Origin of the sequence: Sphaerisporangium sp. NPDC005289 (assembly GCF_040607455.1) — a bacterium.
Lineage (GTDB): Bacteria > Actinomycetota > Actinomycetes > Streptosporangiales > Streptosporangiaceae > Sphaerisporangium > Sphaerisporangium rhizosphaerae.
The window spans coordinates 400308-515650 of sequence record NZ_JBEXGS010000002.1; the positions used below are offsets into that span (position 1 = coordinate 400308).

93 protein-coding genes, 1 pseudogene and 1 riboswitch (1 of these 95 only partly in view) are annotated in these 115343 nt (G+C 72.4%); of the genes and pseudogenes, 46 read left to right on the forward strand and 48 right to left on the reverse strand.

The features are described from left to right. Positions 1-392 precede the first annotated feature (392 nt). Complete coding sequence (locus ABZT47_RS04555) at positions 393-1700, forward strand: ABC transporter ATP-binding protein (protein ID WP_354836123.1); 1308 nt, start codon at positions 393-395, stop codon at positions 1698-1700. A 25-nt stretch (positions 1701-1725) separates the two neighbouring features. Here ABZT47_RS04555 and ABZT47_RS04560 read toward each other — a convergent pair whose 3' ends face one another. Both ABZT47_RS04560 and ABZT47_RS04565 read right to left on the reverse strand, forming a co-directional pair. Continuing rightward, positions 1726-2337 carry an amino acid-binding protein gene (locus ABZT47_RS04560; RefSeq protein ID WP_354836125.1) on the reverse strand — a complete coding sequence of 204 codons (612 nt, stop codon included), beginning with the start codon at positions 2335-2337 and terminating at the stop codon, positions 1726-1728. Between the two features lie 157 nt (positions 2338-2494). Next, the gene (locus ABZT47_RS04565) at positions 2495-3802 is read right to left on the reverse strand and encodes a right-handed parallel beta-helix repeat-containing protein (RefSeq protein ID WP_354836127.1); all 1308 of its coding nucleotides are present in this window, start codon (positions 3800-3802) and stop codon (positions 2495-2497) included. 274 nt (positions 3803-4076) lie between these two features. On the opposite strand from ABZT47_RS04565, the gene ABZT47_RS04570 reads away from it, so the two are divergent. The 4 genes from ABZT47_RS04570 to ABZT47_RS04585 all read left to right on the forward strand — a co-directional run bounded on the left by ABZT47_RS04570 (position 4077) and on the right by ABZT47_RS04585 (position 10116). Beyond that, positions 4077-5432, forward strand: coding sequence for an ATP-binding protein (locus tag ABZT47_RS04570; RefSeq protein ID WP_354836129.1), 1356 nt, complete (start codon positions 4077-4079; stop codon positions 5430-5432). 298 nt (positions 5433-5730) lie between these two features. After that, positions 5731-7791 (forward strand): N-acetylneuraminate synthase family protein, encoded by a 2061-nt coding sequence (locus tag ABZT47_RS04575; protein ID WP_354836131.1) that lies wholly within the window; start codon positions 5731-5733, stop codon positions 7789-7791. Positions 7792-7879: 88 nt separating this feature from the next. Continuing rightward, entirely contained in the window at positions 7880-8842 is a 963-nt protein-coding gene (locus ABZT47_RS04580; protein ID WP_354836133.1) for a glycosyltransferase family 2 protein, read from the forward strand. Beyond that, entirely contained in the window at positions 8839-10116 is a 1278-nt protein-coding gene (locus tag ABZT47_RS04585; protein WP_354836135.1) for a polysialyltransferase family glycosyltransferase, read from the forward strand. The genes ABZT47_RS04580 and ABZT47_RS04585 overlap by 4 nt, the downstream gene beginning before the upstream one ends. A 10-nt stretch (positions 10117-10126) precedes the next feature. On the opposite strand, the gene ABZT47_RS04590 is transcribed toward ABZT47_RS04585, so the two are convergent. From ABZT47_RS04590 to ABZT47_RS04600, 3 genes are all read right to left on the reverse strand, one after another. After that, positions 10127-11194, reverse strand: a complete 1068-nt coding sequence (locus ABZT47_RS04590; protein ID WP_354836137.1) for an endo-1,4-beta-xylanase — start codon at positions 11192-11194, stop codon at positions 10127-10129. 168 nt (positions 11195-11362) lie between these two features. Next, positions 11363-12556, reverse strand: coding sequence for a DUF6716 putative glycosyltransferase (locus ABZT47_RS04595; protein WP_354836139.1), 1194 nt, complete (start codon positions 12554-12556; stop codon positions 11363-11365). 14 nt (positions 12557-12570) lie between these two features. Next, entirely contained in the window at positions 12571-13557 is a 987-nt protein-coding gene (locus ABZT47_RS04600; RefSeq protein WP_354836141.1) for a hypothetical protein, read from the reverse strand. 505 nt (positions 13558-14062) lie between these two features. Continuing rightward, positions 14063-14212: riboswitch (cyclic di-AMP (ydaO/yuaA leader) on the forward strand. Positions 14213-14224: 12 nt separating this feature from the next. Here ABZT47_RS04600 and ABZT47_RS04605 point away from each other — a divergent pair. From ABZT47_RS04605 to ABZT47_RS04635, 7 genes are all read left to right on the forward strand, one after another. Next, a complete protein-coding gene (locus ABZT47_RS04605) occupies positions 14225-14932 on the forward strand; it encodes a CHAP domain-containing protein (protein ID WP_354836568.1) in 708 nt (235 codons plus the stop codon). Positions 14933-15528: 596 nt separating this feature from the next. Next, positions 15529-16830, forward strand: coding sequence for an ABC transporter substrate-binding protein (locus tag ABZT47_RS04610; protein ID WP_354836143.1), 1302 nt, complete (start codon positions 15529-15531; stop codon positions 16828-16830). A 247-nt stretch (positions 16831-17077) separates the two neighbouring features. After that, entirely contained in the window at positions 17078-18058 is a 981-nt protein-coding gene (locus ABZT47_RS04615; protein WP_354836145.1) for a sugar ABC transporter permease, read from the forward strand. A gap of 5 nt (positions 18059-18063) precedes the next feature. After that, complete coding sequence (locus tag ABZT47_RS04620; RefSeq protein ID WP_354836570.1) at positions 18064-18939, forward strand: carbohydrate ABC transporter permease; 876 nt, start codon at positions 18064-18066, stop codon at positions 18937-18939. Further along, positions 18936-20369, forward strand: a complete 1434-nt coding sequence (locus tag ABZT47_RS04625; RefSeq protein WP_354836147.1) for a GH1 family beta-glucosidase — start codon at positions 18936-18938, stop codon at positions 20367-20369. The genes ABZT47_RS04620 and ABZT47_RS04625 overlap by 4 nt, the downstream gene beginning before the upstream one ends. 30 nt (positions 20370-20399) lie before the next feature. Further along, positions 20400-21419, forward strand: coding sequence for a LacI family DNA-binding transcriptional regulator (locus tag ABZT47_RS04630; RefSeq protein WP_354836149.1), 1020 nt, complete (start codon positions 20400-20402; stop codon positions 21417-21419). 81 nt (positions 21420-21500) lie between these two features. Further along, positions 21501-22820, forward strand: a complete 1320-nt coding sequence (locus ABZT47_RS04635; protein WP_354836151.1) for a GH1 family beta-glucosidase — start codon at positions 21501-21503, stop codon at positions 22818-22820. A 60-nt stretch (positions 22821-22880) separates the two neighbouring features. On the opposite strand, the gene ABZT47_RS04640 is transcribed toward ABZT47_RS04635, so the two are convergent. From ABZT47_RS04640 to ABZT47_RS04650, 3 genes are all read right to left on the reverse strand, one after another. Continuing rightward, positions 22881-23708: an SDR family NAD(P)-dependent oxidoreductase gene (locus tag ABZT47_RS04640; protein WP_354836153.1), complete on the reverse strand. Its 828-nt coding sequence runs from the start codon at positions 23706-23708 to the stop codon at positions 22881-22883. Then, on the reverse strand, positions 23705-24940 hold the full coding sequence (locus tag ABZT47_RS04645; RefSeq protein ID WP_354836155.1) for an acyl-CoA dehydrogenase family protein: 1236 nt from the start codon (positions 24938-24940) through the stop codon (positions 23705-23707). The genes ABZT47_RS04640 and ABZT47_RS04645 overlap by 4 nt, the downstream gene beginning before the upstream one ends. Before the next feature lie 182 nt (positions 24941-25122). Beyond that, positions 25123-25521 (reverse strand): signal peptidase I, encoded by a 399-nt coding sequence (locus tag ABZT47_RS04650; RefSeq protein ID WP_354836572.1) that lies wholly within the window; start codon positions 25519-25521, stop codon positions 25123-25125. A gap of 489 nt (positions 25522-26010) precedes the next feature. Between ABZT47_RS04650 and ABZT47_RS04655 the strand changes: the two genes are divergently transcribed. After that, positions 26011-26907, forward strand: a complete 897-nt coding sequence (locus tag ABZT47_RS04655) for an aldose 1-epimerase family protein (protein ID WP_354836157.1) — start codon at positions 26011-26013, stop codon at positions 26905-26907. A gap of 112 nt (positions 26908-27019) precedes the next feature. Further along, a complete protein-coding gene (locus ABZT47_RS04660) occupies positions 27020-28018 on the forward strand; it encodes an aminoglycoside phosphotransferase family protein (protein ID WP_354836159.1) in 999 nt (332 codons plus the stop codon). A gap of 204 nt (positions 28019-28222) precedes the next feature. Here the strand turns inward: ABZT47_RS04660 and ABZT47_RS04665 are convergent, their stop codons facing one another. Continuing rightward, complete coding sequence (locus tag ABZT47_RS04665) at positions 28223-28783, reverse strand: hypothetical protein (RefSeq protein WP_354836161.1); 561 nt, start codon at positions 28781-28783, stop codon at positions 28223-28225. Between the two features lie 249 nt (positions 28784-29032). On the opposite strand from ABZT47_RS04665, the gene ABZT47_RS04670 reads away from it, so the two are divergent. Both ABZT47_RS04670 and ABZT47_RS04675 read left to right on the forward strand, forming a co-directional pair. Beyond that, a complete protein-coding gene (locus tag ABZT47_RS04670; RefSeq protein ID WP_354836163.1) occupies positions 29033-30310 on the forward strand; it encodes an FAD-dependent oxidoreductase in 1278 nt (425 codons plus the stop codon). Positions 30311-30499: 189 nt separating this feature from the next. Further along, the gene (locus tag ABZT47_RS04675; RefSeq protein WP_354836165.1) at positions 30500-31840 is read left to right on the forward strand and encodes a class II 3-deoxy-7-phosphoheptulonate synthase; all 1341 of its coding nucleotides are present in this window, start codon (positions 30500-30502) and stop codon (positions 31838-31840) included. Between the two features lie 155 nt (positions 31841-31995). Here ABZT47_RS04675 and ABZT47_RS04680 read toward each other — a convergent pair. The 3 genes and pseudogenes from ABZT47_RS04680 to ABZT47_RS04690 all read right to left on the reverse strand — a co-directional run. After that, positions 31996-32454: pseudogene (locus ABZT47_RS04680) on the reverse strand (thioredoxin domain-containing protein); the annotation flags it as partial. A gap of 193 nt (positions 32455-32647) precedes the next feature. Further along, complete coding sequence (locus tag ABZT47_RS04685; protein WP_354836167.1) at positions 32648-33031, reverse strand: hypothetical protein; 384 nt, start codon at positions 33029-33031, stop codon at positions 32648-32650. Between the two features lie 259 nt (positions 33032-33290). Next, the gene (locus tag ABZT47_RS04690) at positions 33291-35702 is read right to left on the reverse strand and encodes an ExeM/NucH family extracellular endonuclease (RefSeq protein WP_354836169.1); all 2412 of its coding nucleotides are present in this window, start codon (positions 35700-35702) and stop codon (positions 33291-33293) included. Between the two features lie 216 nt (positions 35703-35918). Between ABZT47_RS04690 and ABZT47_RS04695 the strand changes: the two genes are divergently transcribed. Together ABZT47_RS04695 and ABZT47_RS04700 are read left to right on the forward strand one after the other, a co-directional pair. Next, positions 35919-37385 (forward strand): pentapeptide repeat-containing protein, encoded by a 1467-nt coding sequence (locus ABZT47_RS04695; RefSeq protein WP_354836171.1) that lies wholly within the window; start codon positions 35919-35921, stop codon positions 37383-37385. 165 nt (positions 37386-37550) lie between these two features. Next, positions 37551-38273 carry a permease prefix domain 1-containing protein gene (locus ABZT47_RS04700; protein WP_354836173.1) on the forward strand — a complete coding sequence of 241 codons (723 nt, stop codon included), beginning with the start codon at positions 37551-37553 and terminating at the stop codon, positions 38271-38273. Positions 38274-38393: 120 nt separating this feature from the next. Here ABZT47_RS04700 and ABZT47_RS04705 read toward each other — a convergent pair whose 3' ends face one another. Continuing rightward, positions 38394-38744 (reverse strand): helix-turn-helix transcriptional regulator, encoded by a 351-nt coding sequence (locus ABZT47_RS04705; protein WP_354836175.1) that lies wholly within the window; start codon positions 38742-38744, stop codon positions 38394-38396. An 88-nt stretch (positions 38745-38832) separates the two neighbouring features. Between ABZT47_RS04705 and ABZT47_RS04710 the strand changes: the two genes are divergently transcribed. The 8 genes from ABZT47_RS04710 to ABZT47_RS04745 all read left to right on the forward strand — a co-directional run bounded on the left by ABZT47_RS04710 (position 38833) and on the right by ABZT47_RS04745 (position 47396). Next, on the forward strand, positions 38833-40017 hold the full coding sequence (locus tag ABZT47_RS04710) for a cytochrome ubiquinol oxidase subunit I (RefSeq protein ID WP_354836177.1): 1185 nt from the start codon (positions 38833-38835) through the stop codon (positions 40015-40017). Positions 40018-40058: 41 nt separating this feature from the next. Then, the gene (locus tag ABZT47_RS04715; protein WP_354836179.1) at positions 40059-40862 is read left to right on the forward strand and encodes a cytochrome d ubiquinol oxidase subunit II; all 804 of its coding nucleotides are present in this window, start codon (positions 40059-40061) and stop codon (positions 40860-40862) included. Positions 40863-40879: 17 nt separating this feature from the next. Further along, positions 40880-42769: a thiol reductant ABC exporter subunit CydD gene (gene cydD / locus ABZT47_RS04720; protein WP_354836181.1), complete on the forward strand. Its 1890-nt coding sequence runs from the start codon at positions 40880-40882 to the stop codon at positions 42767-42769. Then, positions 42766-44532, forward strand: a complete 1767-nt coding sequence (cydC, locus tag ABZT47_RS04725; protein WP_354836183.1) for a thiol reductant ABC exporter subunit CydC — start codon at positions 42766-42768, stop codon at positions 44530-44532. Before cydD ends, cydC begins: the two co-directional genes overlap by 4 nt. 113 nt (positions 44533-44645) lie before the next feature. Further along, positions 44646-45308, forward strand: coding sequence for a hypothetical protein (locus ABZT47_RS04730; RefSeq protein ID WP_354836186.1), 663 nt, complete (start codon positions 44646-44648; stop codon positions 45306-45308). Beyond that, positions 45305-45724 (forward strand): transcriptional regulator, encoded by a 420-nt coding sequence (locus tag ABZT47_RS04735; protein ID WP_354836188.1) that lies wholly within the window; start codon positions 45305-45307, stop codon positions 45722-45724. Before ABZT47_RS04730 ends, ABZT47_RS04735 begins: the two co-directional genes overlap by 4 nt. After that, entirely contained in the window at positions 45721-46611 is an 891-nt protein-coding gene (locus ABZT47_RS04740) for an ABC transporter ATP-binding protein (protein WP_354836190.1), read from the forward strand. Before ABZT47_RS04735 ends, ABZT47_RS04740 begins: the two co-directional genes overlap by 4 nt. 47 nt (positions 46612-46658) lie before the next feature. Then, positions 46659-47396, forward strand: coding sequence for an ABC transporter permease (locus ABZT47_RS04745; RefSeq protein WP_354836192.1), 738 nt, complete (start codon positions 46659-46661; stop codon positions 47394-47396). Positions 47397-47599: 203 nt separating this feature from the next. On the opposite strand, the gene ABZT47_RS04750 is transcribed toward ABZT47_RS04745, so the two are convergent. Beyond that, on the reverse strand, positions 47600-48964 hold the full coding sequence (locus ABZT47_RS04750) for a trypsin-like peptidase domain-containing protein (RefSeq protein WP_354836194.1): 1365 nt from the start codon (positions 48962-48964) through the stop codon (positions 47600-47602). A gap of 426 nt (positions 48965-49390) precedes the next feature. Here ABZT47_RS04750 and ABZT47_RS04755 point away from each other — a divergent pair, with 426 nt between their 5' ends. Beyond that, a complete protein-coding gene (locus ABZT47_RS04755) occupies positions 49391-50857 on the forward strand; it encodes a M12 family metallopeptidase (RefSeq protein ID WP_354836574.1) in 1467 nt (488 codons plus the stop codon). A 27-nt stretch (positions 50858-50884) separates the two neighbouring features. Here ABZT47_RS04755 and ABZT47_RS04760 read toward each other — a convergent pair whose 3' ends face one another. Next, positions 50885-52420, reverse strand: a complete 1536-nt coding sequence (locus ABZT47_RS04760; RefSeq protein WP_354836196.1) for an acyl-CoA synthetase — start codon at positions 52418-52420, stop codon at positions 50885-50887. A 226-nt stretch (positions 52421-52646) separates the two neighbouring features. Between ABZT47_RS04760 and ABZT47_RS04765 the strand changes: the two genes are divergently transcribed. Beyond that, entirely contained in the window at positions 52647-53090 is a 444-nt protein-coding gene (locus ABZT47_RS04765) for an ester cyclase (RefSeq protein ID WP_354836198.1), read from the forward strand. A 72-nt stretch (positions 53091-53162) separates the two neighbouring features. Here ABZT47_RS04765 and ABZT47_RS04770 read toward each other — a convergent pair whose 3' ends face one another. The 4 genes from ABZT47_RS04770 to ABZT47_RS04785 form a co-directional block, all read right to left on the reverse strand. Continuing rightward, positions 53163-54299 (reverse strand): Fic family protein, encoded by a 1137-nt coding sequence (locus tag ABZT47_RS04770; RefSeq protein WP_354836200.1) that lies wholly within the window; start codon positions 54297-54299, stop codon positions 53163-53165. A gap of 141 nt (positions 54300-54440) precedes the next feature. Then, positions 54441-56816 (reverse strand): endopeptidase La, encoded by a 2376-nt coding sequence (gene lon / locus ABZT47_RS04775; RefSeq protein WP_354836202.1) that lies wholly within the window; start codon positions 56814-56816, stop codon positions 54441-54443. Positions 56817-57125: 309 nt separating this feature from the next. After that, the gene (locus ABZT47_RS04780) at positions 57126-57779 is read right to left on the reverse strand and encodes a response regulator transcription factor (RefSeq protein ID WP_354836204.1); all 654 of its coding nucleotides are present in this window, start codon (positions 57777-57779) and stop codon (positions 57126-57128) included. Beyond that, a complete protein-coding gene (locus ABZT47_RS04785; protein ID WP_354836206.1) occupies positions 57776-59113 on the reverse strand; it encodes a histidine kinase in 1338 nt (445 codons plus the stop codon). Before ABZT47_RS04785 ends, ABZT47_RS04780 begins: the two co-directional genes overlap by 4 nt. Positions 59114-59324: 211 nt before the next feature. Between ABZT47_RS04785 and ABZT47_RS04790 the strand changes: the two genes are divergently transcribed. The 3 genes from ABZT47_RS04790 to ABZT47_RS04800 all read left to right on the forward strand — a co-directional run bounded on the left by ABZT47_RS04790 (position 59325) and on the right by ABZT47_RS04800 (position 62908). Further along, a complete protein-coding gene (locus tag ABZT47_RS04790; protein ID WP_354836208.1) occupies positions 59325-60080 on the forward strand; it encodes an alpha/beta hydrolase in 756 nt (251 codons plus the stop codon). Beyond that, complete coding sequence (locus ABZT47_RS04795; protein ID WP_354836210.1) at positions 60077-61327, forward strand: acyltransferase family protein; 1251 nt, start codon at positions 60077-60079, stop codon at positions 61325-61327. The genes ABZT47_RS04790 and ABZT47_RS04795 overlap by 4 nt, the downstream gene beginning before the upstream one ends. A gap of 66 nt (positions 61328-61393) precedes the next feature. Continuing rightward, complete coding sequence (locus ABZT47_RS04800; protein WP_354836212.1) at positions 61394-62908, forward strand: MFS transporter; 1515 nt, start codon at positions 61394-61396, stop codon at positions 62906-62908. Positions 62909-62974: 66 nt separating this feature from the next. Here the strand turns inward: ABZT47_RS04800 and ABZT47_RS04805 are convergent, their stop codons facing one another. The 4 genes from ABZT47_RS04805 to ABZT47_RS04820 are packed head-to-tail and all read right to left on the reverse strand — an operon-like array spanning position 62975 to position 67597. Next, positions 62975-63814: a carbohydrate ABC transporter permease gene (locus tag ABZT47_RS04805; RefSeq protein WP_354836214.1), complete on the reverse strand. Its 840-nt coding sequence runs from the start codon at positions 63812-63814 to the stop codon at positions 62975-62977. Next, a complete protein-coding gene (locus ABZT47_RS04810; RefSeq protein ID WP_354836216.1) occupies positions 63811-64743 on the reverse strand; it encodes a sugar ABC transporter permease in 933 nt (310 codons plus the stop codon). Before ABZT47_RS04810 ends, ABZT47_RS04805 begins: the two co-directional genes overlap by 4 nt. Beyond that, positions 64740-66080 (reverse strand): extracellular solute-binding protein, encoded by a 1341-nt coding sequence (locus tag ABZT47_RS04815; protein WP_354836218.1) that lies wholly within the window; start codon positions 66078-66080, stop codon positions 64740-64742. The genes ABZT47_RS04810 and ABZT47_RS04815 overlap by 4 nt, the downstream gene beginning before the upstream one ends. After that, entirely contained in the window at positions 66077-67597 is a 1521-nt protein-coding gene (locus tag ABZT47_RS04820) for an alpha-N-arabinofuranosidase (RefSeq protein WP_354836220.1), read from the reverse strand. Before ABZT47_RS04820 ends, ABZT47_RS04815 begins: the two co-directional genes overlap by 4 nt. A 164-nt stretch (positions 67598-67761) precedes the next feature. Between ABZT47_RS04820 and ABZT47_RS04825 the strand changes: the two genes are divergently transcribed. Further along, positions 67762-68781: a LacI family DNA-binding transcriptional regulator gene (locus ABZT47_RS04825; RefSeq protein ID WP_354836222.1), complete on the forward strand. Its 1020-nt coding sequence runs from the start codon at positions 67762-67764 to the stop codon at positions 68779-68781. A 452-nt stretch (positions 68782-69233) separates the two neighbouring features. On the opposite strand, the gene ABZT47_RS04830 is transcribed toward ABZT47_RS04825, so the two are convergent. Both ABZT47_RS04830 and ABZT47_RS04835 read right to left on the reverse strand, forming a co-directional pair. Continuing rightward, positions 69234-70418 (reverse strand): serine hydrolase domain-containing protein, encoded by a 1185-nt coding sequence (locus tag ABZT47_RS04830; RefSeq protein WP_354836224.1) that lies wholly within the window; start codon positions 70416-70418, stop codon positions 69234-69236. A 42-nt stretch (positions 70419-70460) separates the two neighbouring features. Beyond that, positions 70461-70838 (reverse strand): hypothetical protein, encoded by a 378-nt coding sequence (locus ABZT47_RS04835; RefSeq protein WP_354836226.1) that lies wholly within the window; start codon positions 70836-70838, stop codon positions 70461-70463. A gap of 255 nt (positions 70839-71093) precedes the next feature. On the opposite strand from ABZT47_RS04835, the gene ABZT47_RS04840 reads away from it, so the two are divergent. After that, positions 71094-71912, forward strand: a complete 819-nt coding sequence (locus tag ABZT47_RS04840; protein ID WP_354836228.1) for a hypothetical protein — start codon at positions 71094-71096, stop codon at positions 71910-71912. 211 nt (positions 71913-72123) lie between these two features. Continuing rightward, positions 72124-73326 carry a cysteine desulfurase-like protein gene (locus ABZT47_RS04845; protein ID WP_354836230.1) on the forward strand — a complete coding sequence of 401 codons (1203 nt, stop codon included), beginning with the start codon at positions 72124-72126 and terminating at the stop codon, positions 73324-73326. A 211-nt stretch (positions 73327-73537) separates the two neighbouring features. On the opposite strand, the gene ABZT47_RS04850 is transcribed toward ABZT47_RS04845, so the two are convergent. Next, complete coding sequence (locus ABZT47_RS04850) at positions 73538-73735, reverse strand: DUF397 domain-containing protein (protein WP_354836232.1); 198 nt, start codon at positions 73733-73735, stop codon at positions 73538-73540. Beyond that, complete coding sequence (locus ABZT47_RS04855; RefSeq protein ID WP_354836234.1) at positions 73732-74580, reverse strand: helix-turn-helix transcriptional regulator; 849 nt, start codon at positions 74578-74580, stop codon at positions 73732-73734. The genes ABZT47_RS04850 and ABZT47_RS04855 overlap by 4 nt, the downstream gene beginning before the upstream one ends. Before the next feature lie 245 nt (positions 74581-74825). Here ABZT47_RS04855 and ABZT47_RS04860 point away from each other — a divergent pair, with 245 nt between their 5' ends. Next, positions 74826-75245, forward strand: coding sequence for an ATP-binding protein (locus tag ABZT47_RS04860; RefSeq protein WP_354836236.1), 420 nt, complete (start codon positions 74826-74828; stop codon positions 75243-75245). Positions 75246-75641: 396 nt separating this feature from the next. Here ABZT47_RS04860 and ABZT47_RS04865 read toward each other — a convergent pair whose 3' ends face one another. Continuing rightward, a complete protein-coding gene (locus tag ABZT47_RS04865) occupies positions 75642-76754 on the reverse strand; it encodes a HAMP domain-containing sensor histidine kinase (protein ID WP_354836238.1) in 1113 nt (370 codons plus the stop codon). Next, a complete protein-coding gene (locus tag ABZT47_RS04870; protein WP_354836240.1) occupies positions 76751-77413 on the reverse strand; it encodes a response regulator transcription factor in 663 nt (220 codons plus the stop codon). The genes ABZT47_RS04865 and ABZT47_RS04870 overlap by 4 nt, the downstream gene beginning before the upstream one ends. Before the next feature lie 139 nt (positions 77414-77552). Between ABZT47_RS04870 and ABZT47_RS04875 the strand changes: the two genes are divergently transcribed. Continuing rightward, positions 77553-79439, forward strand: a complete 1887-nt coding sequence (locus ABZT47_RS04875) for a hypothetical protein (protein ID WP_354836242.1) — start codon at positions 77553-77555, stop codon at positions 79437-79439. 459 nt (positions 79440-79898) lie between these two features. On the opposite strand, the gene ABZT47_RS04880 is transcribed toward ABZT47_RS04875, so the two are convergent. Continuing rightward, on the reverse strand, positions 79899-80879 hold the full coding sequence (locus ABZT47_RS04880; RefSeq protein ID WP_354836576.1) for a helix-turn-helix domain-containing protein: 981 nt from the start codon (positions 80877-80879) through the stop codon (positions 79899-79901). Positions 80880-81758: 879 nt separating this feature from the next. On the opposite strand from ABZT47_RS04880, the gene ABZT47_RS04885 reads away from it, so the two are divergent. The 3 genes from ABZT47_RS04885 (at position 81759) to ABZT47_RS04895 (ending at position 85313) form a co-directional block, all read left to right on the forward strand. Then, a complete protein-coding gene (locus ABZT47_RS04885) occupies positions 81759-82133 on the forward strand; it encodes a hypothetical protein (RefSeq protein WP_354836244.1) in 375 nt (124 codons plus the stop codon). Between the two features lie 166 nt (positions 82134-82299). Beyond that, positions 82300-84285, forward strand: a complete 1986-nt coding sequence (locus ABZT47_RS04890; protein WP_354836246.1) for a glycoside hydrolase family 44 protein — start codon at positions 82300-82302, stop codon at positions 84283-84285. 152 nt (positions 84286-84437) lie between these two features. Next, on the forward strand, positions 84438-85313 hold the full coding sequence (locus ABZT47_RS04895; RefSeq protein WP_354836248.1) for a toll/interleukin-1 receptor domain-containing protein: 876 nt from the start codon (positions 84438-84440) through the stop codon (positions 85311-85313). 67 nt (positions 85314-85380) lie between these two features. On the opposite strand, the gene ABZT47_RS04900 is transcribed toward ABZT47_RS04895, so the two are convergent. Next, on the reverse strand, positions 85381-86127 hold the full coding sequence (locus ABZT47_RS04900) for a toll/interleukin-1 receptor domain-containing protein (protein WP_354836250.1): 747 nt from the start codon (positions 86125-86127) through the stop codon (positions 85381-85383). 37 nt (positions 86128-86164) lie between these two features. Next, on the reverse strand, positions 86165-87301 hold the full coding sequence (locus ABZT47_RS04905) for an aminotransferase class V-fold PLP-dependent enzyme (RefSeq protein WP_354836252.1): 1137 nt from the start codon (positions 87299-87301) through the stop codon (positions 86165-86167). 529 nt (positions 87302-87830) lie between these two features. On the opposite strand from ABZT47_RS04905, the gene ABZT47_RS04910 reads away from it, so the two are divergent. Beyond that, on the forward strand, positions 87831-89219 hold the full coding sequence (locus ABZT47_RS04910) for a hypothetical protein (protein ID WP_354836254.1): 1389 nt from the start codon (positions 87831-87833) through the stop codon (positions 89217-89219). Positions 89220-89288: 69 nt separating this feature from the next. Here the strand turns inward: ABZT47_RS04910 and ABZT47_RS04915 are convergent, their stop codons facing one another. From ABZT47_RS04915 to ABZT47_RS04925, 3 genes are read right to left on the reverse strand one after another with little or no spacing between them, the layout of a single operon-like run. Further along, positions 89289-90536, reverse strand: a complete 1248-nt coding sequence (locus ABZT47_RS04915; RefSeq protein ID WP_354836256.1) for a cytochrome P450 — start codon at positions 90534-90536, stop codon at positions 89289-89291. 56 nt (positions 90537-90592) lie between these two features. After that, the gene (locus ABZT47_RS04920; RefSeq protein ID WP_354836258.1) at positions 90593-91504 is read right to left on the reverse strand and encodes an aminoglycoside phosphotransferase family protein; all 912 of its coding nucleotides are present in this window, start codon (positions 91502-91504) and stop codon (positions 90593-90595) included. Continuing rightward, the gene (locus ABZT47_RS04925) at positions 91501-92868 is read right to left on the reverse strand and encodes a helix-turn-helix transcriptional regulator (RefSeq protein ID WP_354836260.1); all 1368 of its coding nucleotides are present in this window, start codon (positions 92866-92868) and stop codon (positions 91501-91503) included. The genes ABZT47_RS04920 and ABZT47_RS04925 overlap by 4 nt, the downstream gene beginning before the upstream one ends. A gap of 230 nt (positions 92869-93098) precedes the next feature. On the opposite strand from ABZT47_RS04925, the gene ABZT47_RS04930 reads away from it, so the two are divergent. Beyond that, complete coding sequence (locus tag ABZT47_RS04930; RefSeq protein ID WP_354836262.1) at positions 93099-93800, forward strand: ATP-binding protein; 702 nt, start codon at positions 93099-93101, stop codon at positions 93798-93800. Here the strand turns inward: ABZT47_RS04930 and ABZT47_RS04935 are convergent. After that, positions 93769-97161, reverse strand: a complete 3393-nt coding sequence (locus ABZT47_RS04935) for a phosphodiester glycosidase family protein (protein ID WP_354836264.1) — start codon at positions 97159-97161, stop codon at positions 93769-93771. The two genes, ABZT47_RS04930 and ABZT47_RS04935, sit on opposite strands and share 32 nt — an antisense overlap. Positions 97162-97396: 235 nt before the next feature. Here ABZT47_RS04935 and ABZT47_RS04940 point away from each other — a divergent pair, with 235 nt between their 5' ends. Then, complete coding sequence (locus ABZT47_RS04940; protein WP_354836266.1) at positions 97397-98833, forward strand: FG-GAP repeat protein; 1437 nt, start codon at positions 97397-97399, stop codon at positions 98831-98833. An 85-nt stretch (positions 98834-98918) separates the two neighbouring features. Here ABZT47_RS04940 and ABZT47_RS04945 read toward each other — a convergent pair whose 3' ends face one another. The 4 genes from ABZT47_RS04945 to ABZT47_RS04960 form a co-directional block, all read right to left on the reverse strand. Beyond that, the gene (locus ABZT47_RS04945; protein ID WP_354836268.1) at positions 98919-100484 is read right to left on the reverse strand and encodes an alkaline phosphatase D family protein; all 1566 of its coding nucleotides are present in this window, start codon (positions 100482-100484) and stop codon (positions 98919-98921) included. 193 nt (positions 100485-100677) lie between these two features. Continuing rightward, positions 100678-100950: a GlsB/YeaQ/YmgE family stress response membrane protein gene (locus ABZT47_RS04950; protein ID WP_354836270.1), complete on the reverse strand. Its 273-nt coding sequence runs from the start codon at positions 100948-100950 to the stop codon at positions 100678-100680. 106 nt (positions 100951-101056) lie between these two features. Next, complete coding sequence (locus tag ABZT47_RS04955) at positions 101057-101653, reverse strand: HAD family phosphatase (RefSeq protein ID WP_354836272.1); 597 nt, start codon at positions 101651-101653, stop codon at positions 101057-101059. 19 nt (positions 101654-101672) lie between these two features. Further along, positions 101673-102524: a hypothetical protein gene (locus tag ABZT47_RS04960; RefSeq protein WP_354836274.1), complete on the reverse strand. Its 852-nt coding sequence runs from the start codon at positions 102522-102524 to the stop codon at positions 101673-101675. Between the two features lie 220 nt (positions 102525-102744). On the opposite strand from ABZT47_RS04960, the gene arfB reads away from it, so the two are divergent. Next, on the forward strand, positions 102745-103170 hold the full coding sequence (gene arfB, locus ABZT47_RS04965; protein WP_354836275.1) for an alternative ribosome rescue aminoacyl-tRNA hydrolase ArfB: 426 nt from the start codon (positions 102745-102747) through the stop codon (positions 103168-103170). Positions 103171-103204: 34 nt separating this feature from the next. Here the strand turns inward: arfB and ABZT47_RS04970 are convergent, their stop codons facing one another. From ABZT47_RS04970 to ABZT47_RS04980, 3 genes are all read right to left on the reverse strand, one after another. After that, positions 103205-103843, reverse strand: a complete 639-nt coding sequence (locus ABZT47_RS04970; RefSeq protein WP_354836277.1) for a hypothetical protein — start codon at positions 103841-103843, stop codon at positions 103205-103207. Positions 103844-103943: 100 nt separating this feature from the next. After that, positions 103944-104726 carry an HAD-IIA family hydrolase gene (locus tag ABZT47_RS04975; RefSeq protein ID WP_354836279.1) on the reverse strand — a complete coding sequence of 261 codons (783 nt, stop codon included), beginning with the start codon at positions 104724-104726 and terminating at the stop codon, positions 103944-103946. A gap of 160 nt (positions 104727-104886) precedes the next feature. Beyond that, positions 104887-105789: a TIGR03619 family F420-dependent LLM class oxidoreductase gene (locus ABZT47_RS04980; protein ID WP_354836281.1), complete on the reverse strand. Its 903-nt coding sequence runs from the start codon at positions 105787-105789 to the stop codon at positions 104887-104889. A 37-nt stretch (positions 105790-105826) separates the two neighbouring features. On the opposite strand from ABZT47_RS04980, the gene ABZT47_RS04985 reads away from it, so the two are divergent. Further along, positions 105827-107107: a hypothetical protein gene (locus ABZT47_RS04985; RefSeq protein WP_354836283.1), complete on the forward strand. Its 1281-nt coding sequence runs from the start codon at positions 105827-105829 to the stop codon at positions 107105-107107. Positions 107108-107143: 36 nt separating this feature from the next. After that, positions 107144-107401, forward strand: coding sequence for a zf-TFIIB domain-containing protein (locus tag ABZT47_RS04990; RefSeq protein ID WP_354836285.1), 258 nt, complete (start codon positions 107144-107146; stop codon positions 107399-107401). 222 nt (positions 107402-107623) lie between these two features. Here the strand turns inward: ABZT47_RS04990 and ABZT47_RS04995 are convergent, their stop codons facing one another. Beyond that, positions 107624-109123 carry a phosphatase PAP2 family protein gene (locus tag ABZT47_RS04995; protein ID WP_354836287.1) on the reverse strand — a complete coding sequence of 500 codons (1500 nt, stop codon included), beginning with the start codon at positions 109121-109123 and terminating at the stop codon, positions 107624-107626. A gap of 146 nt (positions 109124-109269) precedes the next feature. Beyond that, a complete protein-coding gene (locus ABZT47_RS05000; protein WP_354836289.1) occupies positions 109270-109572 on the reverse strand; it encodes a hypothetical protein in 303 nt (100 codons plus the stop codon). Positions 109573-109790: 218 nt separating this feature from the next. Between ABZT47_RS05000 and ABZT47_RS05005 the strand changes: the two genes are divergently transcribed. Next, positions 109791-110348 carry a DUF1203 domain-containing protein gene (locus ABZT47_RS05005; protein WP_354836291.1) on the forward strand — a complete coding sequence of 186 codons (558 nt, stop codon included), beginning with the start codon at positions 109791-109793 and terminating at the stop codon, positions 110346-110348. A gap of 68 nt (positions 110349-110416) precedes the next feature. On the opposite strand, the gene meaB is transcribed toward ABZT47_RS05005, so the two are convergent. From meaB to ABZT47_RS05020, 3 genes are all read right to left on the reverse strand, one after another. Further along, on the reverse strand, positions 110417-111421 hold the full coding sequence (gene meaB / locus ABZT47_RS05010; protein ID WP_354836293.1) for a methylmalonyl Co-A mutase-associated GTPase MeaB: 1005 nt from the start codon (positions 111419-111421) through the stop codon (positions 110417-110419). Beyond that, entirely contained in the window at positions 111411-113513 is a 2103-nt protein-coding gene (gene scpA, locus ABZT47_RS05015) for a methylmalonyl-CoA mutase (protein WP_354836578.1), read from the reverse strand. Before scpA ends, meaB begins: the two co-directional genes overlap by 11 nt. A 98-nt stretch (positions 113514-113611) precedes the next feature. Beyond that, positions 113612-115343: the 3' portion of a methylmalonyl-CoA mutase family protein gene (locus ABZT47_RS05020; protein ID WP_354836294.1), read on the reverse strand. 86 nt of this gene lie beyond the right edge of the window; the window shows 1732 of its 1818 coding nt (coding positions 87-1818); the start codon falls outside the window, past its right edge; its stop codon occupies positions 113612-113614.

Sequence of the window (115343 nt, forward strand, 5' to 3'; positions counted from 1 at the left end):
CATTGCCATGAGACCGGGACGCCCGCCACTCCCCGAGCGGTGGCGGCGTCCACCGGGTACGCGGAACGTAACAGGCGTGTGAACTGACATGAAAGACCTTTCGGAAAGTTGCTGCAAATTGTGACACGTCCGTCATTGCATCGGCATTACCGGAGAACGCGCGGACGAGTGACGCGCGTCGCCAGCGGCCGAAGGACGCCTCGCGGACGCCTTTCCCAGCGGGTGTTTGCACACGTCCTGACGTCGGCCGCGAGGCAACGGTCAAGTAACCAGCGCATGAGCGATTTATTACGACACGTATGGACACGGCGGCCCGGGACGCGATGTACTACCTCATCAATCACAATGACGGCTGGGATCCGGGTTCTGATGCCCGGGAGGAACGAGTGACGATGAGTACCGTCGTTCTCGACAGCGTGACGAAGGTGTACCCGGGGGGGCATCTCGCGGTCGATCGCATGAGCCTGCGCGCGGAAGAGGGCGAGTTGCTCGTCCTGCTCGGGCCGTCCGGATGCGGGAAGTCCACGCTGTTGCGCATGATCGCCGGGCTGGAGGAGATCACCGCCGGCGATCTCTATCTCGACGGGAAGCACGCCAACGACCTCGCCCCGCGCGACCGCGATGTGGCGATGGTCTTCCAGAACGGCGCTCTGTACCCTCACCGCACCGTCCGGGGCAACATCTCCTTCCCCCTGGAGATCGCCAAGGCCGATCCGAACATGGTCAGGGAGCGGGTGGTCGAGCTCTCCCGCGCCCTGCACATCGACGAGACGCTGGACCGCCGGCCTGGAACGCTCTCCGGCGGGCAGCGCCAGCGGGTGGCGATGGGCAGGGCCATCGTCCGGCAGCCCTCGCTGTTCCTGATGGACGAGCCGCTGTCCAACCTCGACGCCGGGATGCGCACCGAACTGCGCATGGAGATCTCCTCGCTGGTGCGGGCGCTCGGCGTCACGACGATCTACGTCACGCACGACCAGGTCGAGGCGCTCACGCTGGCCGACCGCATCGCCATCATGAACCGCGGCGTCCTGCAGGACGTGGGGACCCCCGGGCAGATCTACAACGACCCCGCCACCGCCTTCGTGGCGGCCTTCCTCAGCTCACAGCAGCTGAACCTGCTGTCGGCGACGGTGCGGACCCCGCAGAACCAGTACATCTCGCTCGACTTCGGCCTGCACAACATCACGATGCCGTGGACCGACCCCCGCGCGTACGCCGTCTCCCAGCACACCGGCAGCCAGATCATCGTGGGCATCCGGCCGGACGGGCTCACGCCGATCCCCGAGGGCGCCGACGGGCCGCACTTCACCGGCAGGGTGCGGGCGCTGGAATACCACGGCCACGAGTGGCTGGCCTACCTGGAGGTGGGCATCCCGGCCGTGGTCGCGCCCGAGCCCGGCCCCGCGAGGGTCAACGGCCACACCAACGGCAACGGCAACGGCAACGGGCACGCGGCGCACGGCCCGGGCCGGGTGCGCACGATGATGCGGCGCTTCATCTCGGGCGGCGAGGGACCCCCGCACGCCGAGGAGAACACGCCCACGCCGGGCAGCGGCCACCACCGCCGCGCCGACATCATCGTCCGGCTCGGCTCCCGCCCGGTGTGGCGCGCCGGGGAGATCGGCCGCGTCGCGGTCGACCTCAGCAGGCTGATGCTCTTCACGGTGCAGGGCAACCGCATCGACCCGCCCCGCCGGTAGGAGCCCCCGCCCCGCGCCGCGCGCCTCAGGCGAGCGTGCGGGGCTCCGCCGCGCCGGCGAGCAGGGCGATGATCTCGACCACTCTGACCACCTTGTCCAGCTCGACCTGGTGGAAGGCCGGCCCTTCGGAACGTGCCACGACCAGGTGCAGGCCCGCCGCCTTGACCGGGAGGCTGAGCAGGTGCAGCGGCCCCTCGCTGAACGCCGAGGGCCGCAGCGGCGTCAGGTCGGGCATCTCCTCCACGCCCGGAGCCTGCCAGCTGCCGTGCACGACGGCGCCGGTGTCGGAGTCGACCGCGACGGCCCACTCGGCGCTGACCAGGTCGGGCACCGCGTCGACGAGCGTGACGAAGGCCCGCTCGGCGTCGGTGACGACGTGTCCGAGCAGGTCGTAGTCGGGGCTCGCGCCGGGCACCTCCCTGGTCGGCCACACGCCCTCGATGCGCACCCCCGGCACGACGGACAGGCGGTCGCGCAGCTCGTCGGCGGCGAAGCCGCCCGGCCAGGACACGGTGAAGTCGTCGACCGCACGCCCCGCCTCGCGCTCCAGGACCGTGACCTGCAGGATGTCCGCGCCGAGCACTCCGAACGCCCGGGCGACCTGTCCGAGGACCCCCGGGCGGTCAGGGAGCGACACCCGAACTCTCAGCACCTTCACCACCACCTCTCATGTCCAGCCGGGCCACGCACGCGTGCCGACCTCCTGTTTTGTTTCATCCGCGGCCCCTCGCCACACAGGGTGTCGGATGTAGGTTTCACCGATGTTCCGGAGATATGTAGGAAATAAATCCAATTCAGTATTGATAGGCGCCCGCGTCCGGGTTCTTCGATCGCCGGATCGTCCGTCCCGCCGCGTCGTGGGCCATGGAGGCCCCGCCGTACCAGGATGCCCCGAGTGGCACACCCTGCCCGATGGCGGGTGACCCTGGACGAAGCCGCAGGTCACGACGGCCGGCGAAGCGCGGGTCCGCGTGGATGGAGCGGTGGCCGGGCTTGAAGTGCTTGATCCTGCCGTCGTAGACCCCGCCCGCGTCGTCGATCCCCGAGGCGTCCTCGAACCCGACGACGCCGCCCACCTTGATCGCGTTGTTGCGCAACCTGAGGATCTTCTTGCCGCAGCCGTCGGCACAGGAGAAGCCGATGGTCCGGCGCGCCGGAAGGTACACCGAGTTGTTGACCGCGACCGTGCCCCTGACCGGGCCGACGATGTGCCCGGGCCCCCGGGTGATCAGGAACGACCCCCGGGGACGCGAGGAGGTCACCACGTTGTTGGCGAACAGGTTCCCGTCGGCGGTCGCGCCGGGCCGGTGGCCGAGCTCGGTGAAGGTCTCGTTGTCCCTGGCGACGTTGTGCGCCACCAGGTTGCGGTCGCCGTCGTACACCTCCACCGCCGCGCCGTCGGTCACGTAGTCCTGGCTCCTGGCGTAGCTGCCGGAGATCAGGTTGCCGATCACGCGGTTGTCGTCGCCGTTGAGCAGCACGCCGAACGCGCCCGAGTCGTTGTCGGGCTCGGCGTCGTCGACGCTCATCCGGTCGTTGCCCACCATCTGGCTGTTGCGCAGGACGTTGCGCCCGCCGCGCGCGGTCATCCACACCCCGGCGACGTTGCGGTCGGCGTACACGTCCCACAGGTCGTTGTGGCGGCCGTCCACGCGGAAGCCCGCCCATCCGCAGTCGCTCGCCCGCACCTCCGACACCCGCAGATAGGACCCGGCGACCACCACGCAGTCGTCGTCACGCCCGCTGATCTTCGGCCGCCCGCCCTTGCCGTAGGCCCCGACGGTGATGGGACGCCGGGCGGTGCCGTCCGCCTCCAGCCTCAGCGTGCCCTTCCACCGGCCGCCCCGCCTCAGCAGCAGCGTGTCCCCCGGGCGCAGCCGGGCCTCCCCCGCCCGCTCCAGCGACCGCCAGGCCTTGCCCGGCGAGGTGCCCGGCGCGTCGTCGTCCCCCTCGCGGGAGTCGACGTAGAAGGCCCGGCCGGCGGCGGAGCGTTCCAGAGCCGCGCCGGCGCCGCCGGTCCCGGACGCCGCCCGCGGCGCGGCGGCGGCGTTCGAGCGCTCCACGGGAAGCGAGGCGGCCGACGCCGGGGTGGCGAGCAGCACGGAGGTCAACGGTAAGGACAGACAGGCCCGCCAGGCTTTCGGCGCCATAACCCCACACTCGGTATTAAAAGGTTGCTGCCGCACACCGTAGCGGTCGGTGATCCCCAGGGGGAGACCCCAACCCTCCGGCGGCCGGATCGGTGATCCGGCACGCCGGACGCTAGGGTCCGGCGGCGTGGCGCCCCGGCCCGCGCCGGGGGAGTTTGCCATCCCTTGGCCACCTCTTTCCCGGCACGCGGATCTTGACGGAGATCCGCGCGGATAGCCTTTGCCAATGCCCCTCCCACGGGCCGCCATCTGGCCACGATCGATCAGAGGGCGGGTCACCCTCCTCACGCTCGTCCTGGCCGCCCTGTTCCTGATCCCCCTCGGCGTCGCCGCCGACCTGGTCATCAGGGCCACGGTCGCCAACGCCATCTGGCACGACACCAGAGAGGCCGCCTCGCGGGTCGTGGTGGCCTACCGCGAGTCGTCCCTGCTCAACCCGATCGCGCCCGGCCCGGGCGACGTCGACCTCATCCAGGTGGTCGGGCCCGGGCGGCACATCCTGGCCTCGACCGCCCGCGGCCGGACCCTGCCGCCGCTCAGCGACGCGCGGCCGGTGGTCCCGCACGACCTGCTCGACTTCACGACCTGCCGGCCCCTGTCCGTCGGCTGCTTCCACGTGACCGCGACGCTCACCGGCCCCGGCCCCGGCGCGCCGGTGGTGTACGCGGCCGCGCCCACCCCGGCCGTGCTGTCCACCCGCATTCTCGACGTGGCCGTCGGCCTGCAGATCGCCGCCGTGGCCGGCCTGGTCGGCTGGATCGCCTACAAGACCGCCGACCGTGGCCTTGGCACCATCGACCACATCCAGGCCCAGCTCGCCCACATCACCGCGAGCGATCTGTCCCTGCGGGTGCGGGAGCCTCCCGGCGAGGACGAGATCTCCCACCTGGCCCGCACCGTCAACAGCACCCTGGCGCGGCTGGAGCACTCGGTGGAGCAGCAGCGCAGGTTCGCCGCGGACGCCTCGCACGAGCTGCGCACGCCCATCGCCGGGCTGCGCGCCCAGCTTGAGGAGTCACTGCTGCACCCCGAGGAGACCGACCTCGGCACGCTGGTGCGGGGGGCGCTGCGCGACACCGACCGGCTGGAGACCATCGTCACCGACCTGCTGTTCATGGCCAGGCTCGGCTCGGGCGGCCCGGCCGCGCAGGAGCCCGTCGACCTCGGCCAGCTCGCCACCGGCGAGATCGCCGCCCGGCCCGGCCGCGTGCCGGTCATCGCCGGCGTCGAGGAGCACGTCACCGTGATGGGCGTGCGCACGCACCTGTACCGGGTGATCGACAACCTGCTGGACAACGCCCAGCGGCACGCCGCCGACATGGTCAAGATCGAGGTGCACCGCGACCACGGGTCGGCCGTGCTCGCCGTCACCAACGACGGCGACCGCATCGCCGAGGAGGACCACGAGCGCGTCTTCCACCGCTTCGCCCGGCTGGACGCCGCCCGCAGCAGGAACAAGGGAGGCACCGGCCTCGGCCTGGCCATCGCCCGCGACGTCGCCATCGCCCACGGCGGAACGCTCCACGTCGAGAACGTCCCCGAGGGCACCCGCTTCGTGCTGCGGCTGCCGCTCGCCGAGTGAGCCCTCCGCCCGCCCGCCGAACCAGCCCCCGCTCCCTCGCCAGTTGAGCCCGCCCCCGCCCGCTGAACGCGTTACCCGCCCGTCGCCGGATGAGCCCGCCCCCGTCCGCCGTCCGGCCGGACGGGGCGCGGCGGCGGCGGCCCCGGCCTCCCGGCTCTCCCAAGTGTTAACAGGAGTGACGCTGGGCGTTCAGCTCGCAATCTCCTAACGGGATGGTGCCGGTGGTTAGCGTGCGTGACACCTCGCGAGCGTGGCCGAAGGACGGCCCGCTCGCACGCCGCATATCAGGGAGTCAACCTTGCGAGTCCTGGCCGTCGTCCCCGCCCGTGGAGGTTCTGCGGGCGTCCCGCTGAAGAACCTGGCCAAGGTGGGCGGCACGCCCCTGGTCGCCCGCGCGGTCGCCTCCTGCACGGAAGCCGAGCTCATCGACCGGGTGGTCGTCAGCACCGACCACGACGCCATCGCCGCCGCGGCCCGCGCGGCGGGCGCCGAGGTGGTCCAGCGCCCCGCCGAGCTGAGCGGCGCCACCGCCTCCAGCGAGTCGGCCCTGCTGCACGCCCTCGACCAGGTCGGCACCGACCCCGAGGTCGTCGTGCTCGTCCAGTGCACCAGCGCCTTCATCGACCCCGCCGACCTGGACGCCGCCGTGTCCAAGGTGCTCGACGGCGCCGCCGACGTGGTGTTCTCCGGGCTGCCCACCCACGAGTTCGTGTGGGCGCGCGGCGAGGACGGGGTGCGTGGGATCAACCACGACCCGGCCCACCGCCCGCGCCGCCAGGACCGCGAGCCGGAGTACCGCGAGACCGGCGCCTTCTACGCCATCCGCGCCGCCGGCTTGCGCGAGCACGGGCACCGCTTCTTCGGCACCGTCGCCGTCCAGCCGGTGCCGAGCCGCCACGCCGTCGAGGTGGACTCCCCCGAGGACCTGGAGATGGTGCGGGCGCTGGCCCCGTTCGTGGACCGTCCCGGCCCGCTCGACGTTGACGCGGTGGTCACCGACTTCGACGGCGTGCACACCGACGACCTGGTCTACGTCGACCAGGACGGCCGCGAGACCGTCGCGGTGAGCCGCTCCGACGGCCTCGGCATCGCCCTGCTCAAGCGGTCCGGGGTCAAGATCCTGGTGCTGTCCACCGAGCGGAACCCGGTCGTCACCGCCCGCGCCCGCAAGCTCGGCGTCCCGGTCCTGCAGGGCCTGGCCTCCAAGCAGACCGCCCTGCGCGACTGGCTCAGCATCGAGGGCCTGGACCCGGCGAGGGTCGCCTACGTCGGCAACGACCTCAACGACCTCGGCTGCATGGAGCTGGTCGGCTGGCCGGTGACCGTGCCCGACGCCCACCCCCGCGTGCGCGCCGCCGCCCGCATCGTGCTCGGCCACGGGGGCGGCGCCGGCGCCGTGCGCGAGCTGTGCGACCGCGTGCTCGCCGCCCGCCCCGTGGACGCCGAGCCGCCCGCCGCCGGCCCGCGCGCGACGCTGCGCGTCAAGGGCGCCCCGGTCCAGATCGGCGAGTCGCTGGTCGGCCCCGGGCAGCCGGTGTACGTCATCGGCGAGATCGGCATCAACCACAACGGCGACCTGGACATCGCCCGCCGCCTCATCGACGTGGCCGCCGACGCCGGCTGCCAGGCGGTGAAGTTCCAGAAGCGCACGCCGGAGATCGCCGTGCCGGCCCACCAGCGCGACCAGATGCGCCAGACGCCCTGGGGCGAGATGACCTACCTGGAGTACAAGTACCGGGTGGAGTTCGGCCAGGACGAGTACACCCAGATCGCCAAGTACTGCGCCGAGCGGGGCCTGGACTGGTTCGCCTCCCCGTGGGACGTGCCGTCGGTGGACTTCCTGGAGGAGATGAACGTCGTCACGCACAAGGTCGCCTCGGCCAGCGTGACCGACCACGAGCTGCTGCGCCGGCTCGCCGCCACCGGCAAGCCGATCATCCTGTCGACCGGCATGTCGACGCTTCCGGAGATCGACGCGGCCGTGGAGATCCTCGGCACCTCCAAGCTGGTGATCATGCACGCCACCTCCACCTACCCGCTGCCGCCCGAGGAGGCCAACCTCCGCACGATCATCACCCTGCAGGACCGGTACGGCGTCCCGGTCGGCTACTCCGGCCACGAGCGCGGCCTGCAGATCTCCCTGGCCGCGGTGACGCTGGGCGCGGTGACCGTGGAGCGCCACATCACCCTGGACCGCACGATGTGGGGCTCCGACCACGCGGCTTCGCTGGAGCCGAGCGGCCTGGAGCACCTGGTGCGCGACATCAGGATCATCGAGCAGGCCCTCGGCGACGGCGTCAAGCGCGTCTTCCCGGGCGAGGAGGCCCCCAAGTCCCGCCTGCGCCGCGTCACCGTCTGACCCACGAGATGATCATCGACATGGACGCGCGCCGCCCCGTGCGGCGCGCGGCGGGAGGCGGCGCGGCGACGCGCACCGGAGGACGCCGGTGATCACGCTGTCGGTCGTGGTGCCGGTGCGGGACGCGGCGCCGTTCATCGGCGACACGCTGGCCTCACTGCGGCGCAACGCGCGGCCCGACTTCGAGTTCATCGTCGTCGACGACGGCTCGGTGGACGCGACCCCGCAGGTCATCGACGACTTCCGCGACGACCTGCCGGGGTTGACCGTGCTGCGCAACAGCTCTCCCGTGGGGCTGGCAGACGCCCGCAACGCCGGCCTGTCTCTCGCCTCGGGCCGGTATCTCACCTTCCTGGACGGCGACGACTGGGTGGGCCGGGGGTACCTCCCCCGGCTCGTCGAGGCGATCGAGGGCCTGGGCTGCGACTTCGTCCGGGTGGACCACGTGCAGGTGGAGGGGCGCAAGCGCACCGTGCACCGCGCGCCGGAGGCCCGGCGGGGCGTGGTGCTCGACCCGCGCGACCGCATCCTGCCGGCCGGCGCGCGGACGATGGTGGACTACCCCTACGCGTGGGCGGGGGTGTACCGGCGCTCGCTGGGCGACCTGCTCGCCTTCCCGGGGCACCTGCACACCGCCGAGGACCGGCCGTGGATCTGGCGGCTGCACCGCGAGGCGCGGTCGTTCGCGGTGGCCTCCATCGCCGGGGTGTTCTACCGGCGGCTGGTGTCCACCTCCCTGACCCAGGTCGGCGACGAACGGCAGCTGCACTTCTTCGACGCCTTCGACCTGGTGTTCAAGCAGATCGAGGGCGAGCCGCACCTGCAGCCCAAGGCGGTGCGCACCTTCTGCGCGCTGCTGGCCCACCACCTGGAGCTCGGCGACCGCTTCTCGCCCGCGCTGCGTGCCCGCTTCGAGGACAGGGCGCGGGACGTCCTGGCCGGTCTCCCGGCGGACCTGCTCGGGCAGACGGGGCTGGACGAGGAGCGGCAGGCCCTGCTCGGGCCGCTGCTCCCCCGACCTCTCAGACAGCCCGAGGAGCGTTCGCCATGACGCAGGTCTTCTACAGCTCCACCCTGTTCGGGACGATGACGCTGGCGGCGGCCATGGACGCGGGCAGGTTCGGCCCGCACGACGGCCGCCGGGTGCTGCTGGTGTCCAACAACGCCGCGATCCCCGAGGTGACCCCGTCCCTGGACGAGGCCCCGGGGTTCGCGGCGCTGCGGCCCCGGTTCGACGAGGTGTGGTCGTGGAACGACATCATCGCCCCGCTGCACCCTTCCGACTGGAAGGCGCGCGTCATCGAGGTGCCCATGCTGGAGCGCCTGGTGCGCGGCCACCTCGCACTGGGTGAGGGGGCCGCCGAGCTGGTGCTGGAGTCGGTGGCGGTGCCGCCGGCCAGGACGGTTGCGGCGCTGGTCCGCGACTGCCCGATCACGGTGTACTCCGACGGCCTGATGAGCTACGGGCCGACCCGCGACCCGCTGCCGCTGGAGATCTCCGGCCGGATCACCCGGCTGCTCCACCTTGACCTGGTGCCCGAGCTCACGCCGCTGCTGCTGCGCGAGGTCGGGGTGGCGCCCGAGCCGCTGCCGGACGCGGCGTTCCTGCGGGTGCTGGAGGAGATGCCCGCCGTCGAGGGGCTGTACGGCGAGGCGATCATCCTGGGCCAGTACCTGTCGGCGCTGGACATCGTCACCGCCGAGGAGGAGGCCGAGCTGCACGCCGGGATGCTGCGCGCCCTCGCCGCGCGCGGCCACCGCAGCGTGCTGTTCAAGCCGCACCCGGCGGCGGGCGGCCACCACGCCCGCCTGCTGCGCGCGGTCGCGCGGGAGCTCGGGGTCGACCTGTGCGTGGCCGGCGACACCGTGCCGGCCGAGGTGTGCTTCCTGGCGTTGCGCCCGCGACTGGTGGTCGGATGCTTCTCCACCGCTCTGATGACCGCGCGCCGGCTGTTCGGCCTGCCGATCGCGACCATGGGCTGCGAGCTGGTGCTGGAGCGGCTGGCGCCCTACGAGAACAGCAACCGCATCCCGGTGACGATCGTCGACGCCACCGTGCCGCGCCTGGCGCCGGACGGCTCGATCACCGAGACGCCGACCGGCGATCGGAGCGACCTGCGCGCGCTGGTGGAGGCGGTGGGCTTCTGCATGCAGAGCGAGCACTACCCGGCGCTGCGCGAGGCCGCGGCCCGCTACATCGAGGCCAACGGCCCGCAGGCCCGCTACTTCAAGAACCGGCGGCTGGCCTCGGTCGGCCTGCTGCCCGCGCCCGAACCGGCCAAGTCCCGTCCCCTCTCGCGCCTGCGCCGCGCCCTGTCCCGCTGACCGCCGGCCGCTAGCAGGCGGCGGCGCGGGGCGCGCCGCCGCACACGGCGAACGCGGACAGCGCGGCGTAGTAGGCCTGCTTCTTGTTGTAGTCGCGGTCGAAGAGCAGGGGCGTGCCGCCACTGCGCCAGGAGTACCTGTCGGTCACGCCCCACACGGTGACGCCGGTGCAGCGCGGCACCATCACGCAGGCGGTGAGCGCCTTGCGGTAGTCCTGCGCCTGGGCGGCGCCCGAGCCCTCGATGTCCAGCTCGGTGATCTGGACGTCCACGCCGAGCGCGGCGAACTGGGCGATGGTCTGGGCGTAGGCCGCCGGCAGCGGCGCCGTCGCGGAGAAGTGCGACTCCAGTCCGACGCAGTCGATCGGCACGCCCCGCGTCTTGAAGTCCTTGACCATGGCCAGCACGCCGCGGGTCTTGGCGGCCGCCGGATCCTCGATGCCGTAGTCGTTGAGGCACAGCCGGGCGGCCGGGTCGGCCGCGCGGGCGGCCCGGAAGGCCGTCTCGATGTAGGAGTCGCCGAGGCGCCGCTGGAACAGGCCGGGGCGCACGCCGCCCGAGTCGGCGAACGCCTCGTTCACCACGTCCCAGCTGTGGATCTTCCCTCGGAAGTGGCCGGCCACCGCGGCGATGTGGGCGGTGAGCGCCTGGTAGGTGTCCTGGGCGGTCGACAGGTTGCCCGTCCAGGCCGTGTGCGGGGAGTCGACCAGGCTGTGCCCGCGCACCCGCATGCCCTTGCTCTGGGCGTGGGCGACGATGGCGTCGGCCGGCGTGAAGTTGAACTGGCCGCGCACCGGTTCCACCGCGTCCCAGTGCATCTCGTTCTCGGGCGTCACCGAGGTGAACTCCCGGTCGAGCACGGCCGCGTAGGGCGCCTCGCCGAGATGGGAGGCGCCGACGGCGGCGCCGAAGTAGCGGCCGGTGGCCGCGGCCGCCCCTCCCAGCGTGGCGGCCGCGGCGCCTGCCGGGGCCGCCGTCAGCGGTGGTGAGGCCACCGCGCCGATGACCGCGAAGGCGGCGATCGCCGCGCGCGCGAGAGGGCGGCGCATGGCGACCTCCGACCCGGGGTTTCCCGCCATGACCGTCCTCCCGTCACCAGGGGCGCTGACGTCACTGATTGTGACCGCACGCCGGGAGTTGTCAACGTGGCGCGTCGTGTTCCGCAGGGCGGACGGGGGTCGCAGCGCCCATGCCACCACTGATGCGGACGGGGCGGCGCGAAAGTTTCACGCCATCCCGTCCGGTGTTCAGCCCAGCGCCTTGAGGTAGCGGCGCACGCGGCGGCTCGCGCGGTAACCGGCGCGCAGCACGTTCGGCGGCACCTCCACCCGCAGGCGGGCCCGCCGCCGGGCGGCCGCGTGCTCGGGTCCGGTGAGCAGCGGCCGCACCGGGGCGAGCCGCCCCGCGCGCGCCTCGGCGATCAGGGCGCCGAGCCTGGCCACCCAGTCGCTGGTGGCCGGATCGTGGAAGTAGTTGGCGTCGCACCAGGCGGCCGCCGGGTGCCGCAGGTCGCCGCGCGCCAGGTCTTCCAGGGTGCCCAGGCACCCGCTGTCCTCGAACACCAGGTTGATCATCTCGGCGCTGACCCCGAAGTCCGACAGGACCAGCAGCGGGACGCGGCCGGCGATCGCCTCCAGGGCCGCGGTGGAGCTGACCGTCACGAACCCCGCCGCGGCGGCCAGGTGCTCGTGCATGGCGCCGGCGGCGAAGCGCACCGAGCCGGGGCGCACCGCGCCGGCCTCGGCCAGCGACCGCCATAGGCGCTCGTAGTGATAGCGCTCGTTGTGGGTCTGGCGCTCGTTCTCAAGAGCGCGCAGCTTGACCACGACGTCCAGGCCCGGACGCGCCTCGGCCAGCCGGGCGAGGGCCAGCAGGATGCTCTCGCGGTCCTCGCGCCGCTTGGGCACCTTAGCCTGGGTGGCGAACACCAGGCGGTCGCCCGTCCCGCCGCCGGCCGTCCGATGGTCCAGGTAGGGCAGGCGGGCCAGGGCCATCGACCCGGTGGCGCCCAGTTCCCTGCCGATGCGGCCGAACTCCTCCACCTCCCTGCCGCTGTGCACGACGAACAGGTCGCAGGCCCCGCGGTACAGCCAGGCCTTCTCTGTGGCGGGGATGGAGATGCCCGGCAGCCCCGACACCAGCACCGGCCGCGGCGAGAGCCCGCCGAGCACGTCGCCGGCCAGCACGTCGACCACCGGTCCTGTGCAGGCCAGCAGGATGGCGTCGGGCCGGTCGCGCTCGGCGATGCGGCGCAGCGCCCGCGCCGACACCACGGCGGGCGGCTCCCCCGCGCCGGAGCGGGTGCCGCTGACGGCGGCGGTGATCTGGGCCGGGGACGGCACGATCGGCGTGCGCACGACGGCCAGCGTCGATGTCCAACCGGTCGGTAGCTGGTCGAGAAGACCCGCCGCCCATTTCAGATACGAGTCCGAATCGGCCACAGCGAGAACCCGGCTCAAGGAGAAGCCCTTTCGTGCGCGAACATCTGGAGATGCGATCGGAGGGAGACCGACGCGGAGGGAGTCCACCAGTCGTCGGGCACCTCCACGGTCTGGACGGGCACCCCTCGGGCGGCGAGCAGCACGCGCAGCGAGGTGACGGCCGTGGACGGGAGGCTGAGAACGCGCTGGCCGGGGCGCAGGTCGCGCAGGGTCATCTCGACCGGCGCCCCGGCGTCGTACACGGTGACCCCGGGGTGGTCGCGGACCGCGGCCAGGTCGCCGGGGTCCTCCCTGCGGTGCGGGTAGTACGCCAGCGGCCCTTCGAGGGCGAACAGCCACGACAGGTAGCGGTCGCGGTGGATCAGCCCGTTGCGCACCAGCGAGGTGCCGAGGACCACCGTGTTCTCGCGGGGCCGGGGGTGGGCGACCACCGGCTGGGAGCGCAGCCAGGCGAAGTCGTGGGTGACCAGCTCGGCCCCGAGCCCGCGCACGGCGTCGGCCAGGGCGGCGGGGACGGGCAGGGCGGTGAAGACGGTGAGCCGTCCGGCCCTCGCCGCGGCGCGCAGGCGGATCCCCGCGGCGACGCCCAGGGCCAGGCGGGAGGGCTTGGCCGTGGCGCGGGCGCGCAGCAGAGGGGTGGCCAGACCCGCGGTCAGCAACTCCAGCAGGCGGATGGTGGCCAGGCCGTCGTCGACGATGACCATGCGGGTGGGGAAGGCCGTCAGCGAGGTGAGCTGCATCCTGCCGGAGAAGGCGTCCCCGAGGACCCAGGCCTCGCGGCGGCCGGGACGGGGCATGCCCTGATCGGCGGCCTGGATGCTCAGCCCGGCCGGCAGCTCCAGCGCGTCCAGCTCGGCGCGGGTGACGCGCAGGCCGGGCAGCTTGCCGCGGGTCACCACGCGGGTGCCCGGCCCGATCAGCCCCGCGTGCCGCGCCTCGACCGCGCACAGCAACTGGAGCGGAGACTCCACCCAGGCGACGGCCGACCCCTGCTCCCGCACGCGGCTTCGACCGTTCCTCTCCACGCCGGGCATTGACACGTTCACGACGCATGCAACCTAGCCCCGCGACCCTACGTAATAGGGAACAGACGATGAACGGCGGCCGACGGCGGCCCGGCCGTTGTCGGATGAGAGCGGCTCCCAGGCGTCACATGGGCAACGCGGGCCCCACTTGACACAGAAGGCGTCGCAGGCTCCGAGTATCACTGGGCCCGGACGGCCCCGGAGGCGTGTCCGCGCCCGCAGGGCCCGGATCGGCGGCACCGTACCCGCGTCGCGGCAGGTCAACCGCGCCCAACGCGCATTCTCGCCGGACCGCGTGCCTGGCTTTGCCATGAGAAGGCCAGAACGGACGAGAGCTTTGTCCCACTTGCATGTGGTTTGTCCGATGTATTACTCTCGGAGGAATCCCGGCACGGGAGACCGCTTCTCTGAGCGACCCGCCCGTGCCGCCGATATCGCCCGGCGCGGCCGGTCCTCTGCGGAGAGACCCCTCTCCCACCGTCACGCGCCTCCGTCGAGTCCGCGCCCACGCGGAGCCGGGGACCCACCTTCTTGGGGTGAATCAGGCGCGCCCGCCCACGGACGCGCCCGTAGGACGAACCTTCACGTCCGAACCCGTCAGCTAACCCGGTAGGCGGCAGGAAGAAGGAGTCTCAGCTTGTCCATGTTCGTCACGACCGTACATCGGCTTCTGGATGCCCCGAAGAACCAGTTGAAGGCCGTCGCGTTCGGCGGGCTCGTGCTCGCCCAGGTTGTCACCGGCACCGCCCTTGCGGCGAACGCCGACTCCTCTCCCCAGGCCGACGCCGCCTCTCCCAAGAGCGGCATCGTCGCCGTCGCGCGGCAGGAGGCGGCGAAGGCGGGGCTGCCGTCCCGGCAGGTCTCCGCCGAGCAGTTGCTGGCACTGGCCGAGAAGCAGGTCGGCATCAGCGAGAACGGCAGCGGCGGCGGCACCAAGTTCCACGCCTGGTACATGAGCTCCCCGCGCGCCAGGGAGACCGTGGCGCGCGACAGCGGCACGATCGCCGACTACGCCGACGCCGCCTGGTGCGACATGTTCGTCTCCTGGGTGGGCGCGCAGATGGGCCTTCAGGACACCGTCGGCGCCGACGCCTACACCGTCGCCCACGCCAAGTGGTTCGCCGCGCGGGACCGCTGGGGCACCACGCCCAAGCCCGGCGCGGTCGTGTTCTTCTCCTTCAACGGCGACAAGAGCATCAACGGCATCGAGCACGTCGGCTTCGTCATCAAGGACAACGGCGACGGCACCATCCGCACGGTCGAGGGCAACACCGACGGCGGCAAGGTCGAGATCCGCACCAGGCCGGCCTCGCAGATCGTCGGATACGGCTACCCCGGCTACGCCGCCTGACCTCGGCGGCCCGCCGCCCTCGTTCCACCTTTCCGCGGCGTCCCGCCCGCCTCCCCGCGAAGGACGCCTCCCGGCGCCGCACGGCCGGCCCACTCCCCCGGCCGCGCGGCGCCGGCGCTCGTTCCCATCACTCCGGCGAGCCGGCCGGAACGCCGCGCAGCCCGCGCGCCGCGCCCCCAGGACCTCGGCGGAGCCCGCGCGCCGTGGCCCAGGAGCCCGGCGAAGCCCGTGCGCCGTGGCGCATGGATGATTTGCGCCCGACTGTGCCGAAGCGGTGGGAGCGCTCCCAATGCTGCGAAAGGGCCTTATGGGGGCTACTCTACGGTTTTCTCAGCGCTAACCGCCCCAGGAGTAACAGTTAGGTTTCGGCATATTGACGCCAGCATTGCCCGTCGGGGACCCTTCGTGGGAGCGCTCCCAAATATCGCTCGCAGGCTCACCCCCGCGAGATCACGACTGAGGGATCCAGCACATCGTGGGCCCGACTGTCGGGGCCGGCCCTCGATGCACCTCCCAAAGATCGGGCAACCACCTGAGAGGGGTCCGGAATGATGAACAATATGCGCCGCGGGAAGACACTCGCGGTCGCATCGGTGATGACGGTCGCACTCGGCATCACCGCCGCGTGCAGCTCCGGCGGGGACGGCGGGAACACCAGCACCGGTGGCTCGTCCTCGGCCGCGGCCGAGAAGATCACCCTTACGCTGCAGACCTTCGGCGGCGGGACCAACTTCGGCTACAAGGCCGCGGTCGCCAAGTGGAACAGCGATCACCCCAACGTTCAGGTGAAGTACAACAACCTCACCGACAGCTTTGAGAACGTCTACTGGCCGCAGATGCTGCAGTGGCTGCAGTCGGGCACCGGCGCCGGCGACGTGGTCGGCATCGACGAGGGCGGCATGGGTCTGGCCAAGGCCCGTCCCCAGTTCTTCACCGACCTCGGCCAGTACGGCCTGCAGAGCCGCCAGGCCGACTTCCCCGCCTGGAAGTGGGAGAACGGCATCAACACCGAGGGCAAGCTGTTCGCCCTCGGCACCGACGTCGGCGGCATGAGCATCTGCTACCGCTCCGACCTGTTCAAGCAGGCCGGGCTTCCCACCGACCGCGACGAGGTCGGCAAGCTGTGGAGCGGCGGCTGGGAGGACTTCATCAAGGCCGGCCAGCAGTTCCAGTCCAAGGTCAAGGACGCCAAGTTCGTCGACAGCATCAACACCATCTACAACGTGGTGCTGGCGCAGGAGGCCGCCAAGAACGGCAACGTCACCTACTTCGACAAGAACCAGCAGCTCATCGTGGACAAGAACCCGGCCGTCAAGTCCGCGTTCGACCTCGCCACGAAGATCAGCCAGGACGGCCTGACCGCCAAGCTGCAGAACTTCACCGACGGCTGGAACACCGGCTTCGTCAAGTCGCAGTTCGCGACCCTGGGCTGCCCCGGCTGGATGCTCGGCGTGGTCTCGGGCAACGCCGGTGACAAGTTCAAGGGCAAGTGGGACGTCGCGACCGTGCCCGGCGGCGGCGGCAACTGGGGCGGCTCCTGGCTCGCGGTGCCCAAGCAGTCCAAGCACCCGAAGGAGGCCGCCGAGCTGGCCAGCTACCTGACCAGCCCCGACGCCCAGCTCATGGCGTTCAAGGAGGGCGGCAACCTGCCCAGCACCATCCCGGCGCAGGACAACCCCGAGCTCCAGAGCGTGAACAACGAGTACTTCAACAACGCGCCCATCGGCAAGATCTTCGGGCCGTCCATCAAGTCGCTTCAGCCGATCTTCCTCGGTGAGAAGCACGCGCAGGTCAAGCGCGAGGTGGAGCAGGTCCTCAACGGCATGGAGCAGGGCTCGGTGCCCGTGGCCCAGGCCTGGCAGAAGTTCGTCGAGGCGGGCCAGAAGGCGGCGGGCTGATCCTCCCCGGTCCTCACCGGTTCGCCGGGGCTCACCGCCCCGGCGAACCGGTGACCTGCCGTAGTGAGCGGCGTGGCGGTGGTGGAACCCACCACCGCCCACGCCCCGCGAGGCACTCGTCCAGTCGTACCGATGCCGAGCTTGGTTATCGCTTGGTAGCGGGCACACGATCGACCGTTACCGACGAGAAGAAGGAGAATGGGGCTCCTCCCCGTGGCCGCCGGCCAGGGAGCGCCCCGGAAATCCGATGAGCGTCAACCTCCACACGCAGCGGGCGGATCCGGCGCCTCCGCCGCCCCGGCCGGGACGCCACCAGGCGCGCTCCCGCCGCAGTATCTGGTCGCAGTTCGACATCAAGGCGACCCCGTACTTCCTGATCTCCCCGTACTTCCTGCTCTTCGCGATCTTCGGCCTGTTCCCCCTGGTGTTCACCCTGTGGGTGTCGCTCCAGGACTACGGACTGGCCGGCGGAGACGCCTCCTTCACCGGCCTGGCCAACTACACCAAGCTCCTGGCGGACGAGGACTTCTGGAACGCGGTGATCAACACCGTCGGCATCTTCGTCCTCGCCACGGTGCCGCAGCTCGTCCTCGCGCTCATGCTCGCCAACGCGCTCAACAAGCGCCTTCGCGGCCGGCTGTTCTTCCGGCTGGGCGTCCTGGTGCCGCTGGTGACCTCGGTCGTCGCCGTCGCCATCGTGTTCACCCAGCTCTACGGCCGCGACTTCGGCCTGTTCAACTGGCTGCTCGGCTTCGTGGGCGTCGACCAGCACATCGACTGGCAGAGCGCCAAGTGGTCGTCCTGGACCGCCATCGCCACCATGGTCGACTGGCGCTGGACCGGCTACAACGCGATCATCTACCTCGCGGGCATGCAGACCATCCCTCGCGACCTGTACGAGGCGGCGTCCATCGACGGGGCCTCCCCGCGCCGCCAGTTCTGGCAGATCACCCTGCCGATGATCCGCCCGACGATCATCTTCACCGTGTTCGTCTCGACGATCGGCGGGCTCACCCTGTTCGCCGAGCCGGTGATGTTCGCCAGCAACCGGATGGACGGCGGGGCCACCGGCCAGTTCCAGACGATCGCCATGTACATCGTCGAGCAGGGCTTCCGGAACTTCAACTACGGCTACGCCGCCGCGGCCGCCTGGCTGCTGTTCCTGCTGATCCTCCTCGGCGTCGGGATCAACTACACGTTCGTCCGCCGGATCGGAGGCAGCAAGTGACCGCGATCACGCAGGTCAGGCCGGCGCAGAGGGGCAAGGCGCGCAGCAAGCGGGACCCGTTCCGCGCCACCCCCCTGACGAAGATCGCCCTGGGCTTCACCGTCCTGCTGTCGATCTTCCCGATCTACTGGATGATCATCATCGCGTCGCGGACCAACTCCGACGCGGTGGAGGTGCCCCCGCCGCTGCTCCCTGGCGGCAACCTCGGCGCCAACATCCAGCGCGTGCTCGAGACCGAGGACGCGCACTTCATCACGGGTCTGGTGAACTCGCTGATCGTCACCTCGACGGTGACGCTCTCCGTCGTGCTCATCTCGACGTTCGCGGGATTCGCCTTCGCCAGACTCCACTTCCGCGGCCGCAACCTGCTGCTCGGCTCCATCCTCATCACGATGATGGTGCCGCTCCAGCAGATGGGCATCGTCCCGCTCTACCAGCTCATGGTGACCCTCGGCTGGACGGGCACGCTCAAGGCCGTCATCCTGCCCTACCTGCTCAACGGCTTCGGCGTCTTCATGATGACGCAGTACACCGATCAGGCCGTGCCCGAGGAGCTGGTCGAGGCGGCGCGGGTGGACGGCGCGTCCACCATGCGCATCTGGTGGAACGTGATCCTGCCCGCCGTCCGGCCCGGCATGGCCGTGCTGGCGCTGCAGACCTTCATGCTCAACTGGAACGAGTTCATGTGGCCCTTGATCGTCCTGAGCCCGGAGAACCCCACGGTTCAGGTGTCGATCAGCTTCCTCACCGCGGCCCACAGCACGGACTACGTCCTGATCTTCACCGGAACGGCCCTTTCCGTACTACCGCTCATTGTCGTTTTCGTCGCGTTCGGCCGGCAGATCGTCGGCGGACTCATGGAAGGTGCGGTCAAAGCGTGACCACGCAGGAGACTCAACCCCAGACCGGCATCCCCGCCCTCGCGTTCCCCACCGGCTTCGTCTGGGGCGCCGCCACCTCGGCGTACCAGATCGAAGGGTCCACCGACGTGGACGGGCGCGGGACCTCCATCTGGGACACGTTCGTCCGGCAGCCGGGCCGCATCCTCAACGGCGAGAACGCCGATGTGGCCATCGACCACTACCGCCGCTACCGGGACGACGTGGCCGTCATGGCCGAGCTCGGGCTGACCGCCTACCGCTTCTCGGTGTCCTGGCCGCGGATCATGCCGGACGGCGCCGGCACGGTGAACCAGGCCGGCCTGGACTTCTACCGGCGGCTGGTGGACGAGCTGCTGGCCAACGGCATCGAGCCCTGGCTGACCCTGTACCACTGGGACCTTCCCCAGGCACTTGAAGACCTCGGCGGCTGGCCCGCACGCGACACGTCGAAGCGCTTCGCCGACTTCGCCGCCTGCGTCCACCAGGCGCTCGGCGACCGCGTCAAGCAGTGGAGCACCGTCAACGAGCCCTGGTGCGCCGCCTTCCTCGGCTACTCCTCCGGCGAGCACGCGCCGGGACGCCGTGAGCCGGCCGCCTCGATCAGGGCCGCCCACCACCTCAACCTCGCCCACGGCCTGGCCGTCCAGGCGCTGCGCGCCCAGGGCGCCGACGCGCGCATCGGCGGCTCGGTGAACCTGTACGCGATCAGCCCGGCGACCGACGACGCCGCCGACCTGGACGCCGCGCGGCGCATCGACGGCCTGCAGAACCGCTTCTTCCTGGACGCGCTGCTGAAGGGCTCCTACCCCGAGGACGTCCTCGCGGACCTGAGCGCGGTCACCGACATCGACTTCATCCAGGACGGCGACATGGAGACCATCTCCACGCCGTTCGACACCCTGATGGTGAACTACTACAGCCGGTTCACCGTGTCGGGCAAGCCCGGAGGCGCCGCCTCGGCCGCCGCCGCCCCGACCGGCGCCGGCTCGCCGTGGCCCGGCAACGAGCACGTGTCGTTCGTCAACGGCGGCCGGCCGGTCACCTCGATGGGCTGGGAGATCGACGACCTCGGCCTGTACGAGGTGCTCCAGCGGGTCGCCACCGAGTACCCGAGCATCCCCCTGGTCATCTCCGAGAACGGCGCCGCGTTCGACGACGTCGTGGCCGACGGGTCGGTCGACGACCAGGAGCGCCTGGCCTACATCGAGGCGCACCTGCGCACCTGCCACGCCGCCATCGAGGCGGGCATCCCGCTCAAGGGGTACTTCGCCTGGTCCCTGATGGACAATTTCGAGTGGGCCTGGGGCTACGGCAAGCGGTTCGGACTGGTGTACGTCGACTACGAGAGCCAGCGCAGAACCCCCAAGGCCAGCGCCTTCTGGTACGCCGACACGATCCGCAGAGGCGGGTTGCTGGGTCCGGCAGAATAAGGCGTTAACTGTCAGGAGGGGGCTACTTTGATGAACGGGGACCGCCGCTCGGGAGCGCGACCGACCCTCGAGGCCGTCGCCGCTCGCGCGGGCGTCGGCCGCGGCACCGTGTCTCGCGTCATCAACGGCTCGCCGAAGGTGAGCGACAAGGCGCGCGAAGCGGTGCAGCAGGCGATCGACGAACTCGGCTACGTGCCGAACCGGGCGGCGCGCACCCTGGTCACCAGGCGCACGGACACGATCGCGCTGGTGGTGTCGGAGTCCGAGCAGCGCATCTTCGACGAGCCGTTCTTCGCGGGCATCATCCGCGGCATCGGCTCGTCGCTGTCGGAGACCGGCCTGCAGCTCATCTTGACGATGGCGCAGTCGCGCGACGAGCACGAGCGCCTGGAGCTCTACCTCACCGGGCAGCACGTGGACGGCGTGCTGCTGATCTCCCTGCACGGCGCCGACCCGCTGCCCGGCCGGCTGGAGGAGATGGGCGTGCCGACCGTCCTCGGCGGCCGCCCGGTGGGCTTCACCCCGTTCAGCTACGTCGACATGGACAACAGGGCCGGCGCCCGGCAGGCGGTCAAGTACCTGCTCGGCCGGGGCAGGCGGCGCATCGCGACCATCGCCGGCTCCCAGGACATGGGCGTGGGCGTCGACCGTCTGGCCGGCTACCGCGACGCGCTGCTGGCCACCGGCATGCAGGAGATCGTCGCCTACGGAGACTTCAGCGAGGCCAGCGGCGTGTCGGCGATGGAGCGCCTGCTCCAGCAGCACCCGACGCTGGACGCGGTGTTCACCGCCTCCGACCCGATGGCCTTCGGCGCGATGAGGGTGCTCAAGGACCACGGCAAGATCATCCCGGACGATGTCGCGGTGATCGGCTTCGACGACTCGGCGGTGGCCGCGCACACCGTGCCGCCGCTCACCAGCGTCCACCAGCCGACCGAGGACATGGGCCGCCAGATGGCGCAGCTGCTCGTCTGCCGCATCAACGGCGAGCGACTGGAGCAGCCCGTCGTGATATTGGACACCCACCTGGTCGAGCGCGGCTCGGCCTGACCCCCAAAGGCGCGGCCCGGGCAGCCCGTGCGGCCGGGAGCCCGGGCCGTCGCGCGCCCCCACCCCCCGAAGGAGAACCCCGTGCCTGAGCAGCGTTTCCCCGACGAGTTCGTCTGGGGTGCGGCGACCTCCGCCTACCAGATCGAGGGCGCCACGGAGGAGGACGGGCGCGGGAGGTCGATCTGGGACACCTTCGCGGCGGTCCCCGGCAACGTCAAGAACGGCGACACCGGCGCCGTGGCCGCCGACCACTACCACCGTCTGGGCGAGGACCTCGACCTGATGGCCTCGCTGGGCCTGCGCGGCTACCGCTTCTCCATCGCCTGGCCGCGCGTCCAGCCGGACGGCGCGGGCGCGGTGAACCAGGCCGGCCTGGACTTCTACCGCCGCCTGGTCGACGGGCTGCGCGAGCGCGGCGTCCATCCCATGGCCACTCTGTTCCACTGGGACCTGCCCCAGGCGCTGCAGGAGGCCGGCGGCTGGGAGAACAGGGACACCGCCGAGCGGTTCGCCGACTACGCCGCGATCATGTTCGACGCGCTGGAGGTCCGCGACTGGCTGACCATCAACGAGCCCAAGACCGTCGTCGACTGCGGCTACCGCTGGGGCATCCACGCGCCGGGGGTCCAGGACGAGGGGCGGGCCTTCGTGGCCCTGCACCATCTGCTGCTCGCCCACGGACGCGCCTCGCGCGTGCTGCACGAGGCCCACCCCGGCCGGCGCATCGGCCCGGCGCTCAACCTGCACCCGACCTACGCCGCCGAGCCCTTCACCGGCGCCGACGCGGCGGTCTGGCACCAGGACGGGCTGGAGAACCGGCTCTACCTCGACCCGATCTTCACCGGCGCCTACCCCGAGGACACGCTCGCGTGGATCGCCGAGCGCAGCCCGATGCCCGACCGCATCCTCGACGGCGACCTAGCGGTGATCAGCGAGCCCATCGACGTGCTCGGCGTGCAGTACTACACCCCGCACTTCCTGGACGCCGAGGGCAACCGCGTGCACAAGCACCCGACGGCGCAGCTCGACTGGCTGGAGATCTACCCGCGCGGTCTGTACGACACCCTGACCCGGCTGAAGTACGACTACCCCGCGGTGCCGATCGTGATCACCGAGAACGGGGTGCCCGCGCCCGACGAGGTCGGCCCGGACGGCGGGGTCGCCGACGGCGAGCGCGTCTCCTTCCTGCGCGACCACCTCGCGGCCGTGCACGACGCGCTGGCCGAGGGCGTGCCGGTGGAGGGGTACTACGTCTGGTCGCTGCTGGACAACTTCGAGTGGGCGGAGGGCTACGACGCCCGCTTCGGCATCGTGCACGTCGACTACGCCACCCAGCGCAGGACGCCGAAGAGCAGCGCCCTGTGGTATCGCGACCTCATCTCCTCCGGCCGCCTCGCCTAGACCTCCGGCCGCCTGGCCTGAACTTCCTCCGGCCGCCTCGCGCGACCGGCGCGGGAAAGGTCAGGCGCGCGGGCCGGGGGCGCGGCGGAACTCGAACGGGGCGCTCTCGCGGCCGGGCACCACGAACCAGCACTCGCCTGTGCCGTCGCTGTCGAGCAGCTGAATGAAGGCCTCGGTCACCGCGGAGACCGGGAGGATGGGAAAGCCCATCTCCTCGAGCACGGCCTTGCCGCCGCCGAGGATCGGGGTGTCGGCGAAGGACGGGCACAGCGCCTGCACCTTGATGCCGGCCCGGGCGAGGGCGGGGCCGAGCGAGCGGACCAGCCCGACGACGGCGTGCTTGCCGGCGGCGTAGATCGGGTCGGCGGGGATGCCCACGATGCCGGCCATGCTGGAGGTCGCCACGATGGTGCCGCCGCCGGCCGCCCGCAGCGCGGGCGTCGCGGCCCGCACGCCGAACACGACCCCGTCGAGGTTGACGCTCATCGCCAGGCGGTAGCGCTCGAGGTCGAAGTCGTCGCCGAGGCCGCAGCCGGTGGTCACGCCGGCGTTGAGGAAGGCCAGGTCGAGCCGCCCGTACCGCTCGACCGCCAGGGCCACGGCCTTCTCGCTGTCGGCCGGCCGCCGCACGTCGCAGCGCGCGGCCGTCCCGCCGATCTCGCCGGCGACCTCCGCGGCGCCCGCGTCGTCGATGTCGGCGACGACGACGCGGGCGCCGCCCTCGGCCAGCCGGCGGGCGACCGCGGCGCCGATGCCGCCGGCGCCGCCGGTGACGAGGGCGACCTTGCCGTCGAGCCGGTCGGAGCGCACCACGTTGGACGGCGCGGGCGCCGGCCGCTCCTCCCCCGTTGCGGGGACGAGCCCGCTGATCAGGTCGATCTCGTTCACAGTGGCAACCCTCCGGTGGCGGCGCTGGTGGAACCGGTGGCCCGGTACGCGGCGATCGTACGCTCGGCGATGCGCATCTGGTGGATCTCGTCCGCGCCGTCGGCGAAGCGCGCCCACCGGGCGTGCTGGAACATCTTCGCCAGCGGGGTGTCGGTGGAGTAGCCGAGCGCTCCGTGCACCTGGATGGCCCGGTCGATGATCCGGTTGAGGCTGCCGGCGACGAAGTGCTTGGCCATCGAGACCTCGGTGCGGAAGTCCTCACCCTTGTCGATCTTGGAGGCGGCGTGCAGCACCATGAGCTTGCACTGGTACAGCTCCATGGCCGAGTCGGCGATGAGCCACTGGACGCCCTGCTTGTCGGCCAGCAGCGAGCCGTGGCTGTAGCGGTTGAGCGCCCGGTCGACCATCATGTCGAGCGCGGTCTCCGCCTGGGAGATCCAGCGCATGCAGTGCGCGAGCCGCGCGGGGCCGAGACGGTACTGGCCCAGGCGGTGGCCGTTGCCCCGGCCGCCCAATATCGCGCCGTCGGGCACCCGCAGATCGGTGATGACGATCTCGCTGTGCCCGGTGGAGCCGTGCATCGTCTCGACCTCGCGGACGTCGTTCCAGCCCTCCTGGGGCAGGTCGACCAGGAAAGCGGTGTTGGCGCCGCGGGAGCCCTCAGGGACGTCGGTCTCGGTCCGGGCGATGAGGATGGCGAAGCTCGCGCGGCGGGCGTTGGAGATGAACCACTTGTGGCCGTTGATCACCCACTCGTCCCCGTCCCTGACGGCGTGCGTGCGGATGAGCGTGGGGTCGGAGCCTGCCACCTCGGGCTCGGTCATGGCGAAGCACGACATCTTGGCGCCCTCGAGCAGCGGCCGCAGGTAGCGTTCCTTCTGCTCGTCGTCGCCCCAGTGCAGCAGCGTGTGCATGTTGCCCTCGTCGGGGGCCGCGCAGTTGAGGATCCAGGGGCCGAGGCGGGTCTTGGCGGCCTCCGACTGGACCATGGCCAGCTCGACGTGGCCGAGACCCATGCCGCCCCACTCCTTGGGCATATGAGGCAGCCACAGCCCCTCTTCACGCGCCCGGGCGCGCAGGCCGAAGATCACCCGCAGGTACTCCTCGCGCGTGGTGGCGGCCGTCTCGTCGTCCAGGCCCTCGACGGCGGGGACGACGGTGCCCCGGATGAAGTCCCGCACGCGCCGGCGGATCTCCTCATGCTCGGGGGCGAGCGTGAAGTCGATGGCCATCGGACCCCTCCTCGTCGGCAGGCGTCGCCCGCCCTCGGCGCGCCCGCGGCGGCACGTCCCAATACGCTCGCCCGAGGATCTCAGGCATCCGCCCGGCACGATAGACGCCCCTCCCCAAAACGGCACCGCCCCGCCGCCCCGCCGCCCCTTCCCTTCGCCGGGTGCGATGGACCGCCCGGCGCTCAGGGGACCGCGTAGCCCGGGACGGAGGGCCAGCGGACGGTGATCACGACCGAGTCCTCCTCGGCGTACCAGGAGTGGTCGACTCCCCGCCCCCAGACGACGTAGTCCCCCGGCTCGGCGAGCAGCACGCCGCGGCCCGGCAGTTCGACCCGGAACCGGCCGCGCACCAGGATGAGCAGCGCGGTGCGCTTCTCGCCCCTGACCCATTCGGCCCGCTCGTCGCCGCGGGCGTGCACGCCCCACTTGATCTCGACCTCGTCGCTGTGGCGCGGGTCGCCGGGCGGCTTGAAGTGCCCGAGCAGCCAGCCCTGGTCGCCGGCCGCGTCCACGTCGGCGCGCCCGACGTACACCCCGTCCATCGGATCCGCCGGGTCCGCCGGGCCTGCCGGGTCGGTCATGTCCGTCACGGACGGTGACGCTAGCAGGCGGCCGGCGTTCCCCGGCGAGGAGGCGGGGATGGCGGGGGTCAACTGGGATGGTCGGAGGTCTCCTCACAGGACCGAATCGCCGGTAACCTGACGTGGTTCACATAATGAGCTGACAATGGGCATTGACTGCCTGTGCGGGAGTTCTCGCACGCCGGGGGCTTGTGGTGAAAGGGCGGGACAGCGCCGCACCGGGGATCGGTCTCGGCTGTCCGAAACCGGTTTGACCTGCGGTGGCGCCCATTCGATCAGGGTCGCGCCGAAACCCCACTACGTGTGACCGTATTTACTCAATTAGTTGACTCTTTGCGCCAAAGCCCCTACCTTTAGGGCGCTATGGGAGCGCTCCCACTTTCCGGGACCCGGTGACGACCACCGGAAGACGACCGGGAAGATGGGAGGCGTGCGCCCTGGTGCCGCCCGGAATCTGGTTGTTCGCACGTCGATGAGAGGATTTCCCCCGTGCCTCAGTACGCTCTCCACGGTGGCGGCTATCACGCCGAGGTGACCAAGATGGGCGCGGCCCTGCGAGTGCTCAGGCACGGCGACCGCGACCTGGTGGCCACCTGGCCCCCCGAGGGACCCGTCCCGCACTACAGCGGCACCCTGCTCGCCCCCTGGCCCAACCGCGTGGCCGGCGGCCGCTACGGTTTCGACGGCGAGCGGTTCGAGGTCCCGGTCAACGAGCTCGAACGCGGCCACGCGCTGCACGGCCTGGTGGCCTTCGCCGACTGGGAGCTGGTCGAGCCGCCCACCGCCGAGGGCGACCAGGGGTTCGTGCGGCTCGCGCACACCATCGAGCCCACCCCCGGCTACCCGTTCCGCCTGGCCCTGCAGGTGCGGTACGCGGTGAGCCCCGAGGGGCTGGCGACGACGCTCACCGCCGAGAACATCGGCGAGCGCCGCGCCCCCTACGGTTGCGGCCCGCACCCGTGGCTGATCGCCGACGACGGCCCCGAGACGGGCTGGGAGCTCGACCTGCCGGCCGGCCGCGTGCTGCGCGTCGACGACGTCCTGATCCCCACCACGCTGGAGCCGGTCGACGGCACGCCGTTCGACTTCCGCTCCCCCCGCCCGCTCGCCGCCACCGTGATCGACGAGGCGTTCACCGGGCTGGACGCGGCCCCCGACGGCTTCGCCCGCGTGCGGCTGAGCGGCGAGCGCGGCGCGGTGCAGATCGTCTGGGACGCGGCGGCGATGCCGTGGGTGCAGGTCTGCACGGGCACCGGCTTCGGCCACCGCGGCATCGCCGTCGAACCGATGACCTGCCCCCCGGACGCCTTCAACACCGGCACCGACCTCGTCGTCCTGGAGCCGGGAGACAAGCACGAGGTCACCTGGACCATCTCCGCCGTGTGAGGCGCGCGCGCCCGGGCGGCCGGCGAGGGCCCCGGTCTTCGCCGGCCCCGCCCGTCCTTCCTTTCTCCTTCCCTTCCCCTGACCGTCTTGACCAGCCGAAGTGATGTGACCGATGGAGAGCAGGACCAAGCGCCGGCTGTCGGCCGCCCAGTTGGACGCGCTGATCCGTGGAGCGGTGGAAACGGGGGTGCGGTCGGCCGAGGAGCTCACCGACGGCTTCGCCAACGCGGTGTGGCTGGTCACCCTCGACGACGGCCGCCAGGTCGTCGTGAAGGTCGCACCGCCCCCCGAGCTGCGGCAGCTCACCTACGAGCGTCACCTGCTGCGCACCGAGGCGCTGGTGTACCACCTGGCCGGACCCACCGGCCTGCCGCTGCCGCGGCTGCTGCACTCGGGCTTCGACGACCCCGGGCTCGGCGGCGACTATCTGCTGTTCTCGGCGCTGGACGGCGTCCCGTGGAGCCAGGCGGGCTCCCTGACCGACGCCGACCATCGCGCGCTGCGGCACGAGGTGGGCGGTCATCTGGCGACGCTGCACACGATCCCCGGCCAGGGCGTCTACGGCTACCCCTACGCCGGTCTCACCGGCACGACGTGGCGCGACGCCTTCGTGGTGATGACCGGCGCGCTGCTGGACGACGCGGTCCGCTACGCCACGCCGCTGCCCTGCTCGCTGGTGGACATCGCGGGCGCCATCCACGCCAACCTCCACGTGCTGGAGGAGGTGACGGCGCCCTCACTCGTCCATTTCGACATCTGGCCCGGCAACGTGTTCGTGACCGCGCAGGGCGAGGGGCCGCCGCGCGTCCAGGCGCTGATCGACCACGAGCGGGCCTTCTGGGGCGACCCGCTGGCCGACTTCATCACTCCGACGATCTTCGGGCGGCTGAGCGAGGACGACCCGATGCTGGTGGGATACCGGCAGGCGGGCGGCAAGCTGGACCTGACCCCGCAGGCCCGCGTCCGCGAGGCTCTGTACCGGCTGTACCTCAACCTCATCCTGCTGGTGGAGAACGGCCCCCGGCAGTACCCGCCGGAGGACTACGCCCGCATCCGCGAGCCGGCGACCGCCGGGGTGACCAACTGCCTGGCGCTGCTCAGGCAGCGCTGACGCGCCGTCCCCGGACACGCCAGGAGCGCCGCCGCCCTCAGCGAGTGGGGGCGAGGCGGGCGCGCCTGACGCCGCGGCCGGCGCGGGCGCCGGGCCGAGCACCGGTGCTCCACCGGCCGTGACAGCCGGCGACGCCCCGGCAGGGCCGCCCAGGGACCGGGTCCCCGGACGGCCGCCGGGTCGTCGATGGTGTCGCCGCGCATGTCAGGCGCTCGTGTCCCGGCCGGCCCGGGGCCCGGCGACCAGCCGGTCGCCGTCGTAGGCGTCGCGGCCACGCACCGGTTCGGTGGTGGTCTCGACGTGGTCGGCGCCGGGGTAGGCGCCGCGGTCGGCGGGACGGGCGGCGGGGATCTCCACCCGGTCGTCGACGCCGTCGCCGTCATGGTCGGGCATGTGCGCGTGCCGTCCGGCCGGCGTGGGCGCGGCGGCGGTGGCGGCCGGAGTGGTGTTCTCGGCCTCCAGCCGGCGCTCGAGGCGGCGCTTCTCCTCCTCCAGCCGGGCGACGCGGTCACGCGTCTCCACCCGCGCCTCGCGCATCTTCCTGCGCTTGGCGCCGGCGCGCCGCATGCCGGCCGTCAGGATCATCAGGCCGATCAGGAACACGGCCGCGGTGGCCGCGCCTGCCAGGAACAGCTCCAGCTTGCTGAGCTGGAAGGTCCGGTCGAGCACCGTGACCGACGCCGCGATGCCGCCGGTCTCGTCGTTCGCCACCGCGACCAGGGTCGCGCCGGCGAGCACGATCAAGAGCAGGCCCAGCACTATCATGTGACCTCAACTCCAAGTCGCCTCGTTGTCGCCCCTTCGTGGGCGCAGACCGACTGCCCCGGAGCCCTCCGGTTATTCCTCCCGCGCCCCAACCATGACGTACGCGATCGCCGTGGGCGCCGGGGAATCCGGCCCGTGGGTCCCTTCGGCGGCCGGTGGCCCCGGCATGGTCACGAAAGGCGCCGCCGTCCGCCGCGCCGGGCTTCACCCGAAAGACAGGGTGTGCGATGATTTCATCAGGTGATGAAAATGCGGACCACATGTGCGATCGCCGGAGGCGGCCCCGCCGGCGCCGTCCTGGCCCTCCTGCTCGCCCGGGCCGGGGTGGAGGTGACGCTGCTGGAGAAACACGCCGACTTCCTGCGCGACTTCCGCGGCGACACCGTCCATCCCTCGACCCTGCAGATCCTCGACGAGCTCGGGCTCGCCGGGGAGTTCCTCGCGCTGCCCCACCGCAAGGCCGAGAAGGTGCTGGTGTGGACCGACGAGCGCGTCCTGACCGTCGCCTCCCTGCGCGGGCTGAAGAGCAGGTTCCCCTACATCGCGTTCGTCCCGCAGTGGGACTTCCTCAACCTGGTCACCGCGGCGGCCCGGCGCTATCCCACCTTCCGGCTGCTCATGGAGGCCGAGGTGGTGGGCCTGATCCGGGAGGGCGACGCCGTGCGCGGCCTGCGCTACCGCGACCGGGACGGGCGGGAGCACGAGCTGCGCGCGGCCCTCACCATCGGCGCCGACGGGCGGCGCTCGGCCGTGCGCCGCGCCGCGGGCCTGGTCCCGGTGGAGCACGGCGCGCCCATGGACGTGCTGTGGTTCCGGCTGCCGCGCGAGGACGGCGACACCGCGGACGCCTTCCTGCGCGTCTCGGCCGGGCGGATGATGGTCGCGATCAACCGCGAGAGCTACTGGCAGCTCGCCTACCTGATCCCGAAGGGCCGGTTCGAGCAGGTCAGGGCCGAGGGCATCGAGGCGCTGCGCGCCTCCATCGGCACGCTGGTGCCCTTCCTCGCCGGCCGCACCGGGGAGCTGGCGAGCATGGAGCAGGTCAGCGTCCTGCGGGTCGCCGTCAACCGGCTGCGCCGCTGGCACCGTCCCGGGCTGCTGCTCCTCGGGGACGCCGCGCACGCCATGTCACCGGTGTTCGGCGTCGGCATCAACCTGGCCGTGCAGGACGCGGTGGCCGCCGCCAACCTGCTCGCCGGGCCGCTGCGCGCCGGGGCGGTCCCCGAGGAGCTGCTGCGCCGGGTGCAGCGCCGCCGCACCCTGCCCACGGTCGTCACCCAGCTCGCGCAGCGCGCGGTGCAGGCCCTGGTCATCCGCCCGGCGCTGCGCGACGCGCCCCGGCCGGCACCGGCCCTGCGTGATCGCGCCACGCCGGGCGGGGCGGCGCGGCCCGATGCCGCGCCGTCGCGGCCGCGTGACCCCGCGCGCCTGCCGCTCATCGGAGCCCTCGCCCGCCGCTTCGTCGGCTTCGGCGTCCTGCCCGAGCATGTCCGCACGCCTCAGGCTCCCCGGGCGGGCGCCTCCTGAGGGCAGGAAACGGGCGCCTCCTGACGGCGGGAAAGGGGCACGAAAGGGTCCGGATGGGCGAGCCGGCCTCGCGACGGCCGGCGTACGGGCGTGGCACGACTCCTCGCATCTCCCCCCGAATGGAGAAAGATTTCTCACCTTGTGGACACGGACTCTGTCACACGGGGAAAGGTGCAATAGCCTTTTAGCGTGAGCGCCGAACCGATCAACCTGGATTCCTGGCGGGAGCTGCCCGCCGCGCAGCAGCCCGAGTGGCCCGACCACTCGGCGCTGGAGCGCACCGTCGCCGAGCTGCAGGGTCTGCCACCGCTGGTGTTCGCCGGCGAGTGCGACGAGCTCAAGGACCGGCTCGCCGCCGTGGTGCGCGGCGAGGCGTTCGTGCTGCAGGGTGGCGACTGCGCCGAGACCTTCGCCGGCGCGACGGCCGACAACGTGCGCAACAAGCTCAAGACGCTGCTGCAGATGGCCATCGTGCTCACCTATGCCGGCCGTGTCCCCGTCGTCAAGATCGGCCGGCTGGCCGGGCAGTTCGCCAAGCCGCGTTCCAGTGGGACCGAGACCCGGGGCGGGGTCGAGCTGCCCGCCTACCGCGGCGACATGGTCAACGGCTTCGACTTCACCCCCGAGTCGCGCACGCCCGACCCCGCGCGGCTGCTGCGCGCCTACCACTCCTCGGCAGTCACGCTCAACCTGGCGCGTGCCTTCACCAAGGGCGGCTACGCCGACCTGCGGCAGGTGCACGCCTGGAACCAGGACTTCGTGGCCGAGTCGCCGGCCGGCCGCCGCTACGAGCAGCTCGCCCGCGAGATCGACCACGCGCTGGCGTTCATGCGGGCCTGCCGCGCCGATCCCGAGGAGTTCCACACCGTCGAGTTCTACTCCTCGCACGAGGCGCTGATCCTCGACTACGACCGCGCGCTCACCCGCGTCGACTCCCGCACCGGTCTGCCCTACGACGTGTCGGCCCACATGGTGTGGATCGGCGAGCGCACCCGTCAGCTCGACGGCGCCCACGTCGAGTTCTTCAGCCGCATCCGCAACCCCATCGGCGTCAAGCTCGGGCCCACCACCTCGCCCGAGGACGCCCTCGCGCTCATCGACAAGCTCAACCCCGCCAACGAGCCCGGCCGGCTGACCTTCATCACCCGCATGGGTGCCTCCAAGGTGCGCGACGCGCTGCCCACGCTGGTGGAGAAGATCCACGCGAGCGGCGCCCAGGTCGCGTGGATCTGCGACCCGATGCACGGCAACACCTTCGAGGCGCCGAGCGGCCACAAGACCCGCAGGCTCGGCGATGTGCTGGACGAGGTCACCGGCTTCTTCGAGGTGCACCACGCCCTCGGCACCCACCCGGGCGGCATCCACATCGAGTTCACCGGCGACGACGTCACCGAGTGCGTCGGCGGCGGCCACCCGATCGTCGAGGAGGACCTGGCGCTGCGCTACGAGACGGCCTGCGACCCGCGCCTCAACCGCAGCCAGTCGCTCGACCTGGCCTTCCAGCTCGCCGAGCTCTACCGCTCCAGCTGAGCCCGGCGGGCCCCGCACGACAACGGCCGGGCCCGCCGTGCGCCGAGCCGGGCGGGCCCCCGCACGACGAGAGCCGGCCCCGCCGCCCGTGGAAAGGGCGGCGGGGCCGGCTCTGGCGTTCGCGTGGCTCCCGTGCTCGGGGGCGGCGGCCTCGCTCAGGGGCGGCGGCCGTCGTCGGGGCCCTCGGCGACCCCGGAGTCGATGTCGGAGGCGATCTCCTTGCGGATGGCCTCCATGTCCAGGGCGCGCACCTGCCTGATCAGGTCCTCGAGCGCGGGCTCGGGCAGCGCCCCCGGCTGGGCGAACACGACGATGCCGTCCCTGATCGCCATGACCGTGGGGATGGAGGTGATCTCGAAGCCTTCCGCCAGGCCCCGCTCGGCCTCGGTGTCGATCTTGCCGAAGGTGATGTCCTCGTGCTTCTGCGAAGCCTTCTCGAAGATGGGCCCGAAGGTGCGGCAGGGCCCGCACCACGCCGCCCAGAAGTCGAGCAGGACGATGCCCTCGTCGGCGATGTCGTTGAAGTTCTTCTCGGTCACCGCGATGGTCGCCACAGTGTTTCCTCGTCTCGTGTCTCGTCGATTCCGATCGGCATAACCATCTACCCTTTCCCGGAATTCCGCACCAGATCGCGTCTGGGGAGGGCGCCCCGCGTACCGGTGGAAACGAGCCGGCCACCCCTGGGGGACCCAGGGGTGGCCGGAGGGAGCGGCGCGGCTTCGGCGGCGAGGGGGGCCGGGCGGCGGCGGTTCGTCGCCGCCGCGGGGACCGGTGGGACGGGGGCCACCGCGGTTCGCCGGGCGTCGGCTAGGAGCAGTCCTTCGCCAGCTTCTGGGTGGCTTCGGTGGCCCGGGTGCCGAGCTTGGTCAGCTCGGTCGCCGCCGCGGCCGGGTTCGACGCGTCGATCTTGATGGCGCCCCAGGAGAGGGACAGCTCCGTCAGGGTGTCCTTCAGGTGGCCGTCGGCCTTGCCCGACAGGCCCTTCAGCTTGGCGGCCAGGCCGGCGTTCGCGGTGTTGAAGGCGTCCAGGTTTCCGGCGCCGGCCGCGGCCTGGGTGCTGTAGTCCTGGAACGCCTTGACGGCGTCCTGGCAGACCGCCTTGGTGCTGCCGCCGCCGCATCCCGTCGTGAGCGAGAGCAGGACCGCCGCCGCGCAGACGGCGAGGGCGCGGCGGGAGAGGATGAGGGACATCGTGCGCCTTTCCTAGTGATCTTTTTCGATCGAGAAGCTAGTGGCGGCGCCTTACAGGCCGCTTTCATCCCGCCTGCACGCGGGTCCGGCCGTTCCCGGGCCCGCGCGCCGCGCGCTTCGTCCGATCACTCGTCGGGGCGCATGCCGTCTTGGGGTGCGGTGGTCCTTCGGCGGCCCACCGCGGTTCCCCGCGGGCGCTCGCAGGCCCTGCGGGGAACCGGGTCAGGTCGCACGTTCGGCGCTCCAGGCCGCGTGCGTCCTACAGCTTGAGCCCGAACAGCAGCGGGTCGTGGTCGGAGGAGCGGAAGGCTCCCGGCGAGTAGAGGGCCGGCGGGTTGAACTCGGTGTTGTAGTCCATGAACCTGCCCTCGTCGGCGTTGATGTGCCAGATGGTGGCGCCGGTCACCTGCTTGAGCAGCTGCCTGCCGACCAGCACGTGGTCCAGCTCGCCCGACAGGCTGTCGAAGACGTAGCTGTAGCGGTCCTTCTTGTCGAGGAACTTCTTGCTGACGCTCACCAGCTTCCCGGCCTCCAGGGTGTGGATCGGGTCCTCCTCGCCGTAGGCGTTGAGGTCGCCGAGCACGACCGGGTTGGTGAGGCCCAGGGTGTCGATCAGGCCGAGGACGGCCTTGGCCTGGCGGACGCGCTCGTCGTTGAAGCAGCTCTGCCCGTCGCCCTGGTCGAGGTCGGCCCCGGTGGCGCCGTCGCAGCCCTTGGACTTGAAGTGGTTGACGATCATCGTGAAGGAGGATCCGCCGCCCTTGACGCGCTGGAAGTCCTGGATGAGCGGCGGCCGGCGGAAGACCGGGTCGCCGGAGGAACGGGGGGCGCCGACCGGCTTGACCACCGCCGGCTTGTAGATGAGGGCGACCTGGATGGCGTCGGTCCCGGGGACCGGCGAGGTGACGCCCTTGTAGGTGCCCGCGCCGACGGCGGCGTTGAGCGCGTCGACCAGGGTGTTCAGCGCGGTGGCGCCGTTGTTCTCGACCTCCATGAGCCCGGCGACGTCGGGGTCGAGGCCCTTGAGGGTGGAGACCAGCTTGGCGAGCTGGCGGTCGCGCTCCTCGGCCGTGGTGGCGCCGCGCGATCCGAGCGTGGTGAACCAGTTGAGGGTGTTGAGGCTCGCGACCCGGACGTTGCCGCCGACCTTGCCGGGCGCGGCCGGGCGCGGGTTGTCGGGGGTGAAGACGACCGGCTGGGACGGCTCCACGCGGTACAGGCCGAAGCCGTAGGTCAGCACGCCGGTGAGGCCGGTGGTGGCGTCGCCGACGCGCACGGTGTTGGCGCCGTTGGTGTGGTAGGGCAGCTCGGGCGGGTTCTGGAGGTTGGAGGCGTCGTCGAGCAGGATCCGGCGCCGGGCGTCCAGCGCCGGGTCGACCTTCTCGCGGTCGGTCGGCTGGAAGAGCCGGCCGTGGGAGGACAGGGTGATCTCGCCGTAGCGGCCGAGGTTGTAGACCTCCGAGACGGTGAGCGCCTGCGGGAAGGTGACCAGCACGCCCTCCAGCGGCTCCAGGCTCGCGCCCTCGGCGACCGGCAGCTTGACCTTCGCGGGCTTGACCTTGCCGGTGCCGCACACCTCGACGGAGGTGACCGGGGACAGCTCGGTCAGGCCGTTGTACTCGGTGACGGTGCCGCTGACCAGCACGCGGTCGCCGACGGCGGCGGGCTTGGCGGTGAAGACGAACACCGCGTCGGAGGTGGCCGGGTCGGCGTCGGGCGTCGGGTCCTGCAGGTAGAAGCCGCCGAGGGATCCGGTGCCCTGGTAGTCGGCGGTGACGACGCCCTCGACGCGCACGGTCTGCCCGGCCAGCGGGCTGGTCGCGCCGCCGCCCTGGACCTGCGCGATCTGGTGGTCCGCCGGGAGCGTGCAGGGCTCGGCGGTGCGAGTCGGCGTGGGGCTCGCCGTCGGCGTCTCGGTGGGGGTCGGTGTGGGGGTGGGGGTGTCGGTCGGCGTCACCGTGGGCGTCGGGGTCACCGTCGGCGTCGGCGTGGGGTCGCCCGGTGTCGTGCCGCAGGGGGCGGCGGGGGTCGCCGAGTTGCGCGGCGCCGGGGCGCCGGCGGTGAAGTCGGCGGCGTTGGCGTCGGTGTCGGCGCAGCCGTGCTCGCCGCGGATCGCCGCAGTGGAGTTGGTCAGCGCCGGGGCCGCCGCGCCCTCGGAGAAGTTGGCGGTGCCGTATCCCACCAGGTCGCCCAGCAGGGCGAGCTGGTCGGCCGTGCAGGGCGCCGAGCCGCCGTTGCAGGCGAGGCCCTCGGCGGAGCGGACCAGCGCGACCTTGCCCGCCGTGCCGCTCAGCGCGAGGCCGCCGGTGGCGTCGGGGGCCGGCAGCGGGGCGCTGGGCGTCGCACCCGCGGCGAGCTGGACCAGGTGGTAGCGCCCGGGGGCGAGGGTGCCGGACAGGTCGAGCTTGTTGGCGTCGAAGGTCCCGGTGCCGGTGGCGCTGGCGTACTGCAGGGACCATCCCTCGAGGGTGACGGCGGAGTCGCCGCGGTTGAACAGCTCCACGAAGTCGTTGGTGAGCGGGGCGCCGGTGTTGCCACCGCCGCCGTACACCTGGCTGATCACGACGGTCCCCGGCTCGGCCGAGGCCGGGGACGAAGAGAGGGCGGCGGCACCGGCGACGATCATGCCGGCGGCCGTGAGGGCGGCGAGCGCCCGGGATAGAGCACGCATGACCGGGAGCGTAGGCCCGGGAAAGCCCGCTATCTCGTACTAGAACTAGATAGAAGGTGAAATAACCGAAGCTTGACAGTTGATGTCTAGCGAGCGCCGCCAGGCTTGTCGTGCTTGGACCTAGCGGGCCGGGCGCACCCGACGCCATGGATACACTCTGTCAGCTTCCCGTCACGATTTAGCGACCCGTTACCCGACATTGGGTATGACTTTGGCATGACGCCCCCGCTGAAGACGCTCTCCCTCGACGTCGGCTGGCAGACCTGCGACGCGTCGGCCGCGTGCGTGGGAATCACGTGCCGGCCCTACGACCGCTGCCTGGCCCATCTGACCCCCGCCGAGTTGGAGGAGGTCCTGGCCGGCCTCGCGCCCGGCCGCGGGGTCGACCTGCGCGGCACCACCCTCGCGGAGGAGCTGCTGGACCGCGTGCTGTCGGCCACGGGGCGCCATCTCGGCAGGGCCAGGTTCGACCGCGCGCAGTTCACCGGGCCGGCCCGGTTCGCCGAGGTCGTCTTCGCGGGGGACGCGAGCTTCGACCATGCCCGCTTCGACCGTCTGGCCTCCTTCTTCGGCACCCGCTTCACCCGCAACGCCTCCTTCCGCGAGGTGCGCTTCTCCCGCGAGTTCTCCATGCACGGCGCCCGCCTGCGCGGGCACGGCGCCTTCGACCGCGTGCGCATCGGCAGCGACGCGCTGTTCGGCGACGCCCGGTTCGGCAGGGACGCCTCCTTCCGCGGCGCCGAGTTCCACGGGTTCGCCGCCTTCGACGGCGCGGTCTTCGACAACGACGCCCTGTTCCGCGGGTCCCGCTTCCGCCGGGCGGTGTCCTTCCGCAAGGCGGCCTTCGGCGGCACGGCCGGGTTCGAGGGGGCCGGGTTCCACGGCGGCGCCTACCTCACCGGTCTGCGCGCGGGCCGCCGGCTCGTGCTCTCCGGCGTCCACGCCTCGGCGCCGGTGGAGCTGGAGGCCGCGGGATGCCCGGTCGACCTGCGCGGGGCCCGGCTGTCCTCCCGGCTCACCGCGCGCCTGTCGGACGTCGACCTGGAGCTGCGCGAGGCCGTGCTCAGCGGGCCGGCGACCGTGACCGGCGCGGCCGGCGGGCTTCGGGTGCTGTCGCTGGACCGGCTGGACGCCGGCGCGCTGACGCTGCGCGGGGCCGACCTGAGCGGCTGCCGGCTGGCCCAGGTCCGCCATCCGGAGGCGCTGCGGCTGTCGGAGTGCGTCTTCGCCGGCACTCCGCGGGGCGTGCGGGTCGCCCTGAACTGGCCGCCGGTGCTGTGGTGGAGCGAGCGCCGGGTCCTCGCCGACGAGCGGGCCTGGCGCGGCTGGTCCGCGCGGCCCGAGCAGCCGCTCGACCCGGGCCGGCTGGCCGGCCTGTACGAGCGGCTGCGGCGCGCGGTGGACGACAAGAAGGTCGCGGCCGACTTCGCCTTCGGCGCCATGGAGATGCGCCGCCTGGCGACCCGGCGGCGCCGGGTGCGGCTGGCCCTCGCGGCCTACTGGCTGGCCTGCGGGTACGGCCTGCGCATGGGGCGCGCGTTCGGCTGGCTGGTCGTGGCGGCGGCCGTCGCCGCCGGGGCGCTGTTCTGGACGGCCGGCGCCCATCCCGCCCGGCGCCCGGTCGGCCACCGCTCCCCCGCTCCCGCCCCGGTCGTGCACGCCACCGCGACCGGCGTCGGCTGACCCGCGGGCCGGCAGGGGTCTGAGCGGCACAGATGCGCGCCCGCATACCGGGGGAACCGGCCCGACCTCCAGGGATGCGTCAGGGATTACCCGGATTACCCCCCGGCCCGTCCTGAGGAGACAATGAGGGCCGGAGCCCACGGAGGGCGGAGACCTGGGGAGAGCATGGCGAGCGCGAGTGTCATCGACGACTACGTGAGCACACTCGGCCGCACGCTGCGGGGCTCCACGCGCGTCAGGCGCGATCTGCTCGCCGAGGCGCGCGACGGCCTCGCCGACTCCGCCGAGGCGTACCTGGCCGAGGGGTTCGACCGGGCGGAGGCCGAGCGCATGGCCGTCGCCGAGTTCGGTCCGGTCGACGAGATCGCCCCCGGTTACCAGGAGGAGATCGCCGCCCACCAGGGTCGCAGGACCGCCGCGGTGATGTTCGTGACCGTGCCGCTCATGACGCTGATGTGGAGCGTCATCTGGAAGATCTTCCCCGAGAACCCCTGGACCGTCACCGAGGTCAGGGCGGCGTGGTTCACCCCGCTCGCGCGCTTCCTCGACTTCTTCCAGTTCGGCGTGGGCGTCCTCGGCGCGCTGGCGCTGCTCGCCTTCAGCGGTCCGCTGCGCGCGGTGCGGCGCCCGGGCGTGCTCACGCGCGCCCTGGGCATCCTGCTGTGGATCCAGGTGCCGGCCATCTGCCTGATGGGGCTCGCCCTGGCCGCGGGCGCCGGCCGGGCGCTGAGCGGCTTCGACGCCTACCCGCCGGGCATGGTCGCGAGCCTGGTGAGCTACCTGGTGTCGGGCTCGCTGCTGTGGAGCGCCACCCGCTGCGTGATCGTTTCGCGCCCGCTGCCGGCCGCGTCCGCCGCGACGGTCTCCCAGCGGGGCGCGCTGAACTGAGCGGCGCCGCCCCGGCCGGCGCGTGCCGGGGCGCCCCTTCCCGAGGCGGCGCGCACGGCGTCCACTCCTGAGGTCAGGGCGTCCAGTCCTGAGGCAGGGCGCCGGCCTCCTGCGGCGCGTTCACTCCTGGGGCTGGGGCGCCGACTCCTGGGGCCGGGGGGACAGGACGCTGCCGATGGCGTCGGTGAACTGCCGCCATGACGACCGCTCACCGGCCAGCGCGGCGTACCCGCCGGAGGTCAGCCGGTAGGTGCGGCGCCGGCGGCCGGCCACCGTCGCCCACTCGCTCGTCAGGTGGCCCACCCGCTCCAGCCGGCGCAGGGCGGGATAGACGGTGCCGGTCGGGACGTTGAGCGCGCCTCCGCTGCGCTCCTGCAACGCCTCGATGATCGCGTAACCGTGCAGCGGCCCGCCCTCCAGGACGGAGAGCAGCAAAGCGTCCATGTGACCGCGGAGCGCGTCGGGATTCACCGCTCAAGCCTACTCAGGTGCGTCATGACGTCATTCTATAGGTAGGCTCTCTACATGTAGACAGACACAACGTAGAGAAAGAGGAGCCATGGACGTGACCGACCTGGCGCGGCTCCAGTTCGCGGTGACGGGGGCCCTGCACTTCCTGTTCGTCGTGCTGACGCTGGGCCTGGCCCCCCTTGTCGCGATCATGCAGACCCGCCACGTCATCAGCGGCAGGCCGGTGTTCGAGCGCATGACGCGCTTCTGGGGCCAGATCTATCTGATCAACTACGCGCTCGGCGTGTTCACCGGCCTGGTGATGGAGTTCCAGTTCGGGCTGAGCTGGAGCGGGCTGACGCACTACGCCGGGGACGTGTTCGGCGCGCCCCTGGCGATCGAGACGCTGGTGGCGTTCTTCCTGGAGTCCACCTTCCTCGGCCTGTGGATCTTCGGCTGGAACCGCCTGCCCAAGAAGCTGCACCTGGCGTGCATCTGGCTGGTGGCGCTCACCGCCTACGCCAGCGCCTTCTGGATCATGGTGGCGAACTCCTTCCTGCAGCACCCGGCCGGCAGCGTCCAGCGCGGCGACCACCTGGTGCTGACCGACTTCGGCGCGCTGCTCACCAACCCGAGCCTGGTGATGGCCTTCCCGCACGTCATCGGCGCCGGACTGTTCGCCGGCAGCTCCCTGATCATCGGCGCCAGCGCCTACCAGCTCTTCCGCCGCACCCCCGAGCAGGAGTTCTTCCGCCGGTCGCTGCGCACGGGGGTGGTGTGGGCGCTCGTCGGCACCAACATCGCCGTCGGCTTCGGGTACGCGCAGTTCGGCTTCGTCCGCGACATCCAGCCGGACAAGTTCAAGGGCGCGATCCCCGGGATGGCGCTCGGCAACATGATCCTCATCGGGCAGCTCGTGCACCTGATCGTGCTGTTCCTGCTGCTGCCGCTGCTGTTCCGCGACCTGCTCGCCCGCGCCCGGTGGCTGCATCCGGTGCTCATGCTGATGACGCCGCTGCCGTTCGTCGCCGCCGTCCTCGGCTGGCTCGTCCGCGAGGTCGGCCGCCAGCCCTGGCTGGTGTACGGCAAACTCACGGTGGCCGACGCCATGTCGCCCGGCCTGACCAGGCCGATGATCACCCTCTCCTTCGCCGCCTTCGCGGGCGTGCTGGCGCTGCTGGCCCTGGCCGACTACGTGCTGATCGCCCGGGTCGTCCGGCGCGGCCCCGACAGGGCCGACCTCGGCGTCGCCGAGCCCGCCGACCCCTCCCCCACCCCCTCGCTCGTCCTGTGACCCCCGGCGGCAAGGCCGCCCCCGAATGAGGAGCTCCCCCCATGGAGATCATCTGGTTGGCGATCCTCGCCGTGCTGCTGGTCGGCTACTTCGCCCTCGAAGGCTTCGACATCGGCGTCGGCATGCTGCTCCCGGTGCTCAGCCGGGCCCGCGAACGGGCCGGCGAGCCGGGCACGCGCGCGCGGCACCGCGACCGCCTGGTGGCCGCGATGGCCCCGTTCGTCCTGGCCAACGAGATCTGGCTGATCGCGGCGGCCGGCACGCTGTTCGGCGCGTTCCCCTCCCTGGAGGGGACGGTGGTCCACGGCCTGTACCCGGTCGTGGTGACCCTGCTGGTGTCCTGGATCCTGCGCGACGCGGGCCTGTGGTTCCGGCGCAGGCTGGACGGCGCCGCCTGGCGCGGCTTCTGGGACGCCGTGCTGTGCACCGGCTCGTGGGGTCTGGCCCTGAGCTGGGGCGTCGCCCTGGCGTCGGTGGCGCGCGGGCTGCCGGACGGGCCGTTCGACCTGGCCGGCCTGCTCGGCGGCGCCGTGGTGGCCGCCGTGTTCGCCTTCCACGGCCGGGCCTTCACCGAGTGGCGCCTGTCGGGCCCGGCCGAGGCCCGCCGCACCGGCCGGCGGCTGCGCCTGTCGGCCGTCGTCGCCGCCCTGCCGGTGGCCGTGCCGCTCGCCGCGCTGTCCCCGGTGCTGCTGGAGCACGCCGCCTCCCCCGCGACGCTGAATGTGCTCAATCTCATCGTCCTGCCCGTCGTCCCCATCATGGTCGCGGCGCAAGTATGGGTATGGCGCACCTTCGGCCCGGCCAGGCCGGCGGGCGCCGCCGCGGCCGTCCCTTCCTTCTTCTAGAGGACTTCGAGGAGCCGATGCACAAGGATCTGCTGCGCCTGGCGCGCACCGTGCCAGCGGTCCGCCTGCACCTGATGGTGTGCCTGGCGGCGGCCGTCCTCGCCGGGTCGCTCGTCCTGGCGCAGGCCGAGCTGCTGTCGGGTGTGCTCTCAGGGGCGTTCACCACGGCGGCCCTGCTCCCGCTGGCGGCCGTGGTCGTGGTGCGCGCGCTGCTGGGCGGCCTGCAGGGCGTCACGGCGGGGCGCACCGCGACCGCGCTGAAGTCGGTGCTGCGGCGCGAGCTGCTGGCGCGGCTGCGCGACCTCGGGCCGGGCGGGCTCAGCGCCCGCCGGTCCGGCGAGCTGGTCACCCTGGCCGGACGAGGGCTGGACGCGCTGGACCCCTACGTCACCGGCTACCTGCCCGCGGTCGCCGTCGCCGGGGTCGTGCCGGTCGCCGTGCTGGTGCGGCTCTTCGCGGCCGACCTCGGCACCGCCGTCATCGTCCTGCTCACGCTGCCGCTGATCCCGGTCTTCGGGGCGCTGGTCGGGTGGCAGACCAAGGCGGTCACCGAGCGGCAGTGGCGGGCGCTGTCGCGCCTCGGCGGCCACTTCCTCGACGTGGTGCGCGGCCTGCCCACGCTGCGCGCGTTCGGGCGCGCCCAGTACCAGGCCACGGTGGTCCGGCAGGTCGCCGACGCCCACCGTTCGGCCACCATGCGAACCCTGCGGGTGGCCTTCCTGTCCTCCCTGGTGCTGGAGCTGGTCGCCTCGCTGTCCCTCGCGCTCGTCGCCGTCCCGGTCGGCCTGCGGCTGCTGTCGGGGTCGCTGGACCTGCGCACCGCCCTGCTGGTGCTGCTGCTCGCCCCCGAGGCCTACATCCCGCTTCGCATGATGGGCACCAGGTTCCACGCTGCCATGGAGGGGGTCGCCGCGGCCGACGACGCCTTCGCCGTCCTGGAGCGGACCACCTCCGGCGCCCTCGACACGCCCGTACCCGCCCCGGCCGCCGCGATGCCGGCCGGTGTGCCGGAGATCAGGCTGGAGAACGTCACCGTCCGCTACCCGGGGCGCGAGGACGCCGCGCTCGACGGCGTGTCGCTGACCCTCGCCCCCGGCGAGCGCGTGGCGCTGGTCGGCGAGAGCGGCGCCGGCAAGAGCACCCTGCTCCACCTGCTGCTCGGCTTCGTCACCCCCTCCGAGGGCCGCGTGCTGGTCGACGGGGTGGACCTTTCTGCCGTGGACGCCGGCCGGTGGCGCCGCCGCCTGGCGTTCGTGCCGCAGCGCCCCCACCTGTTCGCCGCCTCCGTCGCCGACAACATCCGGCTCGGCTCCGACGCCTCCGACCAGCAGGTCCACGCCGCGGCGTCGGCCGCACGGGCGGCGGAGTTCGCGCAGGCGCTCCCCGAGGGGTACGCCACCGTCGTCGGCGAGCGCGGGGCCGACCTGTCGGCGGGCCAGCGGCAGCGCGTCGCGCTGGCGCGCGCGTTCTGCCGCCCGGACGCGCAGGTGCTGCTGCTGGACGAGCCGACCGCGCGCCTGGACGGCAGGAGCGAGGCCGCCATCGTGGCGGCCACCCGGACGCTGGCCGAGGGCCGCACCGCGGTCATCGTCGCCCACCGGCCCGCGATGATCGAGCTGGCCGACCGCGTCGTCCGCGTGGCCGACGGCAAGATCATCTCCGACCGCCCGTCCACCCCGCCCGGCGACGCGCTCCCCGTCCCCGCCGCCCCGAAGCCCCCGCCCGCCTCCGGCGACGCGACCTTCGCGTCCCCGCCCACCCCGGCGAGGAATGCGGCGAACGGGGACCCCCCACCCACCCCGAAGCCGCCGACGACCTCCGGCGAGGCCATCCGGTCCGCCGCGGAGCCGGTGCGGGTCGCGGGGCCGGGCGGCGAGGGCGGGACGACGCCGGGAGGCGGGCGATGACCGCCGGCACGCCGACCGGGCCGGTGACCAGCCCGGACGCGTCCGTCCCTGGGAGGAACCCGGTGTCCTGGCGGAACCCCGTGTCCGGGATGGGCGGGCGCACGCTGACCGCCGTCGCCGCGGGCGCCGCCGCCGAGCTGGCGTCGCTGGCGCTCATCGGCTGCGCCGCCTGGCTGATCACCCGGGCCGCCGAGCGGCCGTCCCTGGCCGCCCTCAGCGTGGCGATCGTCGGGGTGCGGGCCTTCGCGACCAGCCGGGGCGTGTTCCGGTACGCCGAGCGCCTGGCCGGGCACGACGTGGCGCTGCGCGCGCAGGCCACGACCCGGGAGCGGTTGTACCGGGCGCTCATCCCGGCCCGCCCGCCCGGCCACCGAGGCGCCGACCTGCTGAGCCGCATGGTCGACGACACCGACGCCGTCCAGGACCTGCTGGTCCGCTGCCTGCTGCCGGCCCTCGCCGCCCTGGTGACGGCCGTCGCCGCGGTGACGCTGGGGGCCTTCCTGCTGCCCGCCGCCGCGCTGGTCCTGCTCGCGGGCCTGCTGCTCGCCGGTGTGCTGCTGCCCGCCGGGACGGCCGCCGCCGCCCGCCGGTGGTCGGCGCGCCTGGCGCCCGCGCGGGCCGACCTGGCGGCCCGGGTCGCCGACCTGGTGCACGGCGCCGCCGACCTGGCCGCCTACGGGGCCGGGGACCGGGCGCTGGCGTCCGCCGCCGAGGCCGACGCGCGGCTCGCGGCGCTGGAGCGGCGGCAGAGCCGGGCGAACGCCGCGGCCCTGATGGCCGGCACCCTCGTTCAGGGCCTCACGGTGGCCGCCGTGGTGCTGACCGCCCAGCGGGCCCAGCTTGGGACGGTGGCGACGGCCGTGCTGGCGCTGACGGCCCTGGTGTCGTTCGAGCCGGTCCTGCCGCTGGCCGCGGCGGGCGAGCGGTTCGCCGGGGTGAGCGCGGCCTTGCGCCGGCTGCGGGAGGTCCAGGCCGTCCCGGCCGCCGTACCCGAGCCGGCCGCGCCCGCCCCCGCGCCGCGAGGCCCGCTGACCGTCGAGGTGGCGGACCTGGTGGTCCGCCACGCGCCCGGCCGCCCCGCCGCGCTGGACGGCGTCGGCCTCACACTGACCCCCGGCAAGCGGGTGGCCGTGGTCGGGCCGAGCGGGGCGGGCAAGAGCACGCTGCTGTCCGCGCTCATGCGCACGACCGGCTTCGAGTCGGGGAGCATCCGCCTCAACGGCGCCGACGTCCGCGCGTTCTCCACCGACGACGTCCGCTCCCTGATCACCGGGCTGACGCAGGACCCCTACGTCTTCCGTGCGACGCTGCGCGACAACCTGCGGCTGGCCGGTCCGGACGCCGGTGACGACGAGCTGGCCGAGGCGGTGCGCCGGGCGCGGCTGGACGCCTGGGTCGAGCGCACCGGCTGGGAGGTGACGCTGGGCGAGGACGGGCGCACGGTCTCCGGCGGCCAGCTCCAGCGGCTCGCCCTGGCGCGCGCGCTGCTGCACGACCCGGAGGTCCTGCTGCTCGACGAGCCCGCCGAGGCGCTGGACGGCGCCACCGCCGACGCCCTGATGGCCGACCTGCTCGACGCCACCCACGGCCGCACGACGCTGCTGGTCACCCACCGCCTGCACGGCCTGGAGGGCGTGGACGAGATCGTCGTCCTGGAGTCCGGCCGCGTGACCCAGCGCGGCCGCCACGAGGAACTGATCTCCGCCCCCGGCTACTACCACGACCTCTGGCACTCCGAGGCCCTCACCACGCCCTCCGCCTGACCACCCGCACCGATCCGGCCGCCTGATGCCGAAACGCGGGGCAGTGGTTTACATCGCAAACCTGTTTGGTTTATAGTTCAAACCAGTTTGCGGCGCGGTGTGAGGAGAGGGTCATGCGGGCAGGTGAGGCCGAGGACGCCGAGGGTGAGCGGGCGCTCAGTCCGGAGGAGATGCTGGGCATCATCGAGGACCAGCGGGCGGCGGCGGCCCGGCATTTCGCCGGTCCGCTGCCCGCCTTCTACATCATGTGGGGGCTGGTCTGGCTGATCGGTTACGGCGCCCTGTTCGTGCGCTACGGGGTGTCGGGGCGGCCGCAGGGGCCGCTCTCGCTGGGCATGGCGCTGACGATCCTTTTCGGCACGATGATCCTGGCCCTGGTCATCACCGGGTACGCCGGGTGGCGGCAGGGCAGCCAGGTGCGCGGCGCTTCGCAGGCGCGGGGCGCCATGTACGGCCTGAGCTGGTTCTTCGGCTACATGCTCGTCGGGGCGCTGTGCGGCCACTTCGGCAGGCTCCTGCCCGAGGCCGAGCGCACCCTGCTCTGGTGCTGCGTCTCGATGCTGGTCGTCGGCCTGCTGTTCATGGCCGGAGGGGCCGTGTGGGGGGTGCGCCAGATGTTCGCCGTGGGCGTCTGGGTCACCGTGGTGAACGTCGCCGGCGTGGTCGCCGGCCCCGGGCTGCACGCGCTGTTCTCCGCCGTGGGCGTGGGCGGCGTCTTCATCGCCATGGGCGTGGGCATCCACCTGCGCACCCGCCTGCGGCCGGGCAGGGCATGAGCCCGTCCGCCGGGCTCCCCGAGCTCGACCCCGTCATCCACGCCCAGGCGCGCCTGCGCGTCGTCACCGCGCTGTCCACCCTGGCCGAGGGGGACCAGATCAGCTTCCCCGGCCTGAAGGACATCCTCGGCATGACCGCCGGCAACCTGTCGGTGCACCTCAGCAAGCTCGAGAGCGCCGGGTACGTCGAGATCGGCAAAACCCACCGGGGGCGCACCCCGGTGACGTACGTGGCGCTCACCCGGCGGGGGCGGCTGGCCTTCGACGACTACACCGCCGCCATCCGGGCGCTGCTCGACATGGCCGGCGCCCAGCCGGCCCCGGCGCGCGCGCCGGAGATCCGCGCGGCCGGCGGCGAGACGGCGCCTTCGGCGCCATCCGGTACAGACCAGAAAGAGACGGGGCAGGAACCATGACCGAGACGCTCGCTCGCCTCGAGGAGGTCACCCGCCGGTACGGCGAGGTGACCGCGCTCGACACCACATCGCTGGAGATCCGGGAGGGGGAGCTCATCGGCCTGCTCGGCCCGAACGGCGCCGGCAAGTCGACCCTGGTCAACCTGCTGGCCGGACTGCGGCGGCCGTCCTCGGGCTCGGTCAGCCTGTTCGGCGGCCCGCCCGGCGACCCGGCCCGCCGCCGACTGCTCGGCATGACCCCGCAGGAGACCGGGCTCCCGCCCACCCTGCGCGTGCGCGAGTGCGTGGACTTCGTCGCGGCCCACTTCCCCTCGCGGGCCGACCGCGACGAGCTTCTCGAGCGCTTCGGACTCACCGGCATGCGCGACCGGCAGATCGGGGGCCTGTCGGGCGGGCAGAAGAGGCGGATCGCGGTCGCCCTGGCGTTCGCCGGGCGGCCGCGGCTCGTCCTGCTCGACGAGCCCACCACGGGGCTGGACGTCGAAGCCCGCCGCGCGCTGTGGGAGGCCGTGCGCGCCTTCCACGCCGATGGAGGCACCGTGCTGCTGACCAGCCACTACCTGGAGGAGATCGAGGCGCTGGCCCAGCGGGTCGTCGTCCTTGGCAAGGGCCGGGTGCTCGCCGACGACAGCCTCGCGGCGGTGCGCGGCATGGTGGGCGTCCGCCGGGTCAGCCTGACCGCCGCCCACCTGCCCGAGCTACCGGGCGTCCTGCGCGCGGAGACCGACGGCGACCGGACGCACCTGGTCACCGCCGACGCCGACCGGCTGGTCCGCGAGCTGGTCGGGTCGGGCGTGCCCTTCTCGGGCCTGGAGATCCGGGCCACCACGCTCGAGGAGGCGTTCCTGGCGATCACCGCCCGGGACGACGCGCCCGCCGCCGCCTGAGCTCCCCGCTGACAGCCCCTGCCCCGCCCCCCCCGAGGGAGAGTCCTGTGTCGCTCGTCGTCACGCACGTGAAGTACCAGTTCCTCGAGACCATCCGCATCCCCATCGCGGTGATCGGCAACACCTTCTTCCCCTCCGCCTCGATGCTGTTCTTCGTGGTCCCCTTCGCCGGCGGCGACCCGGTCGCCGCGACGTTCGCCACCGGCTCGATGATGACGTTCGCGGTCATGGGGACCTGCCTGTTCTCCTACGGCGTCGGCGTCGCCGAGGACCGCGCGCAGCCCTGGGACCCCTACCTGCGCACGCTGCCCGCCGGCGCCGGGCCGAGGTTCGCCGGCCGGCTGCTCAACGGCCTGGCGTTCCTGGCGCTGGCGCTGCTGCCGGTGGTCCTGATCGCCGCGCTTCTCACCGAGGCGACGGTGACGCCCCTCGGCGCGCTGCTGGGCCTCGGCGCGCTGGCCGTCGCCGCCGTCCCGTTCACCATGCTGGGCCTGCTGATCGGTTACGCGCTTCCGTCGAAGGCGGCGATCGCCGTCGCGCAGGTCGTGTTCCTGCCGATGGCGTTCGGCAGCGGGCTGCTCACCGGCCCGGGGCGGGCTCCGGGCTTCATCGAGGCCATCGCCCCCTACCTGCCGGCGCGCGGCGCGGTGGAGCTGGTGTGGGCCGCGACGGGGGACTTCACCCCGCACCCCCTCGCGCTGGTGATGATGGCGGTGTGGACGGTGGTCGCGGGCGGCCTGGCCGCCTGGGCCTACCGCCGCGACGAGGGCCGCAGGTTCTCCTGAGCTCCCACGCCCCCTGCTCCCCCGGTGCTCAGGCCCCCTGAGGCCGACACTCCTCGGGCGCCGGAGAGCCCCTGAGGCCCGCCTCCCTGGACGCCGGAGAGCCCCTGAGGCCCGCGACCTGCTCGGTCGCGGGCCTCAGGGGAAGGGCAGACGCGCCGCCGGGCCCGCAGCGTACCCGGTGGCGCGTCCGGTCCTGGAGACGGTCAGCTCGTCACGGTCTTCTCGGTGAGGGTGACGGTGGCCGTGGAGGTGGCGCCGCCCCGCAGGTACGTCACCTCGACCTTGGTGCCGGGCTGGAAGCCGCGCACCGCGCCGACCACCGTCTCGGCCCCGGACACCTGCGTCTGGCCGATCTTGGTGATCACGTCGCCGGCCTTGAGCCCCGCCCGCTCGGCCGGGCTGCCCTCCTGCACCGACCCGACGACGGCGCCGGGGGTGTCGCCGGTTGCGTCGGCCAGGGTGACCCCGAGGTAGGCGTGGCTGACCTTGCCGGTCTTGATCAGCTGGTCGGCGACCTGGCGGGCGGTGTTGATGGGGATGGCGAAGCCCACGCCGATGTTGCCCTCGCCGCCGTTGGTCGCGATGGCGCTGTTGACGCCGACCACCTGGCCGGAGGCGTTCACCAGGGCGCCGCCCGAGTTGCCGGGGTTGATCGCGGCGTCGGTCTGGATGGCCCCGCCGATCGTCGTGCCGGAGCTCTGCGGCTGACCGGGTTGCTGCTGGCCGGGCTGCTGCTGGCCGAACCCGCCGTCGCCCCAGCCGGGCGGGAGCTGCGGGCGCTGCTGCTGGGACTCGCCGCCGACGGTCAGCGTGCGGTCCAGCGCGCTCACGATGCCGGCGGTCACCGAGCCCTCCAGGCCCAGCGGGCTGCCGATGGCCAGGACGGCGTCGCCGACCCTCAGCTTGTCGCTGTCGCCGAGAGTGGCCTTGGTCAGCCCGGACACGTCCTTCGCCCGCACCACGGCGAGGTCGGTGGCCGGGTCGGTGCCGACGACGTCGGCCGAGGCGACCTTGCCGTCGCTGAACTTCACCTGGAGCTTGGCGTCCTGCCCGGCTCCGGCGACCACGTGGTTGTTGGTGAGGATCAGGCCGTCCTCGGACAGGACCACCCCTGAGCCCTCGGCCTGGCCGGCGCCGCTGGTCACGGTGATGGAGACCACGGAGGGCTGCACGGCCCGCGCCACGTCGGCGACCGTCGCGGCGGCGGTGTTGGACGCCGGGCGGACGATCGGGCTGGAGATCACGGGCTGGGTCCCGGCGGCGGCCGTGGCGACGAAGGCCCCCGCGGCCCCGCCTCCGATCGCCACCGCGGCCAGGGCGAGGCCCGCCACCGCCTTGCGACCGGTGGTCCACCACCCGCCCGCCGGGCCACCGGCCGGCACGGCGCCCGCCGCGAAGGGCGGCAACTGCTGGGTGTCACCGGCCGGCCCGCCCGGTGCGCTCCACTGGTGCCGGAAGCCGCCCGTCTGGGGCGCGGTCCGGCCGAACTGCGTCCAGCCCCGCGCACCCGGCGCCTCCACCGGGGTGGTCTCGCTGGTCGTGTGCTCACGCGGGTCTTCGGTGCTCATCTCTTTCCCCCAAGGTCGTCCGCATGCGCCGCTATTCGGCGGCGGCCGGTTGAGGACCGGTAAATCAATGATGGCGCACCGGTGATAAGAACGTCCTAAGCCCTGACTGAAGGTCTGCTGAACGTCGTCTGGAGGTTGTCACCGGCGGCGGCACGGCGGTCGCCGACCGGCGGAGCGACCTGCGGAAATGGCGCTGACCTGCATTATCGCCGTCCCGACTGCGGCGGAAATGTAAGGCCGGGATAAGGAGAAAGGAGGCTCGGTGAATTACCGTGGGCGCCGCGCTCCCGACGAGGTCTCCCGTCGCGCCGGCTTTTCCCACGAGTGCCGGGTGATCATGCGGGTAGGTTTCCCCCGCGACGGTTCGCACACCGTCGTGAAACGCTTTCCGGGGGTATCGATATGCGACATAAACTGATATTGGCAGTGGTGATGTCCGGGCTGCTGACGGTGGCCGCGCCCGCCTTCGCCGGTGACGGGGACGGTGACGGCGACGACGACGCGCTGGACTGGCTGTGGCAGCAGCAGGTCGAGCACCCGTCCCAGTTCGTCACCGCTCCAGACGTCACCGGGCAGCCGCACACGATCGGGTTCGCGGACATCGACGGGCACGCCGTCACCGAGGGCGACATCATCATCGGCACGCCCGCCGACGCCTCCGCCGGGAAGATCCAGTTGCCGGGCGTCTTCCCCGGGACCGGCCGCCTCACCCCGCCCCCATTGGGAGAGCGGGGGCCGGGAGAGCCGGTGACGGGCGCGCAGGACCCGCCCCGGGTCATGCCCGGCTCACCTCCGGCCGCGCCTGCTCCACCTCCGACCAGGCCGGCCTCACCACCGGCCCCGCCGGCTGCACCTCCGGCCGCGACTGCTTCATCTCCGACCGCGGCTGCTTCATCTCCGACCGGATCGGCCTCACCTGCGGCCAGGCCGGCCTCGCCACCGGCCGCGCCGGGGCCGCCGTCTGGGCGGCCGGCGCGTCTCGCCGCCTGCCCCGGTTCCTCGGCGGGCGCGGGCACCACCCAGGCGGGCGCGCTGTGGCCCGACCGGAGGGTGCCCTACGTCCTGTCCCCCGCGCTGACGCCCGGGGCGCGCGAGGCGGTCGTCCAGGCGATGAAGGATTTCCACGACAACACCTGCGTGCGTTTCGTCCCGCGCACCGACGAGGCGGGATATCTGAACGTCATCTCCGGCAAGGGCTGCTATTCGTACGTGGGACGCATCGGCGGGCAGCCGCAGGACGTCTCGATCGGCGCGGGGTGCGAGCGCAAGGGCGTCGCCATTCACGAGTTGCTGCACGCCATCGGCTTCTACCACGAACATTCGCGCTCCGACCGGGACTCCGCGGTGACCGTCCATCTGGAGAACGTGCTGAAAGGGTACGAGCCCCAGTTCCAGAAGCTGGCGCCCGAACAGAACCGGCTGTTCGGGACGCTCGACTACGGGTCGGTGATGCTGTACGGCAGGAACTTCTTCAGCGCGAACGGGCTGGACACCCTGGTCCCGCTCATGCCGGTGCCGATCGGTCAGCGGGAGGGCTTCAGCCGGGCCGACCTGACGGCCGTGCGCTCGCTCTACGACTGCCCGCCGGCCGTCGCGAAGCCTCCGGCGCCACCCGAGGAGCCGCCCGTGAAGCCCGGCGAACCGCCCGTGAAGCCGGAGCCGCCCGTCAAGCCGGAGCCGCCCGTCAAGCCGGAGCCGCCCGTCAAGCCGGAACCGCCCGTCAAGCCGGAACCGCCCGTGACGCCCGGCGGACCATCCGTGAAACCCGAGCCTCCCGTGAAGCCGGAACCGCCCGCGAAGCCCGGACCGCCGGCGGAGCCCGGACCGCCGGCGCACCTGGGGTCACCCGTGATGCCGCAGCCGGCCGCGGGGCTCCCGGCGCTCGCGCCCTGACCGGCGCGAGCGGGCGACCGGGCGGGATCAGCCGGCGGACGGCCAGTACTCGTCGCGCAGCAGGCGCTTGTAGAGCTTCCCCGTGGGATGGCGGGGAAGCTCCGGCCGGAAGTCCACAGATCGGGGGCACTTGTAGTGGGCGAGGCGGTCGCGGCAGTACGCGATGAGCTCGGCCGCGAGGGCAGGCCCGGCCTCGGCCGGATCGGCGGCCTGGACGACGGCCTTCACCGCCTCGCCCATCTCCTCGTCGGGCACCCCGAAGACCGCCACGTCGGCCACCTTCGGGTGCAGGGACAGCACGTTCTCCGCCTCCTGCGGGTACACGTTGACCCCACCAGAGATGATCATGTAGGAGCGGCGGTCGGTGAGGTACAGGAAGCCGTCCTGGTCCAGGTAGCCGATGTCGCCGAGCGTCGTCCACCCCCGGCCCTTCGGGTCGCCGGCCGCGCGCGTCTTCTCCGGGTCGCCGTGGTACTCGAACCGCGGCCCGTCGGAGAAGTACACGGTGCCGTGCTCGCCGGCCGGCAGCTCCTCGCCGTCCTCGTCGCAGATGTGGACGACGCCGAGCAGCGGGCGCCCCACGGTGCCCTTGTGGGCGAGCCAGTCCTCGGGACCCACGTACAGGAAGCCGTTGCCCTCGGTGCCCGCGTAGTACTCGTGGACGACCGGCCCCCACCAGTCGATCATCTGCTCCTTGACCGGGACCGGGCACGGCGCGGCCGCGTGGATGGCGCAGGTCAGCGAGGACAGGTCGTACTTGCGGCGCACGGCCTCGGGGAGCTTGAGCATCTTGATGAACATGGTCGGCACCCACTGGGAGTGGGTGACGCGGTACTTCTCGATCAGCGCCAGCGCCTGCTCGGGGTCGAACCTCTCCATCACCACGACGGTCGCGCCGATGCGCTGGAAGGCCATGCAGTAGCGCAGGGGCGCGGCGTGGTAGAGCGGAGCCGGCGACAGGTACACCGCGTCGGACGACGGGTCGAACAGCAGCCGGACCAACCCCACCAGTGCGCCGGGAGCCTCGAGCGGCGCGCGGCTCAGCGGCGGCTTGACGCCCTTGGGCCGGCCGGTGGTGCCCGAGGAGTACAGCATGTCCGCCCCCTGGCACTCGTCCTCGACGGGAAGCGGCGGGTGCTCGGCGACGGCTCGCTCGTAGGAGGCGAAGCCGGGGGCGACGCCGTCCATCATCAGCCTGAGCCGGACCTTCGGCGTGCGCTCGGTGACCGAGGTGGCGACGCCGGCGAGCGCCGCCGAGGAGATGAAGACCTCGGCCTGGCAGTTGTCCAGGATGTAGGCCAGTTCGTCGGGCCGCAGACGAGGGCTGATGGCCGTGTAGTACAGCCCGGAGCGGTGCGCCGCCCATGCCACCACCAGGAACAGCGGGTGGTTCTCCAGCATGAGGGCGATGTGCTGCCCGGGTCGCAGCCCGGCCGACCGGAACAGCCGCGCCAGCCGGTTGGACTCCTCGTCCAGTTCGCGGTAGGTCACCACCCGCCCGGAGCCCGCCATGATCACGGCAGGTTTGTCGGGCGTCTCGGCCGCGACCGCTCCCGGGTACATAAAACCGAACCGTACTCGGTTATCTCGCCGCGGAAAAGCACCCGCTGATCGGCGCGGCGCCGGACCGCCGGCCCGGCGGGCACGGGAAGGCTCCGCACGACTTTGCCGTGCTTGGAGGACGACGGGACTTCCTGGCGTGTCCGCGACGTTCTCGTAGCCGGTAGCCGACCTACTGCTGGGTAGCGTGATCGATAGGTTGACACCCGACCACGGAAGGACCACGGCCATGGTCGACAAGTGGGAAGTCAAGCGCGGACTGGCCGACGCGCTCAATGATCACGATGTGAGCCGGATGCTCGAACTCTTCACCGAGGACGCCGTTTTGGTCTCCCCCGTAGGAGTGGCGGAGGGACACGAGCAGATCGCGTGGGTCTACGAGCAGTTCTTCCAGGGATTTCCGGACCTCCACCTGGCGGTGTGGTACGAGGCCACCAGCACCGATAGACCCATGATGGTCGAATGGACGGGGACCGGCACGCACACCGGGCCGTTCCTGCTGCCCGACGGGCGGGAACTGGAGCCGACCGGTCGCCGCATCACTCTGCGCGGCACCTGCGCCTCCTTCGTCGAGGACGGCAAGATCGTCACGCACCGGGAGTACTTCGACCAGTTGGAGCTGTACACCCAGCTCGGCCTGCATCTGTCGACCGACGACCCGGCCGGCGCGTAGCCCCCCACAGGGAACTCACCCGATGCGGCGCCCGGTTCCCCTCGCCCCGGCCATGCCGTCCCGGGCCTGCGGTCAGGCGGCGGTGCGGTACGGGTCGCGCAGCGGCTCGACGCGGGCGGCGAAGTCCGCCTTGACCTTCTCCATCCGGGGGCCGGGAGCGTAGAAGCGTCCCTTGGTCTCGCCATAGGGGGTGAGCCAGTCGCGTGCGGCCAGCTCACGAAGGTCCCGGGCGGCCTGGCCCTGGCTGAGCGACTCCTCGGCCTGGTAGGTGCCGCGCCGCAGCCGCCTGCTCACGAAGACCTGGTACAGCGCGGAGACGCACCGGGTGTGCAGGCCCTCATTGTCGACCTGCTCCTCGAGAAGCGTCCACACCTCCCCCGCCTCGGCCAACCGGCGCCGCACCCGCTGCGCCTGCATGTGATGCGCCCGCAGGCAGAACCGCACCCAGGGCAGCATCTCGTCGTGAGGTGACCAGACGCCCTGCTGTGCGTCGCGCAGAGCTCGGTAGTAGTCGACGGTGTTCTCTCCCAGGCCCAGCCATTCTTCGATGGAGCAGAACTCGGGTGTGGTGATCTGGTCGCGGCCGAGCACCAGGGTTTGCAGGGCCCTGGACATGCGCCCGTTGCCGTCCCGCCAAGGATGGATGGCGACCAGGTTGAAGTGTGCCATCGCCGCCCGGACGTAGCTGGGCGCGTGCAGATCTCCGTCGTTGAGCCAGGCGATCAGCTCGTCGAGCAGACCGGGGACCAGCTCGACGTCCGGCCCCTCGTAGACCACTTCTCCGGTGGCGGAATTGCGGACGTAGATGCCGCCCGGCCGTACGACGCCAGGGGTCTTGTCGTGGTGGTGGCCGATCATCATGAAGTTCAGCGCGTGCAGCAGACCCTTGTCGTAGCCGAACGAGCGGGCCATCGACAACCGCCGGACATAGGTGAGCGCCTGCTTGTAGCCGGCGATCTCGTTCGCGACCGCCTGTGAGGTCTCCAGCGGCTCCTCCCCCAGCATGATGGACTCGATGTCCTCCACGCTGGCCCGGTAGCCCTCGATGGAGTTGGACCCCTGGATGGCACGCGCCTGAAGCTGGCGCCGGAGCTGCCCGTCCCAGCGGTGCGGCTCGGCCAGGCGGTACTTCAGGTCGCGGCGCATGTCCTCGATCTCGCCGAGCACGGCCTTGTCGGCCGGCTCCAGCTCAGGGGTTCCGTAGATCACCCCCTCATAACAGCATGGACGAATCATCCGGTCAAGCGACCGAATGATTCGTCCAGAAATGTCCCTGCGCTCCGGCCGGCGTGTGGCCCGGGCCGGCGACGGCCCGGGCCACACCGCGGCGAGGACCGGGCCGTGCCGAGGTCAGACGGCGGCGGTCTCGGCCACCGTGGCCGGGGTCAGCGCGATGGCCAGCACCTCCCGCACGTCGCTCACCGCGTGGACGGTCAGCTCGTTGCGGACCTCCTCGGGCACGTCGTCCAGGTCCGGCTCGTTGCGCGCCGGGATGAGCACCGTGGTGATGCCCGCCCGGTGGGCGGCGAGCAGCTTCTGCTTGACGCCGCCGATCGGCAGCACCCGGCCGGTCAGCGAGACCTCGCCGGTCATCGCCACGTCCGAGCGCACCGGGCGGCCCGACAGCAGCGAGGCCAGGGCGGTGGTCATCGTGACGCCCGCCGACGGGCCGTCCTTCGGGATCGCGCCCGCCGGGACGTGGATGTGCACCGACCGGTCCTTCAGCGACCCGACCGGCAGCTCCATCTCGGCGCCGCGCGAACGCAGATAGGACAGGGCGATCTGCGCCGACTCCTTCATCACCTCGCCGAGCTGGCCGGTGAGCGTGACGGCCGTGGAGCCGGTCTCGGGGTCGGCCAGCGACGCCTCGACGTACAGCACGTCGCCGCCGGCGCCGGTCACCGCGAGCCCGGTCGCGACGCCCGCCACGGCCGTGCGCTGCGCCGACTCCGGCAGCGAGGACTCCGGCACGTGCCGCGGCCTGCCGAGGTAGCCGACCAGGTCGCCGGCCCCGACGTGCACCGGCAGCGCCGCCTGCTCCAAGGCCGCGTTGGCCGTCACCTTGCGCAGCACCCGGGCGATCGCCCGCTCCAGCGAGCGGACGCCGGCCTCCCGGGTGTACTCGCCGGCGAGCCTGCGCAGCGCCTCCTCCTCGACGGTGACCTCCGAGGAGGTCAGACCGGCCTTGTCGAGCTGGCGGGGCAGCAGGTGGTCGCGGGCGATCGCGACCTTCTCGTCCTCGGTGTAGCCGTCGAGGGTCACGATCTCCATGCGGTCGAGCAGCGGGCCGGGCACCGCCTCGAGGACGTTGGCGGTGGCCAGGAACAGCACGTCGGACAGGTCGAGCTCGACCTCCAGGTAGTGGTCGCGGAAGGTGTGGTTCTGCGCCGGGTCCAGCACCTCCAGCAGCGCGGCCGTCGGGTCGCCCCGGTAGTCGGCGCCGACCTTGTCCACCTCGTCCAGCAGGACGACGGGGTTCATGCTGCCGGCCTCGCGGATCGCCCGCACGATGCGGCCGGGCAGCGCGCCGACGTAGGTGCGCCGGTGGCCGCGGATCTCGGCCTCGTCGCGGACGCCGCCGAGGGCGACGCGGACGAACTTCCGGCCCATGGCGCGGGCGACCGACTCGCCGAGGGAGGTCTTGCCGACTCCGGGAGGGCCGGCCAGCGCCAGGACGGCGCCGCTGCGGCGGCCGCCCACCACGCCGAGCCCCTGGTCGGCGCGCCGCTTGCGGACGGCGAGGTACTCGATGATGCGGTCCTTGACGTCGTCGAGGCCGGTGTGGTCGGCGTCGAGCACCGCCCGCGCGGCGGTGATGTCGTAGGAGTCCTCGGTGCGCTCGTTCCACGGGATGTCGAGCACGGTGTCCAGCCAGGTGCGGATCCAGCCGGTCTCGGGCGACTGGTCGGAGGTGCGCTCGAGCTTGTCGACCTCCTTGAGCGCGGCCTCGCGGACCTTCTCCGGCAGGTCGGCGGCCTCGACGCGGGCGCGGTAGTCCTCCTCCTCGGAGGCGGCGTCCCCGTTCAGCTCGGCAAGCTCCTTGCGGACGGCGGCGAGCTGCTGGCGCAGCAGGAACTCGCGCTGCTGCTTCTCCATGCCCTCCTGGACGTCCTTGCGGATCGTCTCGGCGACGTCCAGCTCGGCCAGGTGCTCGCGGGCCCACTCGACCAGCCGGGCCAGCCGCTCGGCCGGGTCGGCGTTCTCCAGCAGCTCTACCTTCTGGGGCGTGGTGAGCCACGGCGCGTACCCGGAGCTGTCGGCCAGGACCGAGGCGTCCTCGATCTGGTTGATGGCGTCGACGATCTGCCAGGCGCCGCGCTTCTGCATGATCGTGGTGGCCAGGGCCTTGTACTCCTTGGCCGCCTCCTCGGCGCGGCCGTCGGCGGGGACGGTCTCCATGCGGGTCGACTCCACCCACAGGGCCGCGCCGGGGCCGGTCGTGCCCGAGCCCATGCGCACCCGCTCGACACCGCGGACGACGGCGGCGGGCTCGCCGCCGGGAAGCCTTCCGATCTGCTCGACGACCGCCGAGACGCCGACGGCGCCGTACTTGCCGTCGATGCGCGGAACAAGCAGCACGCGCGGCTTGCTCTGCTGGGAGGTGGCCCGCGCGGCGTCGATGGCGGCGCGCACCTCGGCGTCCGACAGGTCGAGGGGAACGACCATGCCGGGCAGGACGACCTCGTCGTCCAGCGGAAGCACCGGAAGGATCAAGCTCTCACTCATGCGAACTCCAAGGGTTGAGTTACATCGACTCAATTAATGAGAGCCCGAGATTGTTCCCATGTCTGCGCTTGTTCGCTTGCAGCGATCGTAATTCTGTAATCGACATTGCCGGACGCGCTGCCCGCCGGCACGCCAACGGCACCGCACTAGACACGTCTTCGCAGGTCAGCGCATGACGAGCGGCCACTCGGACGACGACCGCGGCCGGCCACCGGCGGTGGCCTCGACCCCGGCGGCGCCCGATCAGCCCCTCGGTCGGGAACGACGGGCCACCTCGTGATCACGCGGGGCCGCCGCCTCGCCGCGTGTTCACTCGCCGGGGCGCACCAGGCCGGTCTCGTAGGCGAAGACGATGGCCTGGGCGCGGTCGCGCAGACCGAGCTTGGCCAGGATGCGGCCGACGTGGGTCTTCACCGTCTGCTCCGCCACCACCAGCCGTCCGGCGATCTCCCCGTTGGACAGGCCCTGGGCCATCAGCGCCAGCACTTCGGTCTCGCGGCCGGTCAGCTCGGCCAGCCGTTTCACGGTCGGCGCCCGCGGCCCGCCGAGCCGGGCGAACTCGGCGATCAGCCGCCTGGTGATCGACGGGGCCAGCAGCGCCTCCCCCGCGGCGACCACCCGCACGGCCTCGACGAGCTGCTGTGCGGAGGCGTCCTTGAGCAGGAAGCCGCTCGCCCCCGCCCGCAGCGCCTCGTAGACGTAGTCGTCCAGGTCGAAGGTCGTCAGGATCAGGACCTTGGTGGCGGTCCCGGCGAGGATGCGGCGCGTCGCCTCCAAGCCGTCCATCACCGGCATGCGGACGTCCATCAGCACCACGTCCGGCGTCAGCTCGCCTGCCCGCGTCACCGCCTCCTGCCCGTTGACGGCCTCCGCGACGACCTCGATGTCGGGCTGGGTGCCGAGGAAGGTGGTGAAGCCGGTGCGGACCATGCCCTGGTCGTCGGCGATCAGGACACGGATCACGGCTCCTCCGGCGCGGCGGGTTCGGCGGGGGCGAGCGGAAGGGTGGCCGTCACCCAGAACCCGCCGTCCGCCATGGGCGCGGCTTCCAGGGTGCCACCCAGCAGTGCGGCGCGCTCGCGCATTCCGGCGATCCCCTGGCCCGGTGCGTCCGGGGTGCCGGGCGCGGGCGCGCCCGAGGGGCCGTTGGTCACGCTCAGCCGTAGCTCGGCGACGGTCCGCTCGATCTCGGCCCGCACCGGCGCCCCGGGCGCGTGCCGCATCGCGTTGCTCAGCGACTCCTGCAGGATCCGGTACGCCGACAGGCCGACCGCGGCCGGCAGGTCGAGAGACCCGGACACCTCGGCCGTGACGGCGAGCCCCGCGGCCCGGACGTTGCCGATCAGGTCGTCCATCCGGTCCAGCCCCGGCTGCGGCGCCGTCTCCCGGCGACCGTCCGAACCACGCAGGACGCCCAGCACCTGGCGCATCTCGGCGAGCGCCGCCAGCGACAGCACCCGGATCTCGGCCAGCCCCGCCTCCAGGGCCGCGACGTCGCCGTGGGCCCGCAGCGGCACGGCCTCCGCCTGGATCGCGATCACCGACATGTGGTGGGCGACGATGTCGTGCAGCTCTCGGGCGATGCGCGTGCGCTCCTCCAGGACGACGCGCGCCGCCCGCTGCTCCTCACCGCGCCGCCGCTCCTCGTCCAGCCGGCCGGTCGCCCGCCTGCGTGCCCGGATGTTCTGGCCGAACAACAGGGCCACCGTCACCAGGACCGTGGCAAGGAACATCGAGTTCGGATGGATGATCCACGCACCCACCATTGAGACGATCCAGACCCCGATCGCGACGTCGCGATCCGCGCGCACGGCGATCGAGTACGCGCAGAGAAGATAGGTGATCGCCTGGGCCGCCACGTAGGGCATCACGCCGTCACCGTGGCCGGCGGCGCCGCCCATCGCGCCGTCGAGGATGCGCGGGTTGACCAGGCCGCCCACCACCGCCGCCATCGCCGAGATCCGCCACGCCGCCACCGGCCAGCGCTCGCGAAGAGCGACCGGCACCGCGTATGCGGCGGCGAGCACGAGCAGGACGGGCCCATCGGGGGAGAAGTGGGCCGCCACCGCCTCCGTCTCCAGGTACGACACGCCGGTGCCGAGCAGGATGAAGGCCAGCGCCAGGTCGGCGACGACGACGAGGTCGACAGTGGCGAACGGCAGCCACCGCGCCCACGCCGGCACGGCGGGCCGCAGCCACCGCGACCGCGGGCCCGCGGGCTCCGCCGTCCCGGTGACCAGCGCCGCGGTCAGCGGCGACGCCAGCCGGACGAGCCCGGACCAGGCACGCGAGATCACCGCCCCAGCGTACGAGCCACGACCCCACCCGGCGTCACCCTCAGGGGTGATCTGACCGCCTCACCCCGTGGTGCCATCGCGCCGCTCGGCCGTGTACCGGGGCGGGAGCGGAGAAGACCGCACCTGGCGGGGACGCGGGTCAGCGATCGCGATTCCTAGCTTGCTGCTGTGTTCGCGGCGGCGCGCCGCGAACTGGACAGGAGGCTCCCTCATGGCCAGGAGCGCTTTCGCAGCGATCTCCCTCACCGGCGCACTCGGCGTCCTCACCCTGCTCGCCCCCACTCCCGACGACCGGATGGCCGAGGTCTTCGGCGACCTGGCGACGGCGGACCGGGTCTCCGTCATCGTGCCCGGCGCCGACGTCACGCGTGCCACCTTCGACGGCGGGCGGCGCAAGGCGTACAGCACGCCGGGCGGCGCCGCGCGCGCCCTGATCGCGCAGGTGCGGGGCCTTGATCCGGCGGCCCGGCCGGCGGTGGTCGCCTGGCTCGGGTACGACAGCCCGCGGGCCATCAGTCTCGCGGCGGCCACCGACGCGGTCGCCGAAGACGGCGCCCGCGAACTGCGCCGCGCCGTCGCCCGTGTCCGCTCGATCACCTCTGCCCCGGTGACGCTGCTCTGCCACAGCTACGGCTCCGTGGTCTGCGCGAAAGCCCTGCCAGGCCTGCCCGTGGCCGACGTGGCCGTCTTCGGCAGCCCCGGCCTCGGGGTCGGCCGGGCGGGGGATCTCGGCACCCGGGCCCGGCTGTGGGCCGGCCGCGGCGGGAATGACTGGATGCGTTTCGTCCCCCCGGTGCGCATCGGGCATCTCGGTTTCGGCGCCGACCCGGCGCGCCCCTCGTTCGGCGCCCGCGTCTTCGCGGCCGGAGCGGCCGGGCACAGCGATTACTTCCAGCCCGGTGGCGTGTCCCTGCGGAACCTGGCGTTGATCACGCTCGGCCGCGCCTCCGAAGTGAGCGCGCCGTGACGCGGGCGCACGACCCGGCCGGACGGATCTGGGCCAGGCTTGCGGCGATCCGGACGAGATGCGCGTCCCCTGACGCCCGGCCGCGGCCCGCGTCACCGGCGGCACTGCCGGGGTGGCGGGCGTGGGACGCCTTCGCCGGGCGGATCGAGGCGGGCACGCCGGCCACGCGCGACCGGGGAGCCGACGCGCTGCGCGCCCTGGCGATCCTTGGAGTGATCGCGGGGCACTGGCTGGTGACCGCCTGGGTGGTGGACGATCTCGGCCATCTCCGGGTCACCAGCCCGCTCTCCGCCATGCCCGGCCTCGTCCCGCTGTCGTGGGTGCTCCAGACGCTGGCCGTCTTCTTCTTCGTGGGCGGGTACGCGGCGGCGCGCGGCCTCGGCCGCGCGCCGGCCGGGGAGTGGGTCCGCCTGCGCCTGCGCCGGCTGCTCGTCCCGGCCGGGCCGCTGCTCGCGGTATGGGCCGGGCTGCTGGTCCTGCTGGCGGCGGTCGGCGTGCCGCCGGGGTCGCTGCGCTCTCTGGCCGTGCCGGCCCTCGGCCCGCTGTGGTTCCTCGGCGTGTACGGCCTGCTCACCGCGGTCACTCCGTTACTGGTCCGGGTGCGGCCCGCCCGTGTGGCCGTCGCGGCGGTGGTGCTGGTGCTGGTCACGGACGTGGTCCGCTTCGGCCTGGGCGGCCCCGTGTGGCCGGCCTGGACCAACGTGCTCGCCGGTTGGCTCGTCCCGTACGCCCTCGGCCTCGCCCGCGGGGCCGGTGACGCGCCGGGGCTCGGCGGAGGGTGGGGAGCGGCGGCGATGCTGGCGGGCGGGGCGGTGGGGACGGTGATCCTGGTCACCGGGTTCGGCTACCCGGCGAGCATGATCGGAGTCACCGGGGCGCGGGTGTCCAACCTGAGCCCGCCCACTCTGGCCGCGGTGTGCTTCGGGATCGCCCAGGTGAGCCTGGCCATGCTGCTGCACCGGCCGCTGACCTCCCTCATGCGGCGTCCGCGCGTGTGGGCGGCGGTCGTCCTGTCCAACCTGTCCGCGATGACGGTCTTCCTGTGGCACCAGACGGCGCTGACCGTGGTCCTGCTGGCCGCGCTACCCTTCGGCACCGCCGTCCCCGGCCTTCTCGTGGCGCCTGACTCACCGGGCTGGCTGCTGGAGCGGATGACCTGGCTGCCGCTGCCCGCCGTCCTGGTCGCTCTGCTCTGCGCACTGCTCCTGCGCCGGGACCGGCGTTCGCGACAGAAGCGCACCACCTAGGCCCCCGGGCAGGGTGGGGCAGGACGGATGTTCGGAGCACGCTGAAGAGCAGAGCATGATGGCACCATGGAAAAGGGTGGAATCCGGATCAAATCCCCAAGTGGCCGGTGGGTTCTGTTCGCCACCGTGCTGGGTTCGGGGATGGCCTTCCTCGACGGCACGGTGGTCAACGTCGCGCTGCCCCGGCTCGGCAACGACCTCGGCGCGTCGATCTCCGGCCTCCAGTGGACGGTGAACGCCTACACCCTCACCCTGGCCGGGCTGATCCTGCTCGGCGGCTCCCTCGGCGACCGGTACGGCAGGCGCAAGATCTTCGTCATCGGCGTCATCTGGTTCGCGCTGGCCTCCGCGCTGTGCGGGCTGGCGCCCAACATCCAGACGCTGGTGCTGGCCCGCGGCCTCCAGGGCATCGGCGGGGCGCTCCTCACCCCGGGCTCACTGGCCATCATCCAGTCGTCCTTCGCCCGCGACGACCGTCCGCGCGCCGTCGGCGCCTGGTCGGGCCTGGGCGGTGTCGCCGGCGCCGTCGGCCCCCTGCTCGGCGGGTGGCTGGTGGAGACGGCGGGCTGGCGCTGGGTCTTCCTGATCAACCTGCCGCTCGCCGCTCTCACCGTGGTCACCGCCGTCCGGCACGTGCCCGAGACCAGGGACGAGGCGTCGGCGGGCCGCTTCGACATCCTTGGCGCCATGCTCGCCGCGCTGGCCCTGGCCGGCATCACCTACGGGCTGATCGAGCGCGGGACGGCGATCCCGCTGGTGTCGGCGCTGGCCGGCGTCGCGCTGGGCGCCGCCTTCGTCGTGCTGGAGATCCGCCGTTCGCGGGCCGGGGCGGCGGTGTCGGCGCTGGTGCCGGTCCGCGTGTTCGCCTCCCGCGAGTTCACCGCCGTCAACGTGGTCACGCTCATCATGTACGCGGCGATGGGCGTGGTGTTCTTCCTGCTGGTCGTCGAACTCCAGGTCGCCGCCGGGTTCTCGCCGCTGGCCTCCGGGACGGCGATGCTCCCGGTCATGCTGCTGATGCTCGTTCTGTCCCCCCGCGCGGGCGACCTGGCCAAGCGCATCGGGCCCAGGCTGCCGATGACGGTGGGCATCCTGCTCTGCACGGGCGGGCTGGTCCTGATGAGCCGCATCGGGCCGGGCGCCTCCTACCTGCTGGACGTGCTGCCGCCGGTCGTGCTGTTCGGCCTCGGCACGTCCTCGGCGGTCGCGCCGCTGACCGCGACCGTGCTGGCCACGGCCGAGGAGCGGTTCGCGGGCGTGGCCAGCGGCGTCAACAACGCGGTGGCGCGCACCGGCGGCCTGCTGGCCGTCGCGGCCATCCCCCCGCTGGTCGGGCTGACCGGCGCCGCCTACACCTCGGCGACCGCCTTCACCGCGGGGTTCCGCACCGCGATCTTGATCAGCGCCGCGATGATGGCCTGCGCCGCCGTGCTGACCTTCCTCACCATCCGGACCAACGTGCTGCGCGCCCCCGAGCGCAAGGCCGCGTGCAACCTCGACGCCCCTCCGCTGCAGCCCTGCCCCCCGATCGAGGAGACCCGCGACCGCCCCGGCACCCGGCCGCGGCCACGCTCGCGCTGACCGTCGGCGGCGCCGCAGCCGTCGAGGCCCGGACGCGGCCTCGGCGCGTGGGGCGCCGACCAGGCCTCAGCCCTTGAGGCCGGAGCGGGAGATGCCCTCGATGACCCAGCGCTGGGCGACCAGGTAGAGCAGGATCACCGGGAGGCTGGCGATCACCGCGCCGGCCATCAGCAGGTCGTAGCGGATGGTGTTGGCGCTCTGGAAGTTGCCGAGCCCGGCGGGCAGGGTCAGCGAGTCCGGGCTGAGCAGCACGTAGATGGGCCACAGGAAGTCGTTCCAGTTAATCAGGAACGACAGCAGGAACAGCGTGACCAGCGCCGGCTTGGCCAGCGGCAGCGCGATCGAGGTGAAGATCCGCCAGCGGTCGGCCCCGTCCAGCTCGGCCGCCTCCTCCAGCTCCGCCGGGAGCGTGATGAAGAACTGCCGCAGGAAGAACACCCCGAAGCCGCCCGCCGCCGCGGGCACGATCACCGCGGGCAGGCTGTCCACCCACGACAGCTCGTTGACGATGAGGAAGTTCGGGATGAGCAGCACCACCGGCGGCACGAACAGCGTCGCGACGATCACCGCGAAGATCGTCGACCGCCCGCGGAAGCGCAGCCGGGCGAGGGCGTAGGCGGCGGGGGTCGCGGTGAGCAGCACCAGGGCGGCGTGGCCGACGGCCGCGATCAGGCTGTTGGCGAACCAGGTCAGGATCGGACTGTCGGGGCTGTTCAGGATCTCCCGGTAGGCGTCCAGGGTCGCCGGGCTCGGTATCCACTGGGGCTCGGTGGACCCCGCGGCCCCGCGGGTCTTGAACGAGGTGAGCACCATGTACACCAGCGGGCTGATGTAGAGCGCGGCGACGACGGCCAGCACCAGGTGGAGTAGGGCCCGGCGCACCCGGCGCGGAGCAGGCGCGGTCACGAGGTCCTCCTGTCGCGGAAGGCGCCGAAGACCAGGGCGCTGGCGCACATGAGGAAGCCGGCGAGGATGAAGCTCATCGCCGAGGCGCTGCCCATGTCGAAGCGCCGCAGGCCGGTCTCGGCGATGAGGTAGATCGCCGTCTTGGTCTGGTCGGCGGGCGCGCCCGCCGTGATCAGGTACGACTGGCCGAACATGTTGGCCGAGGCGAGGATCGTGGCGTTGACCACGAAGACCATGACCGGCCGCAGCCCCGGCAGCGTCACCGAACGGAAGCGGGCCGCCGGCCCCGCGCCGTCCACCATCGCCGCCTCGTACAGCTCACGCGGGATGTCCTGCAGCCCGGCCAGGAAGATGACGGCGTTCAGGCCGAGCGTCCACCACACGGTGACCCCGACGAGGGCGATCCAGGCGGGCGGCACGTCGGTGGTCCACTGCACGTCCAGGCCCAGGTAGTGGTTGATCAGGCCGATGTTGCCGTCCAGCAGGTACCGCCAGACGAACCCGACCACGGCCACCCCGAGGACGTAGGGGGCGAAGTAGACGGCGCGGTAGAGGTTGCGCCCGCGGAACCGCCCGTTCATCAGCAGCGCCGCGAACAGCGGCAGCAGGATGAGCAGGGGCACGGAGAACAGGGTGAAGACGCCGGTGGCCCGCATCGCCGTCCAGAAGCGCGAGCCGTCGACGCTTGCGGGGTCGAACAGTTCGGCGTAGTTGGCCAGGCCGACGAACGGCTTGGCCGGCAGGCTGATGTCCCACTCGTGGAGGCTGGTGTAGAGGCCGAAGCCGATCGGCAGCACCATGAAGACCGCGAACAGCAGCAGGTAGGGGGCCAGGAAGGCGTAAGGGGTCCACCAGCGCATGCGGCGCGCGGCCCCGGCGGGGGCGGCGGCCGCCCCCGCGAGGTCGCGCGAGCGGGTGAGCACGCTCACCGGCCGTACTTCCGCTTGTTGTCGGCCAGCAGCTGGTCGGCGGTCTTCACGCCCTCCTTCAGCGCGTCCGCCGGCGAGGACTGCTTCAGCACCGCCTTGGCCACGGCCAGCTCAAGGGCCTTGGACTGCACGTCGCCGACGCCGGGCAGCGCGGGCAGGAAGCGGAAGACGTCAGGGTTCTCGGCCAGCTTGATCTGCGGCAGGTCGGCGATCGAGGGGTCCTGCCGGACGGAGTTGCGGGCGGGGATCATGCCGGCCTTGGCCCACTCGGTGGACTGGCGGCTGATGTGGTCGATGAAGAACTTGGCCGCCTGCACCTTGTTGGCGTCCTTCGCCGCCTGCGCGGTCATGACGAAGTTGTGCGAGGAGCTCCACACCGCGGGGGTGGCGCCGATGGCGGGCACCGAGGACAGGCCCCACTTCAGGCTCGGGGCGTTGGTCTTCAGGTCGTTGATCTGCCAGATGCCGTCCCAGGTGAAGCTGGTCCTGTCGTTCTTGAAGGCGGCGTACTGGCTGTCGATGGCGACCTTGGCCGGGCTGCGGCCCTTGTCGATCTGCTCGATCATCCAGGCCAGCGCCTGCTCGCCCTCGGCGCCGCCCCACAGGGCCTTGGCGCCGTCCTGGCTGTACAGCTCGCCGCCGTTCTGCCACAGAAGCGACATGAACATCAGGTGGGCCGGCCACTTGTTCGGCATCCAGAACGGCTGCGCCACGCCGGCCTTGGCCAGCTCGGCCAGGGCGTCCTCGTAGGAGGCCTTGTCCTTGGGCGCGTCCTTCAGGCCGATCTTGTCCAGGTGCCCGGCGTTCCAGTAGTCGCCCAGGCAGTGGACGTCCAGCGGGACGGCGTAGCGCTTGCCGTCGTAGACGCCGGCGTTCCAGATGGCGGGGATGAAGTCGGCATCGCTGATCTTGAGGGCGGACACGACGTCGTCGAGCGGTGTGAGCACCGAGCGGGCGGCGAAGGTGCCGATCCAGTCGATGTGGATGACCGCCACGTCCGGGCCCTTGTTCGCGGCGATGGCGGTGGGCAGCGCGGGGTAGAGGTCCTCCCAGCGCCGGGTCACGTTGCGGACCTCGATGCGGCCGGCGTACTGCTTGTTGAACTCCTCCAGCATGGCCCGGAAGTGCGGCCCGTCGCCGCCGGTGAAGCCGTTCCAGAACTCCAGGGTGACCTTCGGGCCGTTGTACTCGCCGCCGGAGAAGGTGGGCGCGGCCGAGGCGGGCGCGCCGCCGCCGGCGCCGATCTTGGTGCCGCCGCCGCAGGCGGCCAGCGTCGCGGTCAGCCCGACGGCGCCGGACAGTCCGAGGAAGGAACGGCGGGACAGAGGAGAGGTCATCGTGCACTCCTGGCGGTGAGGGGAGCAAAGCGGACAATAGTCCAAGAAACGGGCGGAAGCGTAAGCGTGGCGCGCCGGCCGTCCAGGGCGGCACCCGTGCCTTGACGTGGGACGACGCGCTCGGGGTCGGCCGCGGTGTTGCGCGCGGAGGGGTCGTCGTCGGCCAGTTCGAGGTGCTCGGCCACGCGCATGTCCCCCGGCAGCGCGATCTCGAGCGGCAGCGCGCCGTGGCGGTCGCGGTTGACCGCGAACAGCGTGATCTCGCCGGTCTCCGGGTCGTGGGTGGCGGTCGCCCAGATGGCGGGCACCTCGCCGTACTTGGCGGTCTCGATGAGCGGGGAGTCCGGCTCGACCCGCAGCACCTCGCCCCGGGCGTACCGGGCGGTGAGCGCGAACGGGTGGAAGATCGTCTGCCGCCACGCCGCGCCGCCCGGCTCGGTCATGATCGGTGCGATGACGTTGGCGAGTTGGGCCTGGCAGGCGACGCCCACCCGGTCGGCGTTGCGCAGCAGCGTGATGAGCAGGCTGCCGACGACGACCGCGTCGGTGACGTCGTAGACGTCCTCGATGAGCCGGGGGTGGGCGGCCCACTCCAGGGACGACTCTCCCTTGAAGCGGCTCTGGTACCAGACGTTCCACTCGTCGAACGACAGCTTGATCTTCTTGCGGCTGCGCAGCTTGGCGCCCACGTGGTCGGCGGTCGCGGCGATCGATCTGATCATGTGGTCCATGTCGGCCGCGCTGGCCAGGAAGGAGTCGGCGTCGCCGTCACTCGGGTCGTAGTAGGCGTGCAGCGAGATGTAGTCGACCATGCCGTAGGTCGCCTCCAGCACTTCGGCCTCCCACGAGCCGAAGGTCGCCATCCCGCTGTTGGAGCTGCCGCAGGCGACCAGGGACAGGTTGGGGTCGAAGCGCTTGAGCGCCCTCGCGGTCTCGGCGGCGAGCCGGCCGTACTCGCCGGCGGTCTTGTGGCCCATCTGCCACGGCCCGTCCAGCTCGTTGCCCAGGCACCACAGGCGCACGTCGTGCGGCTTGTCGACGCCGTGCGAGCGGCGCAGCTCCGACAGGCGGGTGCCGCCGGGGTAGTTGGCGTACTCGACCAGCTCCAGCGCCTCGGCCACGCCGCGGGTGCCGAGGTTGAGCGCCATCATCGGCTCGACGCCCGCCTTGGCCGCCCAGGCCATGAACTCGTTGAGCCCGAAGCTGTTGTCCTCCAGGCTGCGCCAGGCGAGGTCCAGGCGGGCCGGCCGGTCCTCCACGGGGCCGACGCCGTCCTCCCACCGGTAGTTGGAGACGAAGTTGCCCCCGGGGTAGCGCACCAGGGTCACGCCGAGCTCGCGGGTCAGCTCCAGCACGTCGGTGCGCAGGCCGTCGGCGTCGGCCAGCGGATGGCCCGGCTCGAAGACGCCGGAGTAGACCGTGCGGCCCATGTGCTCGACGAACGAGCCGAACAGCCGCGGCTCCACCGGGGCGATCCGGAAGGAGGGGTCAAGGGAGATATGAGCAGCCGCAGCCAAGGCACGACCTCTCTGTCATCGCGCGTTCAGTGGTACGTGGATTTGTACAACGTTGTTTCAACGTTGTAAACAGGCACAAACACCCCGATACCGTGCTGTTACGTGCGATAGGACCGGTACCGTCGTAGGCGGAGATCGAAGCGGGGAAGGGGAAGGATGGCCACGTGGGAGGCACCGTGGGAGTGAGCCTGCGCGACGTCGCGCGCCTGGCCGGGGTGTCGGTGAAGACCGTCTCCAACGTGGTCAACGGGTACGCGCACGTCTCCGCCGCCACGCGGGAGAAGGTCGACCGGGCGCTGTCGGAGCTGGACTACCGCCCGAACCTCTCCGCCCGCAACCTGCGCCAGGGCCGCACCGGGGTGATCGCGCTCGGCCTCCCCGAGATCGACAAGCCGTACTTCGCCGAGCTGTCCCGGTTCGTCATCGCCGCCGCCGCCGAGCACCGGTGGATCGTGGTCATCGAGCAGACCGACGGCGACCTCGGGCGCGAGCGCCAGGTGCTGGACGGCGTGCGCGACCACCGCATCGACGGGCTCATCCTGAGCCCGGTCGCCATCGGCAAGGAGGAACTCGCCGCCCGCAGCGACGACACCGCGCTGGTGCTGCTCGGCGAGCGCATCCACGACGGCCCCGCCGACCACGTGGCGATCGACAACGTGCGCGCGGCGCGCGAGGTCACCGAGCACCTGATCGGCCTCGGCCGCACCCGCGTCGCCGCGCTCGGCGCCCAGGAGAACGCCCCGAGCGGCACCTCCTCGGTCCGCCTGGAGGGCTACCGGGAGGCGATGGCGGCGCACGGCCTGCCCGAGACGGTCGTCGAGGTCGAGCGGTTCGGCCGGGCGGAAGGCGCCGCCGCGATGGAGACGCTGTTGGACTCCCCCGACCGGCCGGACGCGGTGTTCTGCTTCAACGACCTGCTGGCCCTCGGCGCGATGCGGGCCATCCTGTCGGCCGGCCTGCGCGTCCCGCAGGACATCGCGGTCGCCGGGGTGGACGACATCGAGGACGGCCGGTTCAGCACCCCGACCCTCACCACGGTCGCCCCCGACAAGGACGAGCTGGCCCGCGTGGCCGTCGACCTGCTCAAACGCCGCCTCGACGGCCCCCTCGACCACCCCGTCCAGGAGGTCCGCGCCTCCTACCACCTCATGATCAGAGAAAGCACCTCCCCCGCGAGGCCCTGACGCACCGGGCCGGAAGTTGGCCGCGTGAGTTGATCACCCGATAAGCGAAGCCGGAAGTTCGCCCCTTGAGTTGATCATTTGATCAGTCGTCGACGGTGTACGGGCCGGGGTGGTCGGGAAGCATCACCAGATGAGCCCGCTCTGCCGATGGCCCCGGCCATCCCTCGGCCAAGGGGAGCGCGCTCATCGGATCTCCTTCCACACCGTCCAGTGTGCACCGCCCACAGGGCACGGGCCAACCGGCACACCAGGTTCCGGCATGACCCTCGGTAATCGTAGCGTCACGTTCAGGTCATCGTGGACCGACTTCGGAACCGGTATCCCAGGTGCCTCGACGGCCCCTCGACCATCCCGTCCAGAAGGTCCGCGCCTCCTACCGTCTGACGGTCAGGGAAAGCACGACCCCCGCCTCATGGCCTCGGCGCCGCGCGGAGCCCGCGAGCGCTCCGGGGCTATTCGGCCTGTGCCTTGATGGCGGTTCGGACGGCGTCGAGGAGGGTGGCGGCTCGCAGGTCCGGCACGCCTTCCTGGATGTGGTTCATGACGTAGCCGAAGGCCAGGCCGGTCGCCGGGTCGGCGAAGCCCAGCGACCCGCCGTAGCCGGGGAACCCGAAGGCGGTCGGGCTGTACCAGAAGGCATCGGGCGTCGGCAGGCCGAAACCGGTGCCGATGCGGACGGGCACGCGCAGGACGCGGTCGACGCCACCGGCCTGTTCCCTGGTCGCCGCGGCCAGGGTCTCGGACGAGAGGATGCGATGCCCGTCGACCTCGCCGATGAGCGCGGCGTAGAAGCGGGCCAGCGCGCGGGCGGTGCAGATGCCGTTGGTCGAGGGCATCTCGGCGGCCTGCTCGGCGGGGTCGTCGTGGTTCGGCATCGGCGTGATGACGGTCATCGCCCGCATGGTCAGCGACGTGGGGTCGGTGTAGGCGCTCATCACCTCGCGCGCGGACTCCGGCAGGGAGTCCAGATCGACGGCGGCCAGCGCGTCCAGGTCGTAGGAGGGGGCGATGATCCGGCTCACGCGGTGCCGCTCGGACTCCGGCAGCCCGATCCACAGGTCCAGGCCGAGCGGCGCGGCGATCTCCTCGGCGAGGAACGTGCCGATGCTGCGGCCGGTCACCCGGCGGACGACCTCGCCGACCAGCCAGCCGTAGGTGTGCCCGTGGTAGCCGTGGTCGGTTCCCGGCTCCCAGAACGGGCGCTGGGCGGCCAGGGCGGTCACCATCGGCTCCCAGGCGATCGCCTCGGCCGGGGTGATCGGGCGGTCGAGCGCGGGGAGCCCCGCCTGGTGGGTGAGCAGCCATCGGACGGGGATGCGCTCTTTGCCGTTCGCCGCGAACTCCGGCCAGTACTCGGCGACGGGCGCGTCCAGGTCCAGCTCGCCACGCTGGGCCAGCAGGTGCGCGCAGGCGGCGGTGATCCCCTTGGTGGTGGAGAACACCACCTGGAGGGTGTCGCGCTCCCAGCGGCGGCCGGTCTCGGGGTCGGCGACGCCGCCCCACAGGTCGACGACCTTGCGGCCGTGCAGGTAGACGCCGACCGCCGCGCCCACCTCCTGCCCGCCGGCCAGGTTGGCCGCGAACGCCTCGCGCACTCCTTCGAATCCCGGTGCGGTCTGTCCGCCTATTTCGGGCATGCGTCATCGCCTTCCGTCTCGCTGAGGGTGGCCGGGAAGTGGCTACCTGCGCCACTTCTCGATGAGCCAGGCGCAGATCTCCGGCTCGGTCATCTCGGGGAACTCTTCGGTGAAGGTGACGAGCGCGCGCGTCGCCTCGTCGCGGTCCAGGCCGTGCGCCGCCGCCGCCCTGAAGTACTCCTGGCGCGCGGCGGACGGGCGGCCTCCGCCCGCACCGCGGCCGGGCAGGCCGTCGCGCCACCGCACGATCTCCGCGAGCCGGTCAGGACGCCAGCCGGGAGCCCCGTCGACCTCGACGTCGGGCTCGGGAAAAGGATGGGTGGAATCGCCGGGATAGCGGGAGCGCCACTTGTGCACCGCGTGCCGGCTCACTCCCAGCGCCTCGCCGATGCCCACGACGCCGAGGAATCGCTCGGTCATGGCGCACCAACTTGTCCGTCCGGCCTCCTTCGGGGGTCTCATTACTACCATGCCGCGGCGGGATCTTCGCCCAGGCGACGACCGGCAGAACATCGTCTCTGACAGAGACGAAGCTAGTGGAGACGGACCAACCTCGTCAACGAGGAAGACAAGGTTTCACCGTCCGCCGAGTCGCCGCTTGTCGGCGAGCGAGCTTCATCACGCTTTGGCATGCGCATTGATCGAGGTCACTCGCTGGGCTAGCGTCTGGTGGTCATGGGGAGACCTCTGGTCGCGACGGTCGTCACGGCGCTTGTGGCCGCGGTCGTCCCGTTGTCCGCCGCGCCGGCCTCCGCCGCCGTCGTCCTGTCCGCCGCGCGGGCCTCCGCCGCTTATCCCGTCAAGAACGCGCCGGCGCTGACGGCCAACAAGCTGTACAAGAGCGGCGCCCTGCCCGTCTTCGAGTGCCGGAAGGGCGCGCTCAGCACGGCCGACGCCAAGGCCGCCGCGAAGACGCTCCAGGCGTTGTGGGGGTGCATGAACACGGCGTGGGAGGGCTACTTCCGCAAGGCGGGGCTGCCCTTCACCCCCGCCAAGCTGGTCGTGCTCACCAAGGGCGCCCGCTTCTGCGGCGATGCCTGGGGCAAGGACCAGGCCGGGTCGTACTGCGACGAGACCTCGACCGGCGCGGTGCTCGCGGACAAGGACTACCTGCGCACCCGCGAGATCTTCCACTTCCAGCTCGTCGCCGGCGTGTACGCCTACCACCTGCAGCGGCTCACCGGCATCGGCAAGGCGTTCGAGGCGATCCCGTACTCCTCCAAGGCCGAGCTGAACGAACAGTTCCGCCGGTACTCACTGCAGTCGAAATGCCTGGCCGGGATCTTCCTCGGCGCCACCTGGAAGACCGCGGCGCGCGAGGCCGAGAGCTGGCGGGCCCTGCTGGAGCTGATGAAGGACAACGGCGACGAGGGTAAGAAGCCGGGACGGCAGGGCAGGGGCGCGAGCATCGCCCGCTGGCTCGACAGGGGGCACGCCTCCCGCGACCCGCGTTCCTGCAACACCTGGACCGCCGCCTCCAAGCTCGTCGCCTGACCGGCCCCTTCCTCCCCGGCTCCGCCCCCGCTCCCGTCTCGCTTCCGTGCGGGCGGCTTCCCGTCACGCACGGGCGGCTTTGCGTCACGCACGGGCGGCTTTGCGTCACGCACGGGCGGCTTTGCGTCACGCGCCGGACGCCCGCCGTCACGAACTTGGCAAACGCCGCACGCTGCGAAAAGGTCGTTTCAATGACGACAGTGGAGGTCTGGTGACGTACGACGTCGCGGCGGTGCGAGAGCGGTTCCCGGCACTGAAGGAAGGGGCGGCGCACTTCGACGGGCCCGGCGGCACGCAGGTGCCCGACGCCGTGGCCGACGCGGTGGCCGGCGCGCTGACGGCCGCCGTGGCCAACCGGGGGTCGGTGACCGCCGCCGAGGTCCGCGCCGACCAGATCGTCCTGGACGCGCGGAGCGCGATGGCCGACCTGCTCGCGGGCGTGCCGGCGGGCATCGTGTTCGGCCGCAGCATGACCCAGCTCACCTACGACCTGGCCCGCGCGCTGGCCAAGGACTGGGACCCCGGCGACGAGGTCGTGGTCAGCCGGCTCGACCACGACGCCGACATCCGGCCCTGGGTGCACGCCGCCGAGGCGCGCGGGGTCACGGTGCGATGGGCCGAGTTCGACCGCGAGAGCGGCGAGCTGGCCGTGGAGGCGGTCGCCGGGCTGCTCGGCCCGCGCACCAGGCTCGTCGCCGTCACGGGCGCGTCCAACCTGCTGGGCACCCGGCCGGACGTCCCCGCGATCGCCGAGCGCACGCACGCCGCCGGGGCGCTGCTCTTCGTGGACGGGGTGCACCTGACCCCGCACAGCGTGGTCGACATCGGGGCGCTCGGCGCCGACTTCTACGCCTGCTCGCCGTACAAGTTCCTCGGCCCGCACCTCGGCGTCCTGGCCGCCGACCCGGGGCTGCTGGAGGGCGTCCACTCCGACAAGCTGCTGCCGCAGACCGGCGCCGTTCCCGAGCGCTTCGAGCTCGGCACGCTGCCCTACGAGCTGCTCGCCGGCACGACGGCCGCGGTCGACTTCCTGGCCGGCCTCGTCCCCGGCGAGGGCACCCGTCGCGAGCGGCTGGTGCGCTCGATGACCGCGCTGGAGGACCACGAGCAGGTCATGCTGGAGCGGCTGGAAAAGGGGCTGGCCCGCATCCCCGGCATGCGCCTGTACGGCGCCCCCGGACGCAGGCGCACCCCCACGACGCTGTTCTCGGTGGACGGCGTGGACTCCGCCGAGATCTACTCCTTCCTCGCGGCGCGTGGCGTGAACGCGCCGGCCGGCAGCTTCTACGCCCTCGAGTGCAGCCGATGGCTGGGACTCGGCGATGCCGGAGCGGTCCGCGCCGGCATCGCCCCCTACACCGACGAGTCCGACGTCGACCGCCTCCTCGACGGCCTCGACGCCCTGACCGCCTGACCGCCTGACCTCACCCGGCCCTCCCCCGCCCGCGCCCATGCGCGCGGGCGGTGGCGCCCGGCGTGGTAGGCGCCACCACGGACCAGTGGCGTCCGGCGTGGTGGACGCCACCACAGGCCGGTCGGCAGTCCTCAGCTCGGGCCGGCCACGCCCTGACCTGCCGAGCCGGGTCGGGCGCAGTGGCGGGTCCGGCGCAGCGGCGGCTCGGATGTCAGAGGTCGAACTCGCCCTTGGTGGCCCCGTCAAGGAAGCAGGCCCATTCGTGCGGGGTGAACACCAGCACCGGCCCGCCCGGATCCTTGGAATCCCGAACCGCCACCACCCCCGGCATATTCGTCGCCACCTCCACGCACCCCGAGCCCACCTGGTCTCCGCTCGCCGTGGCCTTGTGCCAGTCGGCCTTGCTCATATCTGCTTCTTCCATCGGTCCCGCGCGTCCTTGATCAAGATGAGCGATGCCTGCTGCGAGTGTGCGTCCGCCCGTATGGCGTCGTACCTGCCGCGGACCTGGGTCACGATGCTCTCGTCCGTCGTGACGAGCCCCTCCGCCGCGGATTCCGCGTACACCGTATCGGGCTGCCCGCCCGGCAAGAGCTCCGCTATAGCGAACTGTGACATCAGTCCTGGCGTGCAACCGGCGGTCAAAGGCACGACCTGAATGGCCGCATTGGGACGCTCCGCGGTTTCCAGCAGATAGTCCAGTTGCTCGCACATGGTCTTCGGGTCACCCACCGGCCGATGAAGTATCCCCTCATCCAGCAACGCCCATAGGGTGAATGGAGGGTTCTGCCGGTCCAGGACCAGTTTGCGCCGTATCCGGCTGGCGAGCCGCCGATCCACCTCGGCTGCCGTGATCATGGGAGCACGCCGGAATATGTACCGAGCGTAGGACTCGACCTGGAGCAAACCGGGGGCCAGCAGCGGATCCCAGGTGCGCAACACCCCGGCCCGGGGTTCGATCTCCTCCACCCAGGCCAGGTGGTAGCGCGGTCCTCCGTCAGGGGAAAGCATCAGCCTGTATAGCGCGACAAAGTGCGATTTAGCGGATAGACCGAAGATCTGATCGAGCCTTTCTGCGTAATCACGGGACGGCCTTCGCTTGGCCAGTTCGATCTGCGACACGAGATCCTGTGAACAGCCAAGACGTTCTCCTATGCGCGCCTGCGACAGGCCCGCCTCCATTCTGTACGCCCGCAGGTCAGCGCCGAAGCGCTCCAGCGGAGAGCATGACCCGGCGCCGGGTTCACCGTTCATGACCGCTCCAATCATGGGGTGAAGTGCAGCGAGAACGGCGATGGACGTCAATTTACGACGCTTTACGACAGGCGTGTCGTCGTCGGCCGTACACCGCCGTTCATCGCCGTTCCCTGCCGTGTGAATTTACTTCGGAACGGCGGGCCGTGCGGGCATTCTTTGCGCACGGTAAGGCGATTCTGCCGGTCGGTCACCGCGCGAAACGTGACAAGTCACCGGAATAGACGGCAGAGAAAGGGGACGGCATGACCGTGGGAATTCTCTTGGGTGAGACGGAGCTGGAGGGCACGCCGCGGAGCGTGGGCGTCGCGCGGCGGTTCGTCCGGGACACTCTGGGGGCCGGGCACCCCGTCCTGGACGACGTGACGCTGCTCGTCTCGGAACTGGTCACCAACGCGCTGGCCCACTCGGGCTCTGGACTGGACGGCGGGATCATCCGGGTAGGCATCGGAGAACTACCCGGGAGGAGACTTCACGTCGTCGTGGTCGACGACGGCTCGCCGCATGCGATCCCTCGCCCCAGGACCGCGAAGCCGGTGGACGAGAACGGGCGCGGACTGGCGATACTGCAGTCGGTCGCCAAACGCTGGGGCACCTACCGGGACGGCACCCGCCGCGTCGTCTGGTTCCAAGTCGACTTCCGCGAGCAGGGCGCGCACGGTTAGTGCGCTGTCCGGCAACGTTGACCGGCTCGGGTCCGTAGCCGGCGCCGACATCGCCGTACCACGACCCGCCGACCCGGCGCCGATCATCTCCAGCACATGGCCGAAGCGGAAAGCCGCGCCCGGTGAACGCTCGTGGTCACTACAACCAGAGCCTTCCTCGGCGAACGAGGACTCCACGCCGAAGCCGGTCCGCGGAGACAGGTCGTGCCGTCCAAGGTGCAGGCCGGTCAGGTCACAAGCGGTCCGGATCAGAGACGCAGGGGAAGCGCACCGTGATGGACAAGCCGTGCCAGCCAATGTGCAGGCCGGTCAGGTCACAAGCCATCCGGATCAGAGACGCGGGCGAAGCGCACCCTGATGGACAAGCCGTGCCAGCCAAGGTGCAGGCCGGTCAGGTCACAAGCCATCCGGATCAGGGTCGCAGGGGAAGCGCACCGTGATGGACAGGCCGCCTTCGGGGGGTGCACTGGTGGTGAGGGTGGCGTGGTGGGCGTGGGCGACGGCGTTGACGATGGCGAGGCCGAGCCCGTGGCCGTCGTGACGGCCGTGACGTTCGGGCGCCAGTCTCTGGAAGGGCTGGAAGAGGCGGGCGATCTGATCGTCCGGGATGGCCGGCCCGGTGTTGGTGACCGTCAGGGCGACCTGCGTGCCGGTGGTCCGGGTGGCGATCTGGACGTTCCCGCCTGCGTGGTTGTGGCGGATGGCGTTGTCGACGAGGTTGGCGACGAGGCTCTCGATGAGTCCAGGGTCTCCGGCCGTCACCGCGGGCGACAGGCGTTCGCCGAGATCGACGGCCTTCTCCTTGGCCAGGTCGCGGCGAGAGGCGAGCACTCCTTGGACGAGGTGGGCAAGGTCGACGGCGTCCCAGCGGGTGACGCCGCCCTCGCCGGTGGCCAGAGCCAGCAGTGCCTGGACGAGCCGTTCCTGGTGTTCGCCGAGAGCCAGTGCCTCCTGGCAGACCGAGCGCAGAGTGGCGGCGTCGGCGTCGCGGTCGCCGAGGGCGACTTCGAGAAGGGTGCGCAGACCTGCCAGGGGGGTGCGCAGTTCGTGGGAGGCGTTGGCGACGAAGTGGCGCTGGGCGTCGAAGGATGCCTGAAGGCGGGCGAACAGGTCGTCCAGGGTGTGACCGAGTTCGGTCAACTCGTCCGCGGGCCCGCCGAGGGCGAGTCGCCGGTGGAGGTCTCCGGCGGAGATGCTCCTGGCGGTGGCGGTGATGGCGCGCAGCGGGCGCAGGAACCGTCCGGCGACGAACCACCCGAGAGCCAGGGCGATGGGGATCAGGACGACCAGGGCGACGGCGGAGCCCGTGAGGAGTTGGGGCAGGGCGATTCCGGGCCCGATCTCGGCGGTCGTGCTCGACGGGCGCGCTGCGGGGATGGCCGCGTCGATGCGGGCCAGCGGGACGGCGGCCAGGACCAGCACCAGGACCCCGGCGGCGTAGATGCCCGCCGCGTAGGCGAGCGCGAGCCGTGTCTGCAGGGACCTTCTGGGCAGTGCGTGAGCGGTCATGACGGTTCGATGCGGTAGCCGCCCTCGCGGATGGTCTCGATCACGGGCGGGTCGCCGAGCTTGGCCCGCAACCGGTGCATGGTGTGCTTGACCGCGCTGCTGAAGGGGTCGGCGGCCTCGTCCCAGACGCGTTCGAGCAGGTCCTCCGCGGAGATGACCACGCCGGGCACGGCGAGCAGGCATTCGAGCAGGGCGAACTCCCGGGGGCTCAGGTCGAGGCGCCGGCCGGCCCGGAACGCGGTACGGCGGGCCGGATCGAGGGTGATGTCCCCGCACGCCAGGGTCGGCGGCAGCGGCGGGGTGGCGCGGCGGGCCAGGGCGCGGACGCGGGCCACCAGTTCGGCGAACCCGAAAGGCTTGGGCAGGTAGTCGTCGGCGCCGAGGCCGAGCCCGGCGACGCGGTCCTCGATCGTGCCGGAGGCGGTGAGCATCAGGACGCGGGTCGGACAGCGGCCCTGCGCGAGGCGCCGGCAGATCTCGTCCCCGTGGACGCCGGGCAGGTCGCGGTCGAGCACCACCACGTCGTAGCGGGTGGCGGCCAGGCGGTCGAGGGCGGCGGTCCCGTCCAGGACCACGTCGACGGCCATGCCCTCGCGACGCAGCCCGGTTCCGATGGAGCGGGCGAGGATCTCGAAGTCCTCCACGACCAGGACCCTCACCGCCGTTCACCGCCGGTCATCGTGCGGGCGGGGCGGCCGGGTCGAGGTGCCATGGCTCAACGATGCCAGGTCCCCGGTCTCAGCCGGGTCGCAGCCCGTGCGACCCGGCCGAGACCGGGAGCCGCGTACAACCGTCGGCATGAGTCCATCTTCCAACCCGACGAGCCGGCCCGTCACCGGCCCGCGCGAGCGATATGGGGCGACCCTGGCGGGCCGGGCGCTGCGCGAGGAGTGGGTCAGGTTCCGCACCGGACGCGGCCGGGCGCTCGCCATGGCGGCCTCCGTGCTGGTCACCGTGTCGCTCGGACTGCTGATCGCCGGGGGTACCCGCAGCACCTGCGTGACCGGGAAGGGCGAGGGTCCCTGCCCCGCGCCTCTGGTGGGACCCGACGGCACGGCGGTGCGGGACAAGTACTACTTCGTGCACCAGCCGCTCAAAGGGAACGGCGGCATCACCGCCCGCGTGTCGGACCTGACCGGCCAGATGCGGATGCCGGACACCGTACCCGGGGTGCGCAACGTGAAGCAGGGGGTGGTGCCGTGGGCGAAGGCCGGGCTCCTCGTCAGGCAGAGCCTCGAGCAGGGCACCCCGTACGCCGCCGTCATGCTGACCGGGGACCACGGCGTGCGGATGCAGAACGACTTCACTCATGACGTGCCCGGCGGCCCTCACAATGGGCCGCAGTGGCTGCGGCTGACCAGGTCGGGCGACACGATCACCGGGTACGAGTCGGACGACGGCACGACGTGGAGCGAGATCAGCACGGTCAGGCTGACCGGGCTGCCGGAGACGGCCGAGATCGGGCTGTTCGTCACCTCACCAGGCGCCCTGTGGGAGAGGGCGATGGCCTTCGCCCAGGCCACCGCCACCTTCGACCAGATCAGACTGGAGGGCGCGAACGGTTCCTGGCGCCACGACGACGTCGGCGTCGTCATGGAGTCCGACGGCAGGACTCCGCATCACCCCGGCGGAGTCGTCGAGTCCGGGGACAAGCTCATCGTGACCGGAGGCGGCGACATCGGCCCCGCCACGGCCGAAGGCGGCGTCCGCGCCGACCTCCTCCTACTCGGCGGAGCCCTGGGCCTGATCCCGCTGCTCGTGATGGCGGCCACGTTCATCACTGCGGACCACCGGCGCAGACCACCCAGAACCGGTCCCCCGACCGAACCCAACCCCCCGACCGAACCCGACCTCCCGCCCAGAACCGGTCCGCCGACCAGAACCAGCTCCCCGGCCAGGACCAGCACCATCCCGCCGAACGACACCAGTTCTCCAACCGCAATCAGCCCCCCGACCAGACCCGTCCCGCCGACCAACGCCGGCTCACCGACCAGCACCAACCCGTCGAGCAGCACCGACTCCCCGCCGCAACCCAGCCCGGCGATCGGAACCGGCCCGGCGATCGGAACCGGCCCGGCGATCGGAACCCGTTCGGCGATCGGGACCGGTTCGGCGATCGGAGCCGGTTCGCCGCTCGATACCCGCTCCTCGGGTGCGCCGGATCCGACGCGGGCGCTTGCGGCGAAGGGCGCGGTGGTCGGCGCGGCCGGGTTCGTGACGGGGCTGGTGGCCTCAGGTGTCGTGATCCCTGCCGGCCTGGCGCTGTTGCGTGCGCACCAGAACCCGATCCAGCCGATCACCCTCGGCACCGAACTGCGGATGATCGTCGGCTACGCCGCGCTGACCGCGCTCGCCGCCGTACTGACTCTGGCCCTCGCCGCGCTCGTCAGGCGCGCGATCGTGACGGTCGTGCTGGCCGTCGCGCTGCTCGTCGTCCCCTACCTGCTGGGAACGGCAGGCCTGGCGACCTGGCTGCTGATCGTCACCCCCGCCGCCGGCTTCGCGATCATCCAGAGCATCCCCACGTTCGCGCACGTGGACGTGGACCCGTCACTGCTCGTCGGCTACTACCCCCTCCCCCCATGGGCCGGCCTGGCCGTGACCTGCGGCTACGCCACCCTCACCCTCGCAGCCGCGATGGCCGCGCTCCGCAGGAGGACCGCACGCCGGGCTGCCCTCTCCTAAAGCCGCGACACTGGGCCGGCTGGTCCTCCCATGCGGCGGACGGGGTGATCGGCCTGGCGTACGACTCCACGTGCCAGGTGTCGCTCGGGCTGATCGGGGCATCGGATCTTGGTCGACTGCCGTCTCACCGGGAGCCCTCCCTCATCTCAACCACCTTTTGCTTGCCGGCCCTGAGCTGCGCGATCAAGTTGGAAATGGCTCAAGCCTCCGGAGCGAGAGGGCGTCCGGAGGCTCGGCCGGGATGAGAGGGTGCCGGGTCAAAGCGGGAAGGGTTGTGAGACAGAGTTCTGCTGGCCGCCGACCCGGATCCAGAAGTTGTAGGGGGTGCTGAAGCTGCTCAGATCGCCGCTGATCGCTCGTCGTCCCCTCGGCGAACATCACACGAGCGACATCCGCGGTCCATGACGAGCGGGCGCTGGGGGAATTGCGTGAGCGCTGACACCGAGAGGCCTCAACCTTTCAACGTCTGTACAAGAACTCCGACCGGCTCGATGCGCGTCGATATTCGGAGGGAGATATGCCGTAGGCGGACTGGAACGCGCGCGAGAAGTGAGGCTGCACGGTGAAGCCCCAGCGGGCGGCGATGGCGTGAATGGGCCGATCAACCAAGGCCGGGTCCGCGAGGTCGTGTCGACAGCGATCCAGGCGACGTGTCTGAATCCACTTCGCGACGGTGCATCCGTTGGATTCGAAGAGCCTGTGCAAGGTGCGAACGGAGACGTGATGAGCTTCGGCGATCATCGCCGGTGTCAAGTCCGGCTCCCCGAGCCGCTGTTGAATGAATGCTTGGACTTGCAGGTATAGCACCTGCCGGCCGGACTCGGTTGGCAACGCCGCCGGGCTTTCCATCTCATGGGCGATGAGGGCGGCCACCAAGTCGACGAGTATGGTCGAGATGCGGATGGCGTCCGACGGCGTATAGCCGCTCAGAGATCCGGCGGACTGGGTCGCGACGTTCCATAGCAGCGCCCCGATCCCGGTACGCCCGGACAAGCGAGCTCCGATGAGGCCGGCGGTGACCGCGGGTGGGACGGGCAGAAGCATTCGCGGCACCTGTAACCGCAGATATCGGGCGGCACCTGATTCATGCCATCCCTCGTAACAACGAGAGCTGTCGAGCAGAGAGATATCCCCCGGACGAGGCTCGGTCCGACGCTCATCGCACGTCAGAACCGTGGAACCCTCCTCGTACAACACCACATGGTACAAGCCGGGATCCGAACGGCGGATCATCTCGGCACTACGATGCAGGCCCCGACGAGCCGTACTGCTACTGACCATCTGCGCGATGGTCAACGCGCCTAGCCTTCCTAAAGCTATCCGGCCCGAGAAACTCTCGCTCCTGTCACCGTACACATCCACCGGCTCGCCCTCTCGGAGAATCGCCTCCCGGAAGTAAGGCAGCCGATCCGACGGCGCAACACCCTCCGTGGTCACCACCGTATCCAAAGCCGCTCTCCTCTTGAATCAGCTCTCTGACCGGTCGACACCTGCCATATGGAACAGCCGACCTGATCCCATAGCACTGAAAGGTGTGCGCCGAAACCATCCAGGCGATGCTCGGCCGGCGCCGGCGGGACGGCGTCGGCAAGGCCGACCCCGTGCACGCCGAGTGTGCGGCCGCCGCGTACGCAGGTCAAGAGCCGTTGATCGGGTCGGTATGATGCAGCCGTATATCACCAGGGCGGCGGCCCCTCACCGTGATCGCGAATCAGTCGGACACCGCTTCTATGTTTGTCAATCCGCTTCTAGAGCTGTCTCGAAGTGTTGATCAACGGCGTGTCGGAGCCGGATAAGGAGAGAGGTCTCCGGTAGCACGCCCAGCCTGCGCGACCCGGCCGCCGGCCTGGCACACCTGCTCGGCTGAACCAACATCGCCTCCGCCGCCGACCACCACCGCGGCCACCCAGCCGATGGCCTTCACCTACTCGGTCTCACGATCCGAGAACGCTTCGGCCCTGCTCCACGTGCGGCGGTCCCGGCACGGCCGAGGGATTCCGGGTATCCGGCACTCCGGCGCGAGGCTCGGTTTCTTCGATTCGGCCCGCGTGATCGCGCGGTCCACCGTCAGGAGCATTCACCGCGCGGTATAGCGCGACGAAATGCCATGTCCCAGACGACCCGGCAATCTGGTGAAACTTTCCGCGTGGTCGCGTGACGACCCGCGTTCAACCGACTGGAAGTGCGCTGTTGACATTCATCCGGAATCGATGGTCAATCGATGGGCTGATCCGTGGGCGATCACCGAATTCCGGCCGGACGGAAATCACGCGTGGCGCCGACGGGGCCGAGGCGTAATCGCGACAGAAGGGAAACGAGATGAGGCTTGCTCATCGATGCGCGCTCACCGTGCTGGCGCTGGCCGCGCTGCTGGTGACGCCGCTCGCCACGGGCGCCGCGTGGGCTTCGCCGGCTGCCGGGACGACGTCCGGCGGGTTCGGCGTCGCCGCCTGGCAGGAACTGCCCAAGGGCGTCGCCGCGACCAGGTCGGCACTGGAGGCGGAGACGAGTTACTGCATTCCCGTGGCCGGGCCCGGCGTGAAGATGACCTTCTACTGCGACATCAAGGAACTGAGCACGCTCTACGTCTACTGCGAGGGCGTGACCGTCATCATCACGCTGAACCCCGGGAAGTGGGCGCCGTCGGGAAGCTGTCCCGGGTATCGCGGGTACCGCCTGACACCCAGGGTCTAACAACCGCCGACTGAAAATTTCAATAGCTCACCGAGGTTGACCAGGGGATGCGCGAAAGGTCCACGTGCGGCCACTGGACCGGTTAAGGCGGGAGCAGCAGCATCTGACGGATAGCCGCCACCGGCCCCGCCGGAGGCACGTACTGGCTTCGAGGAGGGCTCCCGCCATGCCACCGCACCGGACCTGGCTCACCCTGGCCGCGACGGCCCTGCTGGCGACCACCGGAACAGCCCTGCCCGCGCGAGCAGCCGGCGGCGCGGCGGGCACGGGTTCCGCCGCCGAGGCCGGGCCGGCGCTGGCCGTGGATTTGAGCGCGCCGACCCATCCCATCAGCCCGTATGTGTACGGGATGAACTTCACCGAGGAGGCACTGGCCAAGGAGGTGCGCCTCCCGGTGCGGCGCTGGGGCGGCAACGCCACCACCCGGTACAACTTCCGGCTGGACACCCCCAACCGGGCCGCGGACTGGTACTTCGAGAACATCGCCGGCGACAACGCCGACCCCGCCGCGCTGCCGGACGGCTCGGAGACCGACCGGTTCGTCGACCAGGACAAGCGCACCGGCACCGACAGCGTCATCACGCTCCCGCTGATCGGCTGGGCCCCGAAGGAGCGGGCCAAGGCGTGCGGGTTCAGCGTGGAGAAGTACGGCCCGCAGCAGTCGACCGACCAGTGGGCGCCCGACTGCGGCAACGGCGTCCGGCCGGACGGCACGAACATCACCGGCAACGACCCGCACGACACCAGCGTGGAGGTCGGGCCCGAGTACGTCACCGACTGGATGGCCCACCTGCGCGGCCGGTACGGCGACGCCTCGCACGGCGGCGTGCGCTTCTACAACCTGGACAACGAGCCCGACATCTGGCATTCGACGCACCGCGACGTGCACCCGGCCGGCGCCTCCTATGACGAGATGCGCGACAAGACCTACGCGATCGCGGCCGCGGTCAAGGCCGCCGATGCCAAGGCCCAGACCCTCGGCCCGGTCGGCTGGGGATGGTCGTCGATCACCTTGTCCGGCTCCGACCAGCAGCGCTGCTCCATCGAGGGCTGCTGGAGCAACCCGCCGGACCAGGCCGCGCACGGCGGCGTGCCGTTCGGGGAGTGGTACCTGCAGCAGATGCGCGCCTACGAGCAGGCGCACGGCGTGCGCATCCTGGACTACTACGACAACCACTGGTACCCGCAGGCCGGCGTCTTCGGCGGCGACCCGAGCGACCCGGGCGACGCGGCCAAGCAGGCGCTGCGGCTGCGCCAGACCCGCACGCTGTGGGACCGCGCCTACACCGACGAGAGCTGGATCGGCCAGCCGGTCTACCTCATCCCGCGAATGAAGGACATGGTCGCCCGCAACTACCCGGGCACCAAGGTGGCCGTCACCGAGTACAACTTCGGCGCCCTCGGCTCGCTGAACGGCGCGCTCGCGCAGGCCGACGTGCTGGGCATCTTCGGCCGGGAGGGCGCGGACCTGGCGACCCTGTGGTCGCCGCCCACCTCGGCCGAACCCGGCGCCTACGCCTTCCGCATGTTCCTCAACTACGACGGCCAGGGGGGCCGCTTCGGCGACACCTCGGTGCTGTCCACCAGCGAGGACCAGGGCCGGCTCGCCGTCTACGGGGCCAGGCGCGGCGCGGACGGCGCGCTGACGCTGGTGGTCGTGAACAAGACCGGCTCGGACCTCACCAGCCCGCTCACCGTCAAGGGCGGCGCCCCGGGCACCTCGGCGCAGGTCTACCGGTACAGCGGCGCCGACCTCACCGCGATCGCCCGCGCCGCGGACCTGCCGCTCACCACGACGGCCACCTCGGCCACGGCCTCCACCACCTTCCCGGCCAACTCCATCACCACGCTCGTCGTGCCGGACTCGGTGCCGCCCACCGCTCCGGCCGGGCTGAAGGCGGGCCGTCCCACGGCGCACGCGGTCACGCTCACCTGGTCCGCGGCCAGGGACAACGTCGCGGTCAAGGGCTACCAGCTCTCCCGGCAGGCGCCCGGCGAGCCGGTCAGAACGCAGGACCTCACCGCGACCCGGGCCGTCGTGACCGACCTGGCGCCCGGCCGGCGCTACACGTTCTGGGTGCGCGCCCGCGACCTGGCCGGCAACCTCGGACCGAAGTCGCAGTCCGTCCAGGTGACCACTCCCCCGCGCTGACGCTCCGCAGGGCCCGGCGGCCGGGCGGCGCGCAGTATGCTCGCTGCGTTCCACCCGGCCGCGGGCCCGCGTGCACACGCTCGCGGTGCGACGCCCGGCGCCCCGTCCGGGTGCCCTGCCGGGTCCGAGATGATCGCGTGGGGAGGGCACCGATGGGCGACGACGGGGCTTTACAGGCCAGGGTGTTCATCTCCTATTCGAGCGCGGACCGTGAGTTCGCCCGGTTCCTGGACGGCTCGCTGGCCGCCGCCGGTGTCGCCACCTTCCTGGCCGAGCGCGATCTGAAGGTGGGCGACTCGATCCCGGAGCGGATCTTCGGGGAGATCGCCGCCGCCACCAGCCTGATCTACGTCGTCTCCCGCGCCTCGGTGCGCTCACCCTGGGTGCGCGAGGAGCTCGGCGTCGCCAAGATCCGCGCGATGGAGGGCAAGGGGTTCGGCATCCTGCCGCTTCTGCTCGACGACGTGACGCTCCCGCCGAGCGTCAGCCACATCAAGTACGCCGACTTCCGGGACTGGCGGAACGCCACGTCCTACCGCAAGACGGTGCTGGAGCTGCTCCAGTCCCTGGGCGGCGCTCCGGTGCTGATCGGACAGCGGCAGATCCTCTGGTACCTGGACAACCTCGACACGCTGAAGTTCGTCAAGCACGCCGTGTCGGTGCTGCACACCCGCACCGACACCGCCACCGGCTACTTCCAGTGGTTCGACAGCTGGCACTGGTCGGTCAAGTACGCCGCCAGCGACGACGACCCGCCGTTCCTCTCGGCCATGGACCGGCTGGAGGAGCTGCTGGCCCCGGTGGCGGACGGCGACCAGCGGCTGCGGGCGCTGCGAGACTGCATAGAGCCGGCCAAGAAGGCCGTGGTGCGGGGCTCCAGGGATCCCGGCGACCGGGGCAAGTCGAGCCGGCGGATCCGCGAGGTCGTGGAGGTCTGCGCCCGGATGCTCGCCATCCTGAACGATCTGGAGGGCGACTTCGAGGCCTCCGTGCACGCCGCGATCGCCACCAGGATGGAGCGCCCGTGACCCACGGCGCGGGACCGCCGGCGTTCCCCGCGGGACATCCGCTCCGGACGCCGCGCGGCGTCCCGGCTCAGGTCGCGGGCCGGGCTTCGGGCCGGGGGACGCGCAGAGCGCTCGCGATGTCGTCGATCCGCCGGTCGTACTCCGGCGGCGCGGCGTCCCTGAAGTCGGCGTAGTAGCGCGTCTTCGCGAACGCCGGCAGCTCGACGTCCTTGATCACGACGGGGATGAAGCGCGACCCGTTCTCGATGGCCCTCTGTACCAGCGCCGCGTACTCCTGCCGCGCCCACCCGCTGGCCATCGACGCCGGGCTGCAGACCAGGATGCCGGCGGCCGAGTCGCGGATGGCCTGCTCCACCGCGTGCACGAGCACGTCGCCGGGCACGAGGACGACCTGGTCGCGCGCGATGCGCAGCCCCCTGGCCTCCAGACGCCGGGTGAACGCCTCCACCCACTCGCCGTCCTCATGGGAGTAGGCGACGAAGGCGTCGTAGGCGACCCGCCCGGACCGTCGCGGGGACGACCGCGTCCGCCGGAGCGGTCCCGTTCCCGCCGCCGAAGGTCCACTCTCCTCAGCCGGTCCCGTTCCCGCCACCGAAGGTCCCTCAGACGGTCCCGTTCCCGCCGCCGGCTCCGTCTGCTCGGACGGTGCCGTTCCCGCCGTCTCCTCGGGCGGCAGGGCCTCGGGCGCGGGTGCGGAGGCGGCTGGGCGCGGGGCCGCGCGACGGGCGGGCCGCACCGCCACCCAGGCGTAGTAGGCGGCCACGACGCCCGCCACGGTGCCGACCGCCGTCAACGCCAGCGCCACCGCTTCCATGCCGCAGATCCTAACGCGCGGGCTCCCCGCACCGGCCTCAGGCGAACAGGTCGCGCAGGGCTGCGGCGAGGCGTTCGTAGTCCTGTTCGCGGTTGTAGACCTGGGCGGACAGGCGCAGCAGGCCGGCGCCGGGCCATCCCTTGATCCCGGCTCGCACGCCGTGCCTGCGCAGGATCTCGGCCGACAGCGCCTCGGCGCGCGGCTGGGTCTCGGCGACCCCGTCCGGCAGTCGCAGAACGCACATGGCCAGCTCCGGGTCCGCGCGCCAGGGCCGCAGGCCGGCGGTGTCGGCGACGATACGGCGGCCGGTCGCCGCCAACTCGGCGTTGCCGGCCCGGACGGCGCTCGGCCCGACGTCCTCCAGCACGCGAAGGCCCTCGGGCGCGGCCAGCCAGGCCGTGTAGTCGCGGGTGCCCTGGAATTCGAGACTGCGGGGGAAGCCGTCCGGCTGGTAGAAGGAGGGGATCAGCGGCTCGACCCGCTCGCGCCAGGCGGGGGCGACGGCCAGCACGCCCGCGGGCCGGGGCCCGAACGCCCATTTGTGCAGGTTGCCGGTCCAGAAGTCGGCGTCCAGCTCGCCGAGGTCCACCTCCAGCATGCCGGGGGCGTGCGCGGCGTCCACGATCGTCGTCACGCCCAGGGCGCGGAACCCCGCCACCAGCTCGCCCACCGGCAGCAGGCGGGCGGTGTGGGAGGTGATGTGGTCGAAGACGGCCGCCTTGGTACGCGGTGTCACCGCGCCGAGGTAGGCCCGCGCGGCGTCCTCCCCCGACCATTCGCCGTCGTCGCGCCCGGGAAGGTCCACCACGACCACCTCGGCGCCGGTCCGCTCGGCCGTGCGCCGAACGGCGATCTCGACGGCGCCGTAGGTGTGGTCGCTGATCACGATCTGGTCGCCGGGCCGCAGCGTCAGGCTGTTCAGCGCGACGGCGACGCCCTCGGTCACGTTGGAGACGAACGCGACGCCGCCGGGCTCGGCGCCGAGGAAGGCCGCCACCTCCTCGCGCGCCTTGGCGACGCGCTCGGTCACCGTGGCGAAGAACGCGTCGGGAGCCCGCTCGGCCTCCCGGCGCAGCTCGTCCTGCCTCTCCTGCACCCGGCGCGGCACCGCCCCGAACGATCCGTGGTTCAGGTGCACGACGGCGGGGTCCAGGCTGAAGTCTTCGATATCCACAACCGGACACTAACCGCCGTCGCCCGTACGCTCCTTCGCCGCCCCACCGTTCCATCTCGCGAGTCCGCTCCGGCCTCGTCCATGCCCGAAAAGGGCGCCCGTGCACGGCCGGGCGGCGGTAATGCGCGGGTTCGCCGCTCATCGGGTTTCACGCATTCACCTGCTCCTCGGGAACCCGGTGGCGCGGATCGTCTCGCCATATGGAACAAATCGGCCACGGTCGGGCGCCCTTTGGGCCCCCAGCCGATAAAGCTCGCAAAACAGTACGAATCACGCCGATAAAGCTCGCAAATAGGGACGAAACAGCAGGACAACCCGATCGGCGGGACAGGGAACGCATTGATCACGACAAGGGCAACTCTGGAGACAACCAGGATGATCATCCATAGAGAGGCAGGGAAGCCAACGTTTCTCCGGAACAATTCACCTCCATTCCGGATTTCTGGTGAAATTTCATGTCAACGTATTTTTTTGGGCCCCCACTGGCGGTTAGGCTCCCTCCGGAATGTCACCCACAAGAGGAGCAGCTTTGTCGTTACGGTTGAGGCGCCTTGTTTCGGTGATCGCCGCGGGGGGGCTCGCTGTCCTGGTGACGGCGAGTCCGGCAGGCGCTTTCGATGCCCCCTACGACCCCGAACCCATCTCTCCCTACGCGCAGCCGGCGGACGCGAGCGTCCCCCAGCGGGGCTGCGCCGCGACGCTCGCGGACCCGAAGAACGCCAGCGGGAGCATCCCGGCGGTCCAGGTCATCTACGCCTGGCACGACGGCATCGGGAACAGGTACGAGCAGCAGGTCGAGAAGATCGCCAAGATCGTCGACCGGATGGACTGGTCGCTGGACGAGTCCACCAACTACGACCAGCACATCAACCTGAGCTGCAGAACCGGGTACAGCACCAGCACCTACTCCGGGTACGCCCACGCCCTGGTCGTGCCTGAGAAGATCGAGTCCGGCGTCATCGGCGGCGAGACCCCGGTCCAGACCATCACCCACGATCTGGCGGACTCCGGCTACGACGTCGACAACCGCAAGTACGTGGTGTTCGAGGACTTCAACGGCACGGCCAACGCCTGGTGCGAGCCCGCGTGCGCGGCGACCGCCGACGCCTGGGCCAGCGGCACCGTGCTGCACGAGCTGGTCCACCTCGCCGCGGACGGCTTCTACGTCGACCACCCCAAGGTCACCGAGGGCTCGGAGATCCTGAGCTACCCCGACCTGATGGCCAACCCGTACTACGACTGGACGCTGGACCACGACTTCAACAACTACTACGACCCCAGCGAGACCTCGGCCACCTTCTACCAGGGCAACTATCCCGACACCCGCAAGGCCAACGCGGCGAGCTGGCCGTACTTCACCACGGCGACCTGCTGCGACGTCGGGTACAGCAACGACCTGCTGACCGCGCAGGAGCGCACCGTCGAGGCGCAGGCGCCCTACGCGACGCCCGCGGGCTTCAGCGTCTCGGGCGGGGGCTGGATGCAGGTCACCCCGCCGGGGTCCGACAGCCAGGTCTCCGCGCGGTACTACGACGGGCGGCGGTCGCTGACCATGAACGTCCAGTCCTACGCCGAGGGATCGGTGTCGGTGACCCGTAAGCCGGCGGTCACCGCCGGGCAGCGCTACAAGTTCTTCGCCAAGCTGACCACCGGCACCTCGGGCAACGTGAAGCTGCGGCTGGGCTGGTACAACTCCTCGGGCACGCTGATCTCCAACAGCGACGGCCCGGTCACCGCGCTGACGACCGGCTGGCAGGAGTACTCGGTGTCGGCGGTCGCGCCGAGCGGGACGGCCACCGCGCAACTGTCGGTGGTCAGCCCCTCCGGGCAGAACTTCGCCTACGTGCTGGACGGGCTGCAGCTCAACCAGTGCAACAACGGCAAGACCAGCGACGGCTGCCGCGTCGGCAACAGCTGAATCTCGCCCCCACGCCCGCCCGGCCGCACCCAGCGGCCGGGCGGGTTCGCGTCGCGGCCACGCGGGAGGTCAGAAGGTGAAGGGCTGGGAGGTGACGCCGTTGTCGAAGTTGGACAGCAGCAGGCCGGGCTCGCCGGTGGCGCGGATGCCGGGCAGGCGGGTGAACAGCTCCCGGTACATGATCTTGATCTCCTGGCGGGCCAGGTTGGCGCCCAGGCAGAAGTGCGGGCCGGGACCGCCGAAGCCCACGTGCGGGTTCGGCTTGCGCGTGATGTCGTAGCGGCCGGGGTCGTCGAAGACCTCCTCGTCGCGGTTGGCGGAGCCGTAGAACAGCACCACCTTGTCGCCGGGGACGAGCCTGACCCCGCGCATCTCGTACTCCTCGGTGACGGTGCGCCGGAACTGCATGATGGGCGAGACGTAGCGGACGGTCTCCTCGATGGCGCCGCCGATGTGGGCCTCGAAGTCGCCGGTCAGCCGCTCCCGTTCGGCGGGGTTGTCGGTGAGCAGCTTCAGGCCGTGCGCCATGGTGTTGCGCGCGGTCTCGTTGCCGGCCACCAGCAGCAGCGTGAAGAACGAGCCGAGCTCCCTCGGCGTCAGGCGCTCGCCGTCGACGTTGGCCGTGACAAGCGCCGACACCAGGTCGCCCGCGGGCTCGCGCTCACGCTGACGGCCGAGGTCGATCACCATGCGCTGCAGGGCGAACAGCGCCGCCATGTTGCGCCCGGCCATGGCGACCGTGCGCGGCAGGCTCATGCGGACGCCGGTGTAGGCGGTGGAGACGTCCACGTGCTGGTGCACCTTGGCGCGGATGCCGTCGGGGATGCCCATCATGTCGCAGATGACGTGGATGGGCAGCCGGGCGGCGACCTGCGAGACGAAGTCGCGCGGCCCCTGCTCTACGACGTCGTCGACGATGCGCTCGGCGGCCCTGGCGATGCCGTCGTTCAGGCCGCTGAGCATCTTCGGCGAGAACGCGCGGGACACGATGCGGCGCAGGCGGGCGTGGCGGGGGTCGTCGAGGTTGACCATCGAGTCGCCGAAGACGTGCTTGACCCAGCCGGGCGGCTCGGGGTTGGTGACGGCCGGCTCACTGGAGAACACCTTGGCGTTGCGGCTGGCCTCCACCACCTCGGCGTGCCGCACCAGAGCGTGGAACCCCTTGCCGGAGCGGAGCAGGGGCACCCGGCGCTCGGGGAAGAACACCGGGTGGGGAAGGCTCCGCAGCCGGGCGAAGTCGCGCTCGCGCTCGTGCGGCGGCCGGCGCCAGAACGCCAGGTCCGCCAGGTCGATGCCCGTGTCCACCGCCGTTGTCACGGTCCTATCCTGGCACGCCCGCGGCGGCGCCGCCGCCGCGCGGGGATCGTCCCGCCTCAGCGGTAGGGCTGCCACCGGGTGGTCAGGTCGCGGGCGCGGAAGGTGCGCATGCGGTGCTCCCACTGCAGGCGGATCGCCGGGTTGCTGCGCAGGATCGGCAGCACGCTGGTGACCAGCTTCAGCTCGCGCAGCCGGCGCAGCACCGGGAAACCCTCCCAGGCGGTGACGTCCACGCCGTAGTGCTCGGCCAGCAGGGCGTGGTCGTCGGTGGCGTAGTCCAGCCGCAGCCGCCCGACGGCCACCGGCGCCAGGTCCCACTCGCGCGGGCCGACGCCGGTGCCGTCGAAGTCGCACAGCACCGGGCCGCGAGGTCCGGCGATGACGTTGCCGAGGAAGGCGTCGCCGTGGATCACGCCGGGCGGCAGCGCGAAGCGCAGCCCGGCGAGCTGCTCCTCCACCTCGTCGCACTCGCGCAGCAGGAACGCGTGGTCGGCGGCGCCGAGGTCCTCGGGCTCGGCCAGCCGCTGCCGCACCTCGCGCATCGGCCGCCAGCGCGGCAGGCCGGCGGGCGGGCCGGGGAGCCGGTGCAGGCGCCTGAGCAGGACGGCCAGGGCGGCGCCGTCCGGGCGGGGGCCGACCTCGGGGACGTCCTCCCACAGCGTGATCATCTGGCCGTGCAGCCGCAGCGGCTGCTCGAGCCCGGACAGCAGGCGCACCGCCGGGTAGTCGTGGTCCCGCAGCCAGCGGGCCACCCGCACGACCAGCGGAACCCGGTCGCGCGCGGCGGTGGACCCGGCCACGCGCACCACGACCGGAGCCGTGCGCAGCCGGAAGACGGCGTTGTTGGTGAACTTGATCAGCTGGGCCCCCGCGGGGTCCAGACCCGTCTCGGCGTGCAGGGCGCCGAGCAGGAAGTGGAGGTTGTCCCTGGTGAGCCCGCCGGAGGCGTCGACTGTGGTGAGGCTCATACGGCGCGCAGCTCCGCGATGCGCCTGCGCAGGTCGCGGGCGTCGGCGCTGTCCGGCCGGGCCGCCGCGGCGGCCTCCAGGGGCGCGAGACGGTCGATCGTGCGCACGGACCTGATCTGGGTGATCAACTCGACCGCCTCGCGCCCGTCGGCCAGGCCGTCGTCCATCTCGCCGAGCTGCAGCCGCACGGTGGCCAGGCCGATGAGCTCGAACACCTTGCTGCGCGCCATCTCGGGCGCGCGCCGCCGCACGCTGCCCGACAGCAGCTCGGCGGCCCTCGGCAGGTGACGGGCGTCGGCCTGGGCCAGGCCCAGGTAGGTCATGCCGCTCGCGGCCATCAGGTCGGCCTCGGTGAAGAACCGCACCCAGCCGGGCACCTCGTCGGTGTTGGCGCGGTTGAACTCGTCACGGGCCCGGTTGATGGACTTGGTCGCCAGCCGCTCGTCGCCGAGCAGCGCGTACGCCCACGCCTCGTTGGCGCACAGCATGGCGACGGTCAGCTCGCAACTGGCGTCCTGGGCGCAGATCTGGCCGAGCTGGAAGAACCGCAGCGCGTCCTCCACCCGCCGCAGGTGCAGGTGAACCCGCCCCATGCGGTACAGGATGTTCGCGGCCAGGGAGGAGTCACCGGCGTGCTTGGCCTGTTCCAGGGCCCGGGCCAGGTGGCGGCGGGCGGCGCCGTGCAGGCCGACGTCGAAGGAGGTCCACCCCGCGAGGTTGTGCTGGTCGGCCAGGGCGCGGTGCAGACGGCGCCCGACCCGCTCGGAGCAGGAGGCGCGCAGCAGGGCCTGCGACCAGGTGAGCTGGGCGACCACCGCGTCCCTGCACACGCCCCCGCCGTAGCGGTAGTCCAGCGCGCGCAGCGACCGGGTGACGCTCTCGACCTGGTCGACCTCGGCGTCGCCGATGCGCCCGGGGGTGGGGGTGTCGACGCGGGCCAGCGGCCGGCGCCAGTCGTCGGCGCAGGCCACCGCGGCGCCGATGGTCACCTGCGCGGCGTGGGCCAGCAGCCGGCGGACCTGCTCGTCTTCGTCCAGGTCGTCGTCGTGCCCGCCGGGCGCCGGCACGGCCACGAGCTGGGTGCCGTCGTCGTAGGCCAGGCCCATGTAGCCGCGCGGCACGCCGAGCCCGTCGGCGATGCGGACGAGCACGTCGTAGGCCATGACCTGGCGGCCGTTGAGGATCTCGGAGATCTCGGACTGGGACTGCCCGGTCAGCGCGGCGATGCGCCGCTGGGAGATGCCGACGCGCTGCAGGAGCAGGTAGACGGTGGCGATGTCGCGCCCCGCCAGCGCCTGCCGCATTTGGGGACGTTCCCAGACGGCGAAGCTGATCGCCTGCTCACTCGGCTGAGTGACGTTCATGCCAACCTTCCACTGTGGGCTGCGCTGGCCTCTCAGGTAACCAGGTGACCATGGGTTTCGGTGGGGATAACGGTCGGACCGATCGCCCGGGCTGATCGGCTCGGACGATCGCGGCAGACCCGGGATGGGTATCGGTGAGGCGGCTCCCTGTCTCCCGCGCCGCTCCCGCAGCATGGAGGCCAACCTCGGGGGGATCACCGCGCGCTTCCTCCGCCGGCACAACGGTCGACATGCCAAGGAGTGATCAGCTCATGCGCGCCGAGCAGCCCGTCCCACAGGAGGCTCACCACCGCACCGGGGTCCTGGCGCGGGAGCGGCGGCCGGGTGACCACCCGTGCGCCCCTTATGCTCCCTCGCCCGCCGAGGACGCCTTCCAGGTCGTGGTCACGACGCTACGGGCGGGGTCGGCCTCGCGCTGCGCCCGGGCGGCCGTGCGCGAGGTGCTGGCCGCGGCGGGAGTGGACGGCGACGACATCGGCGACGCCGAGATCATCGTGGCCGAGCTCGCCGCCAACTCCGAGACCCACGCGCGCGGGCCGTACGAGGTGCGGGTCCACTGCCTGAGCGGCATCCCGATGTGGTGCGAGGTGGTGGACGGCGGGCGCGACCTCGGCCACGTCACCGCCGTCCTGGCCCGGTTGCAGCAGGACGACGACGCTCGCGAGAAGGACGACGACCCCGGACGGGCTCTCGGCCTCGGGGAGGACGAGGGCCCCGGACGGGCCGCCGGCCCTGGGCCGGAGGTCGTGGACCTCGCGCCGTTCTCCGAGAGCGGCCGCGGGTTGCTGCTGGCCCACCGGCTGTCCAACGGGCACTGCTACGCCTACCCGACGACGATGTCCGCCGGCGGCGGGGCGGGCAAGGCCGTGGCCTTCGCCCTGCCCGCCCCCGCCGTCGCGGTCAGCGGGGCTTCGGCGCCCCCGTCACCGTGACGGTGGCCGAGGCCGACCGGTCGGCGGAGGCGACGGTGAGCGTGGCGCGTCCGGCCCGGACGGCGGTGAGCCGGCCGCTGGACAGGTCGAGCACCGCGACCACGCGGTGGTCGCGGGCCGCGTCCCGCGCGTCCTCGGCGGAGCCGGCCACCGCGAGGGCCCGGTCGCCGCTCCAGGTGACGCTGGCCGGGTAGCGCAGCGGGAAGGTCAGGCCGAAGCCGGTGGTGGTGCCGGTGGCCGACACCTCGGCGCTCGCGCCGGCGGTGAGCGTGCCGGGCGCGGTCAGGGTGAGCTCGTCGAACAGCGGGTTGACCCGCGCGGTCAGCCAGTCACGGGTGCCGGGGCTGGGCAGGTCCGCCTCGACCCTGCCCGGCGTGGCGTCCACGCCGACCAGCATCCAGCCGAGGAAGCCGCCCTTGTCGGGCGAGCTGTAGGGGGTCTTGCCGACGGCCGGGGTGGTGACCTCGGCCACGCCGTCCACCCGGGTGACGGCCGCGGTGTGGGCGTGCCCGGTGAACAGCGCCACCGGCTTGCCCGCGCTCTCGCGGAACCCGGCCAGCCACCGTTCGACCAGCCCGGCTTCGAGCTGGTCGGCGAACTGCGAGCCGCCGGCGCCGGAGGGGTCGTGCAACGGGTGGTGGAAGAGGACCGCGAGCGACTTCACCGAGCGGTCCTTCGCGGCCCTGGCCAGCTCCTGCTGGAGCGCGGGGACCTGCGTCCAGTCGGAGGCGCGCAGCCCGCCGAGCGTGGTGTTCATCAGCACGAAGCGGGTGCCCTTGTGGTCGAAGACCTGGTGGGCGGGGCGGCCGGTGGCCAGGAAGGCGTCCAGGGTGCCGGTGGCGGTGGCCCCCGACTCGTGGTTTCCCGGCGTCCAGTACACCGGGACGCCGGCGGGGACGTTGTCCTTGAGCACCTGCTCGGCGAAGGCGATGTCGGCCGGCGCGTTGTTGTCCACGAAGTCGCCGTTGACGACGATGAAGTCGGGCTCGGCGGCGACCGCCTGCCTCAGCGCCGCCGCCGCCTGCCGCGCCGGGAACGAGGACGGCCCGGCGGCGGCGCTGACGTGCAGGTCGGACATGACGGCGAAGCGCCAGCGGCCCGCGCCGACGCCCTTCTGCTCAAGGACGAACGGGTCGGACCCGATGGCCGTCTCGGGCGCGACCTCCTGGCCGACCAGGGCGGTGAGCCCGTCGAACCTGATCTCGCCCGCGTCCTTGGCGAGGTTGGAGGTCTCCACGACGTACACGTTGGTGAGGGTGAGCGGCTCGGAGAAGCCCGCGGGCAGCGTGCCCTCGACCCACTTCCAGCCGGTCCAGTCGACGACCTGGGCGAAGGTGAACGGCACGTTCGTGGTGCCCTGCGAGCGCAGCGTGGCGCGCAGCCAGTGCCGCCTGCCGTCGCCGTAGGCCCACACGCCGATGCGCCGGGTGCCGTGCGGCAGGGTGAGGGCCGCGGGCTTGGCGACGGCGTAGGCGGCGGAGGTGCCCGAGGTGCCGGCGAAGTCGTAGCGCAGCGCGAGAGCCTGGTTGCCCGCGGGGGCGCCCGGCCGGTCGGCGGCGTCCACGGACGCCAGGGTGGCGGTGGCCTTGGCGGTGGAGACCCCCCAGCTCTCGGCGGGCTCGAACTCGGCGAGCGACGCGCGCTTGAGCCCGACCACGACGGGCAGCCGCGCCGACTTGCCCTGGACGGTGGCGGTGACGACGGTGGCCGTCCCCCCAGGCGCGTCCAGTCCTGTGATGGTGAACGAGCCGTCGTCCCGGGGCTCGACCTTCACCACGGCCTTGTCGTAGTCGAGGGTGAGGTCGCGGACGGCGACCGGCGCGCCGAAGCCGTCGGCGTCGTACCCGCGCACCCCGGCCACGGCCGAGTCGCCGCTCTCCAGGGTCAGGCTCGGGACGGTGAACCCGGCCTTGGCCAGCTCGCCGAGCACGCGCACCCGCGCCCGGCCGTGGGCCCGGCCGGCGTGGGCGCTCACCTCGCCCTGCCCGGGCCGCGCGGCGCGCAGCAGGCCGCCGCGCACCTCGCCGAGCCGGCCCGCCTCCCAGGCGACCCGCTCGCGGCCGAGGCCGGCGGGGGCGTAGGTCTCGTCGTACCCGGCGGCCGACAGCTTCAGGGTGAGGCCGGGGAACACCCGGTCCGCGGGGGTGCGCACCGACAGGCCGGTGAGCCTGCCGGAGCCCTTGGCGGTGAACAGGCCGACGCCGCTCGGAATGGAGCGCTCGCCGCCGTCGGAGGGGGTGTTGACCACGCTGACGCGGCCGTCGCCGGGGGTGCGGGCGACCAGGTCGGAGGAGCCGCCGCCGTCGAGCATGAACGCCTCGCGGGCGCCGAGCCGCACCAGCAGCCTGGCGGTCTCGTCGAAGCTCAGGCCGGCCGAGAAGTTGGCCGAGCCGTCCACCGTCACCAGCAGCAGCCGCCTGCCGCCCTGCGACCAGCCGATGGCGGTGCGGGGCTTGGGCGCGTCGTTGCCGGTGGAGGGCGGGAAGTCGATGGCCTGGCCGTCACGCACGAGCACCTCGCCGCTGCCGAGCGCCGTGCGCAGCTTGGCCGGGGAGTCGGTGCGCAGGGCGACGTCCAGCGTGACCGGGTCGCCCGGCTTGGCGGCGGCGAGCGCGGCCGCGGCGGTGCCCTGGCCGACGACGACCAGCCCGCCGTCCGGGACGGGGGTGGCCGTGACCGTGTCGGCGACCGCGGTGACGGCGCCCGCGGCGACGACCAGTTCGGTGATGGCCCCCGAGTGGCCGATCAGGGTGCGCGCGGCCGGGCCCCACTGGTCGGTGAAGACCGACACGGCGTTCGCCGGCAAGGACGGCGAGTTGAGGTTCGCGACGGGGTGCGAGGTGCCGGCGACGGTGACGCCGCCCTCCAGCAGCGCGCTCGCCAGCCGGGCCACCTTGTCCTCGCCGACGGTGGCGACCGTGCGGGCGTCGGCGGTGGCCTTGCGCAGCTCGCCGTCCCTGACCTCTGGCCCGATGACCGCGTCGGTGTTGTTGATCTCGTAGTAGTCGCCGTTGACGGCGGCCACGGCGCCGCGGGCGTCGGCCGACTCCGACAGCGGCCGGGTCTCGGTGAGCCTGCCGCCCACGAGCCCGACGTCCACGCCGGGGCCCGACAGGTCGGCGTTGAGGACGTGCGCCCGGGTCCAGCCGTCGCGGCCGAAGGTGTCGAACGTCGTCAGCACGACCCCGGGCGCGATGGTGCGGTCGGTGCGGCCGGCCTCGACCGACTCCCCCGGCACGGTCGTGTGGTAGTCGGGCCGCGTCCCCCCGGCTTCGTGGTCTCCCGCGTACGCGGTCGCCTGGACCAGCCCGGGAAGGCCGATGGCCAGCGCCACGACGACGGCGCGCGCCAAACTACGCATCACTACCTCCAAGTACGAACGGGCATGAAGGTAGACAGGCACGGAGCTGATCTCGGGTCCATGTCATGACATACCGATGACGTCTCGACGAACTTCGTGACGATCAAGTTGTAGAGGTTCCCCGCCGTCCTGACAATGGGCTTCCGGATCAGTGGACACGCCGTTCAGACGACCGACGCGGGGACTTCACGCTGCGGTAGGGCGGATGTCCTGGCAGGCGGGGACCATCCGGAGCATGAGTGCCTCGCGCGCGTTCCGCCTGCTCACCGCCGCGACCCTCGTGGTCGTCCCCGTCCTGCACCAGCCCGCCGCCGAGGCCGCCGCCTCCCGCGCCGCGTGCGCCGACGCCGCCGACCTGGTCGTGGCCACGCCGTACGACACCGTGGACGGGCGGCGCCGGGCGGGCACGGTGACGCTGTACCGCGGCGCCGACCGCACCGCCGTCCTCGCCCAGGGCAAGCACGGCATCCCGGGCGAGCCCGAGCGCGGCGACTCCTTCGGATCGGCGGTGGCCTCCGGCGACTTCAACGGCGACGGGTGCGCCGACCTGGCGATCGGCGCGTCGGAGGAGTTCGCCGGCACCCCCGTCCCTGACGGCGCAGACGGCAACGGCGTGGTCCAGTTGCTCTACGGCTCCGCGGGCGGCCTGAAGCCGGCCGGGACGCTGGACGTGACCCGCCTCGGCCGCGACCGCGACACCGACCGGTTCGGCGGCGCGCTGACCGCCGGCGACCTGGACGGCGACGGGGACGACGAGCTGGTCGTCGGCATCCCCGGTCTGTCGGAGGGCGGCGGAGTGGGGGTGTTCGGCCTCAAGGGACGCGACCCCAAGGGCAGGGGGACGCTCGTCACCCAGGCCACGCCGTGGGTCGCGCAGGACCACCTCGAGAGCGACCAGTTCGGCGCCGCCGTCGCGGCCGGCGACTTCGACGGCGACGGCAGGGCGGAGCTCGCGGTCGGCGCCCCTGCCGACACCGTCGGCACCACCACCTCCGGCGGCGGGTCGGTCACCATCGTCGACCTGCGCGCCCGCCAGGCCGGCATGTACACCCAGAACAGCCCGGGAGTGCCCGGCGAGGCCGAGAAGTGGGACGACTTCGGCGCGGCGCTCGCCGCCGGCGACTTCGACCGTGACGGCCGCGACGACCTGGCCATCGGCGTACCCGGCGAGGGCCTGGACGCCTTCCAGGACGGGCCGATGTACGGCAACGGCGGCGTGCACGTCCTGTACGGGACGCGGCGGGGCCTCAGCGCGGTCGGCGGCGAGTTCTGGTCGCGCAAGACCAAGGGCATCCGGGGCAAGAGCCTCAACACCGACCGGCTCGGCTCGGCCCTGGCCGCCGGCGACCTCAACGGGGACGGCGACGCCGAACTGGCCATCGGCCTGCCCGGCGGCGACCGCGTCCTGGTCCTGCCCGGCACCCGCGCCGGCGGCCTCACCGCCAAGCACGCGGTGGTCCTGACGGGCCGCGCGGGGCACCCGGGCGACCTGTACGGCTCCTCGGTGGCCGTCACCGGCGCCGGCCTCGCCGTCGGCTCTCCAGGAAGCGGGCGCGTCACCCTGGTCCCCTCCTCGGTCCGCAAGGGCTCCTACACCGGCCTGCGCACCGGCGCCGCCCGCACCCTCACCGGCCACCCGGCCGGCCTGTTCGGCTTCGCCGTCGCGCCCTGACGCATCCGGTCGCGAAGACGCGAAGACGCGAAGACGGCGGCGGCGGGCCGGGGCCCGCCGCCGCCGTGCCGGCGCCGCGCGGCGCTCAGGTGAGGGCGCGCTCGCCGGCGGGGATGGTGAAGGTGGCGGCGGTGCGGGCCGGGGCGCCCTTGCGGCTGATGTAGTCGAGGGTGCGGAAGTCGGCCCTGAGCTCCTGCGGCGTGGCCTGGCACATGATGTAGCCGCGGCGCTCGTTGACGAACCTCAGGTGCGGGTTCTCCTCCAGCAGCGCGGCGTCCCTGGCGGCGTCGTGGTAGCCGTCGCCGTCGCTGGAGATGGAGGTGGCGACCAGTTCGACGCCGACCCGCTCGGAGTCGGGGTCGTCGAAGTCGGCCAGCAGGTCGGAGGCCGAGGCCACGTGGGCGTCGCCGGTGAGCACGACCGGGTTGCCGGTCGCGGCGCCCGTCAGGGTGCGCAGCAGGCGGTCGCGCTCGGCGGGGTAGCCGTCCCAGGCGTCCACGTTGAGCTCGCGGCCGGGGCCGAGGTGGTAGTCGCGCTGGCCGACGATGACCTGCTGGGCGATGAGGTTCCAGGCGGCCGGGGCCGAGCGCAGCCCGCCGGCCAGCCACTTCATCTGCTCGTCCCCGAGCATGACCCGCTCCTGGCCGAGGCGCTCGTCGCAGCCGGAGCGCATGCCGTCGTCGCAGGGCTGGTCGTCGCGGAACTGGCGGCTGTCGAGCAGGTGGAAGGTCGCCAGGGAACCCCACGCCACCGTACGGTTGATCTTGATACGCGGCCCGCGCGCCACCGCGGACCTGCGCAGCGGCATGTTCTCGTAGTACGCCTGGAATCCGGCCGCCTTGCGGGTGGCGAAGTCCGGGACGAGCGTGCCGGGGTTGTCGCCGGCCCAGTTGTTCTCCACCTCGTGGTCGTCGAAGATCACCAACCACGGGCTGTTGAGGTGGGCCAGCCGCAGGTCCGGGTCGGTCTTGTACTGCGCGTGCCGAAGCCGGTAGTCGGCCAGGGTCTGCAGCTTGCCTCCGGCGTGCTCGCGCACGTTGCCCTGCGCGGCGGTGTAGATGCCGCCGGAGTACTCGTAGATGTAGTCGCCGAGGTGGACGACCAGGTCGGGATGCTGCTCGGCCATCCGCCGGTAGGCGGTGTAGTAGCCGTGCTCGTACTGGGCGCAGGAGACGGCCGCGAAGGTGAAGGACGTCTCCGCGGTGCCGGGGGCCGGCGCGGTGAGGGTGCGCCCGGCCTCCGACAGGTGACCGCCGGAGCGGAAGCGGTAGAAGTACTCGCGGCCCGGCTGCAGTCCCTGCAACTCGACGTGCACCGAATGGGCCGAGCCGGGGCGGGCGGTCGCCGTCCCCGTGCGCACCACCTGGCGGAAGCCCTCGTCGGCGGCGACCTGCCAGCCGACCTCGACGTCGCGGGACGGCATGCCGCCGTGCCCGTCGGGGGCGAGGGGCTCGGGCGCGAGGCGGGTCCACAGCACGAACCCGTCGGCCGCCGGGTCGCCGGAGGCGATGCCCAGGGTGAACGGGTCCCGTGCGGCGCGGCGGGCGGGCGCCGCGCTCGCGGCGACGGCGGACGCGGATGACAGCAGGCCACCGGCTCCCGCGGCGGTGGCGGCGATCAGGAACGCTCTGCGTGATGGCTTGTGGTCCACGCCCGCAAGTGCAGACGGCCAGGCTGACCTGCAGGCGAGTGCCGGATGTCGCCCGCGTGAACACCTTCGGGCCAGGCGGGCGGATTACCCACCGTGATTGAACACCCGCCGACGACCAGGCGACCGGTTCCGGCATTCCAGGCGAAGTCTCCGGGTTCGCCCCCGAATCGGGCGAGGGGGGAGGCCCGGCGGATCAGGTCACTTTGCGTTTGCTCCACAGGGCGCTGGCGATCAGGACGCCGATGACGGCGAGGATGATCTGCAGGATCAGTTCGATCCAGTCGATGCCTCGGGTGTTGGCGACTCCCAGGCCGCCGGCGATCGCGGTGCCGATGAGGGCCGCGATGATGCCGATGACGATGGTCAGCCAGATCGGGATGTTCTGCCGTCCGGGGATGAGAAGCCGCGCGAGCGCGCCTATCACCAGGCCGACGACGATGGCGCTGATTATGCCGCCTACATGCATCTTCACCCTCCGTTATTCGGTTGTCGCACTTATTCCCGTATACGGAACCTCCGATACGTCGGCGCAGGTCAGGGCATGGAACAGCGGCGTGTTACGGATATGCGGGTCAGGACGCGCCGAGGGCAACCTTGAGGTCGGCGCGCAGCGTCCCGGCGTCGTGGAAGTGGATGGCCGTCATGCCGGCGGACTCGGCCCCGTTGACGTTCACCAGCCGGTCGTCCACGAAGACCACGTCCTCGGGACGGACCCCGAGCGCCGCGGCCACCCTCAGGTAGATCTCGGCGTCCGGCTTCACCAGGCCCATGTGGCCGCTGTAGAAGCGGGCGTCCATGGAAGCGATCCAGGGCAGCCGCTCGACGCCCTCGGCCAGGCACGCGGGGGCGTTGGACAGCAGCGCCACCGGCCGCCCCGACGCGCGGAACTCCTCCAGCAGCGCGACGGCGTCCTGGTTGGCGTGGGTCCAGCTCTGGACGTCCAGCTCCACCAGCCGCTCGACCTCGGCGTCGCGCGCGCGGCGGTCCAGCACCTCCGACCAGTAGGCGCCCGGCGTCAGGGTGCCCCGGTCGAACTCCAGCCGGTGCTCCCAGTAGCCGCGCCAGAACAGGTCGGCGTCGACGCCCGCCGTCCGCACCATCCGCTCGCGGTCGGCCGCGGGCTGCGCGTGGCACAGCACTTCCCCGTAGTCGAAGAGCACCCACTTCATGATCGCGATCCTACCCAAATCAGGACGCGACGTAAGGGCGCACGTGCTCGTTGACCGCGCCGCAGGCCAGATAGTTGCGCACGGTGTGGAAGTCGGCCCAGTTTATGTTGACGGTCTCGTCGCTGGTGACCCCGTCGAAGAACTTCTTCAGCCGGCCAGGGATGGCGGCGATGTCGTCCTTGTCGGCGATGTTGACCCACCTGGTCACCCCGGCCGGGCGCCGGCCCCGCCCGGCCGACGGCAGCGGCTGCAGCCGTTCGAACACCACGTTGCGCATGGCCAGCGGGCTGCCGAGCGTGATGAACAGCTCCACCGACAGCTCGGGATGGGCGCACAGCGCCTCGTAGGCGACCACGCTGCCCAGCGAGTGGGCGATGAGCACCTTGGGCCGGTTGCGGCGGATCGCGTCGGCCACGGCGTCGCGCGAGCGCACCCGGGCCGCGGCGTCCGCCCCGGCGAGGTAGGCGGCGACCTCGGGGCAGAAGTCCTCGGCGAAGTCCTTGGCCTTGGGCCCGAGCCGCATCAGCAGCCACTCGGCGAAGCGGTGGATCACCCCGGTGAGCGTCTCCCCCGCCCGCGTGCCGACCCCGCCCATCTGCTCCATCCACCCGGCGAGCACGAGCTGGGAGGCCGGGTCCATCTTGCGCAGGTCGCGCTTGGTCGCGGGCGGCGCCTCCTCGCGCAGCAGATGGGCGTAGTAGGCCACCTCGCCGACGTAGGACTGGCCCGCGTACGGCACGCCGCCGTGCAGCCCCTGGTGCAGGTAACGGTTCCACTTGGCCCGCATCGTCTCGGCCGCCCCCTGCGCCGAACCGGCCTCCAGGAAGTAGCGGTACTTGCCGATGCCGTGAACCCCCACGATGCCCGCCACCGGACGGCCTCCCCTGTCACGACGCACGGCCCGGCCGCGTCGTCCCTGGAAAGGGGCCCGATCGCGCCGGCCCCCGCAATCCCCCGCAGTACAGGGACACTGTGCTCCAGCCCTGCGATCTTCGCAAGCGACTCCCGCGACGCCACAACACACTGACCAACCGGAAAGCAGGCCACAAACCAGTTGATCCTCGGCAGGGGCCGGCGGCTACGCTGGGAGTATGCCCGGTCCCCTTCACGTCCGCGGCTCGGTCGTCATCCCCGAGGCCGAGCTCTCCTGGCGTTTCTCGCGTTCCTCGGGGCCCGGCGGGCAGGGCGTCAACACCACCGACAGCCGGGTCGAGCTGAGCTTCGACCTCGGAGCCACCGAAGCCTTGGCGCCGCCGCTCAAGGCGCGCGCACTGGAACGGCTGGCCCCGCGCCTGGTGGACGGCGTCATCACCATCACGGCCTCGGAGTACCGCTCGCAGCTGCGCAATCGCGAGGCAGCGAGGGTGCGCCTGACCCACCTGCTGGAGCAGGCCGTCGCGCCCCCGCCCGCCAAGCGGCGGGCCACCAAGCCCTCGCGCGGCGCCGTCGAGCGGCGCATCACGGCCAAGAAGCACCGCTCCGACATCAAGCGCCTGCGCCGCACCGACGACCACTGATCCCCCGGACGCGCCGGGGGTGCCGGTGGCTCCGTCAGAGCCGGCGGTCCTCCATCTCCCAGATGTGGTCGATGACGTGCCAGGCCATCCGCCGGGCCGTGTACCGGGCGGGCCAGCCGCCGGCCTCGGGGGACCAGCCGCCGGACGGCTCGGCCAGCACCGCGGCGATGTCCTCGCGCAGCGCGTCGCGCGCGGCGAGGTCGGCCATCGGGAACGGCTTGTGCCGCACGCCGATCTTCCTCGCGTAGGCCCGCTCGGCCTCCACGACGTGCGCCACCATCTTGTCGCGGTCGCGCCCGCCACCGCGCGGCCCCTTGCGCAGTTCCTCCGGCGAGGCCGCGGCGACCTCGTCGAACACCGACCAGGCGGCCCGCAGCAGCGCCGCGTCGCGCTCGGCCGTCGCGGCGTCGACCGGCCGGGCGTCGATCGCGGGGATTGCCTCGGGCGCGCCGAAGTCGGTCGTGCTGCCGCCGGGCGCCCGCTCGACGACGGTGAAGGCGTCAGGCTCGAACGGCAGCCCGGCCCGATCGGCGATCACCCGGTAGCGCGGTATGTACTCGGCCAGCGCCTCCAGGGCGGCCTCCTCACCCTTGGCGACGCGGCACCACCCCGGCCAGTCGCAGGCACACGCGAAAACCCTTTTCGGGCCGATCTCAAGATAGACGTCGGTCATGCCGTCATCCTGCCCCCTGAGCCTGACAGGACATGGCAGTCATTCCGGCATTCCGGCGAACCCGGTGCGCCGCCATCGGGACGGCGCACCGGCAACGGAGTCAGTCGACCAGCTCGATCAGGTCGGCGACGGAGTTCACCACGCGCGAGGGGCGGAACGGGTAGCGGTCCACCTGGTCCTTGGCGGTCACGCCGGTGAGGACGAGGATGGTGTGCAGCCCGGCCTCCATGCCCGACACGATGTCGGTGTCCATCCGGTCGCCGATCATGGCGGTGCTCTCGCTGTGCCCGTCGATGGCGTTGATGGCGCTGCGCATCATCATCGGGTTCGGCTTGCCCACGAAGTACGGCTCGACGCCCGTCGCCTTGGTGATCATCGCGGCCACCGCCCCGCAGGCGGGCAGCGAGCCCTCGTTGGACGGGCCGACCGCGTCGGGGTTGGTGGCGATGAAGCGGGCGCCCGCGTCGATGAGCCGGATGGCCTTGGTGATCGCCGTGAAGCTGTAGGTGCGGGTCTCGCCGAGCACCACGTAGTCGGGCGCGGTGTCGGTGAGGATGTACCCGACCTCGTGCAGGGCCGTGGTCAGGCCCGCCTCGCCGATCACGTACGCCGTCCCGCCGGGCCGCTGGTCGGAGAGGAAGCGGGCCGTGGCCAGCGCGGAGGTCCAGATCGACTCGGCCGGCACCTCCAGCCCGGCCCCGCGCAGCCGCACCGACAGGTCGCGCGGGGTGTAGATGGAGTTGTTGGTCAGCACGAGGAACCGCTTGCCCGAGTCGCGCAGTTTGCGGATGAACTCGTCCGCCCCGGGCACGGGGCTCCCCTCATGGACGAGGACGCCGTCCATGTCCGACAGCCAGCATTCGATCGGCTTGCGCTCGTTCACCGTTCCCCCGCGTTCGGGCGTCTTCTGTGCGTACGCCCCCAGGATGACAGGTGCCGGCCCCTCCTTCACCTGACGGGCGCTGAACAGGTGGCGTCGCCCCCGGCCCGGGAGTCATGCGGACGCTTCGGGACCCCTACGAGGGCGTGTCGTGAGAGGTGATTCAGGCGCCGGGGGCCAGGGCCTCCAGGGCCTCCTCGGCGCGGCGCATCGAGGCGGCCGGGTCGGCCTCCGGGTCGCCGATCTCCGGGTCGAAGTTGAGGTCGTGGAAGAGCTCGGTGACCCCGGTGGCGGCCAGCGCGGCGACGTCCGCGCGGATCTCCTCCAGGGACCCGGTCAGGGGCGCGCGGTCGTCCTGCCCCGCCTGGCGGACCCTGGTGACGCCGCGGCAGACGAACCGCAGCGCCTCGGGGTCGCGCCCGGCGGCCCGGGCCGCGTCCTTTACAATGTAGATCTGGTCATCGATCGCGGCCAGGTCGGCTCGGCTGGAGCTGATCCACCCGTCGGCCAGCTCGCCCGCCCGCCGCAGCGCCACCTCGGCCGTGCCGCCGAGCAGCACCGGCACCGGCGAGGGCTTGGGATCCTGGTGGGACGGCGCCACCTCGTAGAACTCCCCCTTGTGGGAGACGATGTCGTCCTGCCAGAAGCGCCGCATCACCTGGAGATACTCCACGGCGCGCCGCCCCCGGCCCCGCATCGGCACCCCCGAGGCGACGAACTCCTCGGGGAGCCAGCCCAGGCCGAGCCCGGCCTCCAGCCGCCCGCCCGACACCTGCTGCAGCGTGGCGAGCTGCTTGGCCAGCAGGGCGGGCGAGAAGAACGGCATGTTGAGCACGGCGACCCCGAGGCGCGCGCGTTCGGTCACCCCGGCGAGGTAGGCCAGGGTGATCAGAGGGTCCTGGACGCTGCGGTACACCGGGCCCATGGGGTGGCCGACCGGGTAGAGCAGCCGCTGGAAGGTCCACAGCGAGTCGTAGCCGAGCTCCTCGGCGCGCCGGGCCACGCGGAGCATGTTGGCGGGCGTCGCCCACGAGCCCGAGACGGGCACTCCGAAACCGATCCTCATGGTCCCACCCTACGCAGCACGCCTCTACATTGGTCCGGTGACCGTGCGCGACGAGGATGGGCGAGCGACACCGGCGGGCGCGCAACGGGAGGACACGGCGCCCGGCGGCCGGGATGCCCCCGCGCGCGGCTTCGCCGGAGGGCGGGACACCACCGCGGACGCCCCGGACGCCGCCGCACCCGGTCTCGCTCAAGGACAGGAGACCACCCCGAACGGACCGCACATCGGAACACGCGGTTCGGCCGGAGAGCGGGAAACGGCGGTAGAGGGCCTGATCGAGGGGCTGGCGCGCCTGGCCCGGGCGCACGGCGGCGGGCCCGCGACGTCCGTGCTGAAGGACACCCGCGTGACGGTCGTCCGGGCCGGCGGCGTGGTGGCCAAGGCCCACCCGCCGGGCACCGACGAGCCGGCGCTGACAGCGCGCCTGCGGGCGGCGTCCGCGCTGCCCGGGGTGCTGCTGCCGCCACTGTCGACCCGTCCCGAGCGCCTGGACGGGCGCCTCGTCACGCTGTGGCCGACCGGCGAGCCGGTCGACCCGGCCGACCCCGAGGGCGCGCCGTGGGAGAGCGCCGCCGTGCTGCTCGCCCGGCTGCACGCCGCGCCGCCGGACGCGCCGGCCCTCCCCCCGGCCGGCGGCCCCGCCCGGCTCGCGCGCGCCGTCGCCCTGCTCGACGGCCTGGACGGCGCGCTCGCCGGCCCCGTGGCGACCGTCCTCGCGGCACACCGCAGCCTGCTCCCCCAGATCACGCCGAGCCCGGACAACCGGGGATCGGCCCCGGTGGGACTCGACCACGAGCGCGCACCGAACCCGGACGACCGGGGGCCGGCCCCGGTGGGACTCGACCACAGGGGCGCGCCGGACCTGGACGGCAGGGGGCCGGTCCCGGTACGACTCGACCACGAGGGCGCGCCGGACTTGGACGGCCGGAGATCGGCTTCTGGGATGCTCGCGCACGGCGACTTCCATCTCGGGCAGGTCATCCGGTACCAGGGCGAGTGGCTGCTGATCGACGTGGACGACCTGGGCACCGGCGACCCGGCGTGGGACCTGGCCCGTCCCGCGGCCTGGTACGCGAGCGGCCTGCTGTCCCCCGGCCTGTGGGAGCGGTTCCTGTCGGCCTACCTCGGCGCGGCCGGGCCGGCCCTGCCCGCCGGTGATCCGTGGCGGGAACTCGACGTGCCGGCCCGCGCGTTGACCGTCCAGTTGGCGGCCACAGCCGTGGCGGCGGCGGGCGCGGAGGGCCGTCCTCTGGACGAAGTGGAACAGGCCCTCGTCTCCTCCTGCGGGAGGATCGCGCACGCCGCGGCCCCGCAGTAGGGTCGCCCCGAGACCACCCTGAAGGAGACCGACTCCATGCGTTGCCCGAAGTGCAGCGGTACCATGCGGACCTACGACCGCAACGGCGTCCACATCGAGCAGTGTGAGAACTGCCGCGGCATCTTCCTCGACTACGGCGAGCTCGAGACCCTGTCGCGGGTCGAGGGCCAGTGGGCCCAGCAGCAGTACGCCGCCCCGCCGCCCCCGCACGGCGGTCCGGCCTGGGGCGCGCCGCACCACGGCCGCCACGGCCACCACCAGCGCAGCTGGGTCGGCATGCTGTTCTCCAGCTGAGCCGTAGCCTCGGCCGTCGCCGCGAGCCGCCGTCACGCCCGTGACGGCGGCTCGCGCGTACAGCGGACCGGACAACCGGACGGAACCTGCAGCCGGGCGGCCCTCGGCCATACGGGACCCGCGGTCAACGGGAGCCGCGATCAACCGGACCCGGCGGTCGAACGCAGGGGCGGTCCAACGGACGCGCGGTCCAACGCAGGGGCGGTCAGGCCGCCGGGGTCATCAGGTGGAGGGGCGGAAGACGAGCAGGGTGCGGGGCCGTTTGCTGAGCACCACGGGCCCGGGCGCGGTGAAGGTCTCCCCGTCGCGGGCCAGCCTGATCTCCCCGCGCGGGTCCCCCGGGGCGGCGACCCGCAGGGTGTCGGCCCGCCACTGGGTGTAGTGCCGCGACACGCCCGCCCCGCCGCCGATCGTGCTCAGCATGGCCCGCAGGCGCGGCAGGCGCCCGGCGGCGGTCAGCATGCGGATGTCCAGCACGCCGTCCTCCAGTCGGTTCCTGCGCGTCGGCGCCACCCCGCGCGACTCGTAGGCGCAGTTGCCGGCGAACAGCAGCCACACCCTGCGCCTGACGCCGTCCACGACCAGCTCCAGCGGCCGGCGCTCGTGCATGAGCACGTCGGCCATGGCCAGCACCAGCGCCGGCCACTTGCCGATCTTGTTCTCCCATTCCTCCCTGCGGTCGACGACGAACGGGTAGATGCCGATGCTGGCGGTGTTGAGGAACACCCGTCCGGCGATCTCGCCGACGTCCACCGCCACCACCTGGCCCGACCGGTAGGCCGCAGCGGCCTCCTCGATGGTCTCGATGCCGAGGGTGCGGGCGAAGTGGTCGAACGTGCCGGCCGGCACCGGGAGCAGCGGGACGCCGTGCTCCATCGCGGCCTGGGCGCCGCAGTTCATCGTGCCGTCCCCGCCGGCGACGGCCAGCACCCGGGCCCGCTTGGCGGCGTCCTTCAGCCGTTCCATCAGGTCCTCGCCGGGCTCGGTCTCGACGACCTCCGCCCGGGGCAGGGCCTTGCGCACGGCGGCGGCGGTGCACGGGTCGCGCCCGGCCCCGTTGTTCACCACGGCGACGACCCCCTCTCCCTCGGGGTCGAGGTCGTGCAGCGGCGCGGTGGTGGCGCCGCGGGCCTCGCCGATGACCGTCTGGCCGGGCCACAGGCGCTTGGTGACCAGCGCCGCGGTCACGCCGAGCGCCGTCCCGGCGAGCACGTCCCCCGGGTAGTGGACGCCGGTGTAGACGCGGGAGAAGCAGACGGCGCCCGCCGCGACCGCGACCGGCACCGCCACCCTGGCCGGCGCCTCCAGCGCCACGGCGGTGGCGAAGGCCGCCGCGGAGGCGGAGTGGCCGGAGGGGAAGGAGTGCGAGGAGGGGATCTTGCCGAGGCGGGCCAGCGGGAAGTCCACGATGGAGGGCCGGGCCCGGGCGAACGCCTGCTTGCCGAGCAGGTTGACGACGGGGCTGGCCAGGCTGATCGCCAGCAGCCCTCGCGTCGCGGCGCGGCGCATGCGCCTGCGGCCGGTCAGCGCCAGGCCGCCCGCGACGGCGGCCCACAGCAGGGAGTTGTCCGCGGCGCGCGACAGGCGCGGCAGAACGTGGTCGAAGCCGGGCAGGTGTGCGTCGGCGACCGATCTGAACAGGCGCCGGTCGAGGGCGCCGAGCCGCTTCCTGATGCCCGTACCGCTGGAGCTGGCGTTCCACATGCCTTCGTTAGTGCCCACACATGCCCAGCTCAGTCCCCCGTCCACCGGTCGCCCACCGCACGGCGGCGCCGAACCCGCCGTCCCCCCGCCCCGCCGCCCGGCGCAGGAAAAGACCGCCCATGGCCGGGAGGGGATCGTGTTCGGCGGAGCCGGGGGCCGGGGCGTCAGCGGCCGGAGAGGGTGCGCGGCTCGGGGCCGGGGGCGCTGAGAGTGCGCGTGCCGAGTGCGGCGCGCAGGACCTCCTCGACGTCGAGCTCCAGCACGCGGGTGCGCTCGCCGACGGCGGCCTCCCGGGGGTGGACGCCCGCCTCGCCGAACGCCGCGCGGAAGAAGCGCTCCTCGCCGAGCAGGCGGCACAGAGTGACCACCCGGGCGTACAGCGGCGGCGGCTCCTGCCGACCGGCCGGCGGGCGGCCTTCCCCGGGCGACCGTGGGCCGGCCGGCCGCGGTTGCGGATCACTGCTCAAGCGCGCACCTCCCGTTGACTCGGTGTGCCGCCATGGTGACACCTCGGGCGCGGGCGGCACGCCGGATGGCTCCCCCGGGAAGAGAAATCTTCTATCGAGAGTCACCGTCGTACCGCCGCGAGTAACGACGGCGGTGACGCGGCGGGCACCGGACGGGGCGGGGATGCCGGGGCCGATATCCGCCAGCGCCCCGCGGAGGGCTCCGGCACCGTGGACCCATGACCTCGAACGACGACATCGGCTCGGTGACCACCTCTCCCGCCGTCACGGCTACCGTTCCAGGCCAGGACGGCGGGGCGCGGTTCGGCGTCCGCGTCCTGGCGGCCGCGGCGCTCGCGCGGGCGCGTGCGGGACGGGACGCCTCGGGCAACCCTCCCGAGCGCGTCACCGCCGGGGGCGGGGAGCCGTTGCGCTGCTGCCTGCGCGACGCGGCCGCAGGCGAGGAACTGCTGCTGTTCGGTTACGAGCCGCCGATCCCGGCGAGCCCGTACCGCGAGATCGGCGCGGTGTTCGCCCACGCGCGTCCCTGCGCGGGCCCCGCCGCGCTCGACCGCTACCCGGCCGGCTGGTACGGCCGGCCGCAGGTGCTGCGCGCCTACGACGCGCGGGGCTGGATCCATCCGGCCACCCGGGTCCACGACGGGAGCGACCCGGAGGCGGTGATCGCGCGCATGCTCGCCGAGCCGGAGGTCGTGGAGATCCACAGCCGCAACGTCGCCTACGGCTGCTACATGTTCACCCTCACCCGGCCGGACGCCGCCGGCGACGACGCCTGACCGCCCGCGTCCAGCGCCCCGGCCGCCTTCACCGGCGGTGGCCGGCGGCGTCCGGCGGTGCGGGGCGGTCAGCCGGAGTGGTCGAAGGCCGACAGGATGCGGTCGGCGGCCAGTGAGGGGGTGAGGGTGCCCTCCAGGACCTCGCGTTCGACCTCGGCGGTGACGGCGGCCACGGCGGGGTCCTCGGTGAGGCGGGAGAGCAGGCGGTCGCGCACGAGCGTCCAGGTCCAGCCGACCTGCTGGCGGCGGCGCTTGGCGGCGAGCTCCCCGGAGGCCTCCAGCCGGTCCTGGTGGGCGACGATGTGCCGCCAGAGCTCACCCAGACCCGTGCCTTCCAGGGCGCTGCAGGTGAGCACCGGGGTCTGCCAGGTGCCGCCGCCGCCGCGCAGCAGCCGCAGCGCGCCGGACAGCTCGCGGGCGGCCTTGCGGGCGTCCATCTCGTGCGGGCCGTCGGCCTTGTTGACGGCGATGACGTCGGCCAGCTCCAGAACCCCCTTCTTGATGCCCTGGAGCTGGTCGCCGGTGCGGGCGAGGGTGAGCAGCAGGAAGGTGTCCACCATCTCGGCGACGGCCGTCTCGGACTGGCCGACGCCGACGGTCTCGACCAGGACCACGTCGAACCCGGCGGCCTCGACGACGACCATGGCCTCCCGGGTGGCCCTGGTGACCCCGCCGAGGGTGCCGGAGGTCGGCGAGGGCCGGATGTAGGCGTTCGGGTCGGCCGACAGCCGCGCCATGCGGGTCTTGTCGCCCAGGATGCTGCCGCCGGTGCGGGTGGAGGAGGGGTCCACGGCGAGCACGGCGACGCGGTGCCCCTCGCCGGTGAGGTGGACGCCGAGCGCGTCGATGAAGGTGGACTTGCCCACGCCGGGCACGCCGGTCACCCCGACGCGCCTGGCCTTGCCGGCCGGCGGCGTCAGCTCGACGAGCAGCCGCTGGGCCAGCGCCCGGTGGTCGGCCCGGGTGGACTCCACCAGCGTGATGGCGCGGGCGATCCACCCGACGGCGCCCGCGCGGACGCCCTGGACGTAGTCCTCCAGGGACGGCACCGCCCGGCCGCCCTCAGATGGCATGCCCGAGCCGGCCGGACAGCTCGCGCAGCAGGTCCACGGCGGCGTCGGCGATGACCGTGCCCGGCGGGAAGATCGCGCTCGCCCCGGCCTCGCGCAACGCCGGGAAGTCGTCCGGGGGGATCACGCCGCCCACGACGATCATGATGTCGTCGCGGCCCAGGTCGGCCAGGCGCTCGCGCAGCTCGGGCACCAGCGCCAGGTGGCCGGCCGCCAGCGAGGAGACGCCGACGACGTGCACGTCCGCCTCGACGGCCTGGCGGGCCACCTCGGCCGGGGTCTGGAACAGCGGGCCCACGTCGACGTCGAAGCCCAGGTCGGCGAAGGCGGTGGCGATGACCTTCTGGCCGCGGTCGTGCCCGTCCTGGCCGATCTTGGCGACGAGGATGCGCGGCCGGCGGCCCTCCTCGCGCTCGAACGCGGCGCAGGCCGCGCGGGCCTTCTCGATGCCGGCGGCGTCGCCCGCCTCCTCGCGGTACACCCCTGAGATGGTACGGACCTGCCCGGCGTGCCGCCCGAAGACCTTCTCCAGGGCGTCGGAGATCTCCCCCACCGTGGCCTTGGCGCGCGCGGCCTCGACGGCCAGGGCGAGCAGGTTGCCGTCGGCCGCGGCGCCCCGGGTGAGGGCGTCCAGGGCGTCGCGGCAGGCCCGCTCGTCGCGCTCCTCGCGCAGGCGGCGCAGCTTGTCGACCTGCTGGGCGCGCACGGCGCTGTTGTCGACCTTCAGCACCTCGATGTCCTCGTCGGTGCCGGTGCGGTACTTGTTGACGCCGATCACCGGCTGGCGCCCCGCGTCGATGCGCGCCTGGGTGCGGGCGGCGGCCTCCTCGATGCGCAGCTTGGGCAGGCCGGCGTCGATGGCCTTGGCCATGCCGCCGGCCCGCTCGACCTCCTGGATGTGGCCCCATGCGGCGCGGGCCAGATCGTGGGTGAGCCGCTCGACGTACGCGCTGCCGCCCCACGGGTCGATCACCCGGCAGGTGCCCGACTCCTGCTGCAGGAGCAGCTGGGTGTTGCGGGCGATGCGCGCGGAGAAGTCGGTGGGCAGCGCCAGCGCCTCGTCCAGGGCGTTGGTGTGCAGCGACTGGGTGTGGCCCTGGGTGGCGGCCATGGCCTCCACGCAGGTGCGCACGACGTTGTTGAAGACGTCCTGGGCGGTCAGCGACCAGCCGGAGGTCTGCGAGTGGGTGCGCAGCGACAGCGACTTGGGGTCGCGCGCGCCGAAGTCCTTGACCAGGGTGGCCCACAGCAGCCGGGCGGCGCGCAGCTTGGCGACCTCCATGAAGAAGTTCATGCCGATGCACCAGAAGAACGACAGGCGCGGCGCGAAGGCGTCGATGTCCAGCCCGGCGCCGACGCCGGCCCGGAGGTACTCCACCCCGTCTGCCAGGGTGTAGGCCAGCTCCAGGTCGCAGGTGGCCCCGGCCTCCTGGATGTGATAGCCGGAGATCGAGATGGAGTTGAACTTCGGCATCCGCCGGGAGGTGTAGGCGAAGATGTCGGAGATGATCCGCATCGACGGACCCGGCGGGTAGATGTAGGTGTTGCGGACCATGAACTCTTTGAGGATGTCGTTCTGGATGGTCCCGGCGAGCTGCTCGGGGGCCACGCCCTGCTCCTCGGCCGCGACGATGTACAGCGCCAGCACCGGCAGCACCGCGCCGTTCATGGTCATGGACACGCTCATGCGGTCGAGCGGGATGCCGTCGAACAGCTGCCGCATGTCGTAGATCGAGTCGATGGCCACGCCGGCCATGCCGACGTCGCCGGCCACCCGCGGGTGGTCGGAGTCGTAGCCGCGGTGGGTGGCCAGGTCGAAGGCGACCGACAGGCCCTTCTGCCCGGCGGCCAGGTTGCGCCGGTAGAAGGCGTTGGACTGCTCGGCCGTGGAGAACCCGGCGTACTGCCTGATCGTCCACGGCTGGTTGACGTACATGGTCGGGTAGGGGCCGCGCAGGTACGGCGCCATGCCGGGGTAGGTGGACAGGAAGTCCAGGCCGACGAGATCGTCGGCGGTGTAGAGCGGCTTGACGCCGATGCCCTCGGGGGTGTCCCACACCAGGTCCGCGGGGTCTTTGCCGATCTGGTCGCGCACGGCCTCGGCCCAGCGCGCGACCTCGCCGCGCGGGTCCGCGGATGATCGCTCGCCGGGTGCTCCGTCCGGCGTCAGCGGCGTCTGCGTGAAGTCGGGAATCACGGGGCGACCCCCAGGTCGTCGAAGGTGGTGCGGAGCACGTCGAGCACGTCGCAGCCGGCGTGCAGGACGGCGTCCACTCCCTCATAGTGGCCCCTCCCCGCCAGCCACACCTTCCTTGCCCCCGCCCCGGCGAGTGCGGCGGCGACCGCCTCGGCGTGCTCGGCGTACAGCCGGTCACTGGAGCACAGGCAGGCGACGGCGGAGCCGCTGCGGGCGAACTCCCCGGCGATCGCCGCCGGGTCGGTGCTCGCGCCGCCGGTGAGGGTGGCGATGCCGCCGGAGCGGAACAGGTTGGCGGCGAAGGAGGCCCGCGCGGTGTGCGCGGCCACCGGGCCGATGGTGGCGAGGAACACCAGCGGCCGCTCGCCGGCGCGGTCGGCGCGGTCGCGCAGCGCCTCGAACTCCTGCGCGTAGTGGACGCGGGGCAGGCCGCCGCCGGCCGGCTCGGGCGCGGGCTCGCGCACCGGGCGCCGCTCGTCCAGGTGGGGGAACTCGCTGACGCCGGTGATCGGCCGCACGCGGCGGGCGACGTCGCGGGAGCGGCGGGCCCAGGTGGCGGCCAGGTGCTCGGGGATCAGCCGTCCGAGCGCCGCCTCGGCGCCTCCGGCGCGCTCGATCTCCTGGAACCACTCCCACGCCTTGCCCGCCAGGTCGGCGGTGAGCCGCTCGGCGTACCAGGAGCCGCCGGCCGGGTCGGCGACGCGGGCGACGCCGGCCTCCTCGACCAGCAGCGACTGGGTGTTGCGCGCGATGCGCCGGGCGAAGGCGTCGGGCAGGCCGAGGCGGGCGTCGAAGGGCTGGACGGTGACGGCGTCCGCGCCGCCGACGCCGGCGGCGAAGCAGGCGAGGGTCGTGCGCAGCATGTTCACCCACGGGTCGCGTGCGGTCATCATCGCCGAGGAGGTGACCGCGTGCTGGAGCTGCCCGCCCAGGGCGGGCGCGCCGCACACCTCGGCGACGCGGGCCCAGAGCATGCGCGCGGCGCGGAACTTGGCGATGGTGAGGAACTGGTCGGCGGTGGCGGCGTACCGGAACTCGAGCTGCCCGAGCGCCTCCTCCAGCGTCAGGCCGCCGTCGGTGAGGGCGCGCAGGTAGGCGACGCCGGTGGCCAGGGAGCAGCCGAGCTCCTCGGCGTCGGAGCCGCCCGCGTCGTGGTAGGGCGTGGCGTCAACGGTGATCGCGCGCAGCGAAGGGACGTCCTTGGCCCGCCGGGCGAGGGCGACGGCCTCGGGCAGCGGCGCCGGCGTGCCCGTGCGGGCCCGCAGGCCGATCGGGTCGGCGCCGAGGTTGCCGCCCGCCGGGGCGGTGCCGCGCTGGTCGGCCAGGCGCAGGTAGACCTCGGCGGCCTCCGTGGTGGCGGCGCCGGCGGAAAGGACGACGGGGGCGAGGTCGAGGTAGACCCCGTCCAGCATCCGGGGCAGCGCGGAGGGGGGCGGGCCGCCCTCGCCGAGGACCAGCCACAGCGAGGTGACGCCGTTCTCCAGGTCGGCGAGCACGGCCTCGCGGGTGACCGCGGGGTCGGGGTGGGCGTGGCGCTGGCGCACGTCCCAGCCGGACAGCGCGCCGCCGAGGGGGCGGGCGCCCCGGACGTAGGGGGCGAACCCCGGCAGGCCGGGATCGCCGGGCAGGTCGGAGGCGTCGTACAGCGGTCTGAGCGTCACCCCGTCGTAGGTCGTGTGCGCCAGCGCCTCCTCAGGGGAGTCGACCTCCGCGCCGGACCTGCGCAGC

What these genes read in the sequence shown, in the direction of transcription:
- ABZT47_RS04555 (WP_354836123.1), top strand. Translation starts at nt 393, where the DNA reads ATGAGTACCGTCGTTCTCGACAGCGTGACGAAGGTGTACCCGGGGGGG.
- ABZT47_RS04570 (WP_354836129.1), top strand. Translation starts at nt 4,077, where the DNA reads ATGCCCCTCCCACGGGCCGCCATCTGGCCACGATCGATCAGAGGGCGG.
- ABZT47_RS04585 (WP_354836135.1), top strand. Translation starts at nt 8,839, where the DNA reads ATGACGCAGGTCTTCTACAGCTCCACCCTGTTCGGGACGATGACGCTG.
- ABZT47_RS04590 (WP_354836137.1), bottom strand. Translation starts at nt 11,194, where the DNA reads ATGGCGGGAAACCCCGGGTCGGAGGTCGCCATGCGCCGCCCTCTCGCG.
- ABZT47_RS04605 (WP_354836568.1), top strand. Translation starts at nt 14,225, where the DNA reads ATGTTCGTCACGACCGTACATCGGCTTCTGGATGCCCCGAAGAACCAG.
- ABZT47_RS04610 (WP_354836143.1), top strand. Translation starts at nt 15,529, where the DNA reads ATGACGGTCGCACTCGGCATCACCGCCGCGTGCAGCTCCGGCGGGGAC.
- ABZT47_RS04615 (WP_354836145.1), top strand. Translation starts at nt 17,078, where the DNA reads ATGAGCGTCAACCTCCACACGCAGCGGGCGGATCCGGCGCCTCCGCCG.
- ABZT47_RS04630 (WP_354836149.1), top strand. Translation starts at nt 20,400, where the DNA reads ATGAACGGGGACCGCCGCTCGGGAGCGCGACCGACCCTCGAGGCCGTC.
- ABZT47_RS04645 (WP_354836155.1), bottom strand. Translation starts at nt 24,940, where the DNA reads ATGGCCATCGACTTCACGCTCGCCCCCGAGCATGAGGAGATCCGCCGG.
- ABZT47_RS04650 (WP_354836572.1), bottom strand. Translation starts at nt 25,521, where the DNA reads ATGACCGACCCGGCAGGCCCGGCGGACCCGGCGGATCCGATGGACGGG.
- ABZT47_RS04660 (WP_354836159.1), top strand. Translation starts at nt 27,020, where the DNA reads ATGGAGAGCAGGACCAAGCGCCGGCTGTCGGCCGCCCAGTTGGACGCG.
- ABZT47_RS04665 (WP_354836161.1), bottom strand. Translation starts at nt 28,783, where the DNA reads ATGATAGTGCTGGGCCTGCTCTTGATCGTGCTCGCCGGCGCGACCCTG.
- ABZT47_RS04670 (WP_354836163.1), top strand. Translation starts at nt 29,033, where the DNA reads ATGCGGACCACATGTGCGATCGCCGGAGGCGGCCCCGCCGGCGCCGTC.
- ABZT47_RS04685 (WP_354836167.1), bottom strand. Translation starts at nt 33,031, where the DNA reads ATGTCCCTCATCCTCTCCCGCCGCGCCCTCGCCGTCTGCGCGGCGGCG.
- ABZT47_RS04690 (WP_354836169.1), bottom strand. Translation starts at nt 35,702, where the DNA reads ATGCGTGCTCTATCCCGGGCGCTCGCCGCCCTCACGGCCGCCGGCATG.
- ABZT47_RS04695 (WP_354836171.1), top strand. Translation starts at nt 35,919, where the DNA reads ATGACGCCCCCGCTGAAGACGCTCTCCCTCGACGTCGGCTGGCAGACC.
- ABZT47_RS04700 (WP_354836173.1), top strand. Translation starts at nt 37,551, where the DNA reads ATGGCGAGCGCGAGTGTCATCGACGACTACGTGAGCACACTCGGCCGC.
- ABZT47_RS04710 (WP_354836177.1), top strand. Translation starts at nt 38,833, where the DNA reads ATGGACGTGACCGACCTGGCGCGGCTCCAGTTCGCGGTGACGGGGGCC.
- ABZT47_RS04715 (WP_354836179.1), top strand. Translation starts at nt 40,059, where the DNA reads ATGGAGATCATCTGGTTGGCGATCCTCGCCGTGCTGCTGGTCGGCTAC.
- cydD (WP_354836181.1), top strand. Translation starts at nt 40,880, where the DNA reads ATGCACAAGGATCTGCTGCGCCTGGCGCGCACCGTGCCAGCGGTCCGC.
- cydC (WP_354836183.1), top strand. Translation starts at nt 42,766, where the DNA reads ATGACCGCCGGCACGCCGACCGGGCCGGTGACCAGCCCGGACGCGTCC.
- ABZT47_RS04730 (WP_354836186.1), top strand. Translation starts at nt 44,646, where the DNA reads ATGCGGGCAGGTGAGGCCGAGGACGCCGAGGGTGAGCGGGCGCTCAGT.
- ABZT47_RS04735 (WP_354836188.1), top strand. Translation starts at nt 45,305, where the DNA reads ATGAGCCCGTCCGCCGGGCTCCCCGAGCTCGACCCCGTCATCCACGCC.
- ABZT47_RS04740 (WP_354836190.1), top strand. Translation starts at nt 45,721, where the DNA reads ATGACCGAGACGCTCGCTCGCCTCGAGGAGGTCACCCGCCGGTACGGC.
- ABZT47_RS04750 (WP_354836194.1), bottom strand. Translation starts at nt 48,964, where the DNA reads ATGAGCACCGAAGACCCGCGTGAGCACACGACCAGCGAGACCACCCCG.
- ABZT47_RS04760 (WP_354836196.1), bottom strand. Translation starts at nt 52,420, where the DNA reads ATGTACCCGGGAGCGGTCGCGGCCGAGACGCCCGACAAACCTGCCGTG.
- ABZT47_RS04765 (WP_354836198.1), top strand. Translation starts at nt 52,647, where the DNA reads ATGGTCGACAAGTGGGAAGTCAAGCGCGGACTGGCCGACGCGCTCAAT.
- lon (WP_354836202.1), bottom strand. Translation starts at nt 56,816, where the DNA reads ATGAGTGAGAGCTTGATCCTTCCGGTGCTTCCGCTGGACGACGAGGTC.
- ABZT47_RS04790 (WP_354836208.1), top strand. Translation starts at nt 59,325, where the DNA reads ATGGCCAGGAGCGCTTTCGCAGCGATCTCCCTCACCGGCGCACTCGGC.
- ABZT47_RS04800 (WP_354836212.1), top strand. Translation starts at nt 61,394, where the DNA reads ATGGAAAAGGGTGGAATCCGGATCAAATCCCCAAGTGGCCGGTGGGTT.
- ABZT47_RS04815 (WP_354836218.1), bottom strand. Translation starts at nt 66,080, where the DNA reads ATGACCTCTCCTCTGTCCCGCCGTTCCTTCCTCGGACTGTCCGGCGCC.
- ABZT47_RS04830 (WP_354836224.1), bottom strand. Translation starts at nt 70,418, where the DNA reads ATGCCCGAAATAGGCGGACAGACCGCACCGGGATTCGAAGGAGTGCGC.
- ABZT47_RS04835 (WP_354836226.1), bottom strand. Translation starts at nt 70,838, where the DNA reads ATGACCGAGCGATTCCTCGGCGTCGTGGGCATCGGCGAGGCGCTGGGA.
- ABZT47_RS04840 (WP_354836228.1), top strand. Translation starts at nt 71,094, where the DNA reads ATGGGGAGACCTCTGGTCGCGACGGTCGTCACGGCGCTTGTGGCCGCG.
- ABZT47_RS04850 (WP_354836232.1), bottom strand. Translation starts at nt 73,735, where the DNA reads ATGAGCAAGGCCGACTGGCACAAGGCCACGGCGAGCGGAGACCAGGTG.
- ABZT47_RS04855 (WP_354836234.1), bottom strand. Translation starts at nt 74,580, where the DNA reads ATGAACGGTGAACCCGGCGCCGGGTCATGCTCTCCGCTGGAGCGCTTC.
- ABZT47_RS04860 (WP_354836236.1), top strand. Translation starts at nt 74,826, where the DNA reads ATGACCGTGGGAATTCTCTTGGGTGAGACGGAGCTGGAGGGCACGCCG.
- ABZT47_RS04865 (WP_354836238.1), bottom strand. Translation starts at nt 76,754, where the DNA reads ATGACCGCTCACGCACTGCCCAGAAGGTCCCTGCAGACACGGCTCGCG.
- ABZT47_RS04875 (WP_354836242.1), top strand. Translation starts at nt 77,553, where the DNA reads ATGAGTCCATCTTCCAACCCGACGAGCCGGCCCGTCACCGGCCCGCGC.
- ABZT47_RS04885 (WP_354836244.1), top strand. Translation starts at nt 81,759, where the DNA reads ATGAGGCTTGCTCATCGATGCGCGCTCACCGTGCTGGCGCTGGCCGCG.
- ABZT47_RS04890 (WP_354836246.1), top strand. Translation starts at nt 82,300, where the DNA reads ATGCCACCGCACCGGACCTGGCTCACCCTGGCCGCGACGGCCCTGCTG.
- ABZT47_RS04895 (WP_354836248.1), top strand. Translation starts at nt 84,438, where the DNA reads ATGGGCGACGACGGGGCTTTACAGGCCAGGGTGTTCATCTCCTATTCG.
- ABZT47_RS04900 (WP_354836250.1), bottom strand. Translation starts at nt 86,127, where the DNA reads ATGGAAGCGGTGGCGCTGGCGTTGACGGCGGTCGGCACCGTGGCGGGC.
- ABZT47_RS04920 (WP_354836258.1), bottom strand. Translation starts at nt 91,504, where the DNA reads ATGAGCCTCACCACAGTCGACGCCTCCGGCGGGCTCACCAGGGACAAC.
- ABZT47_RS04925 (WP_354836260.1), bottom strand. Translation starts at nt 92,868, where the DNA reads ATGAACGTCACTCAGCCGAGTGAGCAGGCGATCAGCTTCGCCGTCTGG.
- ABZT47_RS04930 (WP_354836262.1), top strand. Translation starts at nt 93,099, where the DNA reads ATGCCAAGGAGTGATCAGCTCATGCGCGCCGAGCAGCCCGTCCCACAG.
- ABZT47_RS04935 (WP_354836264.1), bottom strand. Translation starts at nt 97,161, where the DNA reads ATGCGTAGTTTGGCGCGCGCCGTCGTCGTGGCGCTGGCCATCGGCCTT.
- ABZT47_RS04940 (WP_354836266.1), top strand. Translation starts at nt 97,397, where the DNA reads ATGAGTGCCTCGCGCGCGTTCCGCCTGCTCACCGCCGCGACCCTCGTG.
- ABZT47_RS04950 (WP_354836270.1), bottom strand. Translation starts at nt 100,950, where the DNA reads ATGCATGTAGGCGGCATAATCAGCGCCATCGTCGTCGGCCTGGTGATA.
- ABZT47_RS04955 (WP_354836272.1), bottom strand. Translation starts at nt 101,653, where the DNA reads ATGAAGTGGGTGCTCTTCGACTACGGGGAAGTGCTGTGCCACGCGCAG.
- arfB (WP_354836275.1), top strand. Translation starts at nt 102,745, where the DNA reads ATGCCCGGTCCCCTTCACGTCCGCGGCTCGGTCGTCATCCCCGAGGCC.
- ABZT47_RS04970 (WP_354836277.1), bottom strand. Translation starts at nt 103,843, where the DNA reads ATGACCGACGTCTATCTTGAGATCGGCCCGAAAAGGGTTTTCGCGTGT.
- ABZT47_RS04980 (WP_354836281.1), bottom strand. Translation starts at nt 105,789, where the DNA reads ATGAGGATCGGTTTCGGAGTGCCCGTCTCGGGCTCGTGGGCGACGCCC.
- ABZT47_RS04990 (WP_354836285.1), top strand. Translation starts at nt 107,144, where the DNA reads ATGCGTTGCCCGAAGTGCAGCGGTACCATGCGGACCTACGACCGCAAC.
- ABZT47_RS05005 (WP_354836291.1), top strand. Translation starts at nt 109,791, where the DNA reads ATGACCTCGAACGACGACATCGGCTCGGTGACCACCTCTCCCGCCGTC.
- meaB (WP_354836293.1), bottom strand. Translation starts at nt 111,421, where the DNA reads ATGCCATCTGAGGGCGGCCGGGCGGTGCCGTCCCTGGAGGACTACGTC.